Origin of the sequence: Streptomyces sp. NPDC058246 (genome assembly GCF_042881985.1) — a bacterium.
Taxonomy (GTDB): Bacteria; Actinomycetota; Actinomycetes; order Streptomycetales; family Streptomycetaceae; genus Streptomyces.
This window is the reverse complement of record NZ_JBHVWZ010000025.1, coordinates 1-114,946: the sequence shown is the minus strand read 5'-3', so window position 1 is coordinate 114,946 and position 114,946 is coordinate 1. Positions and strand designations below refer to the sequence as shown.

The window sequence follows — 114,946 nt, the reverse complement described above, 5'->3', positions numbered from 1 at the left end:
CGAGCGAGGTGAGGGCGATCGCCGCGAGGACGACGAGCGCGGCAAGCCGAGCGAGGGGTGTGAAGCAGGTGGGGCCCTCACCAGCGCGGCCCGGCACACAGGCACGCGAGTGGTAAGGGCCGATCCCGTGTACACGTCGCAGCCGTGCAACCGGTGCCGGGTGGTGGACGCCAACTCTCGCAAGAACCAAGCGGAGTTCGTGTGTACCGCGTGCGAGCACACCGCGCACGCTGACGTCAACGCCGCGCCCAACATCCTCGGGGCGGGCAGGCCCTGTCAGCTTGGGAGACCTCGGCACCAGCCGGTCTGCGAAGCAGGAACCCGTAGGGCGGGCGACCGGCCGAAACCTCTGATAGAAGAATCCTCGGGTTTCGACCCGCGGAGGAAGTTCAAGGGGGCGCCCATGACCGCCGCAATCACCCGCTCGCGACATGCCGCCATCGGGCCGCGACCGGGAGGCTGCCGCGACGTGGCTTTGACCGAACTCGAAGCCGGCCCCGCCGGCCAGGCCCCGGGCTGTTTCGGGTTCGACGTGCCCGAACTGGCCCTGCACCAGGCGGAGGCGCACCTCACACGGGGCCGCACCGAGCAGGCCCGCACCCGCGCCGAGGGCTCCGCGGCGCCTGCACGCCCGGCACCCCCGGATGGGCCGCCGCCACGCTCGTCCTCGACCAGGCCGAGGCCTCCGACCAGCTGTCCGACGCCGCTCAGCGCGCCCTGGGCGTCCTCGACCGGATGCCGCCGAGCCGCCTGCGCGCCACCGCCCACACCCGGCTGGAGCACCTGGCGGGCCCGCTCGCCTCCCGCCCCGCCGAGTACGTGGCCGATCTGCGCGAACGCCTGCGCACACTTCCGCCCCCGGTCGACGCGTCCGGCGCCGCATCGGCGTGACACGCGCCCCGGGCCGGAACCTCAGCTCCCCTCTTCCACCTGAGTGCCCTTGTCCCACTCCATGACGACACGGAAGGCGCTCTTGGCACTGCCCTTGCCGAGGACGGCGATCAGGCCCCCGGAGTCGAATCCGATCTCGCAGTCGAATTCGACAGTGAGCCGGGTCGGCGCGGAGCGCCTGAGCGCGGTGCCGATGCGGTTGGCGAAGCCGCCGACCGCATCTGTGACTTGGTCGATGCTGGGTACGCGTGCGGCGATCTCACGCTCGTCGTCGTCCCCGCTCCCCACGGTCTGTTCGGTGCGTTGGGCCCGCACCAGCAGTCTGCTCCCGTCGGGCAGAGTTACCGGAATCATCTCGTCCGTCATGGGCTCCCCCTAACTCCCGATGTATGCAGGCATATTAGGTGCGCACGAGAGTGACTGCGGTCACAATCGACGCGTGACAAGGTCCGCTCTCGTCGACGCGCTGTCCGACGCCGTCCTCGCACTCAGGGGCGCCGACGGCGCCGAGGGCTCCGGATTCTTCGTGGGGCCCGGCCTGGTGCTCACCTGCGCTCATGTGGTGGGCTCCGCCGACGCGCCGGTCACCGCCCGCTGGCGCGGCCGGGAGCTCTCGCTCACAGCGGAGCCGGAGTGGTTTCGGCCGACGGGCCCGGACGGCTCGGGCGCCGACCTGGCGCTGCTGCGCGCACCCGAGGGACTCGACCACCCGGTGGTCTGCCTGGCCGAGGCGATCGAACCGGGGGACGACCTGTGGTCGCACGGGCACCCCCAGGGGCCCTACCGGGACGGCGACGCGGTCTCCTTCACTGCCCAGGGGCCCTCTCGTCGGGCGCACCAAGGTGGTTCGGTCGCTCTGTACCACGCGACGCACGGGCGGGCCGCCCCCGGTTTCAGCGGCGCACCGGTGATCAACTGGCGTACCGGCGCCGTCTGCGGCGTACTCCGCTTCGCGCACTCGCTGGAGCGGGGCGTGCCCGGCGCCCGGCTCATCCCCGTGCAGACACTCCTTGAGACGTACGACGTCCTTGACGAGCCCGGCGCTGTGACTCCCGCCCGCCGTGCCTGGATGGATCTCCTGGACGACGCTCAACTGCGGGCGGGCGGCTGGCGGTACGCCGGTCCGGCGCTGCGAGCGTATCTGGAGGCCGCGCGGGCGGCGGCTGACGATCATCCGTACGCGGTCCGCGTGCCCGGCGCCGTGACCCCGCCGCTCGCCGAGGTCTACGTCAGCCAGCACGTCTCACCCCAGGGCGCGGTGGAACCCCACGCCGACCTCGGCGACGCGCCCCTGCTGCCGGCGGACTCCCTGATCACAGAGCACGCCCGCGTGGTGGTGGTCGGCGGTCCAGGCGCCGGCAAGTCCAGCCTCAGCCGACGGCTCACCGCGCGGCTCGCCGACACCTGGCTGGCCGGGGGCCAACCTCACGCGGTGCCGGTACGGGTGCGGGCCGACGCCCTCGCGCAGCCCGGATACCTCTCCGATCTGCTGCGCACCGCCGTAGAACGGGACCCGGCCATACGCCTCAGAACGCCGCTGCCCCGCGATATGTTCGAGGGACCCCCACTGCCGGGAGTGCCATGGCTGGTCCTGGTCGACGGTGTGGACGAAGTACTCGACCCCGTGCAGCGTAAGACGGTGCTCGACACCGTCGCGTCGCTCTGCCGGACGCCGGAATTCCACATCCTGGTGACCACGCGGCCCCTGTCCCGTGAGGAACTCGAGCCCCTGCTGCGGGTGGAGGCACCCGTCTTCCGCATGCAGCCCTTCGGACTGAACGTGCTGCGCGAGTTCGCGAATCAGTGGTTGCACAGCCTGCGGCTGCCGGAGGCGGAGACGCTCACCGACCGCTTCCTCCAGGCGACGGAACGCAGCCACATGCTGCATCTGGCCGGCATCCCCCTGCTGGCGACCATGCTCGTGGTGATCTTCGCGGAGAGACCGGATAGCCCGCTGCCGCGCGGCCGGATCGAGCTGTACGAACAGTTCGTTGACCGTCTCCTGGAGAAGATGCACCGGCCGCCCACCCTGGCCCTGGAAGGACTGCGGGCCCGGGTCAAGGGGTATCCGGATGCCCCGGAAGCCGTGAGCGAACTCGTCAAGCGTGTACGGGGCCTGCTGGAGCAGCTGGCGGGGCACCGTCAGAGGATCGGCGGGCAGGAACTGTCAATGCTGGAACTGGCCGTCCGGGAGACCGCCGAGCTGCGGCCCGGCCACCTGCCCGAGGACGAGTGGCGCCAGGTCGTGGGCGAACTGCTGCGGCGCACCGGCCTGATGACCGGCGAGGGTGACGACCTCGCATTCCTGCACCAGACCGTGCAGGAGTTCCTTGCAGCCCGGCTCACGGCACGCACCACTGAGCCAGCGACGAGCGCAGGCCGGGCCGTGGTTTCGGGGGTGAGCGAAGACTGGCGGGTCCGCGACTTCCCCGAGGAGAACGCCTACGTGGAGTTCGTCTTCGGGCTTTGGGCGAAATATGGCATGGACGCTGGTGACCTGGTCCTGAGCCTGTTCGGACCGGGCCCCGTGCAGCGTCATCGGGAGGCGCACGCGCGCGCTGCGCAGAGCGCGCGGACGGCTGCGACACACCACGCGAACGCGATGGCATTGCACGACGCCGCGCTGACGGACGAGCCTGCGCAGCCGCGTCAGCCGGGGCAGGCCACCGGGCTGGTAGCCCGCCTGCTGCACGACAAGGGCTCGCTTCCGGCACGCGTACTGCCACAGATGCTCACCCGGCTGCGCGTCGCTGCACTGGACTACGGCTGCGCCTGGGCCGCCGGCGCTCTCGTCTACGCCGACCGAGCCGAGGGTCTCGCGCTGCTGGAGAACATGGCGACAGCGCCGCGACTCGCAGCCCACGAGCGCCTGGCTGCGCTATGGGAGCTGGCGGCATGGGACCGGGACCGGGCCGTCGCACTGCTCCGAGGGGCCGTAGCTACCGGCATGAGTTTCGCCGGAAGAACTACACAGCGGCGCGAGGTGCGCGACACCACTACATACTTCTATGACGTGCCCGCGGGGCCGCAGGCCGTCGTCACCTCACGCTTCGACGCGGCGGGGACCCTCGGGCTGCTGGAACACGCCCTGGGTGTGGAGGCCTTCACCTCCCTCGTGTGCGACGATTCCCTGTCGCTGGGGGACCGCCTCAGGGCGGCCATGTACCTATCGGAACTGTTGCCGGAGCTGCGGACCCTCCCAGCCCCGCCCTTGATCGCGGGACGGGATGTGGCCAGCTTGCGCGGCCCCGAAATCCTCGTCGAGGCCGCCACGGCGGAGAACGGACGGGATCCGGCCCGGCTGCTGACGGAGTGGGCGCTGGACCGGACCCGCTCCGGGGAGGAACGGGTGACCGCTGCGCAGGCGCTGGTACTGCATGACGCGAGGCAGGCCCGAGCTGTCCTGGAACAGCTGGTCCGTAAGCCCGAACTGAATCACGACCCCGACACGGCTGAGGTCGCCGGACTGCTGGCGGAGCTGGATCGCGGACGCGCCGTGCGTGCCCTCAAGAAGCGCATTGGCGAGGACACGTTCCACAGCGCAGGCCCGGAAGTGGTCGACGCGCTGGCGCGAATCAGTCCGCGGACGGCCGCGAAAGTACTCCGCCGCGAGTTCCGCGGCAGGAACTTTTTCAGACCACCAGCGCACCACGCGTACACGCTGGCGCAAGTCGACCGGAAAGCCGGTGAGAAGGCACTCCTTGCGATGGTCCGAGACAGCTTCAACTCCTCCGAACGTTGGGAGTCCGCCCGTCTCCTCGCCCGCGTCAACCGCCAGCTGGCGATCGCGGAAATTAAGGCGGTGCTCGCAAGCGACAAGCTGGTGTTTGATATTGAACGTTCGACCGCGCAGCGCGTCCTGAACGAACTGGAGTCCCCGCGCACAGAATCCAGTGCGCTCGAGTCCGGTGAGGCCAGGTCCCGGCCGATCGAACCCTCAGCAAAGCCACCACGAGCCCTGCCGGCGGGCCCCACCACACAGTGACGCCTCGCCGACTTGATTTCCGCTGGTCAGGTGGGCTGGTGTGATGTCGTCGAGAGGGCCTCGGGCCGACTTCCAGTACGAGATCTATCTGAACGGAATGACGGGTGCCGTACCGCGGCTGGCCACCGATCTGACCCGGCTGGAGGAGCTCACCGAGCGGCGGCTCGGGCCCGGTCCGGTCGGCTATGTGGCGGGCAGCGCGGGATGACCATCGTGTCCATCCCGGAGCGGCTGGGCCAGGACGAGTTCTTGGCCGGTCGCTGCGCCGCGACTACCGCCACGTCACCCAAGCCGTGGACGCCCCCGGTTCCCTCATCTCCTCCGACGTCCTCAACGGACTGATCGCCAGCCACCGGCTGGAACCACCTCGGCTGCGTCTGTCCGTTGATGGTGAGGCTCTCCCCCAGCACCGCTATGCCGTGCCCGTCACCACACGACGCCACACGGTGTGGCAGCGCACCCATCGGGCCGAACTGCACCAATGCCTGGCCGACGGCGCATCCCTGGCGATCGACGCAATCGACGAACAAAGTCGTTCGGGGAACGGTCACTGTGACCGTTCCCCGAACGGAAACTGCTGAGGCTGGCGTGACACGAGCGAGAGCAGCGGCGAACGCCATGGCGGTGGTGACCACCACTACCCGGAGCTCGCCAAGGAGCCCCACAGTTTGATCGTTCTCAAGTTCACTGCGGTGAACAGCGGCGTCCCGGCGCCTTCATCGGAACCAAGAGGCCGCGGACGAAACCTTGGACGAGGCCGCTGCCCACGGCAGAAGGAGCCTCTGACTCACCCCGTCTGCGTCCAGTCTCCGATGATCTCGTCGCCGAGGTTGCACCATGCGGTGCTCTCCGCGCTCGCCCATACCCAGGGACCGTAGTGCACGTACTGGTAGCCCCCCAGGGTCTCACACGTGATCACCTCACGGTAACGCCCCGAGTCGCACCAGGTTTTGTTCCCATGGTGGCCCCCGCTGCCGAACACCCGCTGGCCCCAACATGACTGCAGTGTGGAGTTGCTGGACGCAGGGACAGCGGTCGGTAACGAGCCGCTATCCGCTACTGCGCTCGGCGCTAGGGTCATCGCTCCCATCGCTCCCCCCAAGACGAGCGCAGTCGAGGCCACTGTCCTTGCGATACGACCTTTGATCATGCAGATCCCCTAGTTGTTGACGGGATGTGTATCTGTCGCCGACTCACTCCGTTGCGGCGGTTGATTGCTTGGTGCCTCAACGTAGGCGTCGCCGGAGGAGCACCGCCATGTTTTCAATGACCGTCAAAACGTGGCTGTCGTATTCGGTCAGCATGACCCGCTCCGATCGCGGTGGCCAGGCGATGACCTCCTCCTGCCTGGTCGCCACGTCCTACTTCGCGCACTCCGCCCGACTGCTGGCGCGTACCGCGCGGGTCCTGGAGGAGAACGACGGTGCCGAGCACTACCACGCCCTGGCCGACTCGATCCGTGATGACTTCCTCGGCAAACTGGCTGTCGAGCAGGGACAGAAGCCCATGTTATTCCTGATCAAGGCCGGGCAGTGCGGCGACTCCCCGCTTCTAGCCTGTCCTGCAGGCGGGTGCCGTCGACTCGCAACTGGGCCGCGGTCGACGGCGGGTGCTCCAGGTCGTCGATCGCCGCCTGCAGGGCAGTGGGGTCTAACGGCGGGAGCGGTGGGAGCGGCGCGGGCGAGGCGGTGGCGCGGCTCGAGGGCAGCGCCACGGTAGCGAACAGCGCGGCTGTCCCCGCCAAGGCGGCGCCCACAATTTCCCTTCGTGATACGCGCGTTGAGATCATGTTCCTCACGCTGTCAGCTGGGAAACGCCCGAGCATCAGGGGCATACCGGAAGAATCCCTGATCACACCCTGAGCCGTCCCGCACACGGATGATCTTCCTGGCACCTTGCACATTCGATACAGGCCCTGGCTTGATCTTTAACCCGTGCGGCGTGGTCCCGGTGGGCAAGGACCCTGGGGGCAGTGGCCAAGATCAGCATCGCAACCGCCCACTCCAGCGCCTGGTAAATCGCATTGACCGCAACTTCGGCCCTGACCACCCCGGCGCCCTCGTTGCCCGCGGAGGCCTCGTCTGGTGGCGGAGAGCAGCGCTTGCCGTGCCCCAGACCAGGACGTCGAGGCCGCCGGTGGCCCAGGCGGTGTGGGCGTAGTCAGCCGCGAGCTGGGTCTTGCCCATCCCGCCCATCCCGGTCAGCACCTGACGCAGGACCGCGGTGCCGCCGCCGTCGAGCGTCGCCCGCAGCCGGTCTGCCTCGGCGCGGTGCTGGAAGGACTGCTCGCCGCCTACCTGGGCCGGGTACTCCGTCGGCGACGACACCCTGTGGGCCGTCAACCGCAGGAAGAAGGGCGCCGCGAACACCCTGGCCGACCTGAAGTCGATCCGCGCGGCCCGCCCGGACGGCGCCCCGATCCACGTCATCCTGGACAACCTCTCCGCTCACAAGGGCGAGACCATCCGGCGCTGGGCGAAGAAGAACCGGGTCAGGTTGTGCTTCACCCCGACGTACGCGTCCTGGGCCAACCCGATCGAGGCCCACTTCGGACCCTTGCGGCAGTTCACCATCGCCGACTCCCACCACCGCAACCACGCCGCACAGCCCCGAGCCCTCCACGCCTACCTCCGGTGGCGCACCGCGAACGCCCGCCACCCCGACAAGCTGGCCGCCCAACGCCGCGAACGCGACCGTATCCGCAGCGAGAAGGGCTTCCGCTGGGCGGCCGACGTCTGGCAGCCGCTGCCTGAACTGCCCGTCCTCCCTGGCGGCCACGCACTACGGTGGGATACATGTCCGAGCTCTCCGTGCGGAATTTCTACGACGAGTTGGCCCACGACTACCACCTGATGTTCCGGGACTGGGATGCGAGCATGGCCTACCAGGCCGAGGTACTGGGCGGGCTCGTCCGCAAATCTCTCGGCGCGGGACCACACACCGTCCTGGACTGCTCGTGCGGGATCGGCACCCAGGCCATCGGGCTGGCCCTGGCCGGGCACCAGGTCGTCGGCAGCGACCTGAGCCCGGTCGCCGCCGCGCGCGCCGCCGCCGAAGCGGCGGCCCGGGGCCGCCGGCTACCGGCCGCTGCGGCTGACATGCGCCAACTGCCGTTCAGAGACACGTCATTCGACGTCGTCCTCTGCGCGGACAACTCGCTCCCGCACCTGCTCTCCGGGCCAGATCTCCGGGCGGCACTCCTCGGCATGAGACGGGTGCTCCGAGACGACGGACTGTTGATGATCACTGTCCGGGCCTACGACGAGACGCGCCAGACCAGACCCACGGCGACACCTCCCCAGGTCTCGGAGACACTCGACGGCCAAGTGATCACCTTCCAGCTGTGGCACTGGCATGAAGACGGCGAGCGTTACGACCTGGAGCACTTCCAGCTCATCCCCGCGGATGGCACCTGGCATGTCCGAGTCCGCCGGAGCACCTGCTGGGCGCTGACGTCCCCGCAGCTGACAGAGTTCGTGACTGGAGCCGGCTTCACCAATATCGCCTGGCACAGTCCGGCCTCCAGCGGGTACTACCAGCCCGTGCTCACCGCACAGCGCGCTCCCTCAACGCAGTAGTCGCCCACCTCGATCTGACGGCATTCACCTCTCTGACCTGGCGGCAAGGCGCACGAGGAGAGTGACGTTCCCGCATCGCCGCCGTGCGCATCCGCCCGGCAGGCAAAGCCGTCGAGCGCCCCATCAAAGCCGCAGCCTCAGCCGAACAAGGCTGGCGGGACGGCATCCTGCCCGACTGCTGGCTGCTGACTCCTCGCTGCTGGCTGCTGGTCGAATGGCCCGCCAACGCCGAGGCTCCCATCGATCACTGGCTGTCCAACCTGCCGGCCAACACCCCGATCACCGACCTGGTCCGCCTGGCCGAGATCCACCGCCGCATCGAGCACGACTACCGCGAACTCAAGCACGGCCTGGGCCTGGACCACTTCGAAGGCCGCTCCTGGCCCGGCTGGCACCACCACGTCACCCTCGTCACCGCCGCCCACGCCTTCCTCACCGAACAACGCCTGCCCCCAAAGGTCCCCGCGTCAGCCTCACCCTCTACCAGGTCCTCAACACCCTCCAGAACACACTGAGGTGCTTGGCGGTGGAGGTCTGACTGGGCTCTGGTCCACTTCGTGTGGTCGCGTACACAGGGTGAGTGACGACACTTGCGGCGTCGTGGAGGGTCATGTCAACCGGATCAAGATGCTCAAGCGCCAGATGTTCGGCCGCGCAGGATGCGAGCTCCTGCGCAAACGAGTCCTGTTGGCATAACCGAGAGTCACGCAACCACACGAAGTGGACCGGAGCCCCAACTCACGTGCACAGCCAGGCGCTGAACCGGCATCTGCACGACCTGCCAACAGCCCCTGCCCAACCGGAGCCCAAAGTCGAGACACACCTAACGGAGTCCTACTGATCCACGTCAACACGCTGCTGATGCGGTAGGTCCTGGCCGCCCCTGCGTGTGGCCGACACGCTCACCGACACCGACCGGCGGGCCCTCTCCCCTCTGTTCTGGACCCACGCGAACCCCTACGGGCGGTTCGAGCTGGATGTGAACAGCCGCTTGGATCTCGCCCCGGCCACGGTTGCCCGAACCGCCCAACCCGTCGGACGAGGTGGCCCCGTCGCCAGCATGAGAAGGCGGAGGCGGGCTGCTACCAGGCCGCCCCGCTGGCGTTCGTGTTCCTCACGTATCGAGCAGGGCCTGAGATGAGTATGGGGCCGGCATCCTGGGTAAGCCGTTTCGTCAGAACATATTTGACCGCTCGTTCAACATTAGCTAGGGTCCGACTGTGGCCAGAACCAAGGAATTCGACCCGGACACCGCACTGCAGTCAGCCCTGGAGTTGTTCTGGCGGCGCGGCTACGAGGCGACCTCGATGGCGGACCTCGTCGAACACCTCGGCATCGGGCGCGCCAGCATTTACGCCACCTTCGGCAACAAGCACGAGCTGTATCTGAAGGCGCTGGACCGGTACAACGAGAATCGCGATCCGAACCTTCTGCGCGAACTGTCCCAGCCGGGCCCCGCACTGCCGACCGTGCGGGCGGTGGTGCGGCGTTTCGCGGCCGAGGCGAGCTCCAACGACCACCGTGGCAAAGGGTGCTTCGTCACCAACACGGCCGCCGAGCTGGGTGCACACGACCCGGCGGCGGCCCGCCGGGTCGAGGCGAGCTGGGGCCACTTCGAGACCTTGCTGCACTCGACGCTGGTGCGGGCCCGCGCTCAGGGCGAACTGTCCGCGGATCGCGATCCGCGGACGCTCGCACGGATGCTGCTGGTGCTGATGCAAGGCCTGCGGGTGGTCGGCAAGGCGTCGAACGACCCGGGCCGGGTGCAGGACGCGGCCGAGCAGGCACTGAAGCTGCTGGACTGAGCAGTACCACTTCCTACAGCGGGTCTTCATGGGAAAATTATGGAATGTTCAGTCGAATATTTGGGGAGAGGGAACGACTGTCACGCAGAGCTGGAACACCACGACCGCCGGCACCTCGATCGCGCCTGCGCCCGGCGCTGCCTTCGCGATGCTCGGCACTGTACAGATGTCGCTGATCTTCACGCTCACCTCGCTCACTGTGCCGCTGCCCCGGATCGGCCGCGAGTTCTCCCTCCACCGGGATGACTTGATTCTCCTCAGCGCCGCCTACGGGCTGGCCTTCTCCGGCCTGCTGCTCTTCGGCGGCCGCGTCGCCGACCGATTCGGTGGGCGACGCGGCCTCACCGTCGGGCTGCTTGTGTTCACGGCGGCGTCCCTCGCGGCGCTGTTCGTCCCGGGTCCGGAGACTTTGCTCACCGCCCGCTTCGGGCAAGGGGTCGGCGCGGCGCTCACCGCCCCCGCCGCCATGGCCGTGCTGCGTGCGGTCTTCCCCCAACCCGCTGCGTATGGAAGGGCGATGGTCACCTGGGGCGGGCTTTCGGTCCTCGGCGCGACCGCAGGGAACCTGCTCTCCGGGGTTATCTCGGCGCTCGCGTCCTGGCGGCTGGCCTTCGCCGTCCCGGTCGTGGTGGGCGCCCTCGCCCTCGTCCTCGCACCGCGTTTGCTGCCTCCAACTCCGGCCGGCGGAGGCCGCTCCCTGGATCTGCCGGGTGCACTTCTTGCCACTGCCGGGATCACACTGATCAGCTGCGGCCTCGTCCTCACCGACGCCCACCCTTGGGGAGCGCCGGCCGTCCTGACACCCCTGCTCACCGGGGCTGCGCTCCTCATAGGCTTCGTGATTGCTGAGCGCCGCGCCCACGACCCTCTGCTCCCCCTCGGATTCCTCCGCTATCACCGCCGGGCCCTCGCGCTGGCCGCCATCGGTCTGACCGCCGCAGGGATTGCCACGACGTTCGTCCTGCTCTCACTTCATCTTCAGCAGGACCGCGGCTGGTCGGCGCTGCAGACTTCCGCCGCCTTCGTTCCTTTCGCGGTGGCGCTGATTGTCTCGGGCCGCATGACAGGCCCACTCATCGCCAGGTACGGGGCATCGGCCGTCACCACCTCCGGGCTCGCTCTGTGCGCGATGGGCCTCGCACTGCTCGCACTCACTGGCCTGGCACCGCACAGTCCGTACGCGTACGGACTTCTCCCAGGCTTGCTCACGCTGCCGGTCGGTGGAGCCGCCGGCTTCGCGGGGGCCACTGTCCTCGCGACAGAGGGGGTGGAGCCGCAGCAGACCGGACTCGCGGGCGGCGTCATGAACACGGCGATGGAGCTGGGCCCGACCGTCATCCTCGCTGCCCTTCTCACCCTCGGCTCCGACACCGCCTCACTGGCCGCGACGGCGGTTGCTTTCGCCGCTGCCGCCTTCCTCAGTACCCGCACCAAGTAGCCGAGTACCAACCAAGGAGTCATCACCATGACCGCACGCTTCACCGGTAAGACCGTCCTCGTCACCGGCGCAGGCTCGGGCATCGGCCGGGCCATCGCCCTCGCCTTCGCCGCCGAAGGGGCCTCGGTGGTCGCGGCCGGACGCACCGCCCCATCGCTCGACGAAACAGTCGCCCTGATCGAGAAGGCGGGTGGTACGGCGGCCGCGGCCACCGCAGACGTAACCCGCTCCGAAGACGTCAGAGCTCTGGTCCGCCGCACCGTCGAACACTTCGGAAGCCTCGATGTCGCGGTCAACAATGCGGGCGTCTTCCGGGGCGGCGCACCCGTAGCCGATCTGCCGGAGGAGGACTGGCGCGCCCTGCTCGACATCAACCTCACCGGTGTCCTGTTCAGTCTCCAGGCCGAAATCGCCTGCATGCGCGACCAGCCCACCGGCGGCGCGATCGTCAACATTGCCTCCAACCTCGGTGCACACCGCCGTAATCCGGGCTTGGCCGGCTACATCGCCAGCAAGGCGGCCGTCTCCGCGTTGACCCGGGCCGCCGCTCTGGACCACATCGCCGATGGGATCCGCATCAACGCGGTAAGCCCCGGCCCGTCCGCCACCGCCATGTCACTGCGCCCTGGCGAGACCGATGCTGACCGTGCCACTCGGATGAAGAGCGTGTCCCCGTTGGGGCGTGTTTCATCGACCGCCGAGATCGCAGCAGCGGTGCTGTATCTGGCCTCGCCCGATGCCGCCTCCGTGGTCGGCAGCGACCTGGTCATCGACGGCGGCGCCGCTGCCTGACCACGGTCCCGATCGCGCGCCGGCCCCAGGCCCAAGGGCGCTACGGGAACAGAGGTCCGCAGGTGGGAGTGGGCGGAGCGGAGCCTTTTGGCCTCGGAGGTGAAGCCGACCATCGCTTGCATCATCGCAAGCGTGACCAACTCGGCATCGGTGAGCTTCGAGGCGATCCCGCGGTAGGGGCCATCACGGTACGAGATGGGCCCGAGGACTTGGCCCAGGAGTCCTGGCTCGGACACCATGGAGCAAGCAGGGCGCCGTCCAAGTGCCACCCGATGGCCGGGTGATGGGCGCTCAGCCGGCGTATGCCTTGAGGGCTCGGGCATCGGAGAAGCGGGAGCGATCGTCGCCGATCTCGGCGAGGATGCGCGCCCTGATCTGCGGACCGATGCCGGGAAAGGACAGCATGAGTCCGCGCAGCGGATGGCGGTCTTCTCGTCGATGCCGAAAACGAGGGCGCGGTGGAGCGGGTCGGCGCCGCGAGTGAGCGATTACGAACTGACGGTCGACGCGGAGCCGTTCGAGGGTGGCGGTGAGGTTGCGGGTGGCGGGTGATCCAGAACTTGCCGGCCCGGCCGAGTTCGACGGCGGTCTTCTGGGTTAGTGCTCTGACCGGGAAGGTTCGCCGAGTCGGTGGCGGTTCGCGTCGATAGCCTGCACTGCGTGATCAACTCTTACGCGAGTTCCGACGACGCTGCAGTCGCGATAGCCGGGGCGCGGGCCGGCGCGGACGTGGTCCGCAACATGTACGGCCAGCGGCTCAACCGCATCGACAAGGGTGCTGGAGATTTTGCCACCGCCGCCGATCTGGAGGCTGAGAAGACGATCCTTGGCGTCATTCGTGCCGCACGACCCGATGACGCGGTGCTCGGCGAGGAAGGCGGACAGCAGGGCGCCGACGGCGCTGTGCGCCAGTGGTTGGTGGATCCCCTGTGCGGCACGCTGAACTACGCCGTCGGCAACATGCTGGTGGCCGTCAACGTGGCGCTGCTCGATGGGGCGGCGGCGGTGGCCGACCCGTTCAGCGGCGAGGTCTTCTTCACCGACGGGGAGACCGCCTGGGTGCGGCATGACGGGGCTGACGACGCACTGCTGACGCCCTCGCCCGCTACCCGATTGGTGGACGCCAACCTGGATCCGCCGTTCCCGAGTGCGCCCGGATTCCGGGCCGTGGATCTGCTGGCCCACCCTGAATTCGTCGAACGTTTCCGGCCTCGGGTCGTGTCCACGACCCTGGCGCTGGCCTGGGTCGCTGCCGGCAAGCGCGCGGCGTATGTCACCGATGGCGGCGACCTCTCCAGGAGCGTGCACTTCGCGGCCGGCATCGCTTTGTGCCGGGCTGCTGGCTGCGTTGTCACCGGGATCGACGGTGCCCCGATCGGTGAGGCAGGTCGTGGGCTTGTAGTCGCCGCCGACGACGAGACCCACGGGCTGCTGATGTCGATGATGCGCAGCCGAAGCTAGTGCTGTGACCGCATGGGTTTCGCCGGGCTGGGTCAGGCTGCGACTTTGACGGGCCTGCCGCCCCAGTGGATGCCCTTTCTCGCTGCGGATCCGCGCAGAGGTCCGTGGCCCAGGAGAGCAGGAGTTCGTCAGCCTCCGACGTACTCCTGGAGCCACGGCAGCGTCAGTGCCCGCGTGGCCTTGGTGCCGATGTCGGCGGAGACACTGTCGTAGGCGTGGTCCATGAAAGGGAGTTCGACGTAGCTGTGGGTGACGCCTGCCGTCGTCAGTTTGTCGGCGAAGCCCTCGGTGTGGTCGGCGAAGACGAGGTGGTCCCGGGAACCCTGGACGATCAGGGTCGGCGGGGCGTCCCTGCTGATCTGCTTCGCGGAGTCGACGGCTTCGTAGCGCTCCGGGTAGTGGGCGGGGTCGCCGCCGACGTACCAGTCGCCGGACTCCTTGCCGAACGCGCTGTCGCCCGCGGAGGCCGACAGGTCGACCGCGGGATAGGAGGCGATCGCGGCCTTGACCTGGGGCAGTTGGTCGGCGTTGCCGCAACTGGGCGTGAGAGTACCCGCGTTGGCCTTGTGGGCGACGTTGATGGCCAGGTTACCGCCCGCGGACCCGCCGAAGGTGGCTACCCGGTCCATGTCCCAGCCGAACTCAGCGGCGTGCGCGGTGGCCCAGGTCAGGGCGCAGCCGACATCGGCGTCGGCGGTGTTCCAGGTGTGCTCGGTGGCGGTGGCCAGCCGGTAGTCGACGTCGAGGACTGCGTATCCCTGGTCGGCCAGCCAGCTCGTGTAGACGGTGGGGCCGCGGCTGCCGCTGATGAAGCCGCCGCCGTGGATGCTGACGACCAGCGGGACCGCCGTAGCCGATCCGGCCTCCGGCAGGTACAGATCCGCCTTCATCTGTTCGCCGCCGAGGGTTGCGTAGGTGACGGTCCGGTCGGGGTCCCGGCCGACGGCGCTCGCGGGGGTGGCCGGCGAGAACAGGAACCACTGGCCGGTGGCGCCGTGTACCGAGATGACCTGCACGGTGGTGGTGGCGAGGGCCAGCAGCAGAGCTGTTCCGCTGATCGCGGAGAGGGCGAGGGGCAGTCGTCGTCGGCCGCGGCGGCGCAGTGCGAAGACGCCCGCGACCAGGGCCAGGGCCGCCAGCACGAGGGTCCAGGAACCGAGCGCGTCCCGGGCTATGGCGACGACGAGCAGTGGGATCTCGATCGGCAGGACGTTCAGGAACGGCGACCACCAGCTGACCGGCAGCAGCGCCAGGAGCTGACCGAGCAGGAGGAACAGGGCGAGGATCAGGACCGCCGCGAGGAGCGCGCCGCGGGCGATGCGACCGACGAGGGCGCCTCGCGACCTCGTGCGGCCCGTCCGGCCTCGTCCTGGTGCTGGGGGTGTGGCGGCGGTGGTGCCGGCGGGACCTTCGAGGTCGTTGCGCATGCTGGATCGTGTCACTCGTGGTGCTGACCGGAGCAGAACTGGCAGCGGTGGAGTGGGGTGATGATCAGCATGGGAGTCGACCGGTATAACGGCAACGCGTCGTGCGCGTGCACCCCCCGAACGGGGGGTCAGCGCAGGCGTTCCCGGCCGAGCGCGACGGCCACCAGAGCCGCACGGTTGGGCACGCCGAGCTTGCGCATGCTGGACGTGAGGCTCGACTTCACGGTCTCGGCGCCGATGCCGAGCTTCGCGGCGATCTCCCGGTTCGTCGCGCCGAGCGCGACCTCGGCGAGGATCTCCCGTTCGCGGACGGTCAGGCCCGTACGTGCCGCCCGTCGACCGCCCGGTGCCGCGGCCACGGGCGGATCGGCCGGTACGCCGTCCATGGCATCGTCGGTCAAGCGCCGGACGAGGGCGTCGAGTTGCCGCCGTTGGGGTCCGTCGGGAATCGAGGACGCGATGTGTACGAGTTCCGAGCAGATGCCGACGAGCCGACGACGCTCGGCCACGCTCGTCATCGACTCCCGGCCCGCACGCCCGCCCTCTGCGACCGTCCCTCCGGCCGCCACCCGCAGGTTTTCCAGGCGGCGGCTCAGGGCCAGGTCCTCGGCCAGGTCCCGCTCCAGGGCACGTACGACCGTCATGACATCGCCGATGACCCGGTCGCCGAAGACGCACTCCTGGCGCAGACCACCCCAGAGCACGCCCCGAGGGCCCCGGGGTACCCGGATCGGGACGGCGAAGGAAGCGCGGATCCGTTCCCGGCGTACGGCGTCGTCGTAGTCGTGGGTGATCCCGCTCGCGCTGCAGTAGTCCTGGACCTGGACCGGTCTCGCCAGGAGCATCGTCTTGCCGCCCAGCCCCGCGCCGACGGAGATGCGCAGGTCCCGCAGGCCCTCGGTGGTCACACCCACGAGCTGGTCGATGACGAAGTGGTCGGCGTCGGCGGGCATGAGAGCGCCCACGGCGAGATCGACGCCCGCCACGCGGCGCACGTCGTGGAGCAGCATGGTCAACGATGACGACTGCGCTGCCGTGACGGCGGGATCGGTCATGTGCCGCGCCTCCCGGCCAAAGTCGTACGCGTGCTGCGTGACTGGTTCGCCGACCGCCCGTCCGAGGGGGTCGACGAGCATGCCCGCCCGGTGGCGGACAGCTCGGTTGTTCGGGCCCCCTCCTGACGGACTGTCCGGTTCACGCCGTCGCGTAGTCGTGGGTGACGGTGACGACGATCTTGCCGACCACGGCCGTTGGCTGCCGCGTAGCGGTGGCCCTCGGCGATGTCCGCGGTCCGGGACGACCAAGCCGAGCGTCATGGTGTGGCTCAGTCGCAGTGCGCGGGCCGCGCTCTTGGGACGCTAGCCGAGTTCGCGCACCGCCGCGAGGACGCGTTCGCGGGTGGCCGGCGCCACGGGGCGTGGGCCCTGGTTGAGGACGTAACTGACGACCGAGGGCGAGACCTTCTTGCGTGGGTGACCGGCACGGCGGGCGCGGCGATGATGTCGTCCGGGACGTGCCGGTGCGAAGTGCGCTCCCCGACCGTCAGGAACCAGACCCTCGACGCGGAGCCGTTCCTCGTCGTCGGCCTGATTGCCGGCATCCGCAAGGTGCTCATCGTGACGGCCGAGGCGGGGAAGTCCTTCCGGTGGAACGTCGAGGGGATCGAACTGGTCATCCTGGCGGGGCTGATCCTCGTGCTGGCGACCGCGACGTAGGTGTGGCGGCGCTCGACGCGGCCGGGAGACTACTTCCCGCTCCAGGACGCGCGGCGCTCCCCGTCGCCGGCGCCGTCACCCACCCCGGGGCGCGGATCCTGATCCGTCACCTTCCGCCGCCGCGGCCGCCCGCACCCGCTGCTCCTCGCGAGCGGAGCCGACATCCCGTTCCAGGGGTGTGCGGCTCACGGCCGTCGCGAGGTCCTCCAAGGCTTGCTTCTGCAGTTCCGCCCCGCGCCGCACCACCGGGTTCCGGTCCCCGGCGGCGGAGCCCTCCCACGCGTGGAGCGCCTCCTCCACGCGCCTCCAGTCCGGATTCCTGTGCTCGCGCACGTCGACTGCCGCCTGCGCGGTATCTGCCTCGAGGGCCTCGGCGAACCGCTCTGCCTCGGGGACGAAACGGCTGTCTGCCGGCGGGACGTGGCTCTCCATGAGCATCGCCGCCCGGCCGAACCCCTTGAGCGCCTCCTGCGCCTCCTGCGCCTCGCGCGACGTCAGACCCCTGGGGCGGACCGGTTCCTGCCTTGCCCGGTCGTATGCCTCCTGCCAGGCGGCGCGTGCCTCCCTGCTCGCCAGCAGTGCCCTGCGCATGTCGGCGCGATGCTCCCGGGTCGGTTCGGCGTAGCTGCGGAGCACCGCGGCGGCGTAGCGGCCGTTGGCGGCGAGCCAGTCCGCAAGCCGGCCCGCCAGCCGGGGCGTCTCCCATGCGGGGAACACCACGTACGCCAGCATCGCCAGGGCCCCGCCGAGCAGGGTGAGCACCACCCGCTCCGGGACCGTCTGCTCCCACGCCTGGCCGCCCATACCGAGCAGGAAGACGACGTACGCGGCAGTGAAGCACTGGGAGTAGGCGTAGCCGGTACGGATCAGCATGTACGACAGGCACGCCGAGACCACCGCCAGCGCGCCGAACACATGGGCGTCCGGGCCCAGGGCCCGCACCATCCCGGTGGCGAGCGCGACCCCCGCCAGGGTCCCGGCGAGACGGGCCACCGCACGCGCGTACGTCCGGTGGAAGTCCGGCCGCATCACCATCACCGAGGCGATGGGCGCCCAGTAGCCATGGCCAAGGGGGAGCCGGGCGGCGATCAGATAGCCCAGCGTGGCCACCGCCGCCAGGCGGACGGCGTGCCGGAACACGGGCGAGTCTCGGCGGAGCTCACGGCGGACCGCCCGGACGACGACCGGGACCAGCCGGAGCATTGTCGGGCGCACCAGGAACTGGGCGCCCGCGGGGCCGGGTGGCGTGGGCGTCTTCCCGCGCGCGCCGCTCTCGGCGATCTCCAACGCCTCGCCGAGCAGTTCCACGAGCCGCTCGGCGGCCTGCCGCGCGGGCCCCTCCAGCACTTCGTGGTCCTCGTCGACGCGCAGGACGTCCGTGCTCCTGGGCGGCACCTCGGCGGGAGTGCCGCGGCGGATCGAACGGGCGGCCGCGTCCAGGACGTCGGCGGCCGCGTCGAGCAACTCCCGCGCGCGGTCCCGCCCTGGTCCCTCCGCCGGGGCGCCGACGTCCGGGTCGGCGAGCGCGGCGACGACCGGCCGAATGCGCTCGGCGAGTCCCCGGGGGCCGTGGAGGACGGGGGGACGGGTGCGGGCCTGTGATGGCGTCACGGCGGCCGCGTCCCGGGCCGTCATCAACGGCTCCGGGTCGAACGGGGCGGTCGGGTCGTGCCGCAGCCGGCGGGCGTAGTCCGCCACGGCGGCCAGGGCGTCGGCGAGCGCGTCACGATGCGCCCCCCAACGGCGGATCGGGAACAGCAAGATCAGCACGGCCTGCGCCACGCCTCCGAGCGCGATGACCCCGGCGTGCTCCAGGGCTCGCCCGACGCTCGTGGGCAGGGTGATGGTCACCAGCATGCTGCCGACCATCGTCGCTGCGACGATCCCAGCGGTCGATCCGACGGCCCACGCCATCCCTGCGACAAAGGCCCATACGGCCAGCAGCGGGAGGAACGTCACCAGTCGCCCCGCCGCCAGATAGCCCACGAAGGTGCTGAGCGCCAGACCCGCGCCCGCGCCGAGCGCGATCACCTTGCGTGGACGCCAGGTGCGCTGGAAAGTGGCCCCACCCGCGGAGTAGGCACCGAGGGCGGCGGACGCGGCATACGCAGGAGAGACCAGCCACAGCGCCGGCCCGACGACGATCGCCACCCCAGCCGCCGTGCGCAGCGCCAGCAGGGGCTCCAGCCGCGCCTCCTCGATCGTGAGCCCGGATCGCACGACCTCCCCGAAGGCCCGCAGCCACGTCACGGATGTGAGCCTAGCCGGAACGCCCTGCCGGGTCGCGTCGGCCGTGCGACCCCGAGCCGACCTACACCCACAAACTGGCACCCTCGCGTACAGGGCTATCGATGACCGCACCCCCAGCGCCGCCTGTTCACCCCCAGCAGCCGCGGCTCGACGTGTCGTCCTCGTGGTCGATCCGGGATGGCCGACGGAGGTCGCGAAGCGGCTGAAGAAGGGTGACGGACCTGCCCTACCGGGACAACACCCCCGTCATCGCCATGATCAGCTCGCCGAAGCACATCGCGCTGCTGTCGCTGCCCATGCTCAGCCTGATGCGCGCCGCCCACCGGCTGAGGGGAGCGGCCCTCGGCGTAATCGGAGCGCTGATCCCGGAGTCCGGCAACGCACTGCCACCCGGGAGGATCCAGTACGCCGGCGAGGCACCGCACTACGTCCTGCCCGGAGTCCGCGGTCGGTTGCGGCTGCTAGGCAGGCTGGTCCGCGTCAACCGGCCCTGGCTGCTGTTCATCGGCCTCTCTCGAGCGCCTCCCTGGCGTCTTCGCTACTGCGGCGTTCGGCCTCATGAGCAGCGACATCCGGAGGGTCACCCTTTACGTGGGGCCGATCCGCGACGCGGTGTTCACCCTGCTGTCGATCCGCAGGCCCGTCCGACTACCCGGGCAGTCGGACGCCTGGGCCTGGCAGGGCAATACAGGGAGGCTAATTGGGCCCGACATGCGCATGCGTTCCCGCGCCCCGTCGGCCAGGCTGAAGGGGAAGCCCAGGGGCCGGGAGCCACCCCGGCGCCAGCAGCCGGAGGTTGCCGTCATGACCGTGATGTCCATCGCCAGGTTCGAAAGGTTCTTCCGCGCGGCCGCGGGGCTGGACGTCGACAAGAACGATCTCAAACGCTACAGCGACTTCGTCGACGCCAAGCTCTACGATCTGCTGACCGTCGCCCAGGCCACTGCCAAGGCCAACGGGCGCGACATCATCCGGACTTGTGACCTACCGATCACGAAAGGCCTGCAGGAGAGCATTCACCACTTCCAGAAGATCGACCAGGAAGTAGAACTCAAGCCGATCCTGGAACAGCTCGCCGCCCACCCCGCTCTGGACCGCACGCCCGACGAGGAGACCGAGGCGGCCTATCCGGACATCATCGGCGGACTCAGCCTGGCTCTTGCCCAGAGCTTCAAGATCCTCCACCCCGACCTGAAGAACCCCCAGACTCAGCACTGGGACGAGGCCCGAGCCGTCTTCGACCTCCTGCTGTGAGTGGCGACGGACCAGGCGGTCCAGGCCACGGCCGAACAGCGTCAGCGCGTTCTGCTTCCTCGGCTGCCGCAACTGCCGGCCGCCGCAGGGCCTCGTCCACGTCCAGGGTGCTGCCAAGAGCGGCCGTGACCTCCGCCAGCAGCGCCAGGCGGTCCAGAGCCCGCGTTGCAGCGCCGCGTCCACGTCGAACTCGTCCTGCGGTGGAGCGCGAGCAACGCCCGACGCGCGCTGGGCAAACAGCCCTTGGGGCGGCCGACGCACCTGGTCGGCGAGCTGGCCGAGACCGCGGCGGGCACCCGCCGGCTGCTGGAGCAGACCGCGGTGCGGCTTGCGGGGATCCGCACGATCCCCGACCGGCTGATGTCCTCAGCCGATCCCGAAGCCCGGCCCATCCGCAAGGGCAAGCCCCAGCACCCCAGGCGGATCGCCAAGCGTTACGCACGGGCATTCGACCGCGAGGACCAGGCGGACATGGGCCGGCGAGCACCGCTGGGTCTGCTCCCCCTTCGGCTGCTGCGCGCCTGGCGTCTGCGGCGCCGAAAGGAAGCCGGTGGGGAGCCACGTGCCGCGTCTCCGCCGCCGTGAGGGGTTGTGACATAGGACGTCGTTCATAAGCCGCTCCGGGTGTCGAGGCCCGCCGGCCCGGCCGCGGTGCCGGATGGGTGCCCGGAACCGCGGCGCTCGCGTCTCAGCCGCTGCTCTCGGTGCTTTCACTCGTCTCGCTGATCTCGACGTGCCGGGGCTTTGCGACCTCGGCCTTGGGGACGGTGATGGTGAGCACCCCGTCCGACATCTGCGCACTGATCTTTTTCGATCAGTCCGCTCATCTCGCTGAGCAGTTGGTCGAACTCCGTCAGTGGATTGCGTGCCCAGCCCAGGGGCCTGTCCTGCATTGCGCCACCGCGGTGGCGCCGGACGGCATGGGCATTCCCATCGCCTCCTTCTCGTGATCTCGTCGCCCCCTGGGTGTCATGCGAGCCAAGCGGACTCCTTCGGACGGGTGTGCGGTGAGCTGTCGGTGCCGCCGTGCGCGGCCGTGTGGCCCAGGTAGCGGTGCACGAAGTGGATGCTCATCGCGCCTTCGCCGACCGCGGAGGCCACACGCTTCACCGAGCCGCTGCGGACGTCACCGGCGGCGAAGACGCCGGGCAGGCTGGTCTCCAACGTCAGGCAGTCGCGGCCCTGGCTCTGCCACAGTTCGGGAACGGAGCACGCCTGCGCCTCCGCGCCGGTGAGCACGTAGCCGCGCGCGTCGAGGGCGAGCGCGCCGGACAGCCACTCGGTGTGAGGGTCTGCGCCGGTGAAGACGAACAGGGCCCGCACCGCGAGGTGGCGATGCTCGCCCGTACGGTGGTCGACCACGGTGACCGCCTCCAGCGCCTTGTCGCCGAGCGCCTCGGTCATCTCGGTGTGCAGCAGCACGCGCACCCGCGGGTGGCGCTCGATCTGATCGATCAGGTAGCGGGACATGTGCGCCTCGAGGCTCGGCCCACGGACGAGCAGATACACCTGCGGTGCGTACCCGGCCAGGAAGAGCACGGCCTGGCCCGCGGAGTTGCCGCCGCCGACCACCGCCACCGGGTCGGTACGGCACTGCTGGGCCTCGTAGACGGTCGCCGAGTAGTGGACGCTCGCGCCCTCCAGTGGTTCGATGCCGGGCACATGGAGGCGGCGGTAGCGGGCGCCGGTGGCCAGGACGACGGTACGAGCGGTGATCTCGCTGCCGTCGGCGAACCTGACGGCGTAGTGGCCGTCCCGCGGTTCGAGCCCGGCCGCCTCCGCCGGGACGCTGATGCGGGCTCCGAACTTGCCCGCCTGGAGCACCCCGCGCTCGGTGAGTTCGGCGCCGGAGATGCCTGAGGGGAAGCCGAAGCAGTTGTCGATGCGGGAGGACGTCCCGGCCTGGCCGCCGGTGGCCATCGCCTCGACCACGGTCGTGCCGAGGCCTTCCGAGGCGGCGTTCACCGCGGCGGCGAGACCGGCCGGACCGGAGCCGACGATCAGGAGATCGCCGCGGCCGTTGCCCGACGGCAGGGGCGGCAGGCCGATGAACCGGGCCAGTTCGGCGTTGCTCGGATTGCGCAGCAAGGTCGTGTCCCGCCAGATCACCAGCGGCGTCTGCTCCGGACTGACCGCGAAGCGGCGCAGCAGCGCCTCGGCCTCCTCATCCGTTTCCAGATCGATCCAGCGGTGCGGCAGCCGGTTGCGGGCGGCGAACTCGCGCAGCCGTCGGGTGTCGGGCGAATAGCGCGAGCCGATGATGCGGAAACCGGCGCCCTGCCCGACGAGCAGGGCGCGGCGGCCCAGGCAGGCGCGCAGCACCACATCACCAAGGATGGAGTCCCGGGTCACCAGGTCACGCAGCTGATCCATGGACAGCGTGAGGATCTCGCCGGGGTCCCTGACCACGGCGGTGTAGAAGGCCACCTGTCCGTTCAGGAGGCCGAGTTCGCCGATGAAGCGGCCAGGGCCGTGCACACGCAGCAGGCGTTCGCCGGGTGTGCCGTAGCCCTCGACGATGGCGACCGAGCCACTGAGGACGACGTAGAAGGTCTCGCACCGCTCCCCCTCCCGGATCAGTACGTCACCGGCGTCCACCGTGCGCCTCCGGCCATGCTGCGCCAGGCGTGCCATCTGGTCGTCCGGCAGGCGGGGGTAGGCGCCGTAGATGTCTGGCGTCTCGAAGGGGACGCTCTCCTCCGCTTCGTCTGGCACAGGCGCTGCGCCCGGCCGCGTCTCGTCGCTGGGCATCACACGAACGTCTCGTGGACGAAGCACCACCGCCAGTCCTCGCCGGGCTCCAGCGACGCCACGATCGGATGGCCGTCGGCGGCGGCGTGACGGCGGGCGTGCCGGTTCGGCGAGGAATCGCAGCAGCCGACGTGGCCGCAGGTCAGGCAGAGCCTGAGGTGGACCCAGGGGGAACGCGTGGCCAGGCATTCCTCGCACCCCGGGGCGCGCGGGGTGACGGGGCGTACGAGGGCGAGGTGGGGGTCGGTTGGTACGGTCATGGCCGATCATCCTTTCCCGGCCGGTTCGCGGCCCGCGATCGACTGCTCCACCCACCGCCGCAGGGCAGGGGCGGGTGCGGCCCCCGCCTGCCGGGCGATGGTCTGTCCGTTGTCGAGGACGAGCAGTGTCGGTACCGCCTGGACCTCGAACCGCCGCGCCAGGCGCGGGTGCTTGTCGATGTCGACCTTGACCAGCTTGATCGTTCCCGCGAGATCGGCGGCGACCTTCTCCAGCGCGGGGCTCACCGTGCGGCAGGGGCCGCACCAGGTGGCCCACAGGTCGACCACGACGGGGACGTCGGCCCGCTCGGCGACCTCGGTGAAGTCGTCATCGCCCGCGTCCACCATCCACGGTAGGGGCTGCTTGCAGTGGCCGCACTTGGGGCGGCCCTCCGCGGCCACGGGCACCCGGTTGGTGCGCCCGCAGTTCGGACAACTGACGGTTGTCGCCTGCATCGTGGTCATGCCGCCCGCGCTCCCTTCACGTCCCCGGGCTGGTCGCAGGTGACCACCAGCTCTGCGTGCTCGGCGTCGACGCGCACCGTCGCGCCGTCCTGGACGTCGCCGCGCAGCAGGGCGCGTCCGACCAGTGTCTCGACCTCGTGGGAGATGTAACGCCGCAGCGGCCGGGCCCCGTACACCGGGTCGTAGCCTTGGTGGGCGGTCACTTCCCGGGCAGCGTCGGTGAGTTCGACGGTGATGCGGCGTTCGGCGCGCCGCTGCCGCAGTTCGTCGAACTGCAGCTCCAAGATCCGCTCGATCCGCCGCTCACCGAGCGGGTTGAACAGCACGATGTCGTCGACGCGGTTGAGGAACTCCGGGCGGAAGTGCCCGCGCAGCTCGCCCATCACCAGGGAACGGGCGTCCGGTTTGATCTCACCCTCGGCGGTGGCGCCGTCGAGGAGGTGCTCGGAGCCGATGTCGGACGTCATGATGATCACGGTGTTGCGGAAGTCGACGGTGCGGCCCTGAGCATCGGTGATGCGGCCGTCGTCGAGGATATGCAGCAGGGTGTTGAAGACATGGGTGTGCGCCTTCTCGATCTCGTCGAACAGCACAACCGAGTACGGCTTGCGGCGTACGGCCTCGGTGAGCCGGCCGCCTTCCTCGTAGCCGCCGTATCCGGGCGGTACGCCGCGCAGTTCCTTCGGCTCGGTGCCCGCCTGTTGCAGCAACCGCGGGATCAGACCGTCCACCTGATCAAGAAGTGCGGGCAGCAGGTGTTCTCCGTCGACCTCGGTCTGCCCCATGCGGACGGCCGCGGTCTGTGCCTCCTGGAGGGCTTCCTGGAACTTCTGGGTAAGTCGGTTCATGTCCATGAGGGTGTTTCACTCCTCGTGCCGCGGCCGCGGAGGGCGGCTTCGAGCAGGCTGATGCGGTCGAGCAGGTCGAGCACCAGGCCGATGGACGCGTAGTTGAAGCAGAGTCCGGAGCGCAGCTGCTGGATGCGGGCGAGGACCGCCGGGGCCGTCGGGTCGAACACCAGGTGCCCCTCGGCGTCGCGCTCGGTATCGACCAGGCCGAGGGCGACGAACCGGCGGATCAGATCGGGGCGGAGGCCCGAGCGACGGGCCACGTCGTCCAGGGAGAGCCTGGAGGCGGGCACGAGCGCATACCGGACAGCCGCCGAGGCGGTGACGTCGACACCCGTCCGTATCGGACGGGTGCCCACGCCGTCCCGGTCGATGCCCGCCGCTCCCGCGGGTCGGTCGTTCATCGCGTCCTCCTGGGGTCGTACGAGGAGGTGGCGGCGAGCTCCTCGAACAGTTCGCGCTCCCGGTCGCCGAGGGCGGGCGGCGCCACCATGCGGAGTTCGGCGTACAGGTCGCCGTTCGCGCCGCGCGGGTTCGGCATGCCCTCGCCGAGCAGCCAGCCGCAGCCGCCGGCCGCTGGAAGAGCCCGCGGGCACCGTGACCTTGGCCGTGCCGCCGTCGGGGGCGGGCACCGGCCCGGTCGCACCCAGGGCCGCCTCCCAGGGGGCGACCGGGGCCTGGACGTGCACGTCACGGCCGTCCAGCCGGAACCGGGGGTGGGGCTGGATACGCACTCGCAGGGCCAGGTCGCCCGCAGGGGCGGTCCCCCTGCCCCGGCCGCCCTCGCCGCCAGCCGGATGCGCTGCCCGTCGGTGACGCCCGGCGGCGCGTCGACCTCGCACCGCCGCGGGTGCCCGGTGGGACCGGTGAGGGGAGCAGCCGTACGGCCTAGTCGGCAACGGCTTCGCCCACGACGACGTCGTACCGGCTGGGCTGCACCCAGCGGACGGAGGCGAAGTTCCGGCGGCCGCCCTGCAGGGCGTACAGCAACAGGCCGAACGGGGCGCCCACGACCGCTCCGAAAATCAGGCCGTAGAAGGCCATGCGCAGGGCGGAGACGAAGGGGGTCCACCCAGTCGACCAGGCCGAAGAGCCAGCCGATCAGCGCACCGGGAAGGGCGCCGCTCGCCGCTCCGTGCAGGGCGGCCCTGCCGTAGTCCGTACGGCCGATGACATGCTCGACGAGGCGGACGTCCTGGCCGATGATGGCCATCCTCTGCACAGGAAACCCCTGGTCCGAGATGTGATCGACGGCGCGTTCGGATTCCTGGTACGTCTCATACGTGGCAGCGGGCCTACGAGGCTGCTCGGTCATCGCCCAGTCCCTTCCTGCCGGTACGCTCGGCGGCCCCCGGCAGCCCCAGACTGGCGAAGCGAGCAGCTCTACGCCTGCTCCCGGCGGGTCAAAGAACAACTGAGCCCGTCGCCCCGCGAGCACGAGCCGAAGACTCCGAACATCTCGGGTAAGTTGGACGGAGGGGTGTACAGGAGGGTCGCTGTCACCTCTCGGCAGGCTCGGGGGAAGGGAATAATCCCATGGCCGGCCGGCCCCGGAACGTGTTCCGCCGACTCGGGGAGAACGGAGTGATCCCATGGCCGGCAGCCGGGCACACGACCTCTACCGCCGCCGCTCCGACCGGCAGGGCAGCCTTCCGCAGGGCAGCGCCAGGCAGCACCCCACGGCCGCGCGGAGAGGGCCCCGCTCCCCCGTTCCCACCCCAGCCGACCATGCCCTCCATGAACTGATGGTGCTCTCCCGCGCCCTGTTCGACACCCCGGACGAAGGCGAGATCCTGCGCCTGGCCATGGACCACATAGCCGCCGCAGGGCCATACAGCGCCGAGGCCGGATACCTCAAGGTGGACGGCGACCTGGTCCCCAGCCCGAGGAACGGGCAGATCCATGCCTTGGCCGTGGGCCGGAGGGTGCGGGAGCTGGCCGGGCAAGACGGCCCTGTGGCCGTACCCGGCCGGTCCTGGGGCCAGGCCCTGGGGCTGCGCGGTGCTGAGGGACTCCACGGCTACCTCGTGGTGACGTCCCGCTCCCGGCCCACCGAGGCCGAGCGATCCCTGCTCGTCACGCTCGTCCGGCACACGGCTGCTGCTCTGTCAGTCGCCTTCGCACACCGCCGCCAACGCGAGGACGCGCTGGAGCTGTACCGGCTGAGGGAGGAACGGACAGCTCTCCAGAGGCAGCTGATCTACGTCGCGGCTGAGCTGGGATTCCAGCAGGCCGTTCACGCGCTCATGGCCGACGTCGCTGCCTCGGGCGGCGGCGAGGGAGCCATCACCCACGCACTGCACGGGCTCACTGGACTCCCCACGCTGGTCGAAGACCGCTTCGGTCGGCTGAGGTCCTGGACCGGCCCCAGCCGCCCCGACCCCTATCCGGAACCGGACCCCGTGCGCCAGGACGAAATGCTGCACGCCGTCGCCCGGGAGGCCGGGCCGGTGCGGATAAAGGACCGGCTGATCACCCTGGTCCGCCCGCACGGCGAGATCCTGGGCGTGCTGGCCCTGGTCGATGCCCGGGGCGAGGCCGACGAGCACACCGTGCTCGCGCTGGAACACGCCGCCACGTCGCTCGCCCTGGAGCTGGCGCACCTGCGTAGTCTGGCCGAAGTGGAGCTGAGGCTGCACCGCGAGCTGGTCGACGACCTCCTGACAGGGACGGACGAGGCGAGCGCCTACGCCCGGTCCGAGGCAGTCGGACATGACCTGCACCGCAGCCACTACATCGTCGTGGTGCAGTGGTCGAACCGGACTCCGGGCGATTCCTTCGCGCAGATGGTGGGCCGGGCGGCCTCTGCCGTGGGCATGCACTCGCTGCTGACCCAACGTTCCGACCACGTAGTCCTGGTCGCCGACGCCAGGCCGCACGCCCGCGCGCTGTACGAGGCGCTCGCCCGGGAGACCGGGACACGGTCCGGGACGATCGGAGTGAGCGCCCCTTGCGACTCCCTGGCCGACATCCCCCACCGCTACCAGGAGGCGCAGCGCGCCCTGGAAGTGCGGCGCCACTCCCGCGAGCGCTACGGCACGACGTTCTTCGACGAGCTTGGCCTCTACCGCATCCTGGGACCCGGCAACGATTACCGGGAACTAGAGACGTTCGTCCACGAGTGGCTCGGGCAGCTCATCAACTACGACTCCCAGCACCACACGGCCATGGTGGAGACCCTGTCCCGGTACTTCGACTGCGGCGGCAACTACGACGAGACCGCCGAATCCCTCGCGATCCACCGCAGCACGCTGCGCTATCGGCTTCAGCGCATCCGCGACATCAGCGGCAACGACCTCGCGAACGTCGAGGACCGGCTCAACCTCCAGGTAGCGACCCGAGTGTGGAAGATCGTACTGGGTGGACCCGGCTGACGCCCTGCCGGAACTAGGCGCACACCTCAGCTACCCGAAGGCGAGGGCTGCTCACTGGTCACTCGAACGATCTTGAACATCGCCATGCTCACCAAGATCGGCGAGGCGCTGTCGCCGATGGGGTGGTCGTCGATCGTGCCCGAGTGGACGGCGAGGTGCTTGGCCTTCAGATCGTACAGAGGCTCGGTGATCCCACGCTGAGCATCTCGCACTGCTGCACGGGACCTTGCTTCCACGTCGCCAGAGATCTCAGAGTGCGGAACGTGAGTTCTTGTCCGTTTCGTGGTTGAGGTTGGGGAAGGATCCCTGGTCGCGGGTGGGGGATGGTCCTCAGGCGTTGGGGCGGGCGAACAAGCCGGGTTCGGGTTCGATGAGGATGCCACGGCTGACCAGGCGTTTCAGTTTGGAGCGGATGCCTTCGGTGTTCTTCGGGAGGATCGGCAGGTCGAGGGCCTGGCAGAGGTCGCGGGCGCGTATCGGTCGGCCCGCGTCGGCCAGGGCGGTGAGGATCTGCTGGTAGGCGGGGTGGTCCGGGATGTCGGGACGGTCCGGCGCGGTGGCGGGTGAGGGCAGCGGGAGAGTGAGGAGGGTCTTGCGGGTGATGCGCAGGTTCTCGCTCTCCGTGTCGAGTTCGCCGAGCTGCCGGGTGAGTTCTTCGATGCGGGCCCGGAACTGCTCGGCTTGGTCGGCCAGTTCGCGCTCGCGGGTTTGGATCTGTTCCAGGACCGCTTTGACCTGTGGGTTCTCGCTCATGCGGTCCTCCAAGAGGCGATGGTGCGGCCGGTGAGGCGGCGGCTCATGACGGAGGTCATCGCCCACAGGACGCGGGAGCGGGAGGAGGCGGGGCGGTGTTCGTAGTCGCGTACGAGACGGCGGTAGAACATCAGGATCCCGTTCGTCTGCTCCACGATCCACCGCTTGGCCTGCGGAACGAAGCCCTTGTCGTCCGGGTTGCGCTCGACGATCTCGACGTCGATGCCCACGTTCTTGCCGTGCTCGACGACCTTCTTCTTGAAGCCCTGGTCGACCAGGGCTTTCTTCACGCTGCCGCTCTGCCCGGCGACCTGGTCCAGCAGGGCGATGCCGGCGGTGTTCTCGTGCGCGGAGGCCGCGAGCACGACGACCGCGACGACGAGCCCCAACACGTCCACGGCCAGGCATCTCTTCCTGCCCGGCACCCTTTTCGCGGCATCCCGGCCCGTCGTCGTGGCCGGGACTCCGACGGCCACGTGGATGCTCTGCGTGTCCAGGAGCACCAGGCTCGGGGGCAGGAACTCCCACTGACAACCCGTGCGGTTCTGGTAGAGGATCGCGTTCACGATCTCCGCATCGCGTACTTCCCCTGATGCCCGCTGACTGACGGATGCCGGGCCTTCCATGCCGTGATCACGGGTTCGACGAGCTCCCACTGCTCATCGGTGAGATCGCTCGGGTACGGCTTGTTCATGCTCATGCCATAACCCAAGCGAACCCCCGAACCCCTGACCGGAAGCGATGCCCCAACGCCACACCATCGAGCGATGACAAGACCGGCGGAACGCCACATCCCGCACTCTCAAGTGCATCTACATGGCGCTGATGAGCCTGGACCCGACGGGGAAGGGCCGCAAGCGGTGGACCATGCGCTGGAAAGCACCCCACAACGCGTTCCAGGTCGCCTTCGAGGGCCGCCTGACCCCGAGCAACAACTGACCACTCAACAACCAAGATCCGCCGTTAAATTGACACACCCGAGCCCGCAGACCGCGGCCACACTCGGAGGCGAGGTGCGCGGGTGTCGGGCGTGCGCCCGCGCCGACCGGCCGAATCCATCGACGGCGTCGTGCCTCAGCCCTGCCGACTGCAGTCGTAAAGGCGGAAGCTGCCCTTGGTGCGCCATCCGTAGGCCCCGGAGCGGATGCGCGTGCAGTGGGACTTCACCCAGGTTGTGGCCGGGGTGGTGGGCCGCAGCGGGGTGAGCAGTACGTACCGGAGTTGGTGAGTGGTGACCAGGCTGCCGAGTTGATCGGCGGTGGGGAAGGGGGTCTTGCCGGTGAATCCGCCCATGACGAGCATGGGCTGGGACTGGGCGCGCAGCAGGCGCTCCGCGGGGTAGGCGGCCTGGGTGGCGAGCAGGTACTTCTCGCCGTGGTGGTGTGCGGTGAGGTAGTCGAGCAGGGAGGTGTCGCGGTCGCTGGGCTGGTCGAGCCCGACCCGGCGGAGTGCGGATCGGTCGTGGAGGGCGTTGTGGTAGACCTTGCCGACCGGGCCGGCTGTGGGCGAGGTGGAGGCGCCCGCGTAGAGCGGGTCGAGAGAGGAGGCGGCCCAGCCTGCGGGCAGGAGCAGAGTGGCCGTGATCCCGGCGGCCAGGGAGCCCTGGACCATCCCTCGGGAGGTGTGTGACCCGCTGGTCCACAGGCCGAGTGTGCCGCACATCGCAAGGCCCACGGCGAGCAACAGCAGCCAGGAGGCGAACAGGGTCGGCACGTCGAGTACCAGCGCCCAGACCACCGTCAGCAGGATGGCCGACGGCAGCCACACGCGCCGCCGACCGCCTGCCTCGTACTCGGACCGGAAGAGGGCGAGCCCGCCCCCGGTAAGCGCGGCGATCGCCGGTGCGAGCACGGCCGTGTAGTACGGGTGGTTGCCGTTGGAGACGCTGAACACCACGGCGTGCACGGCCAGCCAGCCGCCCCACAGGAGGAATCCGGCACGCAGAAGGTCCGTTCGCGGTTCGCGGGCGCGCCAGACCAGGGCCACCACGGCGGCGAGCGCGGCGAGCGGCAGGAACCAGGCGATCTGTGGGCCGACGGTGTGGTTGACCAGCATTCCCCAGCCGGTGTTTCCGGAGGTCCGGCTGGCGGCGGTCCCCGAAATGGCACCGAACGCGGTGTCATCGTCGCTGAAGCGACTCAGGCCGTTGTAGCCGAAGACCAGGCTGAAGGGATTGTTGTTGGAGGTGCCGTCGACGTACGGGCGGTCCGCGGCGGGCGTCGCCCAGGCGAGCAGCGCCCACGAGCAGGAGACGGCCAGGGCGACCGCACCGCTCAGCAGCAGGCGCAGGGCACGTCGCAACGGTAGGCCGCTCGCGGCGACTTGGTAGACGACGGCGAAGACCGGCAGCACCAGCCATGCCTGCAGCATCTTCGTCTGGAAGGCCAGCCCGCCCCAGACGCCACAGGTCATCAGCGGCAGCAGCCGCCCGGTCCGTACAGCCTTCTGCAGGGCTCCGGCGGCTGCCACCAGCAGCAGAGTGAGTGCGGTGTCCGGGATGGTGGCCCTGTTGAGGACCACCGTGATTGGGGTGAAGGTGAGCGTCAGGGCGGCGATCAGCGCGGCGAACGGCCCGGCCCAGGTCCGTACGATCCGGTGGAGCAGCCACACGGTGAGCACGCCCTCGACGACCTGCGGCAGCGCGGCCGCCCACGTGCTGGGACCGAAGATCCAGACGCTGATGGCCTCGGGCCAGAAGGCGCCGGGCAGCTTGTCGAGGGTGATCGAACCGCTGGGGTCCAGACCGCCGAAGAAGAAGGCCCGCCAACTGGCGGCCATCGACCGTATCGCCGAACCGTAGTAGGGGTGAATCGCGGCGTGCCCGATGCCCCAGCCGTACAGCAGCGCAGCGACGACCAGCACCGCGGCCAGCGCCGGGCGTTCCCAGCTCGCCGGAGCTTCCGGCCGGCTGCCGCGCCGGTGCGATGTCCGGTGGCCGCTGTGGGAGCCGGTGGTCTGGTCGGTGGGGATGGTGGCCATGGCGGAGGTCCTTGGATCAGTGGTCAGGCGGGGCGACGGGTTACAGGCGGCGGGTCGGCCGGAAGCCGCAGGCGTTGCTGATGCGTGCCGTCCAGCGATACGCCGTCCGACAGACTGTCGGTGGTCGTGCCGCTGGCGGCAGACCGGTTGGGGTGGAAGCTGTGGCGGAGTGGCCGTCGAGGCCCGTGCACACGCCGCGGTGGTCGACGGCGCCGGCCCGCCGACGCGAGCGACGCCGGCGGCGCCGGGAGCCGGTCACGGCTTCTCGCCCCCTCCGATCGGATGCCGCTCGGCCCGGCCGCGGTGCGGGCGGCCACCACCGGCAGCGGCACGACGAGCGACGCGCCCGGCGGGCACACCTCGCCGGGCAGCCGCATCGCGGTCGGCGACAGGGGCACTGTGGCGCGGAGCCCGGGACGCGGTAGGCAGGGCAGCGGGTCCTCTCTCAACCGAGCGACGAGCGCTTCTCAACCGAGCGACGAGCGCTCGAACGTTCGATGAACGCACACGGGCGTCCCTGCGTCGTCCTGCCACGGAACTCCCGGGGTGGGCCCCCACGCGGGGGCCCGATTCTCGGAGTCCGTCAGCGGACGAAGGCGATCTCCGGGTAACTCCCGGAGGGCCCGTCCAACAGGGTGGTGTGCTTGCCGCGCAGCTGCTTGTCGAAGAAGGCGGCGAGGTACACGCGCTGGATCTTGATCGCCCGGTCGGGGTCGATCGAGCCGTACTGCTGCTGCACCTGCTCCGGTGAGAGCCCGAGCAGGGGCGCCACCTGCGGCACCAGCCACTCGTTGTCGCTGAACGACAGGTGCCTCGAGCCGTGGAGCTGGATGTCGACCCGGTACCCCTTCAGGTGGGGCCACAGCTTCCGCCACGACGAGTCGTTGTTGCGGTTGTGCGTGCCGGAACTGAACAGCATGAACGGGCGGCTCAGGTCCTTGCTCGGCGCCGTGCCGAAGAACTGGCCGTCCAGGTTGGCGCCGGCGTCGATGCGGTGGTCGAGCTGCATCGCGGTGTCGACCGCGGCGCCGCCCAGCGACCAGCCGAACATCCCGATGTGGGACGTGTCCACGGACTTCGACAGACCGGAGGGGAGCTTGGCGTGGTCGACGTCCGGGTTGCCGCCCCTGGCGATGGTGCCGAGCTGGTTGATGACGAAACGGATGTCGGCGGCGCGCACGTTGAGCGTGTCCGACGAGTGCGAGCCGGCCGGCATGGTGTTGACCTCGAGCCGGTTGCCCGGGAACTGCACCTCATTGGCGTCGTGCGTGTGATCGACGGCAATGACGACGTAGCCGCGGCTGGCGAGGTCCTCGGCCAGGGCCGTGCCCATCGCGCGGTCCGAGTGCAGCCCGGTCGAGTACAGCAGCACGGGGAGCTTGCCGAGCTTGGTTTCGACCGGGGCCAGGACGTGGCTGGAAGTCTGCGGCAGCGTCACCTGCTGCGGCGACAGGCCGCGCGAGTACAGGAAGTGAGCACCCGAGATCGACGGCATCCACGGCGCCACCGGGTGCCCGGAGGTGGAGGAGGCCGGGTACCAGTACGTCACCATCAACTCGCGCGCCCGGTTGCCGGATACGTACGGATCCGTCCGGGACTTGTCGACGAGGTGCTGGCTGAAGGTGCCGACCTTGTAGGGCCCGCTCGGCGCGGGCAGCTTGAGCTGGACGGCGGAGGCGCGGCCACGGCTGAGCGTGGCTGCCGGGTGGGCGTCCTTGGGTAGGGCCGCGCTGTCGTTCTCGGGCGCCCAGTTCGTGGAGTCCTCGTCGGGCGAGGATCCGGTGGCCGACTGCCTGTCAGACACCTTCCCGGCGGCCATCGAAGGCGTCACCCCGGCACCCAGGGCGACAGCAAGCACACCTGCGGTACCGACCGCTCGGGCTATGAGTCTGCGGCGGTAGCGCGGTCTGCGGTGTTGCATATAACTCCCCCAGTGGTCACGGGCCCAGTGGCTCGCTGATGGTCAGGGCACACCGTACCGCTGCCCAGACCTACGGATCGCGCGACCACCGCGTTCACCGCGGTTGCACGCACGGACCACCTCTCCCAGGCACTGTCCGGCGGATCACGGGCGGCGTACCGCCCCGTTCTGCGAGCCGATCGCGTTGATCTTTGCGTTTGGCTCTGCAGCCGGCCGCAAGACCCTCCTCACTCTCCCGCTGCCCTCACCCGCCACCGCGCCGGACCGTCCCGACATCCCGGACCACCCCGCCTACCAGCAGATCCTCACCGCCCTGGCCGACGCGGGCCGAACGATACGCGCCCGCGACCTCTGCCAGGCCCTCGACCTGCCGATCCTCCCGAAGAACACCGAAGGCATCCGCTCCAAACTGAAACGCCTGGTCAGCCGTGGCATCCTCATCGAACCCGAACCCGGCTTGTTCGCCCGCCCCAACGCCTGAGGACCATCCCCCACCCGCGACCAGGGATCCTTCCCCAACCTCAACCACGAAACGGACAAGAACTCACGTTCCGCACTCTAAAGCCAGTCCATGATTTGGACAACGCCGTCTATGAGGTCCTCTTCCTCCTCGGTGCAACCATCCGGCTCGCCGCTGGCAACCAAGCAAGGGAGACGGAGAGGATCGGCCAGAGATCTCGCCCGTCTGCATGTGGTTGAGCTGTACGACTTGAGGCTTCTCCGGAGGCTTCGGCTTGGGCTCGGCCGCCGAGACGACGTCGATGATCCTGTCGACCTGCTCCCGGTTGAGCTTGCTGATCTCGTCGGCGAGCGTCTTGAGCCCCCACACCTCGATGATGACATCGGGGTGCGAGGGGCGAAACTCGTTGTATGAACTGGTCGACCTCGCCCGGCAGCGTGTCGTTGGTGAGGAAGCGCCACACGTACAGCTCCAGGCCGAGGCGATCCATGCGGTCCTGGAAGGTGTTGCCCTCCAGACGAAGGAGCTGACCTTCAACGAGCTTCCGCAGCGAGTTGTGATCCACGGCAGCTAATACCGTCCGCGTTGCCCCGATCCCGGAACGTTCGTCTCCACCAACATGAGAGGACGATCACGAACGAGGCATGGGGTCAGCATCGGCTGGGCACCTCACTTCGACACGGCCCCAAGCAGATCCACGCATGAAGTCCTCCTTCGCTCGCGACTGCTCCGCATTCTCTGCGGCCGGGAGCCAGAACAGGGCTCGTTTCGACGACGGCCGAATCGTGCCGCGGGCTACAGGGCGACCGGGGCGCCGCCGGACCGTGGAACCCGCCCGCGCGTGCCACAGCCGGTGACCGCAAATCGGAGCGTGTTCATGAGCAACGCCAAAGAGTCACCAGGACAAGCGCACTGGGCCGCAGCGGGCCGCGCTCGCCGAACTCGGCATCGAAATGCGCATGAAGGAGGTCACCACCTCGACCGGTGACATCGTGCCGGAAAGCGCGATCGAGAAGTCGCTGTTCACCGAAAACTGGCACGAAGGCGTAAACGGCCTGGTCAATCAACGCCCTCTACCGCATGGCCGGGTACCTTTCCCAGCAGAGTCAAGGACGGCACGGCACTTACGGAAGACCGGTGCGGTGAAGCGGCACAACAGGCAGAGCTGGTTCTACGGGGCACTGACGGGCGCGGTCGTAGCAGCCATGGCGGCCAGCAGCTGCGGCACAGGGGGTGGCAGCGCAACTGGCCCTGTCACCACCTCGTCGCAGCCGGCCCCCACCACCCCACCGAGCGCCACCACCTGGCAGAAGTGGGGTCTCACGCCGCTGCCCGCGCCTCCGAAACCCCCGGCCGACAGGCCCGTCAAACTCTCCGCTACCGGAACCGTCCCGGTCTTCGCGCACCTACCGACCTCGCAGAAGGTCGTCTTCATCACGGTCGACGACGGAGCGGAGAAGGACCCCAAGTTTATCGAGATGATAGGGGACTTGAAGATTCCGATCACGATGTTCCTCATGAACGACACCATCAAGTCGGACTACGGGTACTTCAAGCCGCTGCAGGCGATGGGCAACCACATCCAGAACCACACCCTGCACCACCCCGTGATGAACACCATCCCGCTGGCTCGCCAGAAGGAGGAAGTGTGCGGCGACCAGAAAATCCTCACCCATCAGTACGGCACCGCGCCATTGCTGTTCCGCCCGCCCTACGGCTCATACAACAGCGACACCAAGACCGCGGTAGGGGAATGCGGACCTCGGGCGATCGTCCGGTGGCGGGAATCCATGCAGATCACCACCCTGCGGTATCAGGAAGCGGACAAGAAACTACGCCCCGGCGACATCATCCTCACCCACTTCCGCGGACCCAAGGAACTCAAGGGCACCACGATGACGGAGATGTTCGGCAATCTGCTCAAGCGCATCCAGAAGCAGGGATTCACCGTGGCACGCCTGGAGGACTACATCCAGCCACCGACTGGCTGAGACCGTGGGACGAACCTCCGGCGCGCTCCGGTCCCGGCAGTGGGGCCGGTCAGAGGCGATCGGAACACTACTAGGCCATGCCTGTACGGGTACGCGGTGCAGCCCCGCGGCCGCTCGAGATTCTTGGCGGCGCTATGACTTACCAGCCGCACGGGTGAGTCGACGGCAGAGTGTCAAACGGGCGGCATACGTGCCCGCAACACGCCGCCGATACTCAGCCGGACGCTGTAGCCGGCCTTCTTCACGCCTACCGGCAGCTCAATGCTGGCGTCCTCGCCGACGGAACGACCGCGATGACCTCCCTGTCGTGCGCACCACCGGCCCGCGCCGCACCACGCAGACCTGAAGAGAGTCCTCCCGGTCCCCGCGCTCTCGCATACGCCGTCTCCTCGCCGCAGCCGCTCCGAACCGCGCGGGCTCTCAGCGTCTTCGCGTCACGTGCGCGGCAGGCCGGGCAGACCGGTTGCGCGGGGCAACCCGTACCGGGCCGCGAGGCCCTGGCAGCACGCACGACCCGACCTGCCGCCCTCACCGCACTGGCAGCGCGACTGGGGACCGGGCGGAAACCAGCCCTTGGCACACAGCGTCTCCCGGCGAGACTTTATCGAGCGTGAGGAGGGCGTCGGTGAGGTACTGACCTTGATTGAGTGATGTCGGGCTGTTCGCCAGACAGTGGCCGGACGGTCCGGTAGCTCTGGGGCGTGAGATACGCACAAGATGGTGGGCTGACCGACGCCGAGAGGGCCGTCCGGGAGCGCATCCGGCTGCAGGCCGTGGCCAGGACAGGACCTGATGCGTAGTCAATGCGAGGTATTTCGCCCACGCCGTCCGGCACGAAGCCGGTCACATCCTGCACTGGTCACGCCGGCGACGACGCCATCAACACCCCGGCTCAGCCACTACCGCCGCCGAGGCCACCGACCCCCGTAAGTTCCGCTGCAGTAGGAGGCCGTGGGTGCGGCCATATTCCGGTGGCGGGCGGGGCGCCGCTCGGACATGATCGCAGGCATGGGCTCAACGGTGACGAACATAGCGATCGACTGTGCGAACGCCTACCAACTGGCCAGGTTCTGGAGCGATGTGACCGGACACCCGCTGGATCCCGAGGACGAACCGGGTGACGACGAGACCGAGGTTATGCTGCCCGGCGGCCCGGCCTTGCACTTCAACGAGGTTCCGGAGCCGAAGTCGGCCAAGAACAGGCTCCATCTGTGCCTGCGCCCCGACACCTCGCGGGACGCAGAGGTTGAGCGGCTGCTGAGCCTGGGCGCCTCCCTGGTCGCCGATCGCCGCAAACCCGACGGCTGGGGCTGGGTCGTTCTCGCCGACCCCGAGGGCAACGAGTTCTGCATATTGCTGGCCGAATCCGAGCGGTCCGCATTGTCCTCGTGATCTCAGCCCTTGCCCGACCTCAGCGTCAGCCCCGCGATAAGTGCCGCTGCAGTATTAGACCGCGATGCCAATCGGCGACGCGACGGGTGCCAGTTGAGGGGGCACCGTCTCCGGGCTTGGGCCAGCGGACTCGCATGTTGATAAGTCGTGTACGCGCAGAGAGCCCGTAGGGAGTCCGCACTGTCGGTCGAATGAGTAGATGCTTCACAACCGACCGAGAACTGGTGGTGCCCCTGAATTCTCGCTGACCGTGGCGTCGTTCCTGGCGGACGCAGCGATGGCACCGCGCAGCGCACAGTCGGCCTGGTCATTAGTGCGGGAAACGACGGGGCGGGCGAGTGACTATGGATTCACGGAACTCGGCAATCCGCGAGTGGACTTGGCGCATCAGGTGGGTGTCTTCGATCCGATCCAGGTAGAGGCAGCGGGCTGCCAGGCCCGGGAGGTCGAAGGCGAAGTACAGGGACATCAGCGGGTTCACGAACAACTCGCTGCCCCGGGTGCGGTCAGTGAACCGGACATCGCCGAACGAGCCGCGCACGGCTGCCGCGATTGAACCGTTCACGATGCTGGGGTGCTCCGGGGTGTGGTGCTGGGCGTGCGTCACCGCGTCAAGGTAGAGAGCGCCCTCACGGGTGGCACGCGGTATCGAGAACGCACCGAGATACGCGCCGTCGCGCTCCAGCGCGGCGATATTCTCCAATACCTGCACATGGTTTACGCCGTGGTACGCGTCCACACCGAAGCCGACTGACACGACGAGCCGGGTCGGTATGCCGTCCAGCGCGGCCAGCGCCGCCACGCTCGTCAGGTCCTCCTCTGGAGTGCCGAGCCCGGCTTCATCGCCGCGCATCAGAATGTCCGTACCGCCGTCGATCAGCACCACAGCGTCGAGGGAGTGCAGCTCGATCAGTGCTTGGTAGGCAGCGCGCAGCGGGCGCACCCCGGTCTGGGGGAAGGCGTACACGGTGAACGGGTAGCCGTGCTGGCGAAGCCACTGCGCGAGGGTCCGCTCCGGGAAGTAGCTCTGGTGCAAAGCGGAGTCGGGAGTGACGGCGGCCAGGTCGGGGGCGACCCAGTCATCGATCGGGAGACCGTCGAGTGCGCTGAAGGAGAGGTTCGCGAGATATACCTGCTTGCCCTGATGCAGGAGGGAGAGAGCCAACGGCAGGCCGGAGTAGACGTCGAAGCCGCCACCCGCGCCCGCGACGAGGATCCGTTCGGCATCGGCGAGCCGGGTGAAGAGTGGGTTGGAGTGGAGGGACGTCATGACGATCATTATCCGGGGACCCGGCCCGGGCGCTCGCGAGTTCTCGACGCGACGACGGAGCCACGGAGCTACGGAGTAACCGGAATCAAGACCTCCGACCCTCGACCACCCAGAGTCAACCTGTTGCGGTGATGGCCCTGACTGGCGCCCGCTCATAAGACACCCGCAGCAATTCGCATAAACGGCGAACTGGTCGTATGGCATGGAGAGCTGCTCGCCTTGGAACGGCTCCAGCACCGTCTACAACGGCGCGGCCCGGGCGGCCGGTAAGTGGCTGGCGCCTTCGTCGCCTTCGCCCTCCTGCACCTGAACGGCACCGACATCCTGGGGTGGCCCTGCCGGGGGGGCCGACGGAACTCTTTGGTCAGGGTCTACGCGAATGCGCTCGGACAGCCGTTCCCGCCTATAGAAAGATCATTTCCCACCACCCAGACCGCCGCGGTGTCGGGCTGCCGTTTCGATCACGGTCCTACTGCTGGATGCCGCGCCGTTCGCGGCGTCTGCGCTCATTCTCGTGTTCGGGTTGCGCTGCCTTCCGTTTGTTTTCGCTTGGCGTCCCCTGGTAGGCGGCCTTCGGCGGCGCGTCCTGCACGGCCGGAAGCGCCCGTCCCAGGCGTGCGAGCGGGGACAGAGCCATCACCACCGGGGACAACATCATGCCCGCGGCCGTCACCAGGAGGCTGGTGCGCAGCCCCCACTCCATCGCGAGAAACCCGCCGAGCAGGGAGCCGAGCGGGGCCATCCCCATGCCGACAAACGTGATCGTCGCGGCCGCGCGGCCCTGCATCCCCTCCGGGGTGACGGCCTGCCGCAGCGCCATGACCGTGACACTCACCAACTGGCCAGCGGTCCCGAACACGAAGTTGATCGCCAGGAGCGTGGAAACCGTCACCGCCGCGGAGCCGTGCAGCGCGGGCACACACAGGAACACGCCGTCGCCGAGTGCCGCCGCGGACACAAGCACCGTGCCGTAACCGAACCGGCTCGGCAGGTGGGCGGCCAGCATCGAGCCGAGGAGCGCGCCTGGCCCCGTTGCGGCGAGCGCAAGCCCGACGGCGCTGCCCGACAGGTGCAGTTCCCGCGGCAGGAAGAGCAGGTAGACGGTCATCGTGGCCGCGAAGGAGAACTGGAACGCGGCCGAGGCGAGGCAAACGGTCCGCAGCGAGGTCTCGCTGACGACAAAACGGAGGCCGTCATGGATCCGCCGCCATACCCGAAGGGGACGTTCCGGGCGCTCCGGCATCGATTCGCAGCGACGGATCCGCAGGATCGACAGGAACGACAACGCGAAGAACAGCGCGCCGGAGGCGGCAGCGATCGGCGCCGACAGCAGGGACACCAACGCACCGCCGAGGGCGGGACCGACGACCTGCGCCGCAGACCGGCTGCCCTCGAGCGCGCTGTTGCCCCGCACCAACTGATCGCGTCTCACCAGCCTTACGAGAGACGCCTGGTAGGCCACGTCGAAGAACACGGACAGCGCCCCGACGGCGAAGGCGACCACGAGCAGCGCGGGCAGGCCGAGCCAACCGAGGAGACCGGCCACCGCGGCGGCGCTCAGTGCCAGGGTCCGGCCGATGTCCGTCAGAACCATCGCCGTGCGGGACCGCCACCTGTCCACCCACGCACCGACGAAGAGCGAGAGCAACAGGAAAGGCGCCTGCCCCACCGCGCGGAGGACTCCCAACTGACCGGCATCGGCGTGGAGAGTCAGGACGGCGAACAGTGGCAGAACCACCAGAGTTGCATGTTCGCCGAGTTGGGAGGCCGTCTGGCCCACCCAGAGTCTGCGGAAGTCGCCGTCCCGCCACAGGCTTGACGGAACAGATCGATCGGAATCGGTCACGGCGGAGGAAGCGAACGGCACGGACACCCCTTGGGTTGCCGACGACGAGACCCGCACACCGGCGCACGAAAGGCGCACCTACGGGTCAGGCGGGGAAGGCTCGCTGTGCCGCAACATCAAGGGCAGCACGCGATGACAGGCCGATCACGGCCTACGACGTCAACGCGCGCTCGGACGACCGACCATGTCTTAGCTCCTCTTGGGCTACTCGCTTCACCCGGACCCTAGCCTTCGACGGCACTGCACGAAAGGCGATTTCGGCCCAAGGCCAACGCGGCCTGACCGACAAACAGGCCGAGGCGTATAGGGCGTTCACCGAGATGCCCACGCGCCCGGAGTTGGAGCGGTTCTTCTTCCTCGATGACGACGAGGACTGACGGCCGGCACACCACCCCTTCCCGGCATGAGCTCAAGCGGACGGCATGACCGGGGACCACACGCCGAGCCACTGTTCGGCGCCCCACTCCTCGAACCGTCGCACCTCGGTGAACCCCAGCTTCGCCGCGAGGCGCATCGAGCGGTCGTTGGCGGTCTGGGTGCAGAGCACCACCGGCTCGCCGGGAAGCGCGTCGGCGAACCAGCCGAGCGCCGCCGCGCACGCCTCGGCGGCGTACCCGCGTCCCCATGCCTCTCGCAGGAACAGATAGCCGAGCTCGGCCTCCCCGGCATCCGGACGGACATGACTCCGATGCTCCGCCTCGCGCCGGTTGAGCTCGATGGTCCCGATCATCGCTCCGTCGAGCTCGATCACGAAATGACCGGGGCGCCTCTCGGGCGTCTCAGGCAACGCGCCCTCTAACTCATCACGCGGTCGAGGGCCGCCTATGTAGGCGCCCACGTCCGGCGAGGTGAACAGCTCGATGAACGCCGCACGGTCCCGGGCCTCGGGCTCGCGGAGCACGAGCCGCTCGGTCTTGATCGGGGCAGGAGGCCAGGTGACGGATCCTAAGTCAGTCATGGCGGGCAACCTATCGACGACTCGACGCGCTCCCCGCCGCCGGGTGCCGGAAGATCTTCGCGGACAAGAAGTCCGGCAAGGACGCGTTCCGCCCCGAACTGAAGTCGTGCCATGCCTTCCTCGACGCGGGCGAGACGCTCATGTTCCCCTCGCTCGACCGCTACCGATCCTGCCAGGTAGATGGTTGCTGTCTTCTCGTAGCGGGTGCGATTCCACGCCACTGCTTCAAGCGGTTGATGCGTCGTTCGACGCGTCACCGCCGGACAGGAGGTGTAATGGTCCTGGTAGCCGTGCCTGACAGGCGAGTTGGGCAGTGTCTTGGCGGTGGGGACTTCAGCGTGGAGCGTGCCGGACGACTTGTGACCAGGTCCAGTGCCGTGTCGGGTGTTTCGGCGGGTGACGGCCGACACGATGCCTCGGCCGCGGACCTGGTCGCCGTGAATGTCGTGGTCGTAGTCGCCGTCGGCGAAGACCGAGTCCGGCCTACGGCGGAGATCGCCGACACGGCCCCGGATCGGGCGGGACGGCATCCAGGCCGGCTGCCCGAACCAGATCCTGCCACGCTAGCAACAGACCGTTCGGACCCATCGGTTCCGCACGCTGAGCCCGGATCAGCCCAAGGCCAGCGCCGTCGGCGACGGCGTCTCCCTGGCGGCGGCTCACGGAGACTGCCCACAACCCCGCCAGGCGGTGCCGCGGCACCGCGATCGACGGCGCGCGCAGGCCAGTCGTGGGCCGTCAGGTCTGACCTGCCGGGATTGCCACGCCGGGACGTGCTGCCTGGAGGCTGTCGCGAGGTGTCAGTACAGGCTGCGGTGGAGTTCGGGTGGTCCGCCCAGGGTGTATCGCAGGGAGAGTGGGGCGCTGCCGTCGATGTCGGTGATACCGAGGTGCGCACCCAGTTCAGCGCCGATCAGCGCCCTGCCGGAGAGCTGCATGAGATCGTCCGCCGCATAGAGGGCCGCTATCACCCGACCGGTGAACTGCGGGAATTCGCGCCTGTTGGCTGGTCGGGCCTCAGCAGGCAGCGTTGCGAAATGCGCTCGTGCGCGCCCGGTATCCAGTCCGCCCATCCAGATCGAGACGGCGGCGACGTTGTGGGGGCGCAGATCCTTGGCCATGTCGGCGGCCATCTTGTCGGCGTCGGCCTGTCAAATCGAGGAGAGGTCCGCCATGGCCGAGCCGGACGCGCGCCGTACCAGAAAACTGGTCCACGCCGACCCGACTGAGGTAAGCCTGCAGAACGCACTCGATGCCCTCTCCGACCCGGTGCGGCGCCCGATCCTGCGCGAATGCGCCGGTGAACCGGACTTCAGCCGGGCCTGCGGAACATTCGACCTACCGGTCTCGAAAGCGACCGCAAGCCATCACTTCGCGGTACTACGCGCCGCCGGACTTCTGGAGCAGGTGGACAAGGGGCCACGCAGGCTCAACCGGCTGCGGCGGTCCGAGTTCGACGCGCGGTTTCCTGGATTGCTGGCACTCGTTCTCACAGAGGGCGCGCCGCCCCACCCATCTCATCAAGCTTGAGAGGTTGCCGACTGCAGGTGCGGACCAGATCATCTGAGACGGCACGCATTCGAACAAACCAGTCGGGCGCATCCGTCGGAGTAGTCCTGCTGACCTGTGACAACGAAGCTTGGGCGTGTGCCATCCACAGCTGAATCCCTGGCACCAGCGTGTGCTGAGTGCCACTCCTCCGAGCGCGATGACCCCGGCGTGCTCCAGGGCTCGCCCGACGCTCGTGGGCAGGGTGATGGTCACCAGCATGCTGCCGACCGTCGTCGCTGCGACGATCCCAGCGGTCGATCCGACGGCCCACGCCATCCCCGCGACAAAGGCCCATACGGCCAGCAGCGGGAGGAACGTCACCAGTCGCCCCGCCGCCAGGTAGCCCACGAAGGTGCTGAGCGCCAGACCCGCGCCCGCGCCGAGCGCGATCACCTTGCGTGGACGCCAGGTGCGCTGGAAAGTGGCCCCACCCGCGGAGGGTTGGCGGCCGCAGCCGCTGGACGGGGTGCAGCCACTGCGGACACTGCTGAGCGTCCGCCGGCCGTCCTACCGGGCCGGAGCGCGGGCAATCGCCACTGGTTCAGGTCCGACCGGAGCGCGGGCGATTGCCCCCAGCCCCGGCCGGAGGACGTGCAGATCGCCGTCCGTCCCCCGGACCGGTCCGGGGGGAACTGGCGGGACGGCGGCCCCGGGTCGCTTACCGCTTGCGGCCGTTCCCGTGTCCGTTCGGGTGCAGGACCACCTTGGTCCAGCCCTCGTCACGGGCGTCGAAGTGCTCGTAGGCGGTGGGGGCCTCGTCCAGGCTGAGTTCGTGGGAGACGACGAAGCTCGGCTTTGCCTTCCCGCCGGCGATCAGATCTCGCAGCGCCCGGTTGTACCTCTTCACCGGCGCCTGCCCGGTGCCCATGTGCTGGCCCTTGAACCACATCATGCCGAAGTCGATCGGGACCTTGCCCTGCGCCTCCAGCTCCCCCTGGGCCTCGGCGCCGCCGGGGTCCTGGGGCAGGAACACACCCACCACACCGATGTCGCCCGTGAACCTGACCGAGTCGATCAGTCCGTTGAGCGTGAGGCTGGCGTCCTCATGTCCCTCGGGATCGTGTGCCTGGTAGCCGACGCACTCACAGCCGTTGTCGGCGCCCAGACCGAGGGTGGCCTCCTTGACGACCTCCGCCGGCTTCTGCTCGGCGGTGTTGATCGGGATGGCCCCGATCTCCTCCGCCTTGCGCAGCCGGTCGGGCTGGTGGTCGGCCACCCAGACACGCCCGGCGCCCTTGAGGAGGGCGGAGTAGGTCGCCATCAGCCCGACGGGACCGGCCCCGAAGACGATCGTCTGGTCACCCGGTTTGACGTGGGCCATCTCGGTGGCGTGATAGCCGGTGGGGAAGATGTCGGCGAGCATCACGTAGTCGGTCTGCCGCTCGGCGGCGTCCTCACCCAGACGCAGCGCGTTGAAGTCGCCATAGGGCACGCGCAGCAGTTCCGCCTGGCCGCCCTGGTAGGGGCCCATGTCGGCGAATCCGTAGGCGGCTCCGGCGAGAGCCGGTTCTGGCTGCATGGTCAGGCAGTAGTTGGTCAGACCCCGCTCGCACTGCTTGCAGAAACCGCAGGCGATGTTGAAGGGCAGGACCACATACTCGCCGACCTGGACCTTGCGGACGGCCGAGCCGACCTCCACGACCTGGCCCATGTTCTCGTGTCCCAGAGTGCGGCCGGACTCGAACGAGGTGCGGCCCTCGTACATGTGCAGGTCCGAACCGCAGATGTTGGTAGTGGTGATCTTGACGATGATGTCGCAGGGGTGTTCGATCTTCGCGTCCGGTACGTCCTTCACTGTGACCGTTCGCGGGCCTTCATATACCGCTGCTTTCATGATCGCTTCCTTCGGTGCCGCGGCATGACCGCAGCACGGGTGCGATGGAGACGGCGTACAGAGCCTGACTCCCGGGAGTTGGTGCGACGGGGTCCATGGCTCCGGCATGCCTCTGTGGGCCGTTCACCCGGTTCAGGTGGAACGGTGGTGCCGTCGTGGGCTTGCCCTGCGGAGCTTGGGCGCTCCGGCGGCGTGCCGTCCGAGTCCCCGTCGGCCGCCGTCGGGAAACAGCCACGCACCGATCGATCAGCGGAATCTTCGTACGCGGACGACCACCAACCACCAATCACCAATCACCAATCACCAATCACCAGCGAATCTCCGACTCAGGTCACCAGCTGGTCACCCTCGTCGTCCTGGAGCATGCGGCGACGTTCCTGTTCGCGCTTGGAGTAGGCCGCCGCCCGGATCGCCTCGTCGCTCTCCAAACCCGATCCCAGCGCACCGCCCACCGTGGCGACCGAAGCGACGAACCAGGACAACGTCCAGTATTCCGGGGCGTGAAGCGGGGTTCGTGTCGTGGAGGCGAACACTTGGTCGTTGAGGATGAACAGGGCCCACAGCAAGTTGATGACGATCAAACCGCCGTAGCAGACGAGCACCCCGAGGCCCACGGTCATGACCGTCGAGGCGTTGTAGAGCCTCGCCCTCTGCCGCGCCTCCCGCGAGACCTCTGCCGATCGATGCCACAGCTGCGCGTCCACGATCAGCCAGCCGATCATGAGCGCGACGGACCCGACCGTGGCGATCACGAGGCGTGGCGCGCTCAGGGACTCGGCCAGGTTCCAGATGGTCGAGTTCACAGTGGCGACTGCTCCCGTGGCGAGCGCGGCCGCCAGGGCTTTCGACAAGCCCGGCACCAAGCGCCAGGGCCGGTTGGCGCGGACCATACCGACGAGCACCCTCAGGTAACCGCGCGGCCCGCTGACGACGTACCGAAGATCAGCGGTCTCCTCCTCACCGACCTGGCCCGGGTGAACAGGCGCGAGACGACTGACGAAGGGCCCCAAGAGCGGCTGACTCTGCGGAGGTCCCTCAGCCCCGGTGACCCGCGGGCCCGCCAAGCTGAGGACGGCTTCTTCCACGGCCCGCCGGGCCCTCGTCTGCAGACGCAAGCCCCCCAGCGGAGGAAGAGACAGCAGCGCCAAGCCGTGTTCGTGACTCAGATCCACAACGAGCTTGCGCCCGTGTGAGTGCAGCGGAAGGTCGGTGAGGGCCACGACGATGTCCCAACTCTCCGCTTTTCCGCGGTCCATGATCCGGCGCATCAAGGTGGGCGGGTCCTCGGTCCCTGCGGTGAAGGGCTCACTGACCACCTCGACGTCGAACCGTCGCCCCTGGCCTGACTTGTCGGCGAGCCGAGCAGGAAGTATCCGGGCCATGCGCTGCGCGATCTCCGTGGGCGCGTCCGGATCCGCCAGGAGAGCCACGACCGTAACGCCCTGAGAGGCCCAGTGACGGCGCCTGTCGCGCGGTTCCCGGCGCGATCAGGTAATCAGGAACGGTGAACAAGGACGCGACCGACCCCTTCGTGCATGTCCGGGGCGCCAGCGAGAACAACCTGCGGAACATCGATGTCGACGTTCCGCGGGACGCGCTGGTCGCCTTCACCGGCGTTTCCGGTTCGGGCAAGTCCTCGCTCGCGTTCGGCACGCTCTACGCGGAGGCCCAGCGCCGGTACTTCGAGTCCGTAGCACCGTACGCCCGAAGGCTGTTGCAACAGGTCGGCGCACCACACGTGCAGGAAATCACCGGACTGCCACCCGCCGTAGCCCTGCAGCAGCGACGCGGGTCGCCCAGCTCGCGCTCGACGGTCGGCACCATCACCACGCTGTCCAATCTGCTGCGCATGCTGTACTCCCGCGCCGGCACCTATCCGCCCCGGGCCGCACGGCTGGAAGCCGAGTCGTTCTCACCCAACACCGCGGCCGGCGCCTGCCCGGAGTGCCACGGACTGGGCGTCGTGCACGACGTCGCCGAGGACCTGCTCGTCCCGGACCCCTCGCTGAGCATCCGCGAGGGGGCGATCGCCGCCTGGCCGGGCGCCTGGCAGGGCGCCAACCTGCGCAGTGTCGTGAACGGCCTGGGGATCGACATCGACCGACCGTGGCGCAGGCTCCGGAAGAAGGACCGGGACTGGCTGCTCTACACGGACGAGCAGCCCTCCGTGTACATCGAGCCGGAGGAGGACCGCGTCGACTACGGCTACCAGGGCAAGTTCTGGAGCGCCCGCAAGCACGTGATGCACGTCCTCGCCGACTCCAAGAGCGAGAAGATGCGCGAACGGGCGCTCCGGTTCGTCAGGAGTGTCCCCTGCCCCGCGTGTCACGGCAGCGGACTGCGGCCCGAGGCGCTCGCCGTGACCTTCGCCGGACGTTCCATCGCCGAGATCAACGCGATGCCGCTCACCGAGGTCGTGGCGCTGCTGCGGCCCGTCGCAGGGCGGCCCGAGGCCGACGCCACCACGTCGACCGCCCGATCCGGGGAGACGACCGAGGTCGCGGTCCGGATCTGCGGCGATCTGGTCGCGCGGGTCGACGTACTGCTCGACCTGGGCCTCGGATATCTCAGCCTCGGGCGCCGCTCGACGACCCTGTCGCCCGGCGAGGCACAGCGCCTGCGGATCGCCACGCAACTGCGCTCTGGGCTGTTCGGCGTCGTCTACGTCCTCGACGAACCGTCCGCGGGCCTGCACCCGGCCGACGCAGAACCGCTGCTGGACGTACTGGACCGCCTCAAGGCGGCGGGCAACTCGCTGTTCGTCGTGGAGCACGACATGGACGTCGTACGACGGGCGGACTGGGTGGTCGACATCGGCCCCGGCGCCGGCGAGGGCGGCGGACGGGTGCTGTACAGCGGCCCGGTCGCGGGTCTTGAGCGGGTCGGGGAGTCGGCCACCAGCCAGTACCTGTTCGGGCGCGCCCAGCCGCTCGATCACCGCCCGCGCACACCGCACGGCTGGCTGCACCTGAGCGGCGTCTCCCGCCACAATCTGCACGACGTGTCCGTCGACGTACCGCTCTGCGTACTGACGGCGGTGACGGGCGTGTCCGGTTCCGGAAAGTCGACCCTGGTCACGCAGGTGCTCGCCGAGGTCGTCCGCGGCCACCTCGGACTCGTACCCGAGGAGCCCGACGAGGCGCAGTTGGAGGTCGACGTCCAGGACACGTCGGGGCTCGAGTCGTTCGACCGGCTGGTCCGGGTCGACCAACGGCCCATCGGCCGCACTCCCCGGTCCAACCTGGCGACGTACACGGGGATGTTCGACGCGGTGCGCAAGCTGTACGCGGCGACGGACGAGGCCAGGGCGCGCGGCTACTCGGCCGGGCGGTTCTCCTTCAACGTGCCCGAAGGGCGGTGCGAGACCTGCCAGGGCGAAGGATTCGTCGCGGTGGAACTGCTGTTCCTACCCGGCACCTACGCGCCGTGCCCGACCTGCCATGGCGCCCGGTACAACGCCGAAACGCTGGAAGTGACCTACCGCGGCAAGAACATCGCGGAAGTACTGGCGCTGTCCGTCGACGCCGCCGCCAAGTTCCTGTCCGCCGTCCCGGCCGCCTCCCGCAGTCTGGAGACGTTGCGCGAGGTGGGACTGGGGTACCTGCGGCTGGGCCAGCCCGCGACGGAACTCAGCGGTGGTGAGGCGCAACGCATCAAACTGGCCACCGAACTGCAGCGAGCCCGCCGAGGCCACGCGCTCTACCTGCTCGACGAGCCGACGGCGGGGCTGCACCCAGCGGACATCGCGCTGCTGCTGCGACAACTGCACCGGCTCGTCGACGCCGGCAACACGGTCGTCCTCGTCGAGCACGACCTGGACACGATCGCCACCGCCGACTGGGTCATCGACCTCGGCCCGGGCGGCGGCGACGCGGGCGGGCGGGTGGTCGCGGCGGGCCCGCCGGCCAAGGTGGCGAGGGCCCGCCGCAGCGCCACCGCGCCCTATCTCGCGGCCCGGGTCGCGCGCTCCTGACGAGGGCGTGAGGGGCCCCACGGCCCGTACTCGACGGGCATGTCCCGCCACACAACACCGGTACGGACCCGGAACCGTATGCCATTCACAGCCCAAGATCCATTTTCGATACACGGCATAGTTGCGCCCGGAACCTGCGGTGCACCGCGTTCAGTTGAAAGACGTGCCCGTGGGCGAAGAAGCGCGGGCACATGCCCAGGGTGGGGGCCTGCACCGCGCAGGGTGACCCGTAGCTCCGCCGGTCCAGCAGTGTGCCGCAGCGTCCCCTGGTTCATGGCCCTGTTCGGCCGCGACTCGCTGCTGGCCTCGTACATGGCACTGCCGCTGGACCTTGCACACCACGGTGAACGGAGGCATCAAGCTGTGGGTGGTCGTGGTGACCGCCGTCCGTGCGCGGGCGCGGGCGCGGGTCGGGTCGGCGTGGCAGGCTTGCAGGGGGGCCGCGCCGTTCGTCGCAACACAGCAGCGAAGGGGTACGACGCATGGATGAGAAGGAATTCCTCCGTACCGTCGCCGAGCGCACCGGACTGAGCCGGCAGGAGGCGGCGGACCTGACCTGGGCCACGCTCGAGACGCTGACCCACCGGCTGAGCCCAGGGGAAGCCAGGGACCTGATCACCGAGCTCCCCGAGGGCCTCGCGGAGGCGGTGCGCCGGGGAACCAAGGACCACATCGAGCGCTTCGGCCACCACGACAGCGTGCGGCGCGTGGCCGAACGCACCATGCTCAAGGAGGAGGAAGCCGACCGGGGTGTGCGGACCGTACTGGCCGTGCTCCGGGAGGCGATCAGCGAGAAGGAGTTCAACGACCTGATGTCGCAGCTCGGAACGGACTTCTCCCAGGCCCTCGAATCCGCCGGGTGACCCCGGATCCTTCGGCACGCCGGCCGCGCCACGGCGGCAGCGGCCCGCACGCTGCGTGTGCGCCGGGGAGGGACGGCACGGTGGGTGACACCGGCGAACCGTTGGTACCTCGCGGTCGCCATGGCGTGAGGCGCACACGAAGGTGTGGTCATGACGGCTGACGTACCCGAGACGTCCTCCGGCGGATCCGTGCGCGTCGTGCTGGTGTCCGACCCCGGCCTGCCGTCGGAGATCGCCCGGGCTCTCGCCCCCCGGTTGCCCGACCATCTCCGCCGGGCAGTCCGTACTCGGGTCAGATGGCAGGTCGACACGATGACCGCCCCGCTGAGCGTGAGCGAGCAGGCCGACGTCTCCGACATCGCCGAGGCCGTCAGAAGCCACCTGGACGGTGCCGAATGGGACGTGGCGATCTTTCTCACCGACCTTCCGCGGCGGGCCCGGCTCTACCCGATCAGCGTCGAGGTCGACACCGCGCTCCGGGCCGCGCTCATCTCCCTTCCCGCTCTTGGTGTCCGCCGCCTTCGGCGCCGGGTGCGGCAGGCCGTCGTGGATGTCGTCCGAGAGCTGGTCGCGCACGAGGAGACGCCCAGGCACCCGGAGGTGATCGGCCGCCCGCCGCGCGAACCGGTACCGGACACCCATCCCGGCCCCGAGCAGCCCCAGCGCTACGTCGTGCCCGGCCTGCGCGGCCACACCCGACTCGTCGCCGGCATGGTGTACGCCAACCGCCCCTGGCGGCTGTTCGGCTCCCTCTCCCGGGCTCTGGCGGGCGTGTTCGCCACGGCTACGGTCCTCTTCGTCAACAGCGCCACCTGGAACCTCGCCACCGCACTCGGCGCCGTGCAGCATGCCGTCATCACCGCTGGGTCCGCCGTCGCGCTCACCTTGTGGATCATCGTCGACCACCAGCTCTGGGAGCGCGGCGCCCACCTCCCCGCACGGCACCATCCCCTGTACCCCTACAACCTGGTCACCCTGGTCACCATCGCGCTCGCGGTGGTGGTGCTGGCCACGGCCCTGTTCGCGATTCTGGCCGCCGTCTCCTTCCTGCTGCTGGACGCGTCCGTCCTGGGCAAGTTCATCGGACGGCAGGTCGGTGTCGGCGACTACCTCTTCCTTGCCTGGTTCATCACCGCCATCGCGATGATCGGCGGGGCCTTCGGCACCAGCCTCGAAGGGGACGAGAAGGTGTCCGACGCCGCCTATGGACGACGGCAGCGTGAGCGTCAGCGGATGCTGCGGCAGATGTCGCGGCCGGAGCAAGGCGGACGCGGGGGGCCGGACACCACCGACGGGTGACGCCCGGGCCGCGGCCCGGGCGTCACAGGGCGATGACGTGGAGGTCGACCAGCTCGAGAAGCGCCCGCAGGGCCGAGCTGGGCCGCCGGGTCGACGACGTGCCGAGATGCATGCTCCAGCGGAGCATGGTGCCGTGGACGTCCAGGACGTGCAGGCCGGGGGTGCGGGCAACGGCGAACGCGGGCAGGAAGGCGATGCCCAGACCGTGCCGGACCAGAGCCGCCCCCATGTCGATGTCGGGCACTTCCAGTGCCACCCGGCGTACGACGCCCGCCGCCGCGAACGCCCGGTCGACCACCTCGCGGTTGCCGTAGCCCGGCGGGAAGTCCACGAAGGGCTCCCCCGCGAGGTCCGCAAGTGCCACCTCCCCCCGCTGCGCGAGCGGATGGGCGGCGCTCACCACCAGGACGAGCGGCACGGTGGCCAGCTCCCGTGCGTCGATCCCGGCGGGCTTGTGCTCGGGCAGCGACAGGAAGGCCACGTCCAGGTCCCCGCTGAGCAGCGCGTGCGCCAGTCCGGCCGAGCCGGTCGTCGCCAGCCGCAGCCGGACGTCGATCGCCGGATGCCGCGCGTGCAGCTGTCCGAGGAGCGCAGGCAGGTCCACCACCTCGACCGAGGCCATGGCGCCCACGTTCACCGTGCCGCGCAGCGTGTCCTGTGCGGCGCGCACGGCGTCCTGGGCCGCCTGGGCGGCGTGCAGGGTGGCCCGAGCCTCCGGCAGCAGCGCCGCGCCCGCCCCGGTGAGCCGGACCTGTTGCGACGTGCGCTCGAAGAGCGCGCAGCCGAGCTCGCGCTCCAGGGAGCGGATCGCGGCGGACACCCCGGACTGCACCACGTGCAGCCGACGGGCGGCACGCGTGAAACTCAGCTCCTCGGCGACCGCGATGAAGTGCTCCAGCTGACGTAGCTCCACACGAGAAGTATCACTCGCATTGCTCGAGCCCAGCAAAAACATTCGTTGGCATTGATCCTGGCTGGTGAGGAGGATGGAAAGCGCCATCCAATTCCACCCGAGGAGGGGTACCCCTGCCTGCCGTTCCGACGCCGCTGAGCCGTCCCACAGCCGACGCTCCCGGCGACCCGACCCACCGGATCCCAGCACCCGCTCCCGCCGACCTGCCGCCCCGCGCCCCCGCCCGGCGCCGTGCCTCGCATGCGACCGGCTTCTGGCTCGTGGCGGTGGCCTTCACCGTGCTGATGGCCTTCGGCACGGCGCCGACCCCGCTGTGGCCGCTGTACGAGGCCCGGGACCACTTCGGCGCGACCACGGTCACGGTGGCGTACGCCTCGATGGTCGTGGGCGCAGCGGCCGCCTTCCTCGGACTGGGACACCTGTCGGACCGGCTCGGCCGGCGGCGCATCATCGTCCCGGCGCTGCTGGTCGGCATCGTCGCGTCGGTCGTACTGATCGTGTGGCGGGACCTGCCGGGGCTGATCGCGGGCAGGATCCTGAACGGTGTCGGACTGGGGCTGATGGCCTCGACCGCGACGACGTACCTGCACGACCTCCACCACGAGGCCCGTCCGGAACGGATGGGTTCGGTGCTGCCCGGCATCGTGGCCACCGCCGCCAACCTCGGCGGCCTGGCCTCAGGGCCCCTGGTCGCCGGAGCCGCCGCCGAGTGGCTTCCCACGCCCCTGATCACCACCCAGGCGATCTTCACGCTCGCCATGGCAGTGTGCCTGGCGCTGGTGCTGTGCACCCCGGAGACCGTGGACCTGGAGCTGCCCGCGGCCGAACCGCCCAGTAGGTTCGTCCTGCGCCCCGGCGGCCGGCGGACGTTCGGCGCGGCCGGCGCGCTGGGCGCCTTCGCCTTCGCGATCCTCGGCCTGATCTCCTCCCTCGGGGCGAGCGTGCTCCACGGCACCCTGCACACCGACTCGCACCTCGTGGTCGGCCTGGCGGCCTTCCTCATGTTCGGTTCCGCGGCGGCCGCCCAACTGGTGGTGGGATGCCTCCCACTGCCCCGGGTCCTGACCGTGGGGGCAGTGGTCTTCCCGGTCGGCCTGGTCCTGTGCGCCGTCGCCCTGTACCACCCGGCGCTCTGGCTCTACCTGGTCGCCGTGTCGCTGTCGGGAGCCGGCTCCGGGCTGCTGTTCAAGGGAGGCGTCGAACGTGCCGGTTCAGTGGCCGAGCCCGCCTCACGCGCGGGAGTCCTCGCCGTGTTCTTCGTCGTCGCGTACCTCGGAATGGGCCTGCCCTCCGTCCTGTTCAGCATCGCCCTGCGGCACTTCGCCGTGCAGACCGCGATGATCGGCTTCGCGGCGGTCCTCTCCTGCGGCGCCGTTGTGTCGGTCGCCGTCGCGTTGCGCGACCGCCCACCCGGTCCCGGCGCGCTCTCGGCGCAGTCCGCTCGCCCCTCTTGACCTCATCCCTGCGGCGCATGCGACACCGGTTGCCTGGGAGACGCGGACCTGGGCACTCGGTCGGGTGCGCGTGACACGGATCCGCGGCAGACGGGAGGCACGGTGTGTGTCTGTGCTGGTTGCCCGGTCTTGCGTGTGCGGGGGGATGACGTCTCTGATGGACGGCTTACCGCCCGCGCGCGGTGCAGGGATCGCCGGCCTTGCGCTGCGCCTTGAGCACCCGTCGTCGTTTCGTGGTGTTCGGGTGGGTACGTGGAAGACCATCTCCTGCACGAACGTTGCGCGGGCCGCCCGCGACGCCCTGCGCGCCCGGGCCCCGGGCCCCGGGCGCACCAGGTCCGCACGCTCACGCTGGCTCACATCCGCAGGGCCCCGCCAGTTCGGCCGCCGGGCCCATCACCGGGACCGCGTCAGGGAGCTCTTCGGCGGCGGCAGTCTTGAACCCGGTGAACCCATCCATCGCGACCACTTCGCTCCCGGCGGACCAGGCCTTGGGCGCCCGGCGAGCAACTGTTTGAACACAGCAGCCTCGCCAGCCCGGTCTTCACAAATGGGACTGAGATCGATGATCACGGTGACGTATTTGTCGCCAAACTTGGTGTGCCTCCAGACATGCCCGTCAGCCCCGTCGCGGCGATCCGTGCCTCGTGCCTTGTGCTTCGTGCTTCGTTCGAGTGATGCTCTCGGCGGCCGGAACTGAGCATCTTCCCAGCATGTGAGGTTTCTTCACCGTCATACGGTGCCGGCGTACGTGCGTAGCCGACAGAAGCAGTTCGGGATCATGCAGTGCGTGGCGTCGGTGGAACGTCCCGTGCGTCCCCGTTCAAGCACACGATCACTTCCCGTGAACTGTATGCACGAGGCGTTCACGCCGGACTCGGCGGAAGTGGCGTGGATGCGGACGACGACGCCGCCGGACCCACCCACGCCCGGGCCGGTCGTCGTCGTGGATAGGTGTCCGGGTGACCCGTCGGCCGGCGGCGCCTAGCCGGAGCAAGGAGAAGAAGGTACTGATGCAGGCAGGTTTGCCGTTGAATGCTGGACCCGAGCCGGATCCATACACCTCGGCATGGCAATGCGCCTCAGGTGGGCAGGCCGTGGCTGACAGAGCACGACGGGTGGCCGAGCCGGCCTGCGAAGCTGGGCCTTCCTCGGGATCCGCCCGCCCAACAACTCGGGGAGAGCTGCGTGCGGGCCGTGCTCTCTGCGCCTGCCGCCCGGCTGGAGCGTTGCTGTGATCCCGGCCCAGAGCGCGCGGCCTGTCAGGAACGTGCGGGCCGTGGTCGTCGGAGCAGGGTTCTCCGGGATCGGCGCCGCCGTCCGGCTTCGCGAGGCGGGGTTTAAGGATGTGCTCGTTCTGGAGAAGGGGGCGCAACTCGGCGGCACCTGGAGGGACAACACCTACCCGGGCTGCGCCTGCGATGTGCCTTCGACGCTCTACAGCTACTCCTTCACCCCGGACGCCGCCTGGAGCAGGGTCTTCGCCGGGCAGCGGGAGATCCTCGCCTACCTACGGGGGATTGCCGAACGGTACCGGCTCGGTGACATGCTGCGCTGCGGTGTACAGGTGCTGGGGGCCCGGTGGGATGGGGCGGCCGGCCGCTGGCTGCTGGAGACCAGCGACGGGCCCTACAGCGCGGCTGTACTGGTCCTGGCCACCGGCCCGTGGCACGTCCCCCGCCGCCTGGAGGTCCCCGGGATCGAGGACTTCAACGGCCCCGTGTTCCATACCGCCCAGTGGGACCACAGCGTCTCCTTGGCCGGACGGCGGGTGACCGTGGTGGGCAGCGGTGCCTCCGCTGTGCAGATCGTCCCGGTCATCGAAGCCCAGGCTGCGGCCGTGGAGCTCTTCCAGCGCACCGCCCAGTGGGTGCTGCCCAAGCCCGATGTGCCGGTACCCGCGGCGGTCAACCGGCTTCTAGACCATGTGCCTGGTGCGCGCGGCGTTCTGCGCGCCGGGCAGTACGCCCTCCAGGAGGGCTTCGGCTATGCCTTCCGCCACCCGCAGGCCACCCGCCTCCTGGAGGCAGGCGCCCGCGCACACCTGCGGCTCACGGTCCACGACCGACAGCTTCGCCAACAACTGACACCGGATTACCGGTTGGGATGCAAGCGCCTTTTGACGTCCAGCACCTTCTACCGGGCGCTGGGTCGGCCGCACGTCCGCCTGCATCCCACCGCCGTGAGCGCCGTACGCGGAAACGAGGTTGTCGGCGCCGACGGCTCCATCGTCCAGAGCGACGTGCTCATCGAGGCCACGGGCTTCCGCGTCGGTGAGCTGCCGCTGGCCAAGTCCCTGTACGGCACGAACGGCCGGACACTTGACGAAGCATGGGGCGGTGAACCGCAGGCATACATGGGCACCACTGTGAGTGGCTTCCCCAACCTCTTCCTGCTTCTCGGACCCAATCTCCTCGGCGGCTCCACCTCCGCGATCACGGTCCTCGAAGCCCAGCTGACATACCTCACTTCCGCCCTGGCCCACCTCGACCAGGCCGGCCATCATGCCCTGGACGTCCGGTCGGCCGCACAAGCCGCGCACAACACCGCCGTCCAGGAGTCGCTCGCGACCACGGTCTACAACTCGGGCAGCTGTACCAGCTACTACTTCACACCCACCGGGCGGAACGTCTTCGCCTGGCCGTGGTCCACTGGCCGGCTCGTGCGCCGGCTGAGCCGATTCGACTCTGATGCCTACACCTTCGACGCACCGGCCCGGCCCCTTCCCCTACCCGCCCAGGCGAGGCCGCAGCATGAGGACCGTACGGTGGCGGCGAACGCAGAGAAGCCATGACACGGCTCCGGCTCCCGAAACCGCAATCCCCTCACTAAAAGTTCCACGACCGCTTGTCTCCCGGTACCGGCCCGGTCTCGTCACCGTCCCGCCCGCTGGTGCTTCGCCCGCTTCACCGGCCACCGGGCGCGCGGCTGCACGTACCCCTCACTGCCGCCGACCGGCGGCGAAGGGTGCGGTGTCGACGCGCGTCCGGACGGCGGCCATCTCGGCCGGTTCCGCAGTCGCCATCAAAGCGCTGCGCCCTCAGCCGATGCGACGACCCCGACCTGGTCGAGCGTGCCGCGATGGTGTTGCGCCGCCCGGGTGAGCCCGCTGCTCGCGGCCGAGGCGGTCGAACTTGTAGTGGGCGGGGCGGCTGTATCGCCTGTGCGAGGACACGTCCCACGTCGCGTCGGCCGGCCGGGTGCCGGCTCTTCGTGCCGGGCGGTCGGCCTGGGCCGGGCGCGACGGCTTCGATGACCCGACGCCTCCCCCGTCAATCAGCATGGCGTTGTTCGCTTTTGGTGACAGCGTTTGTTGACGGGTTTCAGCAGCAATGGGGAGGTAAGGACATCGCTGATGTTCGCGGGAAAAGACGGCACCGCGGTGCGATCAAGAGGCTGAGGACTTTCCGTGTCGGATCATGAGCCAAGAGCCGCCTACACCGAACTCGCGGATCAGGAAGTGCGCAGTCTGCGAGTGCGCTATTGCCGGTTGCGGACCGCTGGAGGCGAACCGGTCGCCGAGCTGGAGGTGCTCTCCTTCCAACTGCGATTCGGTGCGGTGGCCGTTGCCGCAGAAGGCATCGGTGGCGTGGAAACCCAGCCCGAGTTCCGACGCCAGGGGCACATGAGTCGACTCCTCCGCCAGGCGTTGGCCGGCATGGCACAGCGGGTGGACGTCGCCTTCGTATCCAACGGTATCGAGGGGGTGTACGAGCAGTTCGGTTTCGTCGGAGCCGTCGCCGAAGGGCACCTGGTCATCCCCGTGCGCAACGTCGAACAGGCGGCGGGAGACGATCTGGGTACGGCCGTCCCGGGCATCCGCAGCGGCTCTCCGGCCGATCTCCCGGCGATGATCCGCATGTACAACACCGCACACGCCCAGCGGCCCTGGACCCACGTACGGCACGCAGGCTGGAACCGGCTCATCCCCCAGGCCACGTGGAAGCCTGGGTCGCAGACCCTGATCCTGCAGACCGATGGTGCTGCCGCCGGCTATGCCGTGCTGGAGGGCCGAGCGTTCGGCGATCCGCTGGGTTCACTGACCGTGGACGAACTGGTGGCCGAGAATGCCTCCGCGGCGCGCCTGCTGCTCATGGCCATCGCCCGGCTCTGCTGGAAACGGCGTCTGAGCGAATTCACAGTGCGGGAGCCGGCCGACAGCCTCACCGGCCGAGTCGCTCGCCATATGGGCTGCACCTACCAGCAGAGATTTCCGCCGAGCGGCGGAATGATGGCCGCCGTCTTGAACCGCTCGTCCCTGGTGCGGAAGCTCGAGCCCGAGTTGCTGCGCAGGGCTACCGTGCAGCAGTCGGACAAGGCCTACGACCAGGCGTTCGACGCGCTGCGACGCGGCGACCTGTTCCCCGATGACAAGGCGCTCATCCGGCTGCTTCTTGGCTACTGGTCGACCGACGACGCATACGTGCACGGCATGTCGGTCCCCGAACGGTACCGGGATCTTTGCACGGCTTGGTTCCCCAGAGGCGGCACCCAGTCTCTACCGACCCCCTACGCGCACCGCCTGGATCGGTATTAGAACCTGCTCCCAACAAAGCAGTGTGACCAACCCCTGCACCGAGAAGCATCTCCATGATGTCCCGCCAAGCACCACAGTGCCGTCAAATCTCGACTCGTGAACAGCGCCCCGGTACGCCGGGACCAGGACGGGGATCAGCGTCCGTACCGCTCGCAGCGCAGGGGATTGTGGAAACCGTCGGTGAGGCAGACCCGTACGACCGCGGCGCCGCCGGGGACGTCCGCCGGCACGCTGAAGTGGAATCGCGCGCTCGAGCCGCACACGATGTTGTCGCTGAGTTCGTCCCCCAACTGCCCATCGTGAGAGTCGAGGGTGTAGGCCCGGGTCGCCCGGCAACTCGCCACGTCGGCCGCACTCACCGATTTGTGCTCCCCAGCCACGACGACCTGCCGGTTGTACCAGGTGATCAGGCCCCTCGTGTACGTGTTCCCGATGGTGATGTCGAATTCGCTGATCGGGTAGTCGGCGGTGTGGGCGTCGGCCGCGGGGGCGCCCAGGAGCGTGCCCGCGGTCAGCGCGACGGCGCTGAGGGCAGCGGCGAGGTGAGTGCGCACGCGGTCTCCTGGAGTTGAGCCTGTCGCGGCTGTCGGCTGAGAATTGCCCCAGTCTCCGGGCATGCACTGATCGCGTCCATGACAGATCGAGCCAATTCTCTCGACGGCCGATATGTCACCCGTGGCTGCAAGAGCGAGATTGCCGGCATCGACCGTAACCCGCGCCTCGGCTGGGACCCATCTGCTCGCCCGTTCAGATACATCTGGAGGGTGCGTCCCGGCCGGGCGAGGAGGAGCTGGTCCGCGTGTGCCATGTGGCGGGGTTCTTCGAGTCCGTCCAGCGCAACGGAGTCTTCTCCCGGCGCTGGAACTTGCTGGCCCCGGCCGACGAACACACCACCCTGGGACGCTTGGCGGCGGCGGTGCCCCGGTACGTGCTCGATTGCCCGACTTCCTCGCACCCCTCGGCGCCGGCACACCGCTCCCCCAACTCCGCGCGCTCTTACGCGAGCACCTCCGCGACGGCCACCGCCATGGGGACGACGCACGGGGCTGAAGCCCTCTCTGCTACGGGTCGGTGAGCCTCAGCGTGAGCACTCGCATCGGAGCTCGCTGAACACACCGTGGAAGGTGCCGACCGTCCCCGGGGACTACGACCCCGACGGGCCCGCGAGCGACGATATGAGACTGGCCACGCCCGCCGGCTGGTGGTGCCGGTGGCCTCTGTGTTGTCGTGCAGATCAAGGCCGGAGAGGGCGGGCCTGGCAAACGCGAGTGCGAGACTTCCTGGATGGTGGACTGGCCCGCTGCCACCAGCGAGCGGGCCAAGCTTGTCCTGGACGCCCTGGGCATGGCCTTGTGGCGACGCGACCGAGGGGCATCCCAGCTGGTCCGGGGCTGGTTCATCATGCGGACGCGAGCAGTCAGTACACGTCGTTCGCATTCACCGCGCACCTCCTCGACGCCGACATCGACCCATCAACGCATCAACGCATCGATCGGCACCGCTGGTGACGCCCTGGACAAACGCGCTTCAGATCGCCTTCGACAACGAGCCGGCAGCCTTGGGCTGCCGGCTCGCTGCTGTGGACGGACCCGACCAGCGTCCGTACTTCTGTGCTCCGAGGGTCGACGTGGCAGGTGACCTGGTCTGGGAGGCTGACGTCGTCAGCGCGAGGACGTCTGGCCTGGATTGTGCATTCTCCGCCGAGCCGGACGAGGTATGAACCGCGGCCGGCGTCTGCCATGCGTGAAGTACCTTGTCACCACGTCGTGTTGAAGCTTCCTATGGCACCTTCCGCGATCCGCTGGCGATGCCGCCCCGGCCTGTTGCGTACAGGGACCACCGCAGCGGAATTGCAGGAAACGAACGGCCCGTCCGGGCGCTGGCCGGCACCGGCCCCTCTGCCACGACCGTTCTACCTTGGTCGTCCGTGTGCCCGGTGGGTCAGAAGGCGAAGAGGCTGCTCTGCGAGACCGCGTTGTTCATTTCGCAGGCGTTCACAAAAGTGTGTTTCCAAGATGTGCGGGTGCCCTGCCAGACTCCATCCACCGTGATGGTCACGGGGGCCCAGAGCCTCATACAGACCTGGCCGCCTACCGGGGACAGCAGGGTGTCAGGCTGTCCGTTGGCGTTGCGCAGATCCGCGCAGGCCGCAGCGGGATCAGGGTGCGTGCCGGTGGCGCGGGGTGCACAACTGAGCGTGACTGCGCGAGCTGCGGAGTCGGTCGTTCCGCCAGGGTGAGACACGGTCAGTACCAGCGCCGAGGGTGCGTAGAGGCTGGTGGGCGCCGCGGCGGCGGTGACCGAGGCCGTGGTGAGCGTTGCAGCGGTCAGACTGACGGCAGCTGCGGCGAATCCGGCGAGGCGCAGGTTCATGCGCAACGGAGGCTCCTTCGTGAGGATCGGGGGTTGCGGCCGTGTGGGCCGGGGAGAAGCTTCGCCTGTGCAACTGGTCAGGGCCAGCCGACCGAACGCGTTTTGGACGTGCTCAACCTGTGCGCAGGGTGTGAAACTGATGTGCGCAGGTCAAGCGCGCGACACCGCTCGTGAAGGCTCGCATTCAGTCCGAGCGTGTGTGAATTTGACTAATCCTGAGCGGCCAAAAGACCAGGTCGGGTGGTAGCCGTGATCTACAGATTGGCCGAAAGTCAGAGTGAGGGTAGGTAGGTCTGCCGCACCGATCGAGCCGATTCACTTTGGTGTGGCGGATCCGGTGCCGTGATCAAGGCTTCCGTGATCGAGGGACGGTTCAACATCCGTTCAGAACACCGGGGCCGGTGGCGTTACTTCACCCTCGACTGACAGGTCATCTCAATTGGTCAACCGGCGATAGCAGATGAGGGTGCACGCGATGCTGGTGAAGGCCAGGAAGTGACTGACCTTGCGTCGTAGCGGCGGCGCAGGCGCTGGCATCCGTATCTGGCATCCGGCAAGCCAGCCATAGTGCCTTCGATGGTCCAGCAGGGCCGACCGAGCCGCTGACTGGAGTCGGTGCCCTTGCTGGCGATACGGGGCGTAGAGCCACGGGCGCGTCGCGGTCGCGTTGTCGGCCGGCCTTCTGGCGCGAGAGGCCATCGGGCCGACTTTCAACTCCCCGTTACTCCGGCTCGCCTCGGGCACATCGGGCACGCCAGGGGCATGTGGTCGTCGCTTGGCGCCAACAGGCGTGCGGAGGCGAAAGGTACATCCGGGTCGACGAGCCGCGCGAGTTCGATGATGCGTGCCTGGAGTCGGGGGCCGCGCGCGGCTCTGGTCTCCGGCAGCGCGTCATTGCTCTCGAACAGGAGCTGGTATGCGCCCGAGTGGGCCGCGCCCCAGGCGATGTAGACGTCGCCGGCGACGACCAGCTGGTTGCCGGACTCGTCCGTGGCGTCGAGGGCCGACTCCACTGCTTCGACCAGCGAGGTGTATTCGGTGTCGAGAACTGCCGAGCGCAGGTCCGCCTCGGAGGGGAAGTGCCAGTACACGGCCGAGGGGGCCATAGCCGGCCCCCCTTGGAGCCGAGTCTCCGGCGATTGCGAACGCGGTCCGCCGGGACCGGGATCGTGGCCTTGATTTCACGTCTGCGCAGGTAAGAGCGGTTCTCTCGGGAGTCGTATGCCTTGTCCGCACGAACCCGGTCCGGACGTCTTCGCGGCCGACCGAGTCCGAGTCGGGGGATCCGGATCGCTTCCAGGACCGGCTCGAACTGCGGGGAATCGCCCCGCTGCCCGGCCGTGATCACGACGGACAGCGGCTTTTGGCCCGGCGCGACGGCAAGGTACATCTTGCTGGTCAGCCCACCCCGGGACCGTCTGAGTCCGTGGTCAGCCGACTCGTCGAAGACGCCACCGGGTGGTTCCTTCTGAAGATCCCCCTTTTCGCCGCCCCGGCGGCGCGCTGATGGGCCCGGCACACCGTCGCGTCGACGTTCACGTCCCCAGGTGATCAGGCTCTTCGCGTCCGCTTCGGCCTGGAGGCGGTCTTCATCTGGTCATAGGCATGGAGCGAATTCCCACTCGAAGCTGCTGGTGGGCGGGCTGGAATGGCACTCGTGTGGGGTACTCGCGCTGGTAGGCGGTTGTGCTGGTAGGAGGTTGTGATCGCCGGAATTGATCGTCTGTCGCGTGACCTATCGGGTGGTCTCTAAGTCAAGCCCGGCGCCCGCCGCCGGTCACTCGCCCCGGGCGGGTGCCAGTCCACCGGCGGCGGCAGCGTGCCCTGCGCGATGATGTTCGCGTAGACGCTCTCCAGCGCGTGGCTGAGCGGCCCGACAAGCTCGCGCGGCAAGCCGTCGAAGAACAGGCGACGCACGAGTTCCACGTGTCCCAGAGCCGCGGCCTCGAGCACCTTCCGGCCGTGTTGGGTCAGACTCACCTCGGTCACGCGCCGGTCGTTCGCAGACAGGCTGCAGCTCACCAGTTCCCGCTTGGCCATCCGCCGCACGTGGTGCGAGACCCGGCTGCGCTCCCAGCCGATCTGCGCGGCCAGCACCGTGATCGGCATCGGGCCCCCGTCGGCGACGCTCAGGGCCGTCAGGACGTCGTAATCCGGAAGGGACAGATCGCTGTCGGACTGCAGCTGGCGATTCATCTCGTAGGTCAGCCGCAGCTGAACTCGGATGTACGCCAGCCAGGCTCGTTGCTGTTCGCCGTCGAGCCACCCGCCCTCGGGCACCGGCGCACCGCCGTTGGCATTGCGTGACATATCACCTATGCTTTCTGTCTAGCACCACCGTCGTGCCGCTCCCACATCATCTCGCGCGGGCCGCCAGGAGCAGGAGGTACCGATGCCGTACGCAGCAGTGCTCACCGGTTATGGATCGCCCGAGACGCTCGTGTGGTCGGAAGTCGCCCTGCCCGCACCCGGGCCTGGCCAGATCAGGATGCGCGTCCACGCGGCGGGAGTCGGCCCGACCGACCTGAAGATCCGGCGCGGCGACCTCCGAGAGGTCTTCCCGCTGCCCGACCCCGCCGTTCTCGGCTTCGAGGCCGCCGGCACCGTCGACGCCCTCGGCCCGGGCGTGACTGGCGTGTCGCTGGGTGACGAGGTCGCCGCCCAGCTGCCCACGCTCGGCGGGTACGGCGAATACGCCCTCGCCTCGGCCTGGACCGTCAAACCGGCGACCGTCAGCTGGGCCGACGCCGCAGCGCTGCCCGCCTCGGCCGAAGCCGCCGTCGGCGTCCTGCGTCAGCTCGGCGTCACCTCCGGCGAGACCCTGCTCGTTCTCGGGGGCGGAGGCTCCGTCGGCGTGATCGCCACCCAGCTGGCCGTATCCCAGGGCCTCAGAGTCTTCAGTGCCACCGGCCCGAGCGACGAGCAGTTCGCCAAGGATCTCGGCGCGATCCCGGTCCGCTACGGATCGGCGCTCCTTGCGCAGATGCGCGCGCACGTCGGCAAGGTGGACGCCGTCTTCGACGCCGGAGGCAAGGGCGGCCTCCGCGACGCCGTCGAACTCGCGGGCGGCCCCGCGCGCGTGATCACCCTCGCGGACGAGCACGCGGCCGACTTCGGTGTCGCCCTCTCCGCCCCCACCCCGGACCGTGCCCCCGACGCGGTCGAGCAGACCATGCCACTACTCGCTTCCGGGCAACTCCGCCTGCGTGCCCAGCGGCTGCTGCCGATGCGGGACGCCGCGCAGGCGCACGCCCTCCTCGAAGTGGGCACAGCGCACGAAAAGCTCATCCTCACCGCTTAGCGGCTTATCGCAGCGTACTGTCAAGATCAACCGCAGGGGAGCCAGATGGAAAGCCCAATCGAGGTAGTGCGCAGGTTTTGCGCGGCGTGGTCGGACAACGCTGGGGCCGCCGAACTGGCAGCATTTTTCACCGACGACGCCATCTACCACAACATCCCGCTGGCGCCGATCACCGGCCGGGAGGCCATCGCCAACTCGATCACCTCGTTCATCCGCCCCGGCCCGCCAGGCATTGAGCACATCGAGTTCCGCGTCATCAACATCGCAGCCGACGGACCGATCGTGATGACCGAGCGGGTGGACGTCTTCAGGCTCCCTGACAAATCGTTCGAACTGCCGGTCATGGGGACCTTCGAGGTCACTGATGGCAAGATCAACGCCTGGCGCGACTATTTCGACATGAACCAGTTCACCAGCCAGATGGGATAAGGCTGGACCTCCTCAGCGCTCGAGCTCGCATTGAGGTTTTCATCCTGATTTCGCAGGTGGGATGGGGCGGCCTGGGTTCGGTCGGGTGTGATCGGGCTGGTCAGCGGTTGGTCGGCGGTCGTGATCGTCACTCGTGATCGTTTGCCAGCGGGTGATCTCGGGGTTGGTCAGGACGAGCAGGGCGCGCAGCAACTCGGTGGCGTGCCAGGCGTTCATCCGTGCCTTCGTCAGGATCCTCCAGTTCTTCAGGTCGGCGAAGCCGTGCTCGTTGGCAGCACGCTCCCGGCTGACCAGCTTGTTCGCCTCCTTCTCGGCCGCGTGAGCGGCCGCTTGCGGGCACGCCGCACCCGGTGATGATCACGGGGTCGTCGGGGTCGTCCTCCAAACCGGTGAACCCCGGGTCGCCGATGGCGCCCAGGCCCGCGTTGCGCAGGTGGGCGGTGGCCTTGTGGTGCCGGGCCGTGGTGATCTCGCTGGAGCGGGCCCCGCTGGGCCGCCGCCGGCCCGGCAGGGACGGGGCGTGAACTTGCCCGGCCGCGTCTCGATCAGACAGCCCCGTTCCACCAGCCGCTCGAGCTTGCTACGCACGCCCTCGATGTTCCTTGGCGGCGATCGGCACACCGAGCTGTTCGCACACGTCCCGACAGGCCACCGCCCGTGGCGCCGCAGCGACCAGCGTCAGGAACCGCTGGTACTCGGCGGGAAGATCGGCCACGCCCTGTGCCTGGCGCCGGTGCGGCACCGTCATCCCGGCGGCAGGTTCAAGGGCTCGGGCCCGGCGTCCGCCTCCGATTCCGCACCGCCGGGCTCGTCGTCGGCGAGCAACCTGGCGATCACCCGCTCGGCGACCGTGAGCTGATCGAGCTCGACGTCGATGTCCTCCAGCTGCTTGCACAGCCCATCGGCCTGCTCACGCGGCAGGTCCCTGCGCTCGACGATCCGGGCCAACACGGACTTCCAAACCCCTCGACCCGCGTCCAAGCTCCGCCGTCGATCGTAGGGGCCTGCGAAACCGGGCGGCGCTGCAGACACGGACGAGTGACCCGACACGGCAGACGACCAAGAACGGCGATCAAGGCCGCTGACCAGCCCGATCACACCCGACCGGACCCAGGCAACCCCATCCCACCTGCGAAATCAGGATGAAAAATCCTCATTGATGTGGTCGGGATTGCTGTGGTCGGACAGTCCTGCCGGGTGGTGGGACTGGCCGTCGCAGTGGTCGTCCTTCCGGGCAGACCCTGAGCTGAGGCGACCAGCAGGAATACGACCAGCCTGTCTGCCAGCACACCCTTGGTCTGCGGTATGCCTACTGCTGAAGAACGCTCTTGCATCCCAGGAAAGCTTTCAGGTGAGCCTGCAGATACGAGGCGTGGAACCGTTGCGGGGGTAATTGTTTCCCGAAAACAACGGGACAGACAGGGAGGGGTTTCCGGAGAAGATGGCGCCTGTGCAGGTCTACTCTTCGGACTGGATACCGCTGGTCTTCACACCCAGGCGAGCGGTTGCCACACGTGCCACTCATGCTTCTCATGAGAGTTGCATCTTCGCTGTGGAAGGACCTCCTGAAAGAAAGCTAGCCCTCCCCCAAGGCCTCAGGGTTCACCCGGTCAACCGTTTGCCTGGCTGATGGGGATGTCCTCCGATCGGCCCCCCCGATGCTGTTTCTTCAGCGCGCACCAGGGGCCCGCGCCAGTGTCCACCTCACTGACGCAGGCGTACGCCGTCACCTGGTCGCCACTGCCACACCGGCTCAGGAGGCCGTGCAGCGCACACCAGCCGCCTCCACAGCGCCTCCCAGGCCATCGGGACACCAGCCCCGCCGTGGTCGTAGGTGGGCGCCAGCGCCTGCCTGTCCCGCTCGTGCCAGCCGCTCCAGCCGAAGCGGGCATGCGCGCTTCGGCGCTCTCCGGCCGGACCGCCGCGTACCGGTTGACGATCGCACGACGGTGTCCGGGTCCTCCGCTCCCGCCGACGACGACTCGCCCAGTGAGCACTGGTCGGCGTACGGTGCCCTGCATCTGAGGGCGGCGCGTCGCCGCGGTGCGCGCTGCGAGCGGAACCGCGGCCTGGGAACCTCTACCGCGGAGCGGACGAGGTGATGTACGGGACCAAGACAGCGGAATACGCTGACCAGAGATGCTGGTCCGGCCCGATCGGATGCCCAACTCGCCCTACACAGAGGCATCGTGGGCTGCCTCCGCCACAACACATCGTCCTGCGCCTGGAGCCGGAGCGCACAGCGCTTGATCCTTACACCACGTCGCGGGACACCCCATCGCTTTTGGTGCGAGCTCTTGGCCGTTGGGCGCGGAGCCTCAGCTGCTCTGAGCGGGTCAGGGGGTGCAGGTGGTGGTCTTGGCCGGGGGCGGCTCGGAGGCAGATGTTGAGACCGGGTAGCCGCCGTTGTCGATGTTGATGCCGGAGCCGCCGCCGAGGATCGTTGAGGGCCATGCACCACAGGGAGCCGGCCTGCTGTTTCCTCGGGTCACAGCAGCGCAGTGTGATGGACAGACGGCTTTTGCACTCTGCCCTGCGGGGAGTTGCGCAGGACAAAGGCGCGTGTGGGATGCCGATTCTCCCTTCAGTCTGTGTGGTTGAGCTCAGTGAATTTTACAGTCCGGAATACCGGCCCCTATCGCGGGCGCGGGGCGCCGCAGGGCTGGTAAATCTTGCCAGGATGTTGCGGATTCACACGGTGAGGCGAAAGGCGCGGAGATGTTCACCCTCTTTCGGCGGGGCAGGCATATCGGAGGCGGCGGAGTGCTCGGGCACCCGAGTTTGGCGCTGCCCCAAGGGGCGGGGCGGGCCGAGTGCCAGGTGGTGGATCCGGTAGGGCTGCCCATGCAGGCCACGGTCAACGTCCTGGACCAGGCAGGGCTGTTGACGGCGCAGGGCAGCACCGATACGTATGGCCTGTTCACTGCCGCCGTACCGGCCGGCGACTACCAGCTTTCGGTCGCTTGTGATGGATATCAGCCACGTCGCGTCCCCCTACGGGTGACCGCCGGGGAGCGGGCATCGGCCGGCGTGGTCGAACTGCGCGCCGCGGCGTCGCCGCCGACTCCGGCACCGGGCCGCTGGGACATCGATCCGGCGCACACCGCCATTCGGTTCAGTGCCCGGCACATTGGTCTGGCCGAGATCCACGGCCGGTTCAACCGCTTCTCGGGCAGCCTGTGGATCGCCGAGCGAATGCGCGAGTCCCGGATCGAGATCTATATCGAGGCCGGCAGCATCGACACAGGTGTTTCCATGCGCGACGATCATCTGCGTTCACCGGACTTCCTCGACGTTGCCGTCTACCCGTATCTGATCTTCGACGGAGGTGATTTCGTGCACCGTGGTGGTTCCCGCTGGGCGGTCACCGGGGCGCTGGTCCTGCACGGCGTCTCGCGCACCGTGAAGCTCGAAACCACCTACTTGGGCCTGGCGGCGGGCATGCTGGGTGAGGCCCGCGCGGCCTGCAGGGCGGTCACCGAACTGCACCGGGAGGACTTCACTCTTACCTGGCAGAAGATGCTGCCCCGCGGCATCGCCGCCATCGGTACCACCATCCAGATCGAGTTGGACATCCAGGTCGTCCAGGTGGAACAGGCGGACGGTCACCCTCCGGCTGCGTGACGGGTTGATCGGGTTGATCGAGCCATTCGTAGATCGGGGCGCGCTGAGATCGGGCCGCGCTTCAGAGGCTCTCACGACACCCGCGGCGCCCACGTTCCTCGAGCTGGAGACCACCCTTCGTTGTCAGCTGACGTACGGCCAGCACTGCTGAGCAGAGGCCGCGCCCGCCCAGGCTACGAGGCAATGAACCACGACGACGCGCAGCGGGTCATCGACCTAGCCGCTGAACTCGACGCGGCGAAAGTGCCGTTCATCGGCGGCGAGCCCACCCCGCACCCCGATTCGTCGATCTGGCGCAGTAAATACGCTCGCCGGGGGCCCCCGGTGCAGCTGTTCAGCAACTTGCACCGGCCGCGGCTACGGCTACGGCCGGAGCACTGTTCGTTGTTCGAGCGGCCCCGTGTCGTGCTGCGCCTCGTACTACAGCGACGATGCCACCGAGCACAGCACCGGACGCGCCGCGGTGTCGGCCACCACGGCGCGCCGGCGGCGGGTGACCGCCGGGTGAAGGACACGTGAGGGAGTTGTCGTATCTGGTCCACGCGCGTAGCGGCAGCGCCACGGTTGCGGTTTCTCGTGTGCGCATCTCCAACCCCCCACCCTCCTTGGAGACTTCATGCGACGCGCCGTCTTCGGCCTGCCCGCATCCGCCCTGCTCATGGTCGGCGTCAGCGTCGCGCCCGCCCTGGCCCACCGACGCGACGCGGAGCATGCTCGGGTCGGGCTGGATCGGGGGCGCCACTTACGACGACAGCCAGGCGTACGTGCTGGACGTCACGAGCGGCGCCACGCAGCACTTCCGCGGTGGGACGTCCCGCGCCACCGCGTTTCATTGGGAGATCAACGGCACGGACGGCGATCTCGTCGCCAAGGCCGACCAGGCTCAGTGGTGGTAACGGGTTCGAGAGGCGGCGCGCGCGGGCCGGAAGGTCACACTCGCTGAGCAAGGGGCGACCTCGAAGCGAGTCGGGTCGGGAGCTCCATCGTTTCGCCCTCGACTAGGGCCCGTATCGAGTCGTGATCAACTGATGGTCCGGGTGAGGTCTTTGATCCAGATCATCGAGGCTCGTAGGTGGAGGCCGGCGAGGTAGCTGTCTGGGGTCTTGTCGTATCGGGTGGCGATGCCTCGCCAGGCCTTGAGTTTGTTGATCAGGCGCTCGACGGTGTTCCTCTCCTTGTGGAGGGCGGCATCGTGGCTGACGGGTCGACCGCCCCCGGGACCCTTCTTTTTCCGGTTGGCGGCCTGGTCCTTCTTCTCCGGGATCACTGCCTTGATGCCGCGTCGATGCAGGTGGGCCCGGTTGCCGCGGGACGAGTAGGCCTTGTCCCCGGCGACCGCGTCAGGCCGGGCGCGGGGGCGGCCGACGGGACCGCGGACCCGTAACTTCTTGAGCACCGGGATGAACTGCGGACTGTCAGCGGCCTGGCCCGCGGTCAGGACGAACGCCAGCGGGCGGCACCTGCGGTCGGCGGCCAGATGGACCTTGCTGGTCTGCCCGCCCTGGAGCGTCCCAGGAGAGCAGCCTTCAGACGGACTCTTCGCCGACGCCGTATGCGTCGTCGTTCCTCCCGGTCGGGATCTGCTTTGTCGGCCTGCCCGCTTTGTTCTTCGAGGCTGCCCCCTTTGACCTGGCCTTCTCCTCGGCAGCAGCCTTCTCCAGTGCGGTGATGACGTCCTCGCCCAGGTGCATCCCGGCGGCATCGTGGTGTGCCCGCACCGTGGTGGAATCGATGCTGACCAGGGACAGGTCCACCTCACCCCGCTTCGCCGCTTCCGCGATCAGGCCCTCCAGCAGGGCCTCGAAGACGCCGGCCCCACGCCACTGCCGGAAGCGGTTGTGCACGGTCGACCAGGCGCCGAACCCTCCGGCATCTCCCGCCACTGCCCGCCGGTCCTGAACCGCCAGATCACACCCTCGAACTGCTGCCGCAGCCGTTCGGGGTACGGGCCGTACTCGCCGATCGGCAGGTACGGTCCGATGAACTCCCACTGTGTGTCCGTCAGTTGCGCTCGCGTCACGCAAGAAGACCTACCGGACCAGACCCCGCCGCGAGAGCGGAGTCCGGAACTGCCACCGTCTGTCCTCAAGCCGAACTGGGCTCAGCCGAGACCGTGATGGGCGGCCCACAACGTTCCGGCGCGGCTGGCCGCGTCGACAACCAGAGCCGCCAGTTCTGGTTCGTCGGGTACCGGGAACGAGACATATGCGCCCCGACCACCGCCGACTGGGCGGCCATAGGCTTTCGCGGCGAGGTGACCGTCCGGGAGAAGCCGGATGTTGAGTGTGGTCAGTTGGAACTCTTCACCACGTCGAGTGTCCGTCCAGCGGAGCGCCTGCGGGATCGTGACGTTGATCGCCAGAGCACTCACTTCCAGGTCGCTGCTCATGGACGGATGCTCTCACGCGAGTCGCACAGGCGGCCGGCGAAGTAGGCAGTTTGATCACGACTCGATACGGGCCCTAGGACGCGGTAGGCCCGGACGACTGGGGGTGCTTGCCCTGGTTCAGCCCGAGGTGATGACGAGCTTCTGGGCGATCTGCGGGAAATGGGCCCCGGGTAAAGAAGGACCTATGGCCGCTACGGGCGGCGACCTCGGGGAACGGCGATCAGCGGGCAGCGGTGAGGCCAGGCAGGTCAGCCGTCTCTCAGAACCCCGTCGCGGAGCGCACTAGTTCTGAGAGGACTTCTGCGAGTGGCGGGCTTGGGCGAATGCGGGCGGTTCACGCGCCGCCGGGCGGCTCTCTCAACTGACCGTGTGTGAGAGACCAGAACCGGAACTGGCGCTACGGCTCACCACGGTCCCGGTGTTCCCCGAGGCCGTCATCCCAATAGAGAAGCGAGCCTGCGCCATTCCTCCCTCGGGAGATCGCCCCTGTGGGTGCCGGTGAGCACCTGGAGGGCCACGTGGTCCCCGCCTGCCTTATGGAAGGTGTCGATGCGGTCGCGGATGCGGTCCTCGTCGCCCCAGGCGAAGACCGCGTCGATCAGGCGGTCGCTGCCGCCCTCGGTCAGGTCAGCCTCGGTGAAGCCGTGCCGCAGGAAGTTGTTGGTGTAGTTCGGCAGGGTGAGGTACATGGCGAGGGCGTCGCGGGCCAGCGCGCGGGCCCGGGCCGGGTCGGTCTCCAGAACCACCTTCAGCTCCGGGGCGAGCAGCGGGCCCTCGCCGAGGATCTCGCGGGCCTGGGCGGTGTGTTCGGGCGTGACCAGGTAGGGGATGGCGCCGGCCGCTCGCTCGCCGGACAGCTTCAGCATCTTCGGGCCCAGCGCGGCCAGAACCCTGCTGTCGGCGGCGACGCCGGCCTCGTCCAGCTCGTCGAGGTAGCCGGTCATCGCCGCGTACGGGCGGCTGTAGTCCTTCACCAGCGGGCCGTGGCTCACGCCGAGACCCACCAGGTAGCGGCCGGGGTGCGTCGATGCCACCTCGGCGAAGCCGGCCGCGGTCGTGGCGGCCTCCTGTTGCCAGATGTTCAGGACGCTGGTGCCGACGAGGATGCGGCGCGTCGCCCCGAGCAGCGGGGCCGCATGGTCGGCGGTGCTGTTGTTGCCGAGCCAGATGGCGCCGTACCCGAGTTCCTCCAGCTCGGTCGCGGCCTCGTCCAGTTCGGCGCGCCGGGCCGGGTCCTCCGAGCGCAGTTCGACGCTCCAGGCGCCGTACCGGCCGACTCGCTGTTTCAGGGGGACTGTGGTGTCGCTCATCGGGTGTTCCCTCCGGGTGGTGGCCGTGCCGTGATCATCACGTCTCCAGCCACTGCCGACCGGAGGCGTCCCGGGTCGATTCCCGCCGTTCCCTCAGTTGGTCGAATGGTCCATAAGACGTCGGACACGCACGGGCCCGCCACTGTGGTGGCGGGCCCGTGCGTGTCCGGTTGTGAGTAGTTGGCGTACAGAAGTGCCGATCAGAGCCTCGACCAGGCCCTGCTGGCGAAGGCGGATCCCCGCGGCGGCGGGTCGTGCGGAAGGAGGTCCCACCGGCAGCCGGTGCGGCCCTGGTAGAGGAGCGCGTTGCCGTTCTCCCGCATCTCGTAGCAGCCCTGGTTGCCGCTGGCCAAGGGGTGTGCGGCCTTCCACGCGGCGATCACCAGCTCGATCGGCGCCCACCGCCCGTCGGACAGGTCCGTCTTGTAGGGCTTACGCGCGCTCACGGCGTCCAGCCCAGCACGCCCGAGTCCACCGACCGGCTCGGATGCCGCAGTCCCACACCTTCAGATGACAACGAATCACCTCTCAACTCGCATACCGTCCTCCAAGACCGTGTCCTTCGTGGTGAGGCGGACAAGCCGCCAAGCCGAGCGCCCTTGCTCAACCGCTTGTCCCCAGCCGGCACTTCCTCTCCCCGGCTTGCCCCACACCCTCGGACACCAACCCAGCCGAAGATGCACAGCCGCCGGTAACCAGGAAGGGCAACTGTCGCTCGATCGCCGGATGATGACCCGGGCAGGATCCCGAACCGACTGCCTTCTGGCCGAGGCCCGAACAGACCGCGTTGCACCGGCTGGGCGGCCGCCCCCGCCAAGCACTCTTTGCCCGCGCCTATGTACTCGGCATCCCCTCCCTTCACTCCTGGCCGCCCGGCTCCACCACGGCGGGGCGTCCGCTCAGCCCCGCCGGACCGATCGGGCCCCTCACCCCGGACAGCGCCGCGCCGTTTTGCGTTGGCCCGGGCAGCCCCCGTCCAGCGCCGGATGGCCTCTGTCGGGCACGGTCGGGAGTCGCACCGCGAGCTGGCCACGAGGTCGCCTGCCGGGCCGATTGACGTGGTCGCTTTCCGGCCATGTAGCTGGATGCCTTCCGCGCCCCTCCGCATAAGCCGCGCTTGAACTATCTGCAAGGAGTTCTTATATGGCCGCAGGAAGGCCTCGACGAATGTGACCGCCGTCTCCGATAAGGCGGGAACCAAAGAGCCGCTCAAGACCTCCGTGGCGAGTCGAACTCGCGCCCGCCAATGGCTCGTTGATGCAAGTCCGTTTCAAATCGTGAGATATTCTGTTGCCCAGACGCCCGTTCGACATGGGCGTGCCGTTGCCGCAATCCGTCAGCGGCACAGGTTCACGTCAGTGGGCCAGTTCTTTCTTCTCCCGTCAGGCCCTGTTTGCGGTGCCGGCGGTCCACAGCTTCGAGCAGGAATTGATGCCCGTTCAACCACTCGCGCAACTAATACGTTTCGCCCGCCGTAATTCACCTTTCTACCGTGAGCTGTACTCCGACCTTCCCGATGACGTGACGCGTCTGACGGATCTCCCGGTGGTGCCACAGGCCGATTTCTGGCGGGCCAACGCGCCGTACGACAACCGGCTTCTGACCGCTCCCCTGGAAGAGGCGGTGGTGTTCCGCAGTGGCGGGACCACCGGGTCGCCGAAGTTCTCCTACTACACCCGCACGGAGTGGCGGGAGTTCACGACCGCGTTCGGCGCCGGCATGGTCAGCGCCGGGTTGCGCCCCGGGCACCGTGTCGCGGATCTCTTCTACGCGGGAGACCTGTACGCGAGCTTCAGCTTCGTCCTCGACTCCCTTCACCGGGCCCCCGTGGCCAATGTCCGCCTGCCCATCGGCGGCGCGGCGCCCTGGCAGTCCACCGCCGCGACGTTGGAGGAGTTCAGCGTCCAGGTCGTCGCCGGCACTCCGACGACACTGTGCTCGCTCGCCGAGCGCCTCACCGACGCCGGCCGGACGCTGCCGGACGTGGAGTTGCTGTTTTTCGGCGGTGAATGCCTCTTCGGTGATCAGCTTCCGCTGCTGAGGTCCGCCTTTCCGAACGCCGAGCCGCGCTCCTTGGGCTATGCCAGCGTGGACGCCGGACTTCTCGGCGAGGCCGTAGGCGGCGGTGACCCACGCGTACACCGTGCCTTCACCCCGTACACAGTGGTCGAAATCCTGCACGACGAGGCGGACCAGCTGGTCGATGACAACGGTGTGCCGGGGCGGCTCGTCGTCACCGACCTGCGCAGGCGGCTCATGCCGGTGCTCCGCTATCCAGCGGGCGACCAGGCCGAGTGGGTGGACCGGGAGGCCGGCATCTTCCGTATCCTCGGCCGCGCTCAGGAGGGCGTGCGGGTCGGTCCCGTCTCTCTGCACACCCAGGACGTGCTGGACGTCGTCGCGGCCGCCGACGCCTTTGGCGAGGTGACCGGTCTACAGCTCGTGGTGCGGCGGCTGGACGGCCGGGACGGTTTGACGCTGCGGATCGCGGTCGCCGATCCAAAGGCCGATCATGAGGCATTGGGTGTGTCGGTCGTCGCGGCCGTCCTCGCTCAACGCCCGCTCTACGCGAGCGCGACCGCTGCCGCACATGTGAACGCGCTGAACGTCGAATGGGTGCGGTACGCGGACCTCGCGGTCAACGCTCGGTCCGGCAAGCTCATTCGCGTCGTCGACGAACGGCCTCACTCGTGAGCGCGGTACCCGCCCGAGCCCGGCGTCTGCCCTTGGTGCTGCGCAACCGTTCCTTCGGGAAGGTCTGGGCCGGTCAGCTCCTCACCCAGGCTGCGATCAGGATGTTCCAGGTCGGCGCGGTGTGGTGGATCGTCAGCCTGGCGGGCGGCGCACACCGCGGCCTGGCCTCGGGTGTGTTCCTCATGGTGAGCACCGTGCCCGCGGTGGCCTTCGCCCCGGTGGTCGCCCGTGTCGTCGCCCGTCACGACCACCGCACGGTGCTGGCCGTCGCGGCAGCGGTAGCCGGTGCGGTGGCCGTCACGGCAGCCGCCCTGGCGGCCTTGGGAGCACTGCCCGTAGCCGCCGCCTACTTGGTGGCCCTGGTGCTGGCCGGATGTCAGGCGGTGTTCGATCCGTGCCTGACCACCTCGGTGCCCGAACTCGTCGAGGACTGCGACATCGAGTCGGCCACCGGATGCGAGCTGGCCACCCAATCCGTCGCCGGGCTGGTCGGAGGACTCCTCGGCCCGCTCGTGGTCGAAGCGGGCCGGCTGGCCGAACTCACCGCCGCCAGCGGCCTGGCATATCTGCTTGCCGCCGGTCTTATCGTCTCCGCGCGTTTTGCGCGCACCGGGGTCATACGGCAGGTGCCGGACGGCTCGGTCCCCGGGCGGCGCACGCTGCGCCAAGTGCTGGCCGGTCGACCGTTCGTCCGGCGTGTGCTGGTGTGCTTCGCCGCGGCCAACTTCTTCACCACCGCCATCTACGTCGTGATGCCGCTGTACACCCGCACCGAGCTGCACGCTGCGGGTTCCACGGTGGCCTTGCTGGAGGCGGCGCTCGGTGCGGGGGCCCTGGTCGGGTCGTTCACCGGCGGGCGGCTGCCCGGCCCTCCGGTCGCCGTGGCGAGCGTATGCCTGGCGGTGGTGGCCGCGGCCCTCGCTCTGCCCGGCGTGTTCGCTTGGCACGCAACGGCCTTCGTCACGATGACCGTGGTCGGCTGGTGCGTCGGTGTGATCGGCGTCCGTTTCATCGCACTGTTCCAGCGCCTCCTGCCCGCCGACGACAAACCCGGCTTCTTCGCGGTCATGCAGGCCATGCTGGGCGCCACCTTCCCTGTGTCCTCACTGGTGTTCGGAGCGCTGGGCGATCACTTGACGGCCCGCACGCTGTGCCTGATCCAGGGCGCCGGTGTCGTACCGGTGGCGGCGGCGCTGTGGTGGCTGGGCGGCCGACACGAAGCCGTCGAGCAGCCAACACCTACCGCGCCGACGTCGGCTCCGGCGAAGGAGCCGTCATGAGCATGGTCCTGTCCTCCGCGACCGTTGCGGACATCGCCGAACTGCGGCAGTTGTATTTCGAGGTGTACGGGCACGGCTACCCGGTGCCGCTCGGCAGCGACCCGGTGGTCATGCACCGGCTGATCACCGACGGAAGCGCGCACTGGCTCACCGCTCGCACCGGAAGCACCACGCTGGTCGGCTCCGCGGTCGTCGTAACGGAGCCCGGCAGCCGCATCGGCAAACTGGTCGGCCTGGCGGTGCACCCCGCCCATCGCGACGGCGGAGTAGCCTCCCGGCTGACCGGCGCCGTCTGCGATCGAGCCTTCGCCACCGGGCGCCTGGATTCGGTGTACGCCACCGTCCGTCTGGTCACCGAAGGACCGCAGCACGTCGTCGTCCGCAATGGTTTCAGGCCGCTCGGCCTGCTGCCGAACGCCGTCGAAGTCCAGGGGTGCGAGAGTCTCGCCCTGTTCGCCCGCTACGCCGACGGCGTGCTGGAGCGCCGCGAAGGTGTGGCGCAGGTACCCGAACGCCTGTCGGCGCTGCTGTCGGCCGCGTCCACCGGCGTCGGCATCGAATACGACCGCGCGCAACCCGTTGCCTGCCGCGGCACGGCGGGCTCAGGCCCCGACACCCAGCCGATCGAGCTGATCACGGCCCCGGCCTTTGTGCGGCGACGCTTCTTCGACCTGTTCCCCAAGCCCGACGACCGATTCTTTCCGCTGCACACGCCCAACGCGGTCCTCGTTGCCGCCGACGGCCGCTTCGAGGCGTACGCCGACCTGGACCCGGCCGCGGGAAGCTGCGCGCTCGTCGCCGTGCATCCCCGCCCCGCCGCGCTCACCGGCTCGTTAGAGGCGCTCATGGCCACGGTCAGGCGCGCCGGCGTGGACTACGCCGAGGCGCTGCTGCCGCTGGCCGACATAGACGCCCTGCAGGTGTTCTGCGCCTCCGGGTTCGTACCGAGCGCGGTCTACCCAGCGATGCGCCGCATCCGCGACCGCATGCACGACTACGTGGTGCTGTCGCGCACCAGCCGTCAGATCGACTTCCGCCAGATCGCTGTCAGCCCGCTGCTGCAGCCCTACCTCGGTGCCTACCTGAGCGCCTGGACCACCACCTACCTCCCCCTTCACGAGGTGTCCCGATGAAACCCCATCTCGCTGCCGTCGAGGTCCCCGACCCTGAGGCACTCGGCCATGTGCAGCGGTTGTGTGACCTGGCGGAGCCGTACGCGCACAGCCCCGTCACCGACGAACTGTTCGCCGCCGCCATGGCGGAGTCCAACGCCTGGCACGCCCGCAGCTCCCCCTTCTTCGCCGCCCTTTTGAAGGACACGGACCAGGCCGCCGCGCCCACCTGCCGCCACGAGTTGCGCGCTCCGCTGCTGCCGGCCGCCTTCTTCAAGCGTCATGAAGTGCTGTCGATTCCCCGCGAGGAGGTGTTCTTGCATCTGACCTCGTCGGGTACCACAGGCCAGAAGTCGCAGATGTTCTTCGACGAGTGGTCCATCCGCTCGGCGCAGCGCATGGTGGCGCGGATCTTCGACCACTACGGCTGGATCACTCCCGGCCGGCCGGTCAACTACTTGCTGTACAGCTACGAACCAGCGTCCGCGCTGAAGCTGGGCACTTCGTTCACCGACAACTACCTGTGCGACTTCGCCCCGGCCCGGCACACCACGCACGCACTGCGGCACACCGGGACCGGCCACGAGTTCGACGTCCACGGCTGCATCGCGGCGCTTCAGCGCTACGCCGAACAGGACGTGCCGGTCCGTATCCTGGGCTTCCCCGCGTTTTTGTACTTCACCCTGGAGCGGATGCGGGCGATGGGACTGGGGCCGCTCACGCTGCCCGAAGGGTCGCTGGTGGTCCTCGGCGGCGGCTGGAAGGGCCACACCGACCGGCAGATCGCCAAGTCGGCGTTCTACGCCGAGGTCACCGACCGCCTCGGTATCCCTCAAGACCGTGTCCGGGACACCTTCGGCTCCGTGGAGCACTGCGTGCCCTACGTCGAGTGCGCACATCACCGGCTGCACGTGCCGGTGTGGTCGCATGCGGCGGTGCGCGACACGCGAACACTGCGCCCGCTGCCCTACGGGGCCATCGGTTTTCTCCACCTGATCAGCCCGTACATCACCTCTGTGCCCGCGCAGAGCGTGGTGATGGGCGACCTCGCCTCGCTGCACCCGGGCGAGGAGTGTCCCTGCCCACTGTCCACCGACTGGTTCAGCGTGCACGGCCGTGCCGGGGTGAGCCGCAACCGCAGCTGCGCGGTCGCCGCCGCCGAACTGATGAAGGGAATGTCGTGACCACCTCTGTACTCCACCTCTGGCAGGGCGAGTTCATCGACGACACCGAGGTCGGCCGGCGGCTCACCACACTGCCGCAGACCACCGGGCGGGTACTGACGCGTCTGCTGCCCACCGACGTGGTGCTCGCCGCCTGCGCCTCGGTCAGCCGCGACCTGACCGATCCCACCTCCGCGCTGTACAGCCGCCTGGCCGGGCATCTGCCCTGCGACGAGGCCGCAGCCGTACTGGCCGAGCTGGCCGCCGCGCTCGCCCCGCAGGCACTCGAGCGCAAGCTGCGGCGCGAGCTGGGCGGACTGCGCCCCGAGCAGCTGACCCGGCCGGACGCCCGCGCGACGGTGTACGAGGCCTGGGCGCCCGTCGGCCTCCTAGTGCACATCACGCCGAGCAACGCCGCCACGGTGGCGCCTCTGAGCGTTGTCGAGGGACTGCTCACCGGCAACCTGAACGTGCTCAAAATCAGCAGCTCGGACTCGGCTCTCGCCCTGGACCTGCTCGCCGCTCTCGGCGCGGCCGACCCGACCGGTCTCGTCGCCGAACGCGTCATCGCCCTGCGCTTTTCGTCCGCGCGCCGCGACTGGCTAAACGCCGTGTGCGGCCAGGCCGACGCCATCGCGGTGTGGGGTGGCGAGGAAGCGGTGCAAGCGGCAGGAGAACTCGCGCCGCCCGGCTGCCGCGTTGTCGAGTGGGGCCACCGCATCTCCTTCGCCTACCTGACCCGTGCGGCCGCCTCCGACAACGAGGTCCTCGACGCGCTCGCTGAAGACGTCTGCCGTCTCGGACAACAGGCATGCTCCAGCCCCCAGGTGGTGTATCTCGACACCGACGACACCCACACCTTGTTCACCTTCGCCGGACGCTTCGTCGAGCGACTGGCCAAGGTATCCGACGCCTGCCCGATGTCCGTGCCGAGCCCGGCCGAGCAGGCAGAGATCACCACGGTGGAGCAGATCGCCCGGCTCGAACAACACCTGGGCCTGACCCGCGTGTGGGCCGCCGAGGACGGTTCCTGGCGGGTACTGGCCGACACCCGCCCCACGCTGGGCGCCTCGCCGCTGCACCGCAGCGTCTGGGTGAAGCCGCTTCCCCGACACGCGCTCACCACGACCCTGCGGCCCATGCGCCGCTATTTGCAGACCGCGGCAATCGGCGGCGACCGAGCGGACGTGGCCGCGTTGACGCGCTCGGCCCTCGCCGCAGGCGTCACCCGCGTCACCCCGATCGGCTCCATGCTGGACAGCTACGACAGCGAGCCGCACGACGGCGTCTACGCACTGCAGCGCTACAGCCGCAGGGTGAGCATGCGAGCGGCGCACGCGGACTTCCGTACCGTGGCCTGTCCGGACCACCTGGTGGCGCCGCCGATGCTGCCCCCGGCGCCCGACGCACCCCTGCTGGGCAAGCAGGACGTGCAGCGCGCGCTCGCCACGCTGGAGCAGGACCACGCGCACCTTCACTTCCGCAGCGGGGGCTCCACCGGCGCACCCGCACTATCGATCTTCACCTGCGACGACTACGACAACCAGATGCGCGCCGCGGCGGACGGGCTGCTCACGGCCGGGTTCGACCCGGGCCGTGACCGTGCCGCCAACCTCTTTTACAGCGGCGGCATGTACGGCAGCTTCATCAGCTTCTTCTCCATCCTGGAACGGCTCAACGCCACCCAGCTGCCCCTCGCCGCAGGCTCCGACCACGCCCAAATCGCCGAGGCGCTCATCGCCCACCGAGCGGACACCCTCTTCGGCATGCCGTCCTATCTGTGGCAGCTGTTCCATGCCGAGGCCGACCGCCTGCGTTCCTACGGCGGGATCCGAAAGGTCTTCTACGGCGGCGAGCACTTCACCGCCGAACAACGCAGAGTGCTCAGCGACGACTTCGGGGTACAGGTCATTCGTTCCGCGGCGTACGGCAGTACCGATCTGGGGCCGCTGGGCTACCAGTGCGAGTCCTCCCACGGCTCGGTCCACCACGTGCTGACCGACCTGCACACACTCGAGATCCTCGATCCGTACCAGGACCGGCCGGTGGCGCCGGGCGATATCGGACGACTGGTGTTCACCTCCCGGGCACGGGCCGGCCAGCGGCTGGAGCGCTATGAGATCGGCGACCTGGGCCGGGCGGTCGAGGGCCCATGCACGTGTGGCAGCCACGTGCCCCGCGTCGAACTCCTCGGCCGCCACGGCGACGTCGTGCGCGTGGGCACCTACTTCATCAACTACCGGCAAGTGGTACGGGTGCTTCAGGAGCAGCTCGCCTACCACGGCGAAACGCAGCTGATCATCACACCCGGCCCCGACAGGGAACAGCTGACCGTCCGCCTCGACCAGCAGTACGCTCCCCACCCCGGCCCCGAACGAGCGGCCCTCACCGCTCATATCACCGAGCTGGACTCGGCCGTGGCCGAGGGACTGCTGTCCCTGACCGTGCAGACCGTGCCGCAAAAGGATTTCGAGCGCTCGACGGCCAGCGGCAAACTACGCACGGTCATCGACCTGCGTGAGACAGTCCGTCCCGACCAGCCGGTCATGTGAGAACGAGCCGTTCAGCCATGCAGCACCGCTCGGGTCGCCCAAGACGGCCTGCCGCCATCCGACATGACCCACGGCCGTTCCCGGCTCCGCTGTGAAGGCTGCGCGCATCCGCTCCGCGTCTCGACCGAAGACCTCGCACGGGGCAAGGTGCTGAGGGCTGAGCGGGTGTGGCCGTTCCTGCCGGTCAGCAATGGACGTTGTGGCCGGTGGCGCGATCATCGGCAGGTGAACGACGGGATCCTGCACCGGGTGCGGACGGGTGTGCAGTGGCGGGATCTTCCCGAGCGGTTCGGCCCCTGGAAGACCATCTAGGAACGGCATCGGCTGTGGTCGGCACACAGCACGTGGGAGCGTCTGCTGCAGCAGGTCCCACGAGGTCCATTACGACCCTCGCTACGCTCCCCCGCCCCCTGATGGCGCCCGGCCGCAAGCCTCGGTGCCTCAATTGATCGGCGCCTCGCCGCTCGGTCAGATGACCACGTCACCGAAGAGCAGGAGTGTGAGGGCCAGCAGGTACACAGCAAGTCTCGTCATTCCGTCCCGACCTCATCAGGCAACGACCGAGGCGCTGCTGAGGTCGGGAGAACGACCGAGCCATACCTGCGGCCGGAAGCCTCCTCGAAAAGCATGGCTGACGCTCTCCGTCTGCCCATCCAATAGTTTCCGACTGCAGAGCCGAGCCCACCACGACCTTCGGAAGTGGGCGTCTGCGCGTCCGGCAGCTACAGCGCGGTGTCGTTGAAAGTCGCCCCTACTTCGGCATGCGGATCATCAGTACTTTCCCCTGCTCGTGGGGTTGCAGACCACTGTCTTACGTGGGCCCGCCCGCCCGGTTCGGACGTGATCAGCACCACGCGCCGAGCACCCATATCGCTCACTTTCGGCCAACGTTGACCCAGCGAGCAAGGGCTTACTAACGCAAAGACTGAATCAAGTCACACTCTCAGTGACTGCATACACTTCTTCATGCTTTTTTCAATACCGCCACGACCTGCCCACATGGCCCCTTTCACTGCCTGGGAGCCAACCACGTCTCGAACGTGCCGGGTGGGGTGGAGCAGTCGAGCCCGACACGCCAGACTCCACAACGAACCCCGACCCCGCACCCCAAGGAGCAGGACCCACATGCGCCGACTCAGCGGCCACGTTGCGAGGGCGCTCGCCGCGCCGGGCTCACGGTCGTACATGCCGAACCTGCGCCGCCTCGGCGCTCGCTCTCGACACTTCACGCGGTGAGGGTTCCCGGGCTGCCGACGGGCGGACGGTGGCGCTCGTGCTCGCCTGTGATCATGGCTGTCGACGTGCTCGGTGGAGTCAGCGCGGTTCCTGGCAGCACGCGGTCGCCCATGCCGGCCTGCCCCCGTCTGATCCGCCACGAAGGCCGCATCGCTCTCTCGCGCAGGCCTCCACGCCGCGCGTCGGGCTCTCGGTGCGGCTTCGTCCGGCCAGTTGACGCGCCGCCCAAAGACTCGTGGTGCGCGCCCTGACCGATCCGGTGACCGCCCTGCGGCCATGACGTCCTCGAAGGTTCGAACTGTCCGCGTCCCCCGACGGGCAGTTCGGCACAGAAGCGAGCTGTCTGCCCCTGTGGACTGGGGAGATCACAGCAGGCGTCAGCACGCTTCACAAGTGTTCGGCCCGCGCAGTGGGGGCGCGGGCCGAACACTCATCTCAGCCACGCGCCCCCCTTCTCCCCGCTGAAGCGGGCCTTGCGCACTCAACCGCCCGACCCGCGGCCTCGGCAGCAGGGCCGAGCCACTATGGAGACGGCGGGATCGGTCTTGCGAGGAGGCAGGCACAGCGACCGGCGTACCCCCCGGTCCATGGGTGTGCGTGAGGCCCAGGCTCTTGGCTGCGGCCTCCCTCGGTGACTCTTGACGATCAGGCGTCTCGACCCACGCCCGCAGCGGCGCCCTCGCGGCCCTTTTCCACAACGCGGGACCAAGACCTCAAAGCCCTTCTCGCCCCCAGGACCTTGACCGGCTCGACGAAGTCGCTCCTTCGGATTCGGAAGTGGCGGAGCTGCCGAAGACGACTCCGCCACAGATGGTGATCCGGTCAGCAGATGACGCCGCTGCAGCCAAACGTATTGGACTCGAACTGCGCGTCCTCGGAAGGCAGCTCGGCGTCGATCTCCTCCACGTCAACGTGGATATCGAAATCGACGAAAAGATCTATGGTGTTCATGGCAGGTCTTCTTTCTGTGGGTGTTCTCGGGTTTGCTTTGCGGCGGCGGAGAGCAGCGGTCAAAGGCTTGCGAGCCTAGGGAAGGCTTAGTGGGCTCGGGGAAATCTCCCTGTTAATCGCCATGTCCGCTCCTATTGCCTCGGCGGTTCGGACCCCCTGAAAGCTACGATGCCCGAAGGCGGAACTGCCGGGCATACACCGTTTGGCGGATACATCGGTTGACACCGCGCCTACTCCGGTACCCCCCGATCCGGCACACGCAGCCCGCCACAATCCCCAGGCCGCAGCCCCATGGGGACCTGGCGGCAGCCGCGACGCCAGAGGCGGACCGCTCCTCAAGGAGCGATGCGTACGCCTGGCGCACGGGCGGCACTGGAAGGCCCTTCAGGGCGCCGCCCCGGCCGAAGCCGACGGAAGAACCTGCACGCCGGACGCGGTACGGGGGCCGGCGACCATGCCGGCCGTGGCGGTGAGGTCGAGGTGGGAGTTCATGTACAGCTCGAACCGTCCGAGGGGTTCACGTGGGTCCAGAACAGCGGGGACAGGGCCCGCCGGTCGGCACCGGCATGCGGTTGACGTGGGTGGCGTGCCGGGCTTCTCTGCTCGCCCGGCGCTTGGCCCGCGCGCGAACTTCCGTGGATGAGACTGCCGTTGAGACTGTGCGGCTCCCTTCCTCCCTTTCTCGCGCGCCGTTCGGTCTGGACGGGGTCGCGGTTACCGCCGACGCACTGCACACCCGGACGAGCCATGTCCGGCATCGAACGGCGCGTCCAGACAACACAGTTCCAATGCCCCCGTGGCAGCACACCAGAATCCAGCAGGAGTTCGGCGGCGCGCAGCGGACCGGGCGGTCGTCGCCGCGGCCTGCTGCTCAGCAGCGGCCGCGAGGGTGTCGTGGGCCGTCAGGAGCACATCGAGACCAGGGGCGAGGAGAACAGCCTGGCCCCTGGTGTCCGTCGGCTGTAGTTGCCTCTGTGTCACGTCTTCCAGCATGGGTCGCACTGCTCTCCCTTCTCTTGAGACGCCTCGGGCCAGCTCTGCAGATCCTGTTGCATGATCAAGTCTCGGGTGATTCCGCCGCGCCGACTGAAGCGAACTTGGGATCGATCATCGTGTTCCTCGCCGGCTGTGCACGCCCGCAGCGGGGGCTTTCGAGGCGGGACGACGGGGGCTCACCTGTTGCGGCTCGCGCGCATCGCGTGAGCCAGGCCTGCCGGCGCTGGCTACGGATGTGCGCGAACGACTTGCCACATCCGGCGCCATCGGTGCGGATGAGCAGATGTGCCATAGGTTCACCGTCCCACGCCGGGAAGGCACTTTTCGGCCTCGGTAACGTTCAGTAATGATCCGCGCTCTGTCTGTCGACCACCGCCGACGACAGCCCGCGGGCCCTGTCGACTACCCCCGACGACAGCCCTCGGGCCTTCCCTGGTCAACCTGCGAGTCAAACGATCGGTGGATGCCTCTCGCTCCTGCGGGAACGGACAGTAGTTGTCATGAATCCTCTGCGACGTCTGACCGCCGTGCTCGCTCTGACCGCTGTCGGGGCAGCCGCTCTCGTGGGCTGCGGCCCTTTCCGTGTTACGGCCACCAGCCCTGGCCGGTCGAACACTGCCGTGGCCGGCGACACCGCGACAGCCGAGCAGGCCCTGGCGAAGATCGTGCGGCTCGCCGGGGCGCGAGTGATGACCGCGGACACGGTAGCCGCGGCGAAATGGGGCACGAAACAGCCCATCGATGACCCGGCCCGGGAAATGACAGTCCTGGACAGGGCGACTACCCAGGCCGCAAAGCTAGGGATCGACCCAGCCGCCGTCCGACGCATCGTCGAGGACCAGATCACGGCGAACAAGACCGTCCAGCGGGCGCTCTACGCAAAATGGCGGGAAGAGCCATTCGAGCAGCCGACCTATCACCCCGACCTGGCCACTCAGGTCCGCCCGGCCCTGGACCACATCGACAGCCAGCTGCTGATCGCCATCCAACAGGCCCAGCCTCTGCTGCACAGCCCCAGCTGCAGCGCCCTGCTGGACAAGATGAAGGCGACGACGTCTCAGGCTTTGGGCTTGGACGCCGTCCACAGGACTGGCTTCGACCAGGCCCTCACTCACACCTGCCCGTCCCCGTAGCAAAAGCTTGCACACGACCCGCAGTCCCTACTTCGACGCGCTCTCCGCGCGGCCCCGCCCGCTCTTTGTCACACGCTCCCCACAACCGGGCCGCTCCACCATCGCCATCACGACCGCCAGCCTCCCGGCGGCCAGCCCATTGATCAGGCCAGTTGAGACGATCTCTAACAACGGCTAACACAATGAGCCGAGTTGTCGGTGGGTGATGAGGCAGCAGGCGAGTTTGAGGAACGCTTCGTGGATGTCGGCTCGCCGTTCCCATCGGATGCGCAGACGTCGGAAGCCGTGCAGCCATGCAAAACTTCGCTCGACCACCCAGCGGTAGGTGCCCAGTCCGGTGCCGTGCAGGGTGCCGCGGCGGGCGATCGCGGGCACGATGCCGCGGGCGCGGACCTGGTGGCGGTAGATGTCGTGGTCGTAGCCGCGGTCGGCAAACAGCGAGTCCGGCTTGCGGCGGGGACGGCCGACCCGGCCGCGGACCGGCGGGATCGCGTCGAGCAGGGGCAGGAGTTGGGTGACGTCGTTGCGGTTGCCGCCGGCAGGACCGCGAGCGGGGTGCCGTGCCCGTCGGTGATCAGGTGGTGCTTCGAGCCGGCCCGGCCTCGGTCGACCGGCGAGGGGCCCGTGTGGATCCCCGTTTTAGCGCTCTGACGTGGGAGGAGTCGACCACGCAGCGGGACCAGTCCAGCCGGGAGGCCGCGTTCAGCTCAGCCAGCAGGACCTCGTGCAGCTGCTGCCACACTCCGGCCTCTTTCCAGTCCCGCAGCCGGCGCCAGCACGTCATGCCCGAGCCGAAGCCGAGGTCCTGAGGCAGGTACTCCCAGTGGATCCCGGTGTGCAGCACGTACAAGATCCCGCACAGCACATCCCTGTCCGGCAACGGCTTGCGGCCCGGGTACCGAAACCTGCGCTCGCGCTGCGGCAGCAGCGGCTCCAGGTGATCCCACAGCTCATCCGACACGATCCACGGTGACGTCCCCACAGACGACCGAACGCTCAACTCTCGCCCTGGACACGGCAACCAGGAGCGATCCACCTCATTGTTTTAGCCGCTATAAGCCCGGTCCCACGGTGGGAAGTCGGCGCGCATCGCCTTCCACTTGATCCCGTTGTCGACCAGGTAGCGGATCGCATCGAGTATCGCCCGGTGGCAATACGCCTCGGGCTGCCCTCCCCGGCCCCGCAGCCAGGCCGGCAACGGCAACAGCGGCCGGACCACGGCCCACTCCGCGTCCGTCATGTCCGAGGGATACCGCCGGACACGTTCCGGGTGATCGGCCGCGTTTCCGAACCGGTGAGCGACACAATCACACGACGGGGCAGCCGAGTTGAACTCCACCGGCGCGAGCACGTAGAACTGCGGCAACAGGGTCTCCTGAATCTCGGTTGGCTTCGCAACCCCGAGCTACCAAGAGGCCCTGTCTTCATGCCCGCGGCCAGCGGCGATCACCCGATCGAGACTCCCACCGCAGTTATTTTTTCCTTGCGGGTCTGGGGCCGGCCCTTCGGGCATCCACAGCTGACTCAGGCCATCGCCTCCGGCGGAGCCGAGAACGTGAAGGCGTCGAAGCCGGGCGCCGGGGTGTCGCCGTCCGGGGGCGCCAACGCGTCCGCACCCGTGTCCGGGCCCGCCCCGCCCGCGAGGTCGAACGCCACGGCCCCGAAGTCCTGCCCCGCGCAGTAGGGCGTGTCCGCCTGCGCCACCGCGGAGGCCTGCTGATCGGTGGACGTGGCATGGTCCTGCTGTTGTGGCTCCGCCGGTGCTGCCGAGGGTGGGTCGGCCCGGAACTCGTACTGGTCGGCCGGGATAGGGCTGTCCGGCTGCTGGGGCGTCTGCGTCGACGGCGGAGCGGTGGACGTGGGCTCGCCGATGATCGGGATGCCGTCCACCCGGTCGCCGGCCTCTTCCCGTATCCCCGCGTCCGCGGCGCCGCCCCCGTCGGTCGCGGGCGGCGGAGCGGCCGTACCGGCGTCGGGCGCCCCGGCGTCCTGACCACCGCCGGATGTCTCCTCCCCGTCACCGCCCCCTTCGCCGTCTCCTACGACATGACCGTGGCTTCCGTGGCCGTCGCCTACCGGGGCAGGCGCCGGAACCGGTGACCCGGGCGAGGACTGGGGTGCGGCGTTGTCGTGGGGATCGTGCCCCCCTCCGTGGTGCCCTGGGTGTGGCTGCGAGGAGCCCGAGGCTCCCTTGCCCCACGGATACGGATCCTTGCCGCTCCAGTCGGGCGCGTGGGGCTGGGGCTCGCCCTTCACGGGCGGCAACTTGTCGTGGTGATCGGGTGCCACGCTTGGCGTCTCGGGCGGAGTTTGGTGCCCTTGCGTGTCGGAGGGCCCGTGGTTGTTTCCGTGTCCATGTCCGTGCCCGTGCCCAGCACCGGAGTGCCCGCCAGGGGAGTCGCCCTGGTGCCCGTGCCCGTGACTGTGGTGTCCGTGCTCGTGCCCCTGCTGTCCGTGCCCGTGTTGGCCGTCCGCAGGCTGCCCGTGTCCGACGTGCTGCCCTGGACCGGCCCCCGCGTCCGCGCCTGTCCCGGCGTCGGATCCGGCCGTACCGTCGCCACCGCCACCGCCACGGCCACCGCCGTCGCCACCACCCCTGTGCCCGTTGCCGCCCTCCGGCGCGGTCCGCCCCTGCCCCGGCGTGACGGTGCCGGGCGTTCGTGTGCCTCCGGGGGACTTGCCCGGGCTCGGTCCGAACCGGCGTCGTTCCCCGGTCGCCCCGGTGCCGCCGCCACCTCGTGTCGGCGGTCGGCCGGTCCTGCGGAAGATGCGCCAGCGTTCGCCCATCGCGCCCACCCCCAACGGCGTACGACACCTCCACCCGCCCGCGATTGTCCCCGGCGCCGACAGGCCCTGTCACCAGGCGCAATCGCCTTCCCGCGCGCGCCCCCCCGTATGACCCCGCACGCCCATGGCGGAACCCTTCGGGCGGCGCGACGATGCCGCGTGCGTGAGCCGCACGGCCGCGCGGCAGCCTGGGCTGGGCGACGGGGGTCGGTATGGCGAGCGGAACGGGACCGTCACCTGGGGCCGGGCGGGGGCCGGGTGCGCGCAGCGCGCTGTTCTGGCCGGGGCTCCTGGTATGCGCATTCGGCGCCATGCTCCTCGCGACGGGCATCGACGGTCGCTTCACCGACGGCCGCTCGCCCCTGTGGTCGAACTCCCGGGACCCTTCGGGGCCCTGGCTCGACGCGGCCCTGCGCGGGGAGGGGCCGCCCTGGCCGCAGCCCGGCGCGCCCCTGGCCTGGCTCGACCTGGTGCTGCTGGGCGTCTTCAGCGTCAACGCCGGTCTCGTGCTCTGCCACCGGGTGGTGCGGCCGGGGCCGGGCGATCTGTGGGGCCGGCTGTTGCACACCGTGTCCCAGGCCGTGTTGGCCGCAGGAATGATCAAGTTCGTGCATTTCGGTGACTGGATGAGTCGGCCACACCCGGCCGGGTCGCCGCCCGTCGACGACACCCAGGCCTACACCGCCCTCGTGGTGTGCCTCGTGGCCGGGCTTATCGGACTGGCCGGCTACGGCCTGTGCGGAATCATGCCGCTGATCAGGGCCGAGGCGGGCATCACCGAGACGAACCACGAGTGAACGGGGACCGCGCCCGCACCGCCGGCGCGAGAAGGGGGAGACTCGGATGATCGTGAACGAACCGTCGCCCGGCGGCACACCGGACGAGGAGGCGGGACTGTACGAGGAGGCCGGCGAACTGCACCGCCGGGGCCGGCCCGACGAGGCGCTCCTGCTGCTGCAGCGCCTCCTCTAGCGGTCACCGGACGACGTCGCCGCACGCTTCGCGCTCGCCGTCTGCCTGACCGACCTGGGGCGGGCGCCCGAGGCGCAGGCGAACCTCCGGCGCGTCCTGGACAGCGAGCCGCGTCACCATCTGGCCGCGTACCGTCTCGGCCGGATCCTGCAGGCGGAGGGCGCGTCGGGGGAGGCCGCCGAGGCCTACCGACGGGTCCTGACGGTCACCGACTACCAGGACACCCGGGCCCGGCTGCGCGAGTGCGAGGCCGCCGCGGCCGGCCCACAGCCCCTGCTGCCCCCGGCCGGACCCGGCGGCGGTGCGCCACCCCTGGTCGGTCCGACGCTCACGCCGGGCCCGCCGACCCTGCGGGCCCGGGTCGACTCCCACCGGGTGGCCGACCGCGGCCACATCGTCCGCTCGGTCCGCCTCAAGGCCCGCCATCTGCTCCCCACACTGCTGAGGCACCTGCTGATCGCCGTGGCGCTCGCCGTTCTGCTGTTCGTCGCGGGAGAGAGCCTCCGGATCCCGATGGGCGTCCGCATGCTCGGAATGCTCGCCCTCCTGGCCGTCGTGGCCCTCATCCTGGCTTCCCCCCTGGTCGCGTACGTCAAGACGCGTACCAACGGCGCGGACTTCTACGAGTACGGCGTCGACGTGAAGGCCGGGTTCGTCCGGCGCCGGGTCCAGTTCGTCTGGTACTACCAGATCGTCGAATCACCCAGCTACGTACGTACCTTCGGCACATATCTCACCAACACCGCCTCCCTGGGCCTGCGCTACAACGAGGCCGGTGCCTCGTCCACGGAGTACGTCGAACTCCCCGGCATCGGCACGCCCGACGACGTACGGGAGATCGGCAGATACGTCGAGTCGCGCATCTTCCCCGAACGGCATGTCATCCGCGGCCCGTGGACCTGACGCCCCGTCCGACGCCGGTCAGGACGCGGCCCCGCACGGCAACGCCCCGCGACTTCGCCGCTGGCGTCGGTCACCCCACCCATTGGTGGGTCTGTGCCAGGGGTGGTGGCGGCGTACGACAAGGTGAGCGGGAGGTCGGGGCTGGCACACATCGGCCAATCGGCCCCGTCCGCCACGCTCACACGGTTGTCGGTGCGTCCCCGCCAGCCACTCATTGTGTTAGTGGCTCTAAGTGGGCGGTTCGTAAGGTGATGTCCGTTTCCGGTTGAGGCTGGGCAAGGTCGCTGGTGGAGGTTCCGTCGGCTATGGCTTCCTGGCGAAGCGGCCGGTGTCGGCCTCGGTGAGGATCCCAAGTTTGACCAGGCGTTTCAGCTTGGCGCGAGTGCCTTCGACGTTCTTCGGCAGCAGTTCGTGGCCGAGGGCTTCGCAGACGTCCTTGGCGCGTAACGGCCCGGCCGCGTGGTTGAAGGCAGCGAGGATGCCGGGGTACTCCGGGTGCTCGGGCAGGTCCGGTGTGTGGGCCGGGAGCCGGTCGGTGAGGCCGGTGATGGTCTTGCGGGTGATCGCGAGGTGCTCCAGGTGGGTCTCGGCCTCCCGCAGCCGGGTCTGCAGGTCGTCGATCTGTGCGCGGAGGTCGTCGGCCAGGGCCCGGGCGGCGTCTTCCTGGAGGCCCAGGGCGTCGAGCAGAGGCTGGATTTTCACGCTGCCACCGCCTGCGTCTCGCGCCAGGTGGGGGCGTTCGCGCCGGTGAGGCGTCGGGTCATGACGTGGGTCATCGCCCAGTAGACGCGGGAAGCGGACGAGGAAGGGCGGTGCTCGTAGTCGCGGACCAGGCGCCGGTGCAGTATCAGGATCCCGTAGGTCTGCTCGACCCTCCACCGCTTCGGCTGCGGCACGAACCCCTTGACCTGCGGGTTGCGTTCGACGATCTCGACGTCGATGCCGAGGTCGGCGCCGTGTCCGACGACCTGGTTCTTGAAGCCCTGGTCGACCAGGGCTTTGCGGACGGTTCCGCCGGCGTGCTCGGCGACCTGGTCAAGCAGGACGATGCCCGCGGCGTTGTCGTGGGTGTTCGCAGCGAGGACGACGACCGCGATGACCAGGCCGAGGACGTCCACGGCCAGGCCGCGCTTGCGGCCCGGCACCCGCTTGGCCGGATCGTGGCCACTCGTGGAGGCGGGGACCCCGGCGGCCACATGGACACTCTGGGTGTCCAGCACCACCAGGGTCGGGTCCTCTAATCGTCGGGCGCGTTCACGGACCTGGCAGCGCAGGAGTTCATGGATGACCTGGTCGGTTCCGTCGTCCCGCCAGGCGGCGAAGTAGTAGTAGGTCGCGCTCTTCTGTGGCAGGTCGTGCGGGAGATAGGCCCACTGGCAGCCGGTCCGGCCCTGGTAGAGGATCGCGTTCACGATCTCCCGCATGTCATAGGCGCCCTGATGACCGCTGACCGAGCGGTGCCGGGCTTTCGGGGGTGATCACCGGCTCGATCAACGACCACCGCTCGTCCGATAAGTCACTCGGGTACGGCTTGCGTTCACTCACCCGGTCACATCACCAGACCACCAACCGCGGACCGGCAGAGTCCGCCCCGCAGCCACACGATCAGGCGACAGCAGATTCAGTCAAAGACTCACGAACCGCCCACTGAGAGCTGGAGTTGTACCTGCTCCCGGCGTCAGGCGGCGTAGATCTCAGTTGGGCCGAGCCGTCTCCTGCGCATCGGCCGTCTCAAGCCGCTTGAGGTCCCTGTGCGCGGCGTTTGGCTCAGCCGTCCATTGGGCGGTCTGTTTTTGATGGCCCCGCCAGGTGATCCGCACATCATCGCTGGGCGTTCTTGAAGTGTGTAGTGACGTCGTGCCGTGTGTCAGCGCTGCCAACAGAAACGATGAGGGGAGTGCTGGCCTTGCTGGGCTTGACCACGGAGACGGGGCCGGGGCCGCTCGATGCCCCGGAGTCGGTGCCGGTGGCGCGGGAAGAGTATTCGATGACTTCGCTGTTCATACCGCAGTGCAGCGAAGCGAAGGTTCCTGGTGTGGCTGATGTGCTCGTCGCGGTGAGGTAGGGACCGCCAGGCAGGCGGGTCGACCCCTCGGAGGTGTTCTCGGGCCAGGCGGCAGTGATCTGGAGTTGGACAGGGTGCGGGCTGTCTGGGCGGACCGCCAAGAGCCCGCACTTGCGGCCGGTCGTGTAGGCGAGGAGATAGTCCGGTCCGCTCCGGGCTTGGGCAATGGCCCGGCCGCCAGCCTGAGACAGTACGGGATTGGCGATATCCGAGACCTTGCCTGTGAGATTGACACGCGGCAAGGAGCCTAGGGCGGCGGCTTGCGCTGAGCCACTCCGGGTGGGGCGTGCGGCCCCACCCGAAGTCGCCGAGCACGCGACGCTGGCAAGGGAAACGGCAATCCCTATAACAACGAATTGAGTTGCACGGATCGCCGTCACTCGTCTTCCCTTCTCTGCAGCGTCAAGTAATGATTAGCTAGTCCACTGATTGAAGCAGACGCCGACCGGCTTCAGCACCCTACCTGTGCCGATCTTGTGTCCGTCCGTGGCCCTGACTTCGTTGAAGCCGTAAACGTCATACAGCGGATATGCCTCGATTTGCCCGAACTTTCCCCTGGGGACATCGAAGGCGGTCTGGTTCGTGACCGTGTACGTGCGGGTCACGTCGAAGCCCATGCCGGCGGTGACCGCGCTGGCCGAGATGGTCGCGGTCGCGCTCCACTTCGTGGCCACGGACTTCTGAACAGACATGGTCAGGACGGTTTTCCCTTGACCAGAGGTCTTCTGGATGACGTTCGTCCCGCAATTTTCGCCCTGGTAGGTCCGGCCCGAGGCCTTGACCCAGTCGAACTGCGGTTGCATCAGCTTGCCGGCGCTGGTGGCCACAGGCGTGACACCGCCCCGCTTTACGATGGTGTGCGCAGTCGGCGTAAACAGCCCCGGCTCACTGGCTGCAGCCACGGCGCCGTGGTGGTCAGCCACGGGTGCAGCATGACTCGTACCGGCACTCAGAACGCCCAAGGCCAGCGCGCCGACAGCAGTCGTTACTGCAATTCCCCGATTCATAGAGCTTCCCCCACAGTCCTGCCACCTCCCTCGAATGGGTGGTGGCTGCGGAATTGAACTTACAAGCGAAATGACCTGCCTGGCTTCATGTGAGATGATCTCTGAGCAAGACTTGAGGTTTTTAGATCCGAATTCAACCAGTCGACTGAGCTTCCCACGACTGAAACAGTTCAATCGAGGGTCATCGAATGTAGGCAAAGGGGCGCGCAAGAGGCCAGCGGGGAGCCAATTGCCCCAATATGGCCTGGGTCAGGTGCGCCTCACTCGCGCCCTCAAGCTGGCATTGCTGGCGCTGTGGGCGACCACCGACGCACGGCATGCAGCTGATCGCCGACGGCGAAGGCGTCCTCGCTCCCGCCGCCTGCCGCGGCCTGGCCCATCTCGGAAAACGGAACGGCAACATGCACCGGCCCCGCCAATACCACCGAGGTCTCCAGCGCATCTTCTACATGTCCGCCCTGATGAGCATCCGCTACGACCCCAACTCACGAACCTTCTACGACCGTAAGCGTGCCGAGGGGAAACGCCATAGCCATGCCATGATCGCTCTCGCCCTCGGCCACGAACTGCTGCCGAAGAACGTCGAAGGCACTCGCGCCAAGCTGAAACGCCTGGTCAAACTTGGGATCCTCACCGAGGCCGACACCGGCCGCTTCGCCAGGAAGCCATAGCCGACGGAACCTCCACCAGCGACCTTGCCCAGCCTCAACCGGAAACGGACATCACCTTACGAACCGCCCACTAAGAGGTCATCTCAACTGGCTTGATCGCTAGGCTGGCCGCCATGATGGCGATGGTGGAACGTCTAGTACCGGCGGGATTGTGGGAGTTGTTCCAGCGGGTGGTTCCGGCTGCTCCAGTACGCCCCCAGGGCGGTGGCCGGCGCAGGTTTGGGGACCGACAGGTGTTGGCCGCCATCGTGTTCGTGGCCACGACGGGCTGCACGTGGCGGCAACTGCCGCCGGATTTAGGCCCTTCCGGGTCGACTGCGCACTGGCGGTTCACCGAGTGGAGCCGGGCCCGGGTATGGGGCAAGCTCCACCGCTTGGTCCTGGACGAACTCGGCGCCCGCGGCGCCTTGGACTGGTCACGGTGTGCGATCGACTCGGTCAACATGCGGGCAGCAAAAGGGGGGACCTCACTGCCCGAATCCCGTAGATCGCGGCAAGAAGGGATCAAAAATCCATTTGATCCCTGAGCGGACCGGTCTACCCCTGTCCATTGGCATCTCCGCCGCGAACACCCACGACAGTCAGGGCCTGGAGCCTCTGGTGCGGGGAATCCCGCCGATCCGGTCCCGGCGCGGCCCCCGTCGGCGACAGCCCGCCAAGCTCCACGGTGACAAGGGCTACGACTATGAACGCCTGCGCCGGTGGCTCCGCTCCCGGAGCATCACTCCGCGCATCGCTCGAAGGGGCATAGAGTCCTCCCAGCGGCTGGGCCACCACCGTTGGACCGTGGAGCGCACGGTGGCGTGGCTCGCCGGATGCCGCCGCCTGCACCGCCGCTACGAGCGCAAGGCAGAACACTTTCTGGCCTTCGCTGGGATCGCCGCCACCCTGATCTGCTACCGCCGTCTTGCCAGGTAGACGGTCCACCAGTTTCTCTGCATCCCGTTGCAGCGGGCCGTTTTGCGGACCAGCATGGCCGTCATGGAGCGGCCAAGGCAGATCATCGAGTGCGGAGACTTCGTCCTGCGATGTTGGCGGGGGCAGAGCGACTTCGCTCCTGCATTCAAGTTGATCGAGGAGTCTCTGGACCACTTGCGCCCCTGGGAGTCGTGGGTCGCCCGTCACAGCGCGGCGAGCACCCGCGAGTTCCTCGCGACGTCAGAGTCGAAGTGGACGAGCGGTGACGTGTACAACTACGCCATCGCCAAAGACGGCACTCTCATTGGCATGTGCCAGACCTACCGTGGGGCCGAGCCTCAGGGCCGGCGCATGGGGTATTGGTTGCACCCTGCCGCCACTGGCCAGGGCATAGCGACCAGGGCAACGGCGGCCATGGTCACCGAGATGTTCACCCTGCCGGACGTGGAGTACCTGGAAATCGTGCACGACCTATCCAACACCTCCAGCGCCGCGATACCGCGCCGGTTGGGCTTCACCGAAGTCCTGCGTGAACAGGGAACACCGCCCGCAGTTCCCGTCGGCAGCGGGATCGTCGTGGTCTGGCGGCTGAACCGTCCTACGCCGCTCGTTGACACCCCCTGCCCATAACCATCCGAACCTACCGAGCTCATCTCGTGTCTCTTCGCCACCAAACGAGACGACCTCTAAAGCGCTTACGGCGCGCGGGCTGCTATTGGGGGGCCCGACCAACCAAGCTGGCGAGACGTCGTTCGGTCTCAGAATCGGCCGGGGCAAATACCTGTAGGCGGTGGCCCGACCGTGGTGCCAGCCAGGTGTTGGACACCTCGAAGTGGAGCTCACCGACGATGGCGTTGCGAATCGTCCGAACTCCGGAGTCCTCGACCTGCGCAACAGTGTGACGGTCCCATAGTTCGGCGAACTCCGGGGACACTGCCCGAAGCCGGGACACGAGATTCCGCCACAGGGGGTCACCGACGTGGTCGGCCATGGCGACCCGCAGGTTGGCGACCATGCGCGCGGCGGTGGCTTCCCAGTTGACGATGCTCTCCCGCCAAGCCGGGTGAGTGAATGTCAACCACACGCAGTTGCGCTGGTCTCTGGGTACATCGTCCAGGTCGCTGAGCAGCAAGCGGAGGGCAGTGTTGTACGCCAGCAGGTCGTACTTGCCGCCTTGCACACAGGCGGGGTACGGATCCAGCTTGGCCAGCACTGCGCGCATCTGCGGCGTGACGGCGTCGCACTCTGTTGTCGTGGTGGGATCCGGGGCGCCGGCCAGAGCGAACAGGTGACTTCGCTCGTCATGGTCGAGTTGCAATGTCCGTGACAGCGAATCGAGTACCTGATCGGAAACCTTGATGTCGCGTCCCTGCTCGAGCCACGTGTACCAGGTCGTACTCATCCCGCCTAGTTGCGCGACCTCTTCCCGGCGCAGGCCCGGCGTGCGGCGACGGCCGGTGTAGATCACTCCGGCTTGCTGGGGCGTGAGCCGCTCCCGTCGGCTCCGAAGAAACTCAGCCAGCTCTGCGCGCCGCAAGCGGCCAGGATCCTCGGGGCCGGCCGACGATATCGCTGTCGCCATCCTTGCTTGTCCTTCCAGGCTGGTAGGGGTACTACCAGTATAAATGGTTGCTGGCTACTAGGTTCACTCCTGCCTACCGTCGACGCCATGCGCACCGTCGTCCACCGCCGCATCGACCCCCAGGCCACCAAGAACCACCGTCTGACGAGTCGCCTGACCAGCGACCACGGCGCCCGCAACCTGGGTCCTGCCGGGATCACCGTTCTGCTCATCGGCGTGTTCATGCCGCAGGCCGACTACTTCATCGTCAACGTCGCCCTCCCCACGATCGACCAGTCGCTCCACGCATCCTCCGGAGCCCTCGAGCTGATCGTGGCCGGCTATGGCACTGTCTACGCAGCGCTGCTCGTCGTCGGTGGCCGTCTCGGCGACATAGTCGGCCGGCGCCGCGTCTTCGCGATCGGCCTCGCCGGCTTTACGACTGCCTCCCTGGCCTGCGGGATAGCGCCGGACGTGTGGTTCCTACTCGGCGCCCGTCTTTTGCAAGGCGCCTCCGCGGCACTCATCGTCCCCCAGGTCCTTGCCACCTTCCATGCCACACTCCAAGGGGCTGAACTGCACCGCGCGCAGAGCCTCTACGGTGCAGCCGCCGGGCTGGCCATCGCGGTCGGCCAACTCGCCGGCGGACTCCTGGTCACCATCAACATCGCCGGCACCACATGGCGACCGATCTTCTGGGTCAACGTCCCCATCGGTCTCGCCACGCTCATCGCCGTCCCACGATTCGTGCCCCCGACACGCTCCAAGCGCCCCGCGACCATCGACACCCGCGGAACTCTGCTCTTCGCTGCCACGCTTGTCGCTCTGCTCGTGCCGCTCGCCGAAGGTCAAACCGACGGGTGGCCGGCGTGGACCTGGATCCTCCTCGCATGCGCACCCGTCCTCGCGTTCATCACCATCGTTTTCGAGCGTCGCTTCGAGAGCGGCGGTGGAGTCCCGTTGCTGCCGCCATCCCTCCTGAAAACCCGGTCGATGCACCGAGGGCTGCTCCTACAGCTCCTGTTCATGCTCGGCTACGGCGCACTCATGTTCGTGTTCGCGCTCACGGTGCAAGACGGACTGCACGCGGGCCCGCTTCAAAGTGGCCTCGCCCTCGTCCCTATGGCCATCGCCTTCTTCATCGGCTCGCTCCTCGCCCCCAAGGTCGTCACACACTTCGGTGGCCGCATCACGGTCGCTCTCGGAGCAACAGTGAACGGGATCGGACTGATCGGCCTGGTCGTCGTCGTGACCGGCAAGTGGCCGCACGTCAGCCTGCTCTCTCTGGCCCCTGCTCTGGCCGTTGTCGGGTTCGGCCAAGCTCTCGTGTTCGGATCGCTGTTCCGCCTCGTGCTATCCGAGGTTCCGCAGCATCACGCCGGTGTCGGTGGAGGGGTACTCGTCACCATCCAGCAAAGCGGCCTTGCCGTCGGCGTCGCCACGATCGGCACGCTCTACCTCGGCCTTGAGAACCACGGCATCTCTCAAGCCTTCGCCGCTGCCGGTGTCGCTCAAATCGCCATCATGGCTGCCCTCGCGCTCGCTAGCCGTGCCATGCCGCCGCCAGCCTCCCGCTCGCCGGTGGCCGAATGACAGGTGGTCGCGGGATTCGGTGTCGGCCGTCGGTCAGACGACAGTTGGGACTGGGATCTGAATGTCTTGAGAACGTGGTGGTGAATCAAGCTGTACCTCGCTGAGCTGGGGTCTTCTCGGTGCCGTGGCGTGTGGGCGGGGTCTGCGGGGCAGCCGTCCGGCAGTGAAGCCGGTCGTGGAGGTGCGGTTCATGCCTTCGGTGATCGCGATGCTTCGGGACCGCCCTCCCGGCCTGACCACCCCACCAATGCTGTCCGTCAAAAGCGGAACAAGATCATCCCCCGATTAGAAGGAGTAGCAATCATGACTAAGGGATCCGCGCTGATCATCGGAGTCGGCCCCGGCCTCGGCCTGGCCCTCGCGGAGGCCTTCGCCAGGGACGGCCACCCTGTGGCGTTGTTCGGGCGTGACGCGGCGCGCCTGGCCAAGTACGCGTCTGAGCTGACCGCTGAGGGCCGCACAGCGCGCGCCTACTCGGTGGATGCAGCCGATCCCGAAGGCTTGGAGGCTGCGCTCACGCGTGCCGCAGACGAGGTCGGGTCGCCGGATGTGCTCGTGTACAACGCGGCCCTGATGAGCCCTGACACACCCACCGAGCTGGATGCACGGGAGTTTGCACACACCCTCGCGGTCAACGTCGCTGGAGCCGTCGTCGCGGCCCAGACGGTCCTCCCGCTCCTGCGTGACGGCCGAGGGAGCCTGCTGTTCACCGGTGGTGGTTTGGCTCTGGACCCCTCGCCCGAGTACACGTCTCTGTCGGTGGGCAAGGCGTCGCTGCGCGCATACGTCCAATCTCTCCACAAGCAGCAGCAGGGCTCCGACGTGCACGTGACCACCGTGACGGTCGGTGGCTTCATCGGTGGTGACAACCCCCGCTTTTCTCCCGAGAAACTGGCCGAAGCCTACCTGAACCTGCATCAGCAGCCGCAGGACCAGTGGCAGGCCGAACTCCTCTACACCTGATTACGTGAAGCCGGTTAATGCATCACTCCTACACTTGGGAGCAATTACATAGTGTCGGATAACATGCGGGCTCTGAAACTGCCACAAACGTTACTCCGCCGATTGCGGATCCGCGGCTCTGTGATCGCCGACGGCAGCTTGCTCCCGGCCGTGCACGGCCGCCCGGGCCGAGCCGTTCCGGGCCTCCCCCTCCATGCCGCCCCCCAGCCGGCTCGGACAGCACGAGGACGAGATCCGCGTCCATGGCGAGCTTCATGCGCCCGGTACATCGCCGACGACCTCGTCGGCGATGTAGCGGATGGCCTGACTTCAGGCGGCGCAGCCGCCGCATGTGTGTCCGCCCCAGCTCCCGTTGAGCATCGCGGCAGCGCGTTGCTTGCCTCGGCATTGAGTCTTCTCGGCAACGTGACGGTTGCGATGTGCGACGGGGTGTGGGCGCCTGCTCGCGCCTAGTTCTGCGGAGCCAGGGTGCGTAGGACGTCGAACTCGTTGCCCTCGGGGTCTGCCATGACCACCCAGTTCCGGTCTGAGCCTTGGCCCACATCCGCCTTGGTGGCGCCGAGGCCGAGCAATCTGGTGACCTCGTCCTCGGTGCTGCCGTCGATCGGGCTGACGTCAAGGTGAAGCCGGTTCTTCACGGCTTTGCCCTCGGGTACCTGGATGAACAGAAGGGTGGGCGGCATCTGACGGGCCCGAACATCCTCAAGCGTCGGCACCCAGGAGCCGATCTCGACCTTGCCCTCGCTCCGGTCGATCACCTTGAAGTCCAGGACCTCGCACCAGAAGGACGCGAGTCTCTCAGGATCATGGCAGTCAACGGCCAACTCAGTGAACCTACTTGTCATGACTCTCCCAGATAGTGCGGACGGGCCTCAGAGTATTGGCTCGGGTCGCACGTCCGACAGATCCGGGATCTTCTTGACCAGGGACAGCGTCTCGTACGTGTTGCCGTGCCTGAGGTTCGGCATGGTCGAGGCACTGGCCTTGCGGCCGAGCGGTGCACTCATGGTCGGGAGGCTTCCTCTGTTGACTCGGCTGTGGGTAGGTGCCGGACGCTGAGAAGCCCGGCCGGCCTGAGTCGCAGGCTGCCTTCACCACTGCAGGTGGGGGGAGTCGAGATTGCGTTCGGGGGCGCCGGCATCGATGTTGGCGTCGTGCAGCGCCTGCCAGACGGCTGCCTCTCGAGTGGTACCCGGGTCCGCGGCCGCGGTGATCAGCCCATCGGTGAGGGCGGCGCTGCGGTGCTGTCCGAAGCTCATACCGCTCTTGCCCGCTCTGGCATCGGCCGGTTCCCAGGCGTAGGAAATGCCCGGTGCAAGGCGCGAAGCCAGTATTGAGGTGGCCGTGCCCTTTCCCGTCAGGGCCGCGAGGGCGTCCACGAGTTCGCCCACGGCTGTCCAGGCGTCCTGCCCCAGGTAGACCACGAGTGCATCCATGCGCGGATACAGCCAGGAAGCCGAGCTGATCTTCGCGCGGTAGCGGGCGCCGTGCGTCGCGAGCGTGAGCAGGCACGTCCGCCAGGCGGCGACGGCTTCGTCGGGATCCGTCAGGTGTACGTACAGGCGCAGCAGCGGGCCGGCGGGTGGCGGCCCATTCGGGCTGTCGGCGAGGTAGAACCCGGGAGACAGCGCGGGCCGGGACGCCGGCAGGCGAAGCGTGAGCAGGTCGCCGATTTCGCGGTGCGCCGGCCCCTCGACGCTGTCGGGTGTGAGCTTGACCCGGATGGTGGGCAGATCGGCGAGGATCTTGCCGTTGTCGAGACGTCCCGCGTACCGCCCGGTACCGATCGTGTACTGGTGCGGGGTCGCGGCGGCGAGCTTCTCCTCGAAGGCTGGGTCGCGGATCCAGCGCGGCTGCTGCCGTTGCGAATCGCGGCCGGCGTGGAGCGTGTCGTAGAGGGCGGCACTCAGCTTTCCGCGGAATTCACGGAGCTTTTCGGACTGGAATTCCACATCGCCCACCCGGAAGGCGGAGAAATCGTGCGCGGAGGTTATTTCCACCGCGGCGATCACCTGCCTCACTCTGTCTGCGATCTGAAAAGATTCGGTTGTCACGCCACCAGCTCCTTGCTTGCCGTATCGGCCTCGATTCCGGTGATCTCCAGGAAGTTCTTGGAATCAATCATGATGGTCCGTGCGATACCTATCTGAGCCCGCTGCAGAGCCGTGAGTTTATGCCGTTCTATGCAGCCGGCCATGACCCGGTCGAGCAGATGCCAGCCCGTGAAGCCGGCGGTCCGCACGCCAAGCTCGGGATCGGTCACCACCCTCTCCCCCACATAACCGTCCCAGAAAGCACGTATGAAGGGCATCCTGCGGTCCAGTTCCTGACCCCAGGATTTCATGAGTGTTTCATTGTCCGTCGGAGATTCGGTGAGACCTGCGGACAGCGCGCGGTGAATCCACTCCCCCATAAATGCGCCGATATCCCGGGCGGGGTCGGCGTAGCAGAATTCTTCCCAGTCGACCATGCTCAGTCCATGTGCCGAGCAGAGGAACTGGTCCAATCGCAGGTCGCCGTGGATGGGGGCTCGCGGTGCCTGATCGGTGCTGCGCTGCAGACGGTCGACCGCTGCGGCCAGTGTCGCGTCCCCCTGGAACAGCCCCCACAGCTCCAGCAACGCTCCGCTGGCCGACGCGTAGGCTGCGGCGCTGACCGCTTCCTGGCCGTCGAGCAGAATCCGTACCGGCCGCATGCCGTGCACTTCGGGGACTTCGACCAGCATGTTGTGCAGGCGTCCGACCACTCTGCCGGCCTCGTCGGCGAGTTCCTGGGTGAAGGCCTCGTCATCGGCGAGATCCGACGCGCTGCGGGCTCCGTCGAGCAACTCGTAGATCATGATGCGCGACGACTCGTCCCATCCCAGGCACCGCGGAGCAGGCACCGGCGCTCGGCCCTGCCGGCGCAGCCTCTCGAACCGGAGGGTCCGGTCGAAACGCTGCTGTGCGTGAGGGCCCTCGATCTTCTTGAGGAAGATCTGTGCTCCGGTGCTGGTCCGGCCCGACCAGTTGTCGTTGCGGCCGTTGAAGGAGTGGATCGTTTCGGGCAGCAGAACGCCCAGTCCTCGCCCGTCGAGTGCACGGGAGACCTCCGGGACGGTTTCCAGGGCAACTGGTAGCGGTGTCCGCTGCGGGGCCATACCCCACTCCTTTCACTCCGGTCAGGTACGTACTCAGGCTGCCGTCCGCCCGGGCCGCACCGCGTCCCCTAACCGGTTGACCGGATGGTGGGATCCACCTGCCGGGCATGTGCAGCGCCCGCGTCGTCGCACCACGATCGCGGACCCTGCCGCGGTGAAGGCTGCTGACCGTGCACAGGTACCGCCGCGACCGGGCATCTATGCCATTGGGCGTATCCAACGGCGCACGGGCACATGGCTGGTGACCAGCCGTCGGCGAGGTGCCCGGTTCGGCGACAAACTGGCGGGTGCATGCGCAAGGGGATAAGCGGGCGTATCAGCAGCTCGTGCGCTCGATCTACACCTCCCGAGCCTGTCGCGGCCAGCTGCGCCGACGCCGGACCAAGCCCACGATCCCCGAACGCCGTGACCGGCAAGGACACCGCCGATACCAGGGCGGCTGGGGCGGCCGCCCGGCCGGATTCCCCGCCTCACTACACGTGCAGCCTCCTTTGACCGGGATCCATGCGAACCATGCGCGCTCCAGAGCCGTGCGATGCCGGTTTTCACGGTTGTCGTGGGGAGCCGTCGGCGGGAATGAGGGCCAGTAGGGCGGCACGCTGCGAGAGCCATCCCACGAGGTGCCCGCGTGTGCTGTCCAGGACCGGGAGCACGCCGTCGTCGCTTTCGGTGAACAATGCCAGGACCTCGCGCAGTTCTTGCCCGGGCTGTACGGCGGGAGGAAAGTTCCTCAGCTCCGCGAGGCGGCACGAGAGAGGCATGCCCGCCTCCAGTGCGTCGGTGGTCGCCATGGCGCCCACCACGCCTTGGTACTGCCCCGCGGCGTCCACGAGCGGCACACTGCTGCGCCGTGTGCGCCGTAGCCTGTCGACGCCCTCCCCCAAAGTGGCGTCGGGCGGAAGGCTGTCCGGCGGAGGCTCCATGGCCTCCCCCACTGTGATCGCAGGTGGGCCCGCCCGTTCCAGGTCGACCCCGCGCCGGCGCAGCTTCGCGGAGTAGACGGTGTCCCGGCTCAGCGCATGACTGATGCCCGTGGCGACCGCGACGGCAACCATCAGCGGCAGGATCAGCCCGTAATCGCCGCTCAGTTCGTACGTGATGATCACGGCGGTGATGGGTGCGCGCGCCGCGCCTGCGAAGACCGCCCCCATGCCGATCAACGCATACGAAGCAGCCGGCCCGGTCACCCCGGGAGCCCAGATTCCGAAGAGCTGTCCCCACGCGCTGCCGAGCATCGCGCCGACGAACAAGGACGGCGCGAAGACACCGCCCGAACCGCCGATGCCGATGGTCACACTGCTGGCCACGATCTTGCCGACAAGCAGCACGAGGAGGAACACGATGCCGTATCCACCGATCACCGCCTTCTCAAGCACCGGATAGCCAACGCCGTACATCTGCGGCAGCGCGAGAAGGATCAGGCCCAGAACGACCCCTCCCACGGCCGGGCGCAGCCACTCCGGGCCGCGCCAGACGGCATCGCAGGCATCCTCGATCCAGTAGAGGACCTTGGTGAAGACCACACCCACCACGCCGGCCGCCAGGCCCAGCAGCACGTACAGGGCGTAGGAGGCAAGGTGGTGCACTTGCATCGGGGGCATGTGCAGGAAGGGCCGGTCGCCCAGCACTGCGCGGCCGATCACGGACGCGGTCACCGAGGACAGGGCCACCATGCCGAAGGTGCGGGCGGTGAACTCGGCGAGGATGAGTTCCATGGCGAAGAAGACGCCTGCCAGCGGAGCGTTGAAGGTCGCCGCGATACCTCCGGCGGCCCCGCAGGCGACCAGAGTCCGTAGGCGCTCCTCACTCATTCGTACGACCACGCCTGCCGTGGAACCGAGGGCGGAGCCGATCTGCACGATCGGCCCTTCGCGGCCGACCGAGCCGCCACCGCCGATGCACACTGCCGAGGCGAGCGCCTTGACCACCGCGACCCTGGGCGGAATCCTGCCGCCCTGTCGGGCGACCGCATACATCACTTCCGGAACTCCGTGTCCGCGTGCCTCTCTCGCGTATCGGTACACCAGCGGGCCATAGACCAATCCGGCCACCACGGGGGCAAGCAGCACGAAGTACGGCCCCAGCCAGGGAACCAGGGGATTGGCCGCCCGGCCGGCGGACGAGTAGTCGGCATGCCCGGTCATGACGCGCGTGACGCCCTCGATCAGCCACCGAAACACGATCGCGCCGAAGCCGGCGCCGGCCCCCACGGCTACGGCGAGCACGGCCAGACCGGCCTGCGTCCGCTGCAACGCTGTGAGCACCCGGTGCGGCACAGAGGCCGTCCAGCGACGCAGACGGTGCACTGTGCCCGTGCCTGAAGGGTTCGAGTTCCCGGATGTCATCGTCTGCCAGTAATTTCGTCCCGATATAGATCGTTTGCTTTGAAATGTAACCTTATGTCGGATGATGTCGGCTTGTCCGGTGAATGGCGGGCCATCATGTCAATCCTGGCCAGGTGGATCATGACTGCGAAGCGTGCGGGCCAGGGCGTCGTGGTTCCGTGCCAGGGCATTGGCACATCGGCCGTCGACAGTTCCACCCCGGCTGCTCGGTGACGGCGGTTCAATACCCTCGATGGCGGCCGGCGTGTTCGGCACTCCTGCGCGAGCACAGGCGGCCTGCTCAACGACCCGCCGACGGCCTGCTCAGCCCGGTGGGCTCCCCCGGGTGATCCACTGATCGTCGGATACCGGCTCCCGGGGTGGCGGCACAGAGTAGGACTCAGCCAGTTCCGCCATTCGGGAGCCATCCGCTACACGGGCTCCCGAAGGAACGGCAGGTATGACCGGCGCCGAGGCCGTGCTCGCAGAGGACCGATCGTGTCCTGCCCGGCTGGGCGGAGTCTTCATGACCCGATGGCTGTCCGGCGAGGCAGCACCGCTGCAAGGTCTGCCCGCTTTCCGGCCGACGGTGGTATTCGGGCACCCGGCGACGGTCTCGGCCGTCAGCGATGGAAGAGACAGGAGGGTTGTCCGTGATTGCACAGACCACAGCACTCGTCACCGGTCCCCTGGCGGCTCGGGCCGAGCGGGCCGTCGAGGAGGTGGCCGCGCGACTGACGCGGCCAGAACGCGTCGAGTCAGTGACGCGCAGGGCCGAAACCCGTATCGAGGCGGCTTACGGGATTCCGGTGTGGCACCCGCTGAGTCTGGGGGCGGGGCTTCCTGGCCCGGCCCTCCTGTATGGCGAGCTGGCGCGCAGTGATCAGACGTATCGGCCGGTCGCCCACCGGCACATTTCGCGCGCCGTGCAGGCGCTGCCGAAGCCTGCTGGAACGGGCCTGTTCAACGGTCCTGCGGCGCTGCTCGCCGCGGCGCAGACCTGCGCCGGTTCCTTCGATGACTACAAGTCGTTGCGCGCCGCACTGGCGCAGTGGCTCGCCACGGTTCAGCTGCGACGCCTGAAGGCGGCGCGCCGACCCGACTCTCGTGCGGTCAAGGAGCCGGGCGAATACGACCTGATCACTGGATTGTCCGGAACGACCCGGCTGCTGCTGGACAGCGCCGCGGATGCGGCTGAAAACGCTGCTGACGTCAGGATGGCGATGACCGGGTCCTTGGAGTACCTGGTGGGACTGGCTCGCCCTATCGAGGTTCATGGCCGGCAAGTGCCGGGCTGGTGGCTGCCCGCCGAAAGTCTGCTCACCGAGCAGGAGCGCGGCCACTACCCGGACGGCTTCTTCGACACGGGTATGGCGCACGGTATCGCCGGCGTGATGGCGGTGCTGTGCTCCGCACTGGCGTATGGATACGAGGTGCCCGGTCAACTCTCCGCCATCAACTGCATGGCCGAGTGGCTCTCGCACTGGGCGAAGCCCAGGAGTCCCAAGGCGGGCTGGCCCGACCGCGTTGCCCTCCTGGAGCAGATCACCGACGAGCTTCGCCCCAGGAGCGCGGTCCAAACCGGGTGGTGCTACGGCACACCGGGCGTGGCGGCAGCGCTGTACCGGGCCGGTGCACTGCTGAACCGACCCCCATGGTGCGAGCAAGCGGTCGCGGTCCTGCGTGTTGATCTGGCACGCGCACAGACGCAATGGGGGTTGGACGGCCCGACGATCTGCCACGGGTACGCCGGATTCCTGCAGACGACAGCCCGTGTCGCATCTCATTCCGCAGATGCCGATCTCATCGAAGGCTGCCGGAGGATCACGGCGGCTGTGCTGGCGGAGGCCGACGCGGAAACCCCCTTCCTGTTCCCTCATGTCGTCCGTAGCAACTCCGTCGACATGCCGCCGGAGCGAGCCGACAGGGCAGGGTTGCTGGAAGGCGCCGCCGGAGTGGCCTGCGTACTGCTCGACGTCACCAGAGGGCCTCAGTCCGATCCCGTCGGCCGCTCCTGGGATCGCTGCTTCGGCCTCGCTTGAATTCGTCACCTCGGTTGCCGGTGGCCTGGGCGGGAGCATTGCCTGCGGTACGTCGATGACTCAGCCGGTCTGGAGAAGCTTGAGCACATCATTCACAACCAAGCAGCGGGTGCCGGCATCATCGGCCGGCCAAGCCGCCAGGGCAGTTCGATTCGAGGCATATCAGGAGAGCGCAGTGGCAGGCACCGCGAAAGACATGGTCTTCGCCGAGTACGGCAGGCGCATCCAACTCCTGCGGTACTGGTTCCGTCTGGCATTGGCGGCCATGCTCACCGTCACCGCCATCATGGACACGCCACGCGACCGCTGGCAGGCACTGCTGTGGGTCGTTGGAGCCTATACGGTCTGTACGCTCGGTGGACTGCTGTGGTGGTATGCCAACCCCCCGCAGAGGCTCTACGTACCGGCCGTGGCGGCATCCGGCATCATCGATGTCATCGCCGTCTTCCTCCTGCTCCAACTGTCCGACGGACCCAACCTCTTCCTGCCTTTTCTCTTCGTCCTTCCACTCTTCTGCGCCTTCAACATCCGCCTGGGTACGACGGCGATCACGCTGGCGTTCAACGCCGTTGCCTTCGTGGTCGCCCTGACAACGGATCCCGCTGCCGTCACGGAGCTGACATGGCTTCGCGTGTGGATCCTCGTCTGTGCCCATCTCATGGTCTGCGCTCTGGTCTTCCTGCTGTCGGCAGCGCACCGCAGCAGGACATTGCGGATCGGCGAGCTCATCGATGCCCGGGCGGATCTCCTGGCACAGGTGATCGGTGCAGAGGAGCACCAGCGGAAAATCATGGCCGAAGCGATCCACGACGGGCCGCTGCAGTCGATCCTCGCCTCGCGCCATGACCTGGAGGAGTTCGCCGATACCGGGGACAGGACCGCGCTGAGCCGGGCGGACGTCACGCTGACGGAGGTGGCTCAAGACCTGCGGCAGACCACCTACCAACTGCATCCGGCAGTGCTGGAGGCGGCCGGTCTCGCCGCCGCGATCAGATCACTGGCGCAGACGGCACAGACACGCGGCAAGATGACGGCCGAATGCGACCTGCCCGAGGTGCCGAACACCCACGACGTGCTGCTGTTCGGAGTCGCACGAGAACTGATCGGGAACGCCGTTCGGCACTCCGAAGCTTCCCACCTGCGCATCAAGCTGAGGCAGCTGGACGGCTCCATTTGCCTGACCGTGACGGATGACGGTAAGGGCTTCGACCCGACGATGCTGCCGGACCGCCTTGCGCGGGGCCATATCGGCCTGGCGTCACTGCGCGTACGGGTGGAGGCGGCGCACGGCAGGTTCGACTTCCTCCCCGTCGCCCGCGGTACATCGGTCAGGGTCTGCCTTCCTGGCCGTACCCCCGCCGTCCCTTCCGACACCCTCCGAGGGGAGTCGGACCTCACCCGCCTCGGCAACAGCGCACCGTTCGGCTGAACCGCTGTGTTCCAGATGTGGGCCGAGGCATGCTCCGACAGCCGGCGGTGACCATCACCCGCAGCGACGGCAGGTCACGGACACCGGGCCAGTCCGCTGCGACACCCTGATGAGGAGGTCGTCACCGCGCGGCCCGGGCCGCGCCTGTGTGTGGCAGGCCCCCGCCTCGGCCGTCATGCCGGCCGGGGCGGGCGTCGCGGACGACGCGATGCGTAGGACTCTTCGACAGCTGCGCCTGCCCGACATCGCGGTCCGCGTCTCGGCACCACGCCCCCGGCCTGTCATGGCCTGGCACATGAAGGCGGCCGACGTCCCTGGACGACGAGTGCGGGCAACCCCGTTCAGGAGGATCATTGGGCACGGGGACCACCGCCCTCCCCTTCGCAGAGGGGATGTCTCAGTCGAAGCTGCAGCTCATGAACAAGCGGACGGTCGAACACGAGAACCTACGTCGTGACACCGCTCTCGCCGCCACCGTGCGTGAGGTGATCGAAAAGCTGAGGGCGAACACCGGACTCGCCTACCTGCTTGCGGATGACAACCGGACCCTTCGAGCCGTGATCATCGGCGGTGCACCTCCGGCCATCTTCACCATGCCGGAGCAAGTGGACGTGGACGACCCTTATGCGTCGGCCACCGCATTCCGTACCGGAGAATTGGCGAAGGCCGGATTTCCCGCCCCCAACGTCTCCGGTCTACGACTGGCCAGCCACGTCCCCTTCCCCTATTCGGTGGTCTCCGTCCCGATATGCACGGAAAGAAGCAGCTTCGGTGTCCTTACCTTCATTTGGATACCTCCCAGCCCCTCCTTCTTGCAACAGCAGGAGGTCACCTACCTGCTCCACAAAGCAAGGGACCTCGGAAATACCTTGCAAGGCATGGCCGACCAGAACACCTCCATGCGCTGCAGCACCAAGCCATCCTTGCTTCCCATATATCATCGCAAACCGCTCGCACCGGGGCCCGCGAGTTTCAATTGGGGCTTGCCTGACCTTGCCGGCTCGACAGAGGTCAGCTTCATGTACCAGGTGCATAAATTGGCTGCCGAGCTGGGCGAAGCGGCGAGCGTAGGTGATGTCATAACAGCTGCCCAGTCGCGCATCGCAGCTCCTTTCGGCGCCACGGCGATTCTCGTCAGCATGCTCAAAGAAGGCAGATTGTGGGTGGTGGGGCACAGCGGATACTCGACGGTGGCGCTGAGACGATTGCATGGATCAGCGGCGGACTCCCACCACCCTGATGCCGACGCGCTGCATAAGCGAACACCTCTGTTCTTTGAGGACCGCAGTACTCTCGTCCAGGCATACCCGACTGCAGTCGAAGACGATCTGGAAGCAAGCGCATGCTTGCCGATCGTGCTGAGTGGGCGCCCGGTGGGCGTCTGCGTCCTCGGCTTCGACCGGCCACGGAAGTTCAGCCCGGAAGAGCGAGCCGTCTCCATGATGATGATGCACCTTCTGGGCCCGGCTCTTGAGCGGGCAAGTCTCGATGAGAGTGCGCGCTCACTCGCCGAGAGTCTGCAGAAGAAGTTGCTCCCTCGCATTCTTGCCGAGGTTCCAGGAATGGCGACCACAGCCCGGTACGTGCCGGCACCGTCGACGGCAGGTATGGGCGGCGACTGGTACGACATGATCCCGTTGGACGGCGGTCGTATCGCACTGGTGGTCGGCGACGTGGAAGGACATAACATCGAAAGCTCCGTCGTCATGGGCCAGTTGAGGAGTGCGGTTCGCGCGTACGCCACGGAAGGGCACCCACCCAGCACTGTCCTGGCAAGGGCGAACCACCTCCTGACCGAGCTGGACACCGACCTCCTGGCCACATGCTGTTTCATCAGCTTCGACATGGGCAGCGGGGTCGGTGAAGCGGCCCTGGCTGGTCACCCTGCACCACTGATACGCACCCCTGACGGCTCCGTCAGTGCACTTGAAGTGCCGGCGAATCTCCCCCTGGGAACAGAAGCGAATGCCACATACGTGGGGAGAGAAGTGGCACTGATGCCTGGAACACTGCTCATGCTCTATACCGACGGACTCGTCCAGTCCCGTGCTCGGGATTCCACCCTCACCGCACGCTCCTCACTCGCCTCCGCGGCCGGATCTTCTGAGGCATCTCTGGAGAGGCTTGCCGACCGGCTGGTCGATGAGGCGGCCCTGCACGAGACGCATGGTGACGATGTGGCTTTGCTTCTGGCCCGCTACGAAGGACCGGCTCTCGGACCTCGCCGCCATATCTCTCGTATCAGCTTCCAGCGTCACGACCTGCACGCGGTGAAGGCCGCCCGGCAATTCGTACGGGACAGCCTGCACACCTGGGGACTGGACGCGATGGTGGACAGCCTCGAATTGATGACATCCGAAATAGTGACCAATGCTCTGATCCACGCGGACAGTGATGTCGATCTGAGGCTGCGGGAGTACCCCGATCATCTGCGCCTGGAGGTCCGCGACGCGGATCCGACGCCGCCCGTGCCGGCGTCGATCATGGTCTCGGAGGAAGAGAACGAGTACGCGGAGCACGGAAGGGGTCTGATCATCGTCGAGAGCCTGACCTCCGACTGGGGCAACTCCCCCAGCGGACGCGGTAAAACCGTGTGGATAGACGTGGAGACGTCCCCCGACAGCAGCGCCTGCCGATCTCCCCGCTGACCTCGCGCATCTACTGTCAACAGCGTGACGACAACCACAAAGTCTGCCCTGGCCGGGCCGTCCGCCTGATCACCTTTGCCACGTCCGGTGACTTTGGCAGGACCTTTTGAAACGATCAGTCAGTCGGCGGGCCAGCGCTGCTCGGGCACCCGAGCAAAGGGTCCGGAGGCGTCAACTGCGCCGAGGAACCGAGCCCGCTTCCCCGCAAGCCGCGGGCTGGTGGTGGCATAGACGACCCTGCGCGTCCTCATGCACATCACCGTGTAGAACCGGCCGATTCGCCGCACCAGGTAAGCGTGGCCCATCGCAACAACCTCCGCTCCTCTTCACCGCAACGTATCGGGAGAGTAAGGGAGTCCGTCAAAAACGGATATTCCGGTTGCAACCGTTGCACCACGTGGAGTTGCAGTTTGCGCAACCCTGGTTGGCCACGCCCACCGCGGTTTCTACGCTGCCCGTGACAAAGCGCTCCGGGGCGTCATGTGAGAGCTGCCGGGGATGGATCAGGGCTGAGCAGGACGTAGCTGGAGCGGAATATGGTGAGTCTGGCGGATGTGCTCGGCTTTGATGTCGTAGCACGAAGCGCGCCCGAGGTCGTCGCTGGGAAAGAGTCCCTTTCCGTGCCCGTCCGGTGGGTGCACCCCAGCGAGACGGTCTCGGCAAGCCAGATGCCGCAGGCCCAGCAATTGCTCCTCACCATCGGCGACAATTTTCCAGATGCCGACGAGGAAATCGACCCGCTGTTTGCCTCCTTGGCTGCATCCGGCGTGTCGGGACTGGTGATTTTGCTGGGGCGGCGCTACGAGGAATCTTTGCCGGAGGAAATCGTCCGGGCGGCCGAGCGCAACCGGGTTCCGTTGGTGACACTGCAGCCACCCGCGCACCTGAATCAGATCGCCGAAGCCGTCAATCTGGCCATCGCTGACAGCCGACTCGCTGTCCAGAAAGCAACGGAGGAAGTGCACCACGTCTTCACGGAGCTTGCGCTCGAGGGTGCCAGCCCCTGGGAGGTCGTGCACCAGATCGCTCTGTTGTCCGGCCGTCCGGTGGTTCTCGAGAACCTGGCACACCAGGTGCTCGCCTACGACTCCGCCAACGAGGACCCTGCCGACCTCCTGACCGGATGGGAGGACCAGTCCCGCCAGATACCCACGAACGTTTCGGCGAGCCCCGCGGGTCAGGAGGAGTGGCTGACCGCCACCGTGGGTGCGCGGGGCAAGGACTGGGGCCGCCTGCTGCTATTGCCCGCGCGTCGCCGAGGAGGCACGACGACGACCGAGGTCCAATCGGAGCTGCCCTTTCTGATCTTGAGGCGGGGGGCGGAGACCCTGGCTCTGAACCAGCTGATCGGGGCGAGTGAGGAGTATGCCGAACGCCAGGCGCATGCGGCCTTGCTCAGAGCCGTCCTGGCACACTCGCTCACGGCGAAGGAAGCGGCGCTGCGTTCGCGGGCCATGGGACTTCCCCTCGAGAACTGTCAGCTCATCGGCATCGCCGTCCGCCAGCACGGAAGCCACCGGCCGTCGCGTTCGGAGGTGCGTTGCTTGGAGGACATCGTCGTAACAGCGCTGCAACGTCAACGCGTTCGTGCCCTCATGGCGGCACTCGACAACGGCGTCGTCGCCATCCTCATGGCGGTCGGTTCCCAGGAAGACGCCGCAAAGGTCATCGATTCCCTCTCCCGCGCTCTTCGGGCCCTGACCAGGGAGTGCTTCGTTCCCGCCAGCGGGGGCAGCCCGAAGGACCCCAGCATCATCATCACCGTCGGCAGGCCGGTGCCTTCCATCCATGACGCCCGACGCACGCTGACATCGGCGATGCAGGCTCTCGGGGTGGTGTTGCGCAGTGATCAGCCAATCGACAACCGCCCCTACATCAGGGCGCAGGACATGCGGCTCCCGGGTCTGCTGCGGCTCCTGCACGACGACTGCCGCATGCAGAGTTTCGTCGAGAACGAGCTCGGCCCGCTCCTTGAGTACGATGCCCGGCACGGTACCCGTCTGACATCAGTACTCGCCTGCTATCTCGAGGCCGGACGCAACAAGACGGCTGCGGCCGAGGCTGCCAAGATGTCGCGACCGTCCCTGTACGAGAGGTTGGAGCGCATCCAGCGCATCCTCGCCCTCGATCTCGACGACCCACGCTCATGCCTCTCACTGCACGTGGCAACGCAGGCTCTTCAAGTCATGCGGCAGCACAGCGCGTTGTAGCGCGGCGAACGCAACTCATAGATCGGGTATGCCCGGGCCCGAGCCAGGGTCTTCCAGGCACGCGCGGAGCACCTCAGCCGTCGGCCTTCTTGGGGTCGGTGAGCCAGCGGGTGGCCTCGACGACGGCCGAGCGGTGCAGGGCCAGACGTTCCGACGACCAGGATCGGTCGGGTTCCTCCGTGCCGGCGCCTTCGTCGGCCCAGAACCATGCCTGGGCCCTCCGATCGGCGCACGGCCGTATGACGGCACCGTGCTCGACGCTTTTCACAGCCTGCCCGAACGTACCCGAATCGGCTCAACGACCCATCGGTGACGAAGGACGACATGGTCGACGCGGCCGTGGCCTGCGCTCCTGCGTGGTGGGCGCCCGGCTATCTGCCGCACACGTCCTGACCTGTCTCACACGGAGTGCGTCAGCCGGTACCGTGCCCGGCTCCGTCGCCGTTCACGGCGACTTGGGTCATCCAAGATCGTCTTGCCCGGCGGCGAAAAATTGTGTTCACCGTGTTGCGTCAACTGGGCCACCAGGAACAGGCCGACATCGATCTCGTCTGTGCGGTTCTCGACGGCCGAGCCCGTCGGAGAACAGGGCAAGGATGCTGCCCTCGGGCATGTGGATGGAGGCGGCTTCGAACGGCAGGCCGCCCAGACCCAGGGGGGACCAACGGGAAAGTCCACCAGTCGGGCCTTCCCGTCGGAGGTGACCTGCACCGGAGGGATGTGGCCTGCCCGGGCCGCGACGCGGTGCCGCAAGGCCGGATCATAGGTTGCGTACAGGCAGGTCACGCCCAGCGCCGGGTCTTCATCCGCGTAGCCCGCTGACTCCGGGGTGCCGGCGCGGCGACCGTCGTGCGCAGCCCCAAGCCCCATGGTGGCGGGCGCCCGCATACCGTGTCCCGCGACGTCTCCGACGACCAGTCCCACGCGATGTTCCCGACAGCGGGATCAGGTCGAACCAATCCCCTCCGACGCCGACCGGCCCGATTGCGGGCAGGTACCTGCGTCCGACCTTGATGCCGGGAAGATGGGGTAGGGCTCGAAGAAGCAGGGCACGCTGCAACATCAACGCGGTCGCGTGCTCCAGCGCGTACCGACGGGCGTTGTCCACGCGGTTTCCAGGCAGCCGCGCCTTTGTCGCATGTCGCCCTGCTGTCGTATTGCCCTGTTGTCCAGCAGGCGGTTGCAGCAACCCGGCCCGAGCTGCCATAGAGGCGGCCGAGTTCCCGGGCGAGGCCGGCGCGGCCCGGAGTGGGTGGCCGTCAGCGCCGCCCACAGGGCACGGCGGTGGTCAATTCGGTCAGCGCGGTGTCGAGGAGGCGACGGAGGATGAGGGCGTCCGGGGCGAGGGCCGTGACCAGGACGGCGGGTCCCGCGAGAGGGGTGAGGACGGCCGTGTCGGCGAGCCGGCGGGGCTCGGCGGAGTGCTCGTCGAACTCCGGGTCGACGACCAGGAGTTGCCCGACAGCCCGGTGGCCGGCGAGCCCGGTCGGGCCGTCCCAGCCAGGCGGGGCCGCGGGGCCATAGGCCAGTTCCTGGTCGAGCAGCAGGCGGCCGGCGCGGTGGACGGTGAGGCGATTGGCCAGGCTGCCGGTCTCCTCCCCGTGACGGCCCAGGACCTGCTCCTCGCGCAGCACGAGCCGTGCGGTGGCGGCGAGTTCGACGCGGGTGTGCATCCGCAGCTCGCTGCCGCGTGCACTGATCAGCTGCTTCGGCAGCCAGCGGAGCTCGGCGTCGTCGCCGACGGTCAGCGTGACGTCGTACCTGGCAGGGCCGGGCCGGCACCCGGGCAGGGCGACGGTCGCGGCGGCGGAGTCGACGTGCAGACGAGCACCGTCGCAAGCCTCCGCCTCGACGACGAGACGGTCGCCGTTGAGCGGTGCGCTCATGACGCCGACGCGAGTCACACGGGTGTACGGGCCGGCAGCGCGGGTGCGGCGCAGCGCCAGCGCCCCGGAGCTGTCCAGGACTGGCAGGCGGTCGTTGCGCGCGGCGACGATGCGAGCCGTGGCGGTGAGGCTCATGGGGCTTGATCGGCCCGGCCGGCCTATGCGGCCAGTCGCACTGGCTCGCTCGACGGATGTCATCGCGCGAGCGACCTTGGCCTGGGGACGAACGGTACCGATGTCTGTCATGACACTTCCCTTCCGTTCGGATGCCGGCCGCTCCGACATCACTGGCTCAAGAGAAGCAGTTCACGCAGCGGCATCCATCAACCGACCGAAGGGTGCTATGGATGGCTGTCGGCCACCCACCTGGGGGACCTCAAAACGGGCGACGCCGATGAGCTGGCGAGCGGTGGAGGACCCGCAGCGGGTTGATCACGCCGTCACGCTACGAGGCGGAGGCCGAGGTCGAACGCGTGTACATGCGGTGGATTCGTCGCGACTGGAACAGCCATATGGCCCACTCAACCGCGACCGAAGCCGGCCCAGCACAGGGACACAGCCGATGACTGGAGTCTTCCCGTCATGTTGGACGACTCGTTGCTTACGCCCCGAGGGCTATCCTTGGTCGTATAGCTGCCGGGTCTCCAGCGGGGTGAGGAGCCCCAGACCGGATGCTTCCGCGGGCGCCTCCGGTTGGAGAAGGTCTCGATGAAGGCGAAGGCTGCCGCTCGGGCGCTCGCCGGTTTGCGAAGCCAGATCACCGTATGGCGCGGCCATCGTCACGAGCCTCCGGCTGGGGAACAGCCGAGGCCAGCGTGGGAGCTGGGCGGAGCGCTGGGTAGTGGATGAGGCACATTGCGTCGGCGCCACGGCCTGGGCACGCTCTCGATGACGGTCGGCGACCGGACCCCGCACGGTCCGGAGCGAGGACTGTGAGGTGGGACGCCGTGCAACTGACCCCGCACGAGCAAGAGAGGCTGCTGATCCATGTGGCCGC

At 68.4% G+C, this 114,946-nt stretch carries 90 protein-coding genes and 21 pseudogenes (1 of these 111 cut by a window edge); 53 read left to right on the top strand and 58 right to left on the bottom strand.

Going from position 1 to position 114,946, the window contains the following annotated elements; translation table 11 throughout:
• Positions 1–199, top strand: a pseudogene (locus ACFVXA_RS29890) (hypothetical protein); its annotated part reaches 32 nt to the left of the window's first position; the annotation flags it as partial.
• Between the two features lie 536 nt (positions 200–735).
• Positions 736–891, top strand: a complete 156-nt coding sequence (locus ACFVXA_RS29885; RefSeq protein ID WP_390027682.1) for a hypothetical protein — start codon at positions 736–738, stop codon at positions 889–891.
• Positions 892–912: 21 nt separating this feature from the next.
• Here ACFVXA_RS29885 and ACFVXA_RS29880 read toward each other — a convergent pair whose 3' ends face one another.
• Positions 913–1,257 (bottom strand): CU044_2847 family protein, encoded by a 345-nt coding sequence (locus ACFVXA_RS29880; protein WP_384400034.1) that lies wholly within the window; start codon positions 1,255–1,257, stop codon positions 913–915.
• Positions 1,258–1,330: 73 nt separating this feature from the next.
• Here ACFVXA_RS29880 and ACFVXA_RS29875 point away from each other — a divergent pair, with 73 nt between their 5' ends.
• From ACFVXA_RS29875 to ACFVXA_RS29845, 7 genes and pseudogenes are all read left to right on the top strand, one after another.
• The gene (locus ACFVXA_RS29875; protein ID WP_390027660.1) at positions 1,331–4,876 is read left to right on the top strand and encodes a trypsin-like peptidase domain-containing protein; all 3,546 of its coding nucleotides are present in this window, start codon (positions 1,331–1,333) and stop codon (positions 4,874–4,876) included.
• Between the two features lie 43 nt (positions 4,877–4,919).
• Positions 4,920–5,081 (top strand): annotated as a pseudogene (locus ACFVXA_RS29870) (alpha-hydroxy-acid oxidizing protein); the annotation flags it as partial.
• Positions 5,082–6,133: 1,052 nt separating this feature from the next.
• Positions 6,134–6,595 (top strand): hypothetical protein, encoded by a 462-nt coding sequence (locus ACFVXA_RS29865; protein ID WP_390027657.1) that lies wholly within the window; start codon positions 6,134–6,136, stop codon positions 6,593–6,595.
• Positions 6,596–7,183: 588 nt separating this feature from the next.
• Positions 7,184–7,629: pseudogene (locus ACFVXA_RS29860) on the top strand (transposase); the annotation flags it as partial.
• A gap of 42 nt (positions 7,630–7,671) precedes the next feature.
• Positions 7,672–8,454 (top strand): class I SAM-dependent methyltransferase, encoded by a 783-nt coding sequence (locus ACFVXA_RS29855; RefSeq protein WP_390027654.1) that lies wholly within the window; start codon positions 7,672–7,674, stop codon positions 8,452–8,454.
• A 20-nt stretch (positions 8,455–8,474) separates the two neighbouring features.
• A pseudogene (locus tag ACFVXA_RS29850) lies at positions 8,475–8,969 on the top strand (IS701 family transposase); the annotation flags it as partial.
• A 705-nt stretch (positions 8,970–9,674) separates the two neighbouring features.
• Positions 9,675–10,259 carry a TetR/AcrR family transcriptional regulator gene (locus ACFVXA_RS29845; protein ID WP_390027651.1) on the top strand — a complete coding sequence of 195 codons (585 nt, stop codon included), beginning with the start codon at positions 9,675–9,677 and terminating at the stop codon, positions 10,257–10,259.
• Between the two features lie 48 nt (positions 10,260–10,307).
• Here ACFVXA_RS29845 and ACFVXA_RS29840 read toward each other — a convergent pair whose 3' ends face one another.
• Complete coding sequence (locus ACFVXA_RS29840) at positions 10,308–10,448, bottom strand: hypothetical protein (protein ID WP_384400206.1); 141 nt, start codon at positions 10,446–10,448, stop codon at positions 10,308–10,310.
• Here ACFVXA_RS29840 and ACFVXA_RS29835 point away from each other — a divergent pair.
• Complete coding sequence (locus tag ACFVXA_RS29835) at positions 10,408–11,697, top strand: MFS transporter (RefSeq protein WP_390027649.1); 1,290 nt, start codon at positions 10,408–10,410, stop codon at positions 11,695–11,697. The genes ACFVXA_RS29840 and ACFVXA_RS29835 overlap by 41 nt on opposite strands.
• Before the next feature lie 27 nt (positions 11,698–11,724).
• Positions 11,725–12,489: an SDR family NAD(P)-dependent oxidoreductase gene (locus tag ACFVXA_RS29830; RefSeq protein ID WP_390027646.1), complete on the top strand. Its 765-nt coding sequence runs from the start codon at positions 11,725–11,727 to the stop codon at positions 12,487–12,489.
• Between the two features lie 294 nt (positions 12,490–12,783).
• Here ACFVXA_RS29830 and ACFVXA_RS29825 read toward each other — a convergent pair.
• Positions 12,784–12,897, bottom strand: a pseudogene (locus ACFVXA_RS29825) (transposase); the annotation flags it as partial.
• A 252-nt stretch (positions 12,898–13,149) separates the two neighbouring features.
• Here ACFVXA_RS29825 and ACFVXA_RS29820 point away from each other — a divergent pair.
• Entirely contained in the window at positions 13,150–13,950 is an 801-nt protein-coding gene (locus ACFVXA_RS29820; protein ID WP_383908857.1) for an inositol monophosphatase family protein, read from the top strand.
• 128 nt (positions 13,951–14,078) lie between these two features.
• On the opposite strand, the gene ACFVXA_RS29815 is transcribed toward ACFVXA_RS29820, so the two are convergent.
• From ACFVXA_RS29815 to ACFVXA_RS29805, 3 genes and pseudogenes are all read right to left on the bottom strand, one after another.
• Entirely contained in the window at positions 14,079–15,377 is a 1,299-nt protein-coding gene (locus ACFVXA_RS29815; protein ID WP_390027643.1) for an alpha/beta hydrolase, read from the bottom strand.
• Positions 15,378–15,505: 128 nt separating this feature from the next.
• Positions 15,506–16,432 (bottom strand): LuxR C-terminal-related transcriptional regulator, encoded by a 927-nt coding sequence (locus ACFVXA_RS29810; protein WP_390027640.1) that lies wholly within the window; start codon positions 16,430–16,432, stop codon positions 15,506–15,508.
• 234 nt (positions 16,433–16,666) lie between these two features.
• Positions 16,667–16,867, bottom strand: a pseudogene (locus ACFVXA_RS29805) (LacI family DNA-binding transcriptional regulator); the annotation flags it as partial.
• On the opposite strand from ACFVXA_RS29805, the gene ACFVXA_RS29800 reads away from it, so the two are divergent.
• Positions 16,850–17,092, top strand: a complete 243-nt coding sequence (locus tag ACFVXA_RS29800; RefSeq protein ID WP_390027638.1) for a phosphate-starvation-inducible PsiE family protein — start codon at positions 16,850–16,852, stop codon at positions 17,090–17,092. The pseudogene ACFVXA_RS29805 and the gene ACFVXA_RS29800 overlap by 18 nt on opposite strands.
• 75 nt (positions 17,093–17,167) lie before the next feature.
• On the opposite strand, the gene ACFVXA_RS29795 is transcribed toward ACFVXA_RS29800, so the two are convergent.
• Positions 17,168–19,342 (bottom strand): FUSC family protein, encoded by a 2,175-nt coding sequence (locus ACFVXA_RS29795; protein WP_390027635.1) that lies wholly within the window; start codon positions 19,340–19,342, stop codon positions 17,168–17,170.
• Positions 19,343–19,900: 558 nt separating this feature from the next.
• Between ACFVXA_RS29795 and ACFVXA_RS29790 the strand changes: the two genes are divergently transcribed.
• Positions 19,901–20,596 (top strand): DUF1931 family protein, encoded by a 696-nt coding sequence (locus ACFVXA_RS29790; protein WP_390027632.1) that lies wholly within the window; start codon positions 19,901–19,903, stop codon positions 20,594–20,596.
• A gap of 209 nt (positions 20,597–20,805) precedes the next feature.
• Positions 20,806–21,013 (top strand): annotated as a pseudogene (locus ACFVXA_RS29785) (ISNCY family transposase); the annotation flags it as partial.
• Positions 21,014–21,284: 271 nt separating this feature from the next.
• On the opposite strand, the gene ACFVXA_RS29780 reads toward ACFVXA_RS29785, so the two are convergent.
• The 9 genes and pseudogenes from ACFVXA_RS29780 to ACFVXA_RS29740 form a co-directional block, all read right to left on the bottom strand.
• Complete coding sequence (locus ACFVXA_RS29780) at positions 21,285–21,389, bottom strand: hypothetical protein (protein ID WP_383743930.1); 105 nt, start codon at positions 21,387–21,389, stop codon at positions 21,285–21,287.
• Positions 21,390–21,565: 176 nt separating this feature from the next.
• Positions 21,566–23,347, bottom strand: a complete 1,782-nt coding sequence (locus ACFVXA_RS29775; RefSeq protein WP_389935112.1) for an FAD-dependent oxidoreductase — start codon at positions 23,345–23,347, stop codon at positions 21,566–21,568.
• Positions 23,347–23,607, bottom strand: coding sequence for a UBP-type zinc finger domain-containing protein (locus ACFVXA_RS29770; protein ID WP_362030951.1), 261 nt, complete (start codon positions 23,605–23,607; stop codon positions 23,347–23,349). The genes ACFVXA_RS29775 and ACFVXA_RS29770 overlap by 1 nt, the downstream gene beginning before the upstream one ends.
• A 6-nt stretch (positions 23,608–23,613) precedes the next feature.
• Positions 23,614–24,072 carry a thioredoxin gene (gene trxA / locus ACFVXA_RS29765; protein ID WP_390027629.1) on the bottom strand — a complete coding sequence of 153 codons (459 nt, stop codon included), beginning with the start codon at positions 24,070–24,072 and terminating at the stop codon, positions 23,614–23,616.
• Positions 24,069–24,920: an AAA family ATPase gene (locus ACFVXA_RS29760; RefSeq protein ID WP_390027627.1), complete on the bottom strand. Its 852-nt coding sequence runs from the start codon at positions 24,918–24,920 to the stop codon at positions 24,069–24,071. The genes trxA and ACFVXA_RS29760 overlap by 4 nt, the downstream gene beginning before the upstream one ends.
• On the bottom strand, positions 24,917–25,324 hold the full coding sequence (locus ACFVXA_RS29755; protein ID WP_390027624.1) for a chaperone modulator CbpM: 408 nt from the start codon (positions 25,322–25,324) through the stop codon (positions 24,917–24,919). The genes ACFVXA_RS29760 and ACFVXA_RS29755 overlap by 4 nt, the downstream gene beginning before the upstream one ends.
• Positions 25,321–25,791, bottom strand: a pseudogene (locus ACFVXA_RS29750) (DnaJ C-terminal domain-containing protein); the annotation flags it as partial. The pseudogene ACFVXA_RS29750 and the gene ACFVXA_RS29755, both read right to left, overlap by 4 nt.
• A 17-nt stretch (positions 25,792–25,808) precedes the next feature.
• Positions 25,809–25,964, bottom strand: a complete 156-nt coding sequence (locus ACFVXA_RS29745; RefSeq protein ID WP_383744048.1) for a hypothetical protein — start codon at positions 25,962–25,964, stop codon at positions 25,809–25,811.
• 106 nt (positions 25,965–26,070) lie between these two features.
• Positions 26,071–26,235 (bottom strand): annotated as a pseudogene (locus ACFVXA_RS29740) (general stress protein); the annotation flags it as partial.
• A gap of 277 nt (positions 26,236–26,512) precedes the next feature.
• Here ACFVXA_RS29740 and ACFVXA_RS29735 point away from each other — a divergent pair.
• A complete protein-coding gene (locus tag ACFVXA_RS29735; protein WP_383743945.1) occupies positions 26,513–28,294 on the top strand; it encodes a PucR family transcriptional regulator in 1,782 nt (593 codons plus the stop codon).
• A 26-nt stretch (positions 28,295–28,320) separates the two neighbouring features.
• Here the strand turns inward: ACFVXA_RS29735 and ACFVXA_RS29730 are convergent, their stop codons facing one another.
• The 3 genes and pseudogenes from ACFVXA_RS29730 to ACFVXA_RS29720 all read right to left on the bottom strand — a co-directional run bounded on the left by ACFVXA_RS29730 (position 28,321) and on the right by ACFVXA_RS29720 (position 29,747).
• Positions 28,321–28,506 (bottom strand): hypothetical protein, encoded by a 186-nt coding sequence (locus ACFVXA_RS29730; protein WP_389468531.1) that lies wholly within the window; start codon positions 28,504–28,506, stop codon positions 28,321–28,323.
• Positions 28,507–28,624: 118 nt separating this feature from the next.
• Positions 28,625–29,047, bottom strand: coding sequence for a hypothetical protein (locus ACFVXA_RS29725; RefSeq protein ID WP_383908828.1), 423 nt, complete (start codon positions 29,045–29,047; stop codon positions 28,625–28,627).
• Positions 29,044–29,747: pseudogene (locus ACFVXA_RS29720) on the bottom strand (transposase). Before ACFVXA_RS29720 ends, ACFVXA_RS29725 begins: the two are co-directional and overlap by 4 nt.
• A gap of 101 nt (positions 29,748–29,848) precedes the next feature.
• Between ACFVXA_RS29720 and ACFVXA_RS29715 the strand changes: the two are divergent.
• Positions 29,849–29,986 (top strand): annotated as a pseudogene (locus tag ACFVXA_RS29715) (IS256 family transposase); the annotation flags it as partial.
• Between the two features lie 135 nt (positions 29,987–30,121).
• Here the strand turns inward: ACFVXA_RS29715 and ACFVXA_RS29710 are convergent.
• Positions 30,122–32,026 carry an ArnT family glycosyltransferase gene (locus ACFVXA_RS29710; RefSeq protein WP_383908823.1) on the bottom strand — a complete coding sequence of 635 codons (1,905 nt, stop codon included), beginning with the start codon at positions 32,024–32,026 and terminating at the stop codon, positions 30,122–30,124.
• 583 nt (positions 32,027–32,609) lie between these two features.
• On the bottom strand, positions 32,610–33,830 hold the full coding sequence (locus ACFVXA_RS29705) for an alpha/beta hydrolase family protein (RefSeq protein ID WP_383743951.1): 1,221 nt from the start codon (positions 33,828–33,830) through the stop codon (positions 32,610–32,612).
• A gap of 301 nt (positions 33,831–34,131) precedes the next feature.
• On the opposite strand from ACFVXA_RS29705, the gene ACFVXA_RS29700 reads away from it, so the two are divergent.
• The 4 genes from ACFVXA_RS29700 to ACFVXA_RS29685 all read left to right on the top strand — a co-directional run bounded on the left by ACFVXA_RS29700 (position 34,132) and on the right by ACFVXA_RS29685 (position 37,790).
• Positions 34,132–34,428 (top strand): hypothetical protein, encoded by a 297-nt coding sequence (locus tag ACFVXA_RS29700; protein ID WP_389516620.1) that lies wholly within the window; start codon positions 34,132–34,134, stop codon positions 34,426–34,428.
• A gap of 253 nt (positions 34,429–34,681) precedes the next feature.
• A complete protein-coding gene (locus tag ACFVXA_RS29695) occupies positions 34,682–34,981 on the top strand; it encodes a hypothetical protein (protein ID WP_383908815.1) in 300 nt (99 codons plus the stop codon).
• A 385-nt stretch (positions 34,982–35,366) separates the two neighbouring features.
• A complete protein-coding gene (locus ACFVXA_RS29690; RefSeq protein WP_390027621.1) occupies positions 35,367–36,398 on the top strand; it encodes a polysaccharide deacetylase family protein in 1,032 nt (343 codons plus the stop codon).
• Positions 36,399–37,406: 1,008 nt separating this feature from the next.
• The gene (locus ACFVXA_RS29685; protein WP_362030933.1) at positions 37,407–37,790 is read left to right on the top strand and encodes a VOC family protein; all 384 of its coding nucleotides are present in this window, start codon (positions 37,407–37,409) and stop codon (positions 37,788–37,790) included.
• Positions 37,791–38,100: 310 nt separating this feature from the next.
• Here ACFVXA_RS29685 and ACFVXA_RS29680 read toward each other — a convergent pair whose 3' ends face one another.
• The 4 genes from ACFVXA_RS29680 to ACFVXA_RS29665 form a co-directional block, all read right to left on the bottom strand.
• A complete protein-coding gene (locus ACFVXA_RS29680; RefSeq protein WP_390027619.1) occupies positions 38,101–39,060 on the bottom strand; it encodes a DUF1152 domain-containing protein in 960 nt (319 codons plus the stop codon).
• A gap of 469 nt (positions 39,061–39,529) precedes the next feature.
• Complete coding sequence (locus tag ACFVXA_RS29675) at positions 39,530–40,927, bottom strand: MFS transporter (protein WP_390027679.1); 1,398 nt, start codon at positions 40,925–40,927, stop codon at positions 39,530–39,532.
• 388 nt (positions 40,928–41,315) lie between these two features.
• The gene (locus ACFVXA_RS29670) at positions 41,316–41,864 is read right to left on the bottom strand and encodes a GNAT family N-acetyltransferase (RefSeq protein ID WP_383743970.1); all 549 of its coding nucleotides are present in this window, start codon (positions 41,862–41,864) and stop codon (positions 41,316–41,318) included.
• A gap of 800 nt (positions 41,865–42,664) precedes the next feature.
• Positions 42,665–42,997, bottom strand: a complete 333-nt coding sequence (locus ACFVXA_RS29665; protein ID WP_390027616.1) for a hypothetical protein — start codon at positions 42,995–42,997, stop codon at positions 42,665–42,667.
• A gap of 40 nt (positions 42,998–43,037) precedes the next feature.
• On the opposite strand from ACFVXA_RS29665, the gene ACFVXA_RS29660 reads away from it, so the two are divergent.
• Complete coding sequence (locus tag ACFVXA_RS29660) at positions 43,038–43,394, top strand: ArsR/SmtB family transcription factor (RefSeq protein WP_384400101.1); 357 nt, start codon at positions 43,038–43,040, stop codon at positions 43,392–43,394.
• Positions 43,395–43,556: 162 nt separating this feature from the next.
• On the opposite strand, the pseudogene ACFVXA_RS29655 reads toward ACFVXA_RS29660, so the two are convergent.
• The 3 genes and pseudogenes from ACFVXA_RS29655 to ACFVXA_RS29645 form a co-directional block, all read right to left on the bottom strand.
• Positions 43,557–43,853 (bottom strand): annotated as a pseudogene (locus ACFVXA_RS29655) (FUSC family protein); the annotation flags it as partial.
• Between the two features lie 220 nt (positions 43,854–44,073).
• Positions 44,074–45,249 carry a glutathione-independent formaldehyde dehydrogenase gene (locus tag ACFVXA_RS29650; protein WP_384400104.1) on the bottom strand — a complete coding sequence of 392 codons (1,176 nt, stop codon included), beginning with the start codon at positions 45,247–45,249 and terminating at the stop codon, positions 44,074–44,076.
• Between the two features lie 326 nt (positions 45,250–45,575).
• Complete coding sequence (locus tag ACFVXA_RS29645) at positions 45,576–46,679, bottom strand: hypothetical protein (RefSeq protein WP_389755103.1); 1,104 nt, start codon at positions 46,677–46,679, stop codon at positions 45,576–45,578.
• A gap of 74 nt (positions 46,680–46,753) precedes the next feature.
• Here ACFVXA_RS29645 and uvrA point away from each other — a divergent pair, with 74 nt between their 5' ends.
• Complete coding sequence (uvrA, locus tag ACFVXA_RS29640) at positions 46,754–49,222, top strand: excinuclease ABC subunit UvrA (RefSeq protein WP_390027613.1); 2,469 nt, start codon at positions 46,754–46,756, stop codon at positions 49,220–49,222.
• Here uvrA and ACFVXA_RS29635 read toward each other — a convergent pair.
• A pseudogene (locus ACFVXA_RS29635) lies at positions 49,213–49,413 on the bottom strand (hypothetical protein); the annotation flags it as partial. The gene uvrA and the pseudogene ACFVXA_RS29635 overlap by 10 nt on opposite strands.
• Positions 49,414–49,704: 291 nt before the next feature.
• Here ACFVXA_RS29635 and ACFVXA_RS29630 point away from each other — a divergent pair.
• Both ACFVXA_RS29630 and ACFVXA_RS29625 read left to right on the top strand, forming a co-directional pair.
• On the top strand, positions 49,705–50,085 hold the full coding sequence (locus ACFVXA_RS29630; RefSeq protein ID WP_389935146.1) for a DUF2267 domain-containing protein: 381 nt from the start codon (positions 49,705–49,707) through the stop codon (positions 50,083–50,085).
• Between the two features lie 150 nt (positions 50,086–50,235).
• Complete coding sequence (locus ACFVXA_RS29625; protein ID WP_390027611.1) at positions 50,236–51,384, top strand: hypothetical protein; 1,149 nt, start codon at positions 50,236–50,238, stop codon at positions 51,382–51,384.
• Between the two features lie 22 nt (positions 51,385–51,406).
• Here the strand turns inward: ACFVXA_RS29625 and ACFVXA_RS29620 are convergent, their stop codons facing one another.
• Positions 51,407–52,297, bottom strand: a complete 891-nt coding sequence (locus ACFVXA_RS29620) for a LysR family transcriptional regulator (protein ID WP_354885081.1) — start codon at positions 52,295–52,297, stop codon at positions 51,407–51,409.
• Positions 52,298–52,563: 266 nt separating this feature from the next.
• Between ACFVXA_RS29620 and ACFVXA_RS29615 the strand changes: the two genes are divergently transcribed.
• Entirely contained in the window at positions 52,564–53,751 is a 1,188-nt protein-coding gene (locus ACFVXA_RS29615) for an MFS transporter (RefSeq protein ID WP_390027609.1), read from the top strand.
• 370 nt (positions 53,752–54,121) lie between these two features.
• On the opposite strand, the pseudogene ACFVXA_RS29610 reads toward ACFVXA_RS29615, so the two are convergent.
• A pseudogene (locus tag ACFVXA_RS29610) lies at positions 54,122–54,378 on the bottom strand (ISL3 family transposase); the annotation flags it as partial.
• A 652-nt stretch (positions 54,379–55,030) separates the two neighbouring features.
• On the opposite strand from ACFVXA_RS29610, the gene ACFVXA_RS29605 reads away from it, so the two are divergent.
• Both ACFVXA_RS29605 and ACFVXA_RS29600 read left to right on the top strand, forming a co-directional pair.
• Positions 55,031–56,545, top strand: a complete 1,515-nt coding sequence (locus tag ACFVXA_RS29605) for a flavin-containing monooxygenase (RefSeq protein ID WP_390027607.1) — start codon at positions 55,031–55,033, stop codon at positions 56,543–56,545.
• Positions 56,546–57,160: 615 nt separating this feature from the next.
• Positions 57,161–58,288 carry a GNAT family N-acetyltransferase gene (locus ACFVXA_RS29600; protein WP_390027605.1) on the top strand — a complete coding sequence of 376 codons (1,128 nt, stop codon included), beginning with the start codon at positions 57,161–57,163 and terminating at the stop codon, positions 58,286–58,288.
• A gap of 134 nt (positions 58,289–58,422) precedes the next feature.
• Here the strand turns inward: ACFVXA_RS29600 and ACFVXA_RS29595 are convergent, their stop codons facing one another.
• The 5 genes and pseudogenes from ACFVXA_RS29595 to ACFVXA_RS29575 all read right to left on the bottom strand — a co-directional run bounded on the left by ACFVXA_RS29595 (position 58,423) and on the right by ACFVXA_RS29575 (position 62,971).
• The gene (locus ACFVXA_RS29595; RefSeq protein WP_362031857.1) at positions 58,423–58,842 is read right to left on the bottom strand and encodes a hypothetical protein; all 420 of its coding nucleotides are present in this window, start codon (positions 58,840–58,842) and stop codon (positions 58,423–58,425) included.
• A 1,387-nt stretch (positions 58,843–60,229) separates the two neighbouring features.
• Complete coding sequence (locus ACFVXA_RS29590; RefSeq protein ID WP_390027603.1) at positions 60,230–60,661, bottom strand: subtilase-type protease inhibitor; 432 nt, start codon at positions 60,659–60,661, stop codon at positions 60,230–60,232.
• 710 nt (positions 60,662–61,371) lie between these two features.
• On the bottom strand, positions 61,372–61,767 hold the full coding sequence (locus ACFVXA_RS29585) for a TetR/AcrR family transcriptional regulator (RefSeq protein WP_383744051.1): 396 nt from the start codon (positions 61,765–61,767) through the stop codon (positions 61,372–61,374).
• Positions 61,768–61,769: 2 nt separating this feature from the next.
• A pseudogene (locus ACFVXA_RS29580) lies at positions 61,770–62,084 on the bottom strand (transposase); the annotation flags it as partial.
• A gap of 326 nt (positions 62,085–62,410) precedes the next feature.
• Positions 62,411–62,971, bottom strand: coding sequence for a MarR family winged helix-turn-helix transcriptional regulator (locus ACFVXA_RS29575; protein WP_383744004.1), 561 nt, complete (start codon positions 62,969–62,971; stop codon positions 62,411–62,413).
• Positions 62,972–63,053: 82 nt separating this feature from the next.
• On the opposite strand from ACFVXA_RS29575, the gene ACFVXA_RS29570 reads away from it, so the two are divergent.
• On the top strand, positions 63,054–63,962 hold the full coding sequence (locus tag ACFVXA_RS29570; protein ID WP_383908788.1) for an alcohol dehydrogenase catalytic domain-containing protein: 909 nt from the start codon (positions 63,054–63,056) through the stop codon (positions 63,960–63,962).
• Between the two features lie 45 nt (positions 63,963–64,007).
• On the top strand, positions 64,008–64,391 hold the full coding sequence (locus ACFVXA_RS29565; protein WP_390027601.1) for a limonene-1,2-epoxide hydrolase family protein: 384 nt from the start codon (positions 64,008–64,010) through the stop codon (positions 64,389–64,391).
• A gap of 580 nt (positions 64,392–64,971) precedes the next feature.
• Here the strand turns inward: ACFVXA_RS29565 and ACFVXA_RS29560 are convergent.
• Positions 64,972–65,139 carry a hypothetical protein gene (locus ACFVXA_RS29560; protein WP_362031851.1) on the bottom strand — a complete coding sequence of 56 codons (168 nt, stop codon included), beginning with the start codon at positions 65,137–65,139 and terminating at the stop codon, positions 64,972–64,974.
• Entirely contained in the window at positions 65,136–65,342 is a 207-nt protein-coding gene (locus tag ACFVXA_RS29555; protein WP_383908783.1) for a hypothetical protein, read from the bottom strand. The genes ACFVXA_RS29560 and ACFVXA_RS29555 overlap by 4 nt, the downstream gene beginning before the upstream one ends.
• 1,767 nt (positions 65,343–67,109) lie before the next feature.
• On the opposite strand from ACFVXA_RS29555, the gene ACFVXA_RS29550 reads away from it, so the two are divergent.
• The 3 genes from ACFVXA_RS29550 (at position 67,110) to ACFVXA_RS29540 (ending at position 68,911) form a co-directional block, all read left to right on the top strand.
• Positions 67,110–68,015: a YceI family protein gene (locus ACFVXA_RS29550; protein WP_362031847.1), complete on the top strand. Its 906-nt coding sequence runs from the start codon at positions 67,110–67,112 to the stop codon at positions 68,013–68,015.
• A 183-nt stretch (positions 68,016–68,198) separates the two neighbouring features.
• Positions 68,199–68,534: a hypothetical protein gene (locus ACFVXA_RS29545; protein WP_390027599.1), complete on the top strand. Its 336-nt coding sequence runs from the start codon at positions 68,199–68,201 to the stop codon at positions 68,532–68,534.
• 191 nt (positions 68,535–68,725) lie between these two features.
• Positions 68,726–68,911, top strand: coding sequence for a hypothetical protein (locus tag ACFVXA_RS29540; protein ID WP_390027596.1), 186 nt, complete (start codon positions 68,726–68,728; stop codon positions 68,909–68,911).
• A 125-nt stretch (positions 68,912–69,036) separates the two neighbouring features.
• Here the strand turns inward: ACFVXA_RS29540 and ACFVXA_RS29535 are convergent.
• From ACFVXA_RS29535 to ACFVXA_RS29520, 4 genes and pseudogenes are all read right to left on the bottom strand, one after another.
• Positions 69,037–70,035, bottom strand: a pseudogene (locus ACFVXA_RS29535) (IS5 family transposase).
• Positions 70,036–70,116: 81 nt separating this feature from the next.
• Positions 70,117–70,404, bottom strand: a complete 288-nt coding sequence (locus ACFVXA_RS29530; RefSeq protein WP_306945356.1) for a hypothetical protein — start codon at positions 70,402–70,404, stop codon at positions 70,117–70,119.
• Positions 70,405–70,838: 434 nt separating this feature from the next.
• Positions 70,839–71,714 carry an LLM class F420-dependent oxidoreductase gene (locus tag ACFVXA_RS29525; protein ID WP_383747263.1) on the bottom strand — a complete coding sequence of 292 codons (876 nt, stop codon included), beginning with the start codon at positions 71,712–71,714 and terminating at the stop codon, positions 70,839–70,841.
• A gap of 200 nt (positions 71,715–71,914) precedes the next feature.
• A complete protein-coding gene (locus tag ACFVXA_RS29520) occupies positions 71,915–72,160 on the bottom strand; it encodes a transposase (RefSeq protein ID WP_390027593.1) in 246 nt (81 codons plus the stop codon).
• A 985-nt stretch (positions 72,161–73,145) separates the two neighbouring features.
• On the opposite strand from ACFVXA_RS29520, the gene ACFVXA_RS29515 reads away from it, so the two are divergent.
• The 6 genes and pseudogenes from ACFVXA_RS29515 to ACFVXA_RS29490 form a co-directional block, all read left to right on the top strand.
• Positions 73,146–74,408 carry a phenylacetate--CoA ligase family protein gene (locus tag ACFVXA_RS29515; protein WP_390027591.1) on the top strand — a complete coding sequence of 421 codons (1,263 nt, stop codon included), beginning with the start codon at positions 73,146–73,148 and terminating at the stop codon, positions 74,406–74,408.
• Positions 74,405–75,688 carry an MFS transporter gene (locus ACFVXA_RS29510; protein WP_389748801.1) on the top strand — a complete coding sequence of 428 codons (1,284 nt, stop codon included), beginning with the start codon at positions 74,405–74,407 and terminating at the stop codon, positions 75,686–75,688. The genes ACFVXA_RS29515 and ACFVXA_RS29510 overlap by 4 nt, the downstream gene beginning before the upstream one ends.
• Entirely contained in the window at positions 75,685–76,821 is a 1,137-nt protein-coding gene (locus ACFVXA_RS29505; RefSeq protein WP_390027588.1) for a GNAT family N-acetyltransferase, read from the top strand. Before ACFVXA_RS29510 ends, ACFVXA_RS29505 begins: the two co-directional genes overlap by 4 nt.
• Complete coding sequence (locus ACFVXA_RS29500) at positions 76,818–77,984, top strand: acyl-protein synthase (protein ID WP_390027585.1); 1,167 nt, start codon at positions 76,818–76,820, stop codon at positions 77,982–77,984. Before ACFVXA_RS29505 ends, ACFVXA_RS29500 begins: the two co-directional genes overlap by 4 nt.
• Entirely contained in the window at positions 77,981–80,515 is a 2,535-nt protein-coding gene (locus tag ACFVXA_RS29495; protein ID WP_390027582.1) for an acyl-CoA reductase, read from the top strand. The genes ACFVXA_RS29500 and ACFVXA_RS29495 overlap by 4 nt, the downstream gene beginning before the upstream one ends.
• A gap of 147 nt (positions 80,516–80,662) precedes the next feature.
• A pseudogene (locus ACFVXA_RS29490) lies at positions 80,663–80,824 on the top strand (transposase); the annotation flags it as partial.
• Positions 80,825–82,573: 1,749 nt separating this feature from the next.
• On the opposite strand, the gene ACFVXA_RS29485 reads toward ACFVXA_RS29490, so the two are convergent.
• Positions 82,574–82,702 carry a hypothetical protein gene (locus ACFVXA_RS29485; protein WP_362031829.1) on the bottom strand — a complete coding sequence of 43 codons (129 nt, stop codon included), beginning with the start codon at positions 82,700–82,702 and terminating at the stop codon, positions 82,574–82,576.
• A 1,616-nt stretch (positions 82,703–84,318) separates the two neighbouring features.
• On the opposite strand from ACFVXA_RS29485, the gene ACFVXA_RS29480 reads away from it, so the two are divergent.
• Complete coding sequence (locus ACFVXA_RS29480) at positions 84,319–84,831, top strand: chorismate mutase (protein WP_383911317.1); 513 nt, start codon at positions 84,319–84,321, stop codon at positions 84,829–84,831.
• Positions 84,832–85,005: 174 nt separating this feature from the next.
• Here the strand turns inward: ACFVXA_RS29480 and ACFVXA_RS29475 are convergent.
• The 3 genes and pseudogenes from ACFVXA_RS29475 to ACFVXA_RS29465 all read right to left on the bottom strand — a co-directional run bounded on the left by ACFVXA_RS29475 (position 85,006) and on the right by ACFVXA_RS29465 (position 87,120).
• Positions 85,006–85,852, bottom strand: a pseudogene (locus tag ACFVXA_RS29475) (IS5 family transposase).
• Positions 85,853–85,897: 45 nt separating this feature from the next.
• A pseudogene (locus ACFVXA_RS29470) lies at positions 85,898–86,182 on the bottom strand (transposase); the annotation flags it as partial.
• Between the two features lie 173 nt (positions 86,183–86,355).
• Positions 86,356–87,120 (bottom strand): hypothetical protein, encoded by a 765-nt coding sequence (locus ACFVXA_RS29465; protein ID WP_390027579.1) that lies wholly within the window; start codon positions 87,118–87,120, stop codon positions 86,356–86,358.
• Positions 87,121–87,929: 809 nt separating this feature from the next.
• On the opposite strand from ACFVXA_RS29465, the gene ACFVXA_RS29460 reads away from it, so the two are divergent.
• The 3 genes from ACFVXA_RS29460 to ACFVXA_RS29450 all read left to right on the top strand — a co-directional run bounded on the left by ACFVXA_RS29460 (position 87,930) and on the right by ACFVXA_RS29450 (position 89,493).
• Positions 87,930–88,415 (top strand): hypothetical protein, encoded by a 486-nt coding sequence (locus ACFVXA_RS29460; protein WP_390027577.1) that lies wholly within the window; start codon positions 87,930–87,932, stop codon positions 88,413–88,415.
• A gap of 46 nt (positions 88,416–88,461) precedes the next feature.
• Positions 88,462–88,590 (top strand): hypothetical protein, encoded by a 129-nt coding sequence (locus ACFVXA_RS29455; RefSeq protein ID WP_390027574.1) that lies wholly within the window; start codon positions 88,462–88,464, stop codon positions 88,588–88,590.
• Between the two features lie 375 nt (positions 88,591–88,965).
• Complete coding sequence (locus ACFVXA_RS29450) at positions 88,966–89,493, top strand: hypothetical protein (RefSeq protein WP_390027571.1); 528 nt, start codon at positions 88,966–88,968, stop codon at positions 89,491–89,493.
• A 303-nt stretch (positions 89,494–89,796) separates the two neighbouring features.
• Here the strand turns inward: ACFVXA_RS29450 and ACFVXA_RS29445 are convergent, their stop codons facing one another.
• Both ACFVXA_RS29445 and ACFVXA_RS29440 read right to left on the bottom strand, forming a co-directional pair.
• Complete coding sequence (locus ACFVXA_RS29445; protein ID WP_384397961.1) at positions 89,797–90,195, bottom strand: hypothetical protein; 399 nt, start codon at positions 90,193–90,195, stop codon at positions 89,797–89,799.
• A pseudogene (locus tag ACFVXA_RS29440) lies at positions 90,192–91,038 on the bottom strand (IS5 family transposase). The gene ACFVXA_RS29445 and the pseudogene ACFVXA_RS29440 overlap by 4 nt, the downstream one beginning before the upstream one ends.
• Positions 91,039–91,390: 352 nt before the next feature.
• Here ACFVXA_RS29440 and ACFVXA_RS29435 point away from each other — a divergent pair.
• On the top strand, positions 91,391–91,558 hold the full coding sequence (locus tag ACFVXA_RS29435) for a hypothetical protein (RefSeq protein WP_384026845.1): 168 nt from the start codon (positions 91,391–91,393) through the stop codon (positions 91,556–91,558).
• A gap of 413 nt (positions 91,559–91,971) precedes the next feature.
• Here ACFVXA_RS29435 and ACFVXA_RS29430 read toward each other — a convergent pair whose 3' ends face one another.
• A complete protein-coding gene (locus tag ACFVXA_RS29430; RefSeq protein WP_384026848.1) occupies positions 91,972–92,481 on the bottom strand; it encodes a hypothetical protein in 510 nt (169 codons plus the stop codon).
• A gap of 467 nt (positions 92,482–92,948) precedes the next feature.
• On the opposite strand from ACFVXA_RS29430, the pseudogene ACFVXA_RS29425 reads away from it, so the two are divergent.
• The 3 genes and pseudogenes from ACFVXA_RS29425 to ACFVXA_RS29415 all read left to right on the top strand — a co-directional run.
• Positions 92,949–93,119: pseudogene (locus tag ACFVXA_RS29425) on the top strand (IS110 family transposase); the annotation flags it as partial.
• Between the two features lie 239 nt (positions 93,120–93,358).
• A protein-coding gene (locus ACFVXA_RS29420; RefSeq protein ID WP_390027677.1) for an IS5 family transposase occupies positions 93,359–94,154 on the top strand; the annotation gives its coding sequence in 2 pieces (ribosomal slippage) (positions 93,359–93,711 and positions 93,710–94,154; 798 coding nt in all).
• Between the two features lie 54 nt (positions 94,155–94,208).
• Positions 94,209–94,784, top strand: a complete 576-nt coding sequence (locus ACFVXA_RS29415; protein ID WP_390027568.1) for a GNAT family N-acetyltransferase — start codon at positions 94,209–94,211, stop codon at positions 94,782–94,784.
• An 82-nt stretch (positions 94,785–94,866) separates the two neighbouring features.
• On the opposite strand, the gene ACFVXA_RS29410 is transcribed toward ACFVXA_RS29415, so the two are convergent.
• Complete coding sequence (locus tag ACFVXA_RS29410) at positions 94,867–95,736, bottom strand: helix-turn-helix transcriptional regulator (RefSeq protein WP_362031823.1); 870 nt, start codon at positions 95,734–95,736, stop codon at positions 94,867–94,869.
• Positions 95,737–95,823: 87 nt separating this feature from the next.
• Between ACFVXA_RS29410 and ACFVXA_RS29405 the strand changes: the two genes are divergently transcribed.
• Together ACFVXA_RS29405 and ACFVXA_RS29400 are read left to right on the top strand one after the other, a co-directional pair.
• Positions 95,824–97,308, top strand: coding sequence for an MFS transporter (locus ACFVXA_RS29405; protein ID WP_390027565.1), 1,485 nt, complete (start codon positions 95,824–95,826; stop codon positions 97,306–97,308).
• Positions 97,309–97,611: 303 nt separating this feature from the next.
• A complete protein-coding gene (locus ACFVXA_RS29400; RefSeq protein ID WP_390027562.1) occupies positions 97,612–98,271 on the top strand; it encodes an SDR family NAD(P)-dependent oxidoreductase in 660 nt (219 codons plus the stop codon).
• Positions 98,272–98,720: 449 nt separating this feature from the next.
• Here the strand turns inward: ACFVXA_RS29400 and ACFVXA_RS29395 are convergent, their stop codons facing one another.
• The 5 genes from ACFVXA_RS29395 to ACFVXA_RS29375 all read right to left on the bottom strand — a co-directional run bounded on the left by ACFVXA_RS29395 (position 98,721) and on the right by ACFVXA_RS29375 (position 103,755).
• Positions 98,721–99,116: a VOC family protein gene (locus ACFVXA_RS29395; RefSeq protein ID WP_362031817.1), complete on the bottom strand. Its 396-nt coding sequence runs from the start codon at positions 99,114–99,116 to the stop codon at positions 98,721–98,723.
• A gap of 27 nt (positions 99,117–99,143) precedes the next feature.
• Positions 99,144–99,278: a hypothetical protein gene (locus ACFVXA_RS29390; RefSeq protein WP_390027559.1), complete on the bottom strand. Its 135-nt coding sequence runs from the start codon at positions 99,276–99,278 to the stop codon at positions 99,144–99,146.
• A gap of 84 nt (positions 99,279–99,362) precedes the next feature.
• A complete protein-coding gene (locus ACFVXA_RS29385; RefSeq protein WP_390027556.1) occupies positions 99,363–100,283 on the bottom strand; it encodes a T3SS effector HopA1 family protein in 921 nt (306 codons plus the stop codon).
• Positions 100,284–100,321: 38 nt separating this feature from the next.
• Positions 100,322–101,410 carry a class V lanthionine synthetase subunit LxmK gene (lxmK, locus tag ACFVXA_RS29380; RefSeq protein ID WP_390027553.1) on the bottom strand — a complete coding sequence of 363 codons (1,089 nt, stop codon included), beginning with the start codon at positions 101,408–101,410 and terminating at the stop codon, positions 100,322–100,324.
• A 545-nt stretch (positions 101,411–101,955) separates the two neighbouring features.
• Positions 101,956–103,755, bottom strand: a complete 1,800-nt coding sequence (locus tag ACFVXA_RS29375; protein WP_383747239.1) for a chloride channel protein — start codon at positions 103,753–103,755, stop codon at positions 101,956–101,958.
• A gap of 632 nt (positions 103,756–104,387) precedes the next feature.
• Between ACFVXA_RS29375 and ACFVXA_RS29370 the strand changes: the two genes are divergently transcribed.
• From ACFVXA_RS29370 to ACFVXA_RS29355, 4 genes are all read left to right on the top strand, one after another.
• The gene (locus tag ACFVXA_RS29370; protein WP_383911300.1) at positions 104,388–105,776 is read left to right on the top strand and encodes a lanthionine synthetase C family protein; all 1,389 of its coding nucleotides are present in this window, start codon (positions 104,388–104,390) and stop codon (positions 105,774–105,776) included.
• Between the two features lie 55 nt (positions 105,777–105,831).
• The gene (locus ACFVXA_RS29365) at positions 105,832–107,205 is read left to right on the top strand and encodes an ATP-binding protein (RefSeq protein WP_390027548.1); all 1,374 of its coding nucleotides are present in this window, start codon (positions 105,832–105,834) and stop codon (positions 107,203–107,205) included.
• Positions 107,206–107,621: 416 nt separating this feature from the next.
• Positions 107,622–109,853: a SpoIIE family protein phosphatase gene (locus tag ACFVXA_RS29360; protein ID WP_362031803.1), complete on the top strand. Its 2,232-nt coding sequence runs from the start codon at positions 107,622–107,624 to the stop codon at positions 109,851–109,853.
• A 536-nt stretch (positions 109,854–110,389) separates the two neighbouring features.
• Complete coding sequence (locus ACFVXA_RS29355; RefSeq protein WP_390027544.1) at positions 110,390–112,063, top strand: PucR family transcriptional regulator; 1,674 nt, start codon at positions 110,390–110,392, stop codon at positions 112,061–112,063.
• A gap of 73 nt (positions 112,064–112,136) precedes the next feature.
• Here ACFVXA_RS29355 and ACFVXA_RS29350 read toward each other — a convergent pair whose 3' ends face one another.
• The 3 genes from ACFVXA_RS29350 to ACFVXA_RS29340 all read right to left on the bottom strand — a co-directional run bounded on the left by ACFVXA_RS29350 (position 112,137) and on the right by ACFVXA_RS29340 (position 114,084).
• The gene (locus ACFVXA_RS29350) at positions 112,137–112,331 is read right to left on the bottom strand and encodes a hypothetical protein (protein ID WP_390027541.1); all 195 of its coding nucleotides are present in this window, start codon (positions 112,329–112,331) and stop codon (positions 112,137–112,139) included.
• 131 nt (positions 112,332–112,462) lie between these two features.
• Positions 112,463–112,933 (bottom strand): SpoIIE family protein phosphatase, encoded by a 471-nt coding sequence (locus ACFVXA_RS29345; protein ID WP_390027674.1) that lies wholly within the window; start codon positions 112,931–112,933, stop codon positions 112,463–112,465.
• A 389-nt stretch (positions 112,934–113,322) separates the two neighbouring features.
• The gene (locus ACFVXA_RS29340; protein ID WP_383747232.1) at positions 113,323–114,084 is read right to left on the bottom strand and encodes an urease accessory protein UreD; all 762 of its coding nucleotides are present in this window, start codon (positions 114,082–114,084) and stop codon (positions 113,323–113,325) included.
• Between the last annotated feature and the right edge of the window lie 862 nt (positions 114,085–114,946).

Coding starts and splice junctions, on each gene's coding strand:
- ACFVXA_RS29885 (WP_390027682.1), top strand. CDS start 736: ATGCCGCCGAGCCGCCTGCGCGCCACCGCCCACACCCGGCTGGAGCAC.
- ACFVXA_RS29880 (WP_384400034.1), bottom strand. CDS start 1,257: ATGACGGACGAGATGATTCCGGTAACTCTGCCCGACGGGAGCAGACTG.
- ACFVXA_RS29865 (WP_390027657.1), top strand. CDS start 6,134: ATGTTTTCAATGACCGTCAAAACGTGGCTGTCGTATTCGGTCAGCATG.
- ACFVXA_RS29855 (WP_390027654.1), top strand. CDS start 7,672: ATGTCCGAGCTCTCCGTGCGGAATTTCTACGACGAGTTGGCCCACGAC.
- ACFVXA_RS29835 (WP_390027649.1), top strand. CDS start 10,408: ATGCTCGGCACTGTACAGATGTCGCTGATCTTCACGCTCACCTCGCTC.
- ACFVXA_RS29830 (WP_390027646.1), top strand. CDS start 11,725: ATGACCGCACGCTTCACCGGTAAGACCGTCCTCGTCACCGGCGCAGGC.
- ACFVXA_RS29815 (WP_390027643.1), bottom strand. CDS start 15,377: ATGCGCAACGACCTCGAAGGTCCCGCCGGCACCACCGCCGCCACACCC.
- ACFVXA_RS29810 (WP_390027640.1), bottom strand. CDS start 16,432: ATGACCGATCCCGCCGTCACGGCAGCGCAGTCGTCATCGTTGACCATG.
- ACFVXA_RS29790 (WP_390027632.1), top strand. CDS start 19,901: ATGAGCAGCGACATCCGGAGGGTCACCCTTTACGTGGGGCCGATCCGC.
- ACFVXA_RS29780 (WP_383743930.1), bottom strand. CDS start 21,389: ATGTCGGACGGGGTGCTCACCATCACCGTCCCCAAGGCCGAGGTCGCA.
- ACFVXA_RS29775 (WP_389935112.1), bottom strand. CDS start 23,347: ATGCCCAGCGACGAGACGCGGCCGGGCGCAGCGCCTGTGCCAGACGAA.
- ACFVXA_RS29770 (WP_362030951.1), bottom strand. CDS start 23,607: ATGACCGTACCAACCGACCCCCACCTCGCCCTCGTACGCCCCGTCACC.
- trxA (WP_390027629.1), bottom strand. CDS start 24,072: ATGACCACGATGCAGGCGACAACCGTCAGTTGTCCGAACTGCGGGCGC.
- ACFVXA_RS29760 (WP_390027627.1), bottom strand. CDS start 24,920: ATGAACCGACTTACCCAGAAGTTCCAGGAAGCCCTCCAGGAGGCACAG.
- ACFVXA_RS29755 (WP_390027624.1), bottom strand. CDS start 25,324: ATGAACGACCGACCCGCGGGAGCGGCGGGCATCGACCGGGACGGCGTG.
- ACFVXA_RS29745 (WP_383744048.1), bottom strand. CDS start 25,964: ATGGCCTTCTACGGCCTGATTTTCGGAGCGGTCGTGGGCGCCCCGTTC.
- ACFVXA_RS29735 (WP_383743945.1), top strand. CDS start 26,513: ATGGCCGGCAGCCGGGCACACGACCTCTACCGCCGCCGCTCCGACCGG.
- ACFVXA_RS29725 (WP_383908828.1), bottom strand. CDS start 29,047: ATGAGCGAGAACCCACAGGTCAAAGCGGTCCTGGAACAGATCCAAACC.
- ACFVXA_RS29710 (WP_383908823.1), bottom strand. CDS start 32,026: ATGGCCACCATCCCCACCGACCAGACCACCGGCTCCCACAGCGGCCAC.
- ACFVXA_RS29690 (WP_390027621.1), top strand. CDS start 35,367: ATGAAGGAGGTCACCACCTCGACCGGTGACATCGTGCCGGAAAGCGCG.
- ACFVXA_RS29685 (WP_362030933.1), top strand. CDS start 37,407: ATGGGCTCAACGGTGACGAACATAGCGATCGACTGTGCGAACGCCTAC.
- ACFVXA_RS29680 (WP_390027619.1), bottom strand. CDS start 39,060: ATGACGTCCCTCCACTCCAACCCACTCTTCACCCGGCTCGCCGATGCC.
- ACFVXA_RS29670 (WP_383743970.1), bottom strand. CDS start 41,864: ATGACTGACTTAGGATCCGTCACCTGGCCTCCTGCCCCGATCAAGACC.
- ACFVXA_RS29665 (WP_390027616.1), bottom strand. CDS start 42,997: ATGGCCGCCGACATGGCCAAGGATCTGCGCCCCCACAACGTCGCCGCC.
- ACFVXA_RS29660 (WP_384400101.1), top strand. CDS start 43,038: ATGGCCGAGCCGGACGCGCGCCGTACCAGAAAACTGGTCCACGCCGAC.
- ACFVXA_RS29650 (WP_384400104.1), bottom strand. CDS start 45,249: ATGAAAGCAGCGGTATATGAAGGCCCGCGAACGGTCACAGTGAAGGAC.
- ACFVXA_RS29630 (WP_389935146.1), top strand. CDS start 49,705: ATGGATGAGAAGGAATTCCTCCGTACCGTCGCCGAGCGCACCGGACTG.
- ACFVXA_RS29625 (WP_390027611.1), top strand. CDS start 50,236: ATGACGGCTGACGTACCCGAGACGTCCTCCGGCGGATCCGTGCGCGTC.
- ACFVXA_RS29590 (WP_390027603.1), bottom strand. CDS start 60,661: ATGAACCTGCGCCTCGCCGGATTCGCCGCAGCTGCCGTCAGTCTGACC.
- ACFVXA_RS29585 (WP_383744051.1), bottom strand. CDS start 61,767: ATGGCCCCCTCGGCCGTGTACTGGCACTTCCCCTCCGAGGCGGACCTG.
- ACFVXA_RS29575 (WP_383744004.1), bottom strand. CDS start 62,971: ATGTCACGCAATGCCAACGGCGGTGCGCCGGTGCCCGAGGGCGGGTGG.
- ACFVXA_RS29570 (WP_383908788.1), top strand. CDS start 63,054: ATGCCGTACGCAGCAGTGCTCACCGGTTATGGATCGCCCGAGACGCTC.
- ACFVXA_RS29565 (WP_390027601.1), top strand. CDS start 64,008: ATGGAAAGCCCAATCGAGGTAGTGCGCAGGTTTTGCGCGGCGTGGTCG.
- ACFVXA_RS29560 (WP_362031851.1), bottom strand. CDS start 65,139: ATGACGGTGCCGCACCGGCGCCAGGCACAGGGCGTGGCCGATCTTCCC.
- ACFVXA_RS29550 (WP_362031847.1), top strand. CDS start 67,110: ATGTTCACCCTCTTTCGGCGGGGCAGGCATATCGGAGGCGGCGGAGTG.
- ACFVXA_RS29545 (WP_390027599.1), top strand. CDS start 68,199: ATGAACCACGACGACGCGCAGCGGGTCATCGACCTAGCCGCTGAACTC.
- ACFVXA_RS29540 (WP_390027596.1), top strand. CDS start 68,726: ATGCTCGGGTCGGGCTGGATCGGGGGCGCCACTTACGACGACAGCCAG.
- ACFVXA_RS29530 (WP_306945356.1), bottom strand. CDS start 70,404: ATGAGCAGCGACCTGGAAGTGAGTGCTCTGGCGATCAACGTCACGATC.
- ACFVXA_RS29525 (WP_383747263.1), bottom strand. CDS start 71,714: ATGAGCGACACCACAGTCCCCCTGAAACAGCGAGTCGGCCGGTACGGC.
- ACFVXA_RS29515 (WP_390027591.1), top strand. CDS start 73,146: ATGCCCGTTCAACCACTCGCGCAACTAATACGTTTCGCCCGCCGTAAT.
- ACFVXA_RS29505 (WP_390027588.1), top strand. CDS start 75,685: ATGAGCATGGTCCTGTCCTCCGCGACCGTTGCGGACATCGCCGAACTG.
- ACFVXA_RS29500 (WP_390027585.1), top strand. CDS start 76,818: ATGAAACCCCATCTCGCTGCCGTCGAGGTCCCCGACCCTGAGGCACTC.
- ACFVXA_RS29485 (WP_362031829.1), bottom strand. CDS start 82,702: ATGAACACCATAGATCTTTTCGTCGATTTCGATATCCACGTTGACGTG.
- ACFVXA_RS29460 (WP_390027577.1), top strand. CDS start 87,930: ATGCTCCTCGCGACGGGCATCGACGGTCGCTTCACCGACGGCCGCTCG.
- ACFVXA_RS29455 (WP_390027574.1), top strand. CDS start 88,462: ATGATCGTGAACGAACCGTCGCCCGGCGGCACACCGGACGAGGAGGCG.
- ACFVXA_RS29415 (WP_390027568.1), top strand. CDS start 94,209: ATGGCCGTCATGGAGCGGCCAAGGCAGATCATCGAGTGCGGAGACTTC.
- ACFVXA_RS29410 (WP_362031823.1), bottom strand. CDS start 95,736: ATGGCGACAGCGATATCGTCGGCCGGCCCCGAGGATCCTGGCCGCTTG.
- ACFVXA_RS29405 (WP_390027565.1), top strand. CDS start 95,824: ATGCGCACCGTCGTCCACCGCCGCATCGACCCCCAGGCCACCAAGAAC.
- ACFVXA_RS29400 (WP_390027562.1), top strand. CDS start 97,612: ATGACTAAGGGATCCGCGCTGATCATCGGAGTCGGCCCCGGCCTCGGC.
- ACFVXA_RS29395 (WP_362031817.1), bottom strand. CDS start 99,116: ATGACAAGTAGGTTCACTGAGTTGGCCGTTGACTGCCATGATCCTGAG.
- ACFVXA_RS29390 (WP_390027559.1), bottom strand. CDS start 99,278: ATGAGTGCACCGCTCGGCCGCAAGGCCAGTGCCTCGACCATGCCGAAC.
- lxmK (WP_390027553.1), bottom strand. CDS start 101,410: ATGGCCCCGCAGCGGACACCGCTACCAGTTGCCCTGGAAACCGTCCCG.
- ACFVXA_RS29375 (WP_383747239.1), bottom strand. CDS start 103,755: ATGACATCCGGGAACTCGAACCCTTCAGGCACGGGCACAGTGCACCGT.
- ACFVXA_RS29365 (WP_390027548.1), top strand. CDS start 105,832: ATGACTCAGCCGGTCTGGAGAAGCTTGAGCACATCATTCACAACCAAG.
- ACFVXA_RS29360 (WP_362031803.1), top strand. CDS start 107,622: ATGAACAAGCGGACGGTCGAACACGAGAACCTACGTCGTGACACCGCT.
- ACFVXA_RS29355 (WP_390027544.1), top strand. CDS start 110,390: ATGGTGAGTCTGGCGGATGTGCTCGGCTTTGATGTCGTAGCACGAAGC.
- ACFVXA_RS29345 (WP_390027674.1), bottom strand. CDS start 112,933: ATGGGGCTTGGGGCTGCGCACGACGGTCGCCGCGCCGGCACCCCGGAG.
- ACFVXA_RS29340 (WP_383747232.1), bottom strand. CDS start 114,084: ATGAGCCTCACCGCCACGGCTCGCATCGTCGCCGCGCGCAACGACCGC.